95 protein-coding genes are annotated in these 115,106 nt (G+C 39.8%); 62 read left to right on the top strand and 33 right to left on the bottom strand.

Translation table 11 applies throughout. The annotated features are described in order from the left end of the window. Positions 1–129 precede the first annotated feature (129 nt). Complete coding sequence (locus LMH66_RS12355; protein WP_229370405.1) at positions 130–612, top strand: double zinc ribbon domain-containing protein; 483 nt, start codon at positions 130–132, stop codon at positions 610–612. 95 nt (positions 613–707) lie between these two features. On the opposite strand, the gene LMH66_RS12350 is transcribed toward LMH66_RS12355, so the two are convergent. The 3 genes from LMH66_RS12350 to pdsR all read right to left on the bottom strand — a co-directional run bounded on the left by LMH66_RS12350 (position 708) and on the right by pdsR (position 4,876). Then, the gene (locus LMH66_RS12350; RefSeq protein WP_229370403.1) at positions 708–1,901 is read right to left on the bottom strand and encodes a cystathionine beta-lyase; all 1,194 of its coding nucleotides are present in this window, start codon (positions 1,899–1,901) and stop codon (positions 708–710) included. 117 nt (positions 1,902–2,018) lie between these two features. Further along, on the bottom strand, positions 2,019–4,184 hold the full coding sequence (gene pdsS / locus LMH66_RS12345; RefSeq protein WP_229370402.1) for a proteobacterial dedicated sortase system histidine kinase: 2,166 nt from the start codon (positions 4,182–4,184) through the stop codon (positions 2,019–2,021). After that, entirely contained in the window at positions 4,184–4,876 is a 693-nt protein-coding gene (pdsR, locus tag LMH66_RS12340) for a proteobacterial dedicated sortase system response regulator (RefSeq protein WP_102529303.1), read from the bottom strand. Before pdsR ends, pdsS begins: the two co-directional genes overlap by 1 nt. A 250-nt stretch (positions 4,877–5,126) precedes the next feature. Here pdsR and pdsO point away from each other — a divergent pair, with 250 nt between their 5' ends. The 3 genes from pdsO (at position 5,127) to LMH66_RS12325 (ending at position 9,051) form a co-directional block, all read left to right on the top strand. After that, positions 5,127–5,897: a sortase-associated OmpA-like protein PdsO gene (gene pdsO / locus LMH66_RS12335; RefSeq protein WP_229370400.1), complete on the top strand. Its 771-nt coding sequence runs from the start codon at positions 5,127–5,129 to the stop codon at positions 5,895–5,897. A gap of 90 nt (positions 5,898–5,987) precedes the next feature. After that, positions 5,988–8,453, top strand: a complete 2,466-nt coding sequence (locus tag LMH66_RS12330; RefSeq protein WP_229370398.1) for a marine proteobacterial sortase target protein — start codon at positions 5,988–5,990, stop codon at positions 8,451–8,453. Next, the gene (locus LMH66_RS12325) at positions 8,440–9,051 is read left to right on the top strand and encodes a class GN sortase (protein ID WP_102529306.1); all 612 of its coding nucleotides are present in this window, start codon (positions 8,440–8,442) and stop codon (positions 9,049–9,051) included. The genes LMH66_RS12330 and LMH66_RS12325 overlap by 14 nt, the downstream gene beginning before the upstream one ends. Here the strand turns inward: LMH66_RS12325 and LMH66_RS12320 are convergent. Then, complete coding sequence (locus LMH66_RS12320) at positions 9,043–10,068, bottom strand: GGDEF domain-containing protein (RefSeq protein WP_229370396.1); 1,026 nt, start codon at positions 10,066–10,068, stop codon at positions 9,043–9,045. The genes LMH66_RS12325 and LMH66_RS12320 overlap by 9 nt on opposite strands. A gap of 144 nt (positions 10,069–10,212) precedes the next feature. Next, positions 10,213–11,100: a hypothetical protein gene (locus tag LMH66_RS12315; RefSeq protein ID WP_229370395.1), complete on the bottom strand. Its 888-nt coding sequence runs from the start codon at positions 11,098–11,100 to the stop codon at positions 10,213–10,215. A 524-nt stretch (positions 11,101–11,624) separates the two neighbouring features. On the opposite strand from LMH66_RS12315, the gene LMH66_RS12310 reads away from it, so the two are divergent. Then, positions 11,625–12,476, top strand: coding sequence for a LysR family transcriptional regulator (locus LMH66_RS12310; RefSeq protein ID WP_102529309.1), 852 nt, complete (start codon positions 11,625–11,627; stop codon positions 12,474–12,476). Positions 12,477–12,540: 64 nt separating this feature from the next. Here the strand turns inward: LMH66_RS12310 and LMH66_RS12305 are convergent, their stop codons facing one another. Continuing rightward, positions 12,541–12,915, bottom strand: coding sequence for a diacylglycerol kinase (locus LMH66_RS12305; protein WP_229370393.1), 375 nt, complete (start codon positions 12,913–12,915; stop codon positions 12,541–12,543). A gap of 272 nt (positions 12,916–13,187) precedes the next feature. On the opposite strand from LMH66_RS12305, the gene LMH66_RS12300 reads away from it, so the two are divergent. Both LMH66_RS12300 and LMH66_RS12295 read left to right on the top strand, forming a co-directional pair. Continuing rightward, entirely contained in the window at positions 13,188–14,024 is an 837-nt protein-coding gene (locus tag LMH66_RS12300; protein WP_229370390.1) for a DNA ligase, read from the top strand. Positions 14,025–14,154: 130 nt separating this feature from the next. After that, positions 14,155–14,631: a low molecular weight protein-tyrosine-phosphatase gene (locus LMH66_RS12295; RefSeq protein ID WP_229370414.1), complete on the top strand. Its 477-nt coding sequence runs from the start codon at positions 14,155–14,157 to the stop codon at positions 14,629–14,631. A 79-nt stretch (positions 14,632–14,710) separates the two neighbouring features. Here the strand turns inward: LMH66_RS12295 and ylqF are convergent, their stop codons facing one another. Both ylqF and LMH66_RS12285 read right to left on the bottom strand, forming a co-directional pair. Further along, the gene (ylqF, locus tag LMH66_RS12290) at positions 14,711–15,655 is read right to left on the bottom strand and encodes a ribosome biogenesis GTPase YlqF (protein ID WP_229370387.1); all 945 of its coding nucleotides are present in this window, start codon (positions 15,653–15,655) and stop codon (positions 14,711–14,713) included. Positions 15,656–15,775: 120 nt separating this feature from the next. Next, positions 15,776–16,615 carry an isopenicillin N synthase family dioxygenase gene (locus LMH66_RS12285; RefSeq protein ID WP_229370384.1) on the bottom strand — a complete coding sequence of 280 codons (840 nt, stop codon included), beginning with the start codon at positions 16,613–16,615 and terminating at the stop codon, positions 15,776–15,778. A gap of 182 nt (positions 16,616–16,797) precedes the next feature. Between LMH66_RS12285 and LMH66_RS12280 the strand changes: the two genes are divergently transcribed. Continuing rightward, positions 16,798–17,721 (top strand): bifunctional methionine sulfoxide reductase B/A protein, encoded by a 924-nt coding sequence (locus LMH66_RS12280; RefSeq protein ID WP_229370381.1) that lies wholly within the window; start codon positions 16,798–16,800, stop codon positions 17,719–17,721. 108 nt (positions 17,722–17,829) lie between these two features. On the opposite strand, the gene LMH66_RS12275 is transcribed toward LMH66_RS12280, so the two are convergent. Together LMH66_RS12275 and rne are read right to left on the bottom strand one after the other, a co-directional pair. Then, a complete protein-coding gene (locus tag LMH66_RS12275; protein ID WP_102529315.1) occupies positions 17,830–19,389 on the bottom strand; it encodes a SulP family inorganic anion transporter in 1,560 nt (519 codons plus the stop codon). Between the two features lie 190 nt (positions 19,390–19,579). Continuing rightward, the gene (gene rne, locus LMH66_RS12270; RefSeq protein ID WP_229370378.1) at positions 19,580–22,822 is read right to left on the bottom strand and encodes a ribonuclease E; all 3,243 of its coding nucleotides are present in this window, start codon (positions 22,820–22,822) and stop codon (positions 19,580–19,582) included. A 607-nt stretch (positions 22,823–23,429) separates the two neighbouring features. Here rne and rluC point away from each other — a divergent pair. Together rluC and LMH66_RS12260 are read left to right on the top strand one after the other, a co-directional pair. Continuing rightward, positions 23,430–24,386, top strand: a complete 957-nt coding sequence (rluC, locus tag LMH66_RS12265) for a 23S rRNA pseudouridine(955/2504/2580) synthase RluC (RefSeq protein ID WP_229370376.1) — start codon at positions 23,430–23,432, stop codon at positions 24,384–24,386. After that, positions 24,383–25,039: an HAD-IA family hydrolase gene (locus tag LMH66_RS12260; protein WP_229370375.1), complete on the top strand. Its 657-nt coding sequence runs from the start codon at positions 24,383–24,385 to the stop codon at positions 25,037–25,039. The genes rluC and LMH66_RS12260 overlap by 4 nt, the downstream gene beginning before the upstream one ends. Positions 25,040–25,181: 142 nt before the next feature. On the opposite strand, the gene LMH66_RS12255 is transcribed toward LMH66_RS12260, so the two are convergent. Both LMH66_RS12255 and LMH66_RS12250 read right to left on the bottom strand, forming a co-directional pair. Continuing rightward, entirely contained in the window at positions 25,182–26,405 is a 1,224-nt protein-coding gene (locus LMH66_RS12255; RefSeq protein WP_102528691.1) for a hypothetical protein, read from the bottom strand. Between the two features lie 1,122 nt (positions 26,406–27,527). Further along, positions 27,528–28,214 (bottom strand): Maf family protein, encoded by a 687-nt coding sequence (locus tag LMH66_RS12250; protein ID WP_229370373.1) that lies wholly within the window; start codon positions 28,212–28,214, stop codon positions 27,528–27,530. Between the two features lie 240 nt (positions 28,215–28,454). On the opposite strand from LMH66_RS12250, the gene yceD reads away from it, so the two are divergent. The 10 genes from yceD (at position 28,455) to LMH66_RS12200 (ending at position 36,555) form a co-directional block, all read left to right on the top strand. Continuing rightward, a complete protein-coding gene (gene yceD / locus LMH66_RS12245) occupies positions 28,455–28,979 on the top strand; it encodes a 23S rRNA accumulation protein YceD (RefSeq protein WP_229370371.1) in 525 nt (174 codons plus the stop codon). Between the two features lie 17 nt (positions 28,980–28,996). After that, positions 28,997–29,167, top strand: a complete 171-nt coding sequence (rpmF, locus tag LMH66_RS12240; protein ID WP_011496728.1) for a 50S ribosomal protein L32 — start codon at positions 28,997–28,999, stop codon at positions 29,165–29,167. A 15-nt stretch (positions 29,168–29,182) separates the two neighbouring features. Further along, positions 29,183–30,211, top strand: coding sequence for a phosphate acyltransferase PlsX (gene plsX / locus LMH66_RS12235; protein ID WP_229370370.1), 1,029 nt, complete (start codon positions 29,183–29,185; stop codon positions 30,209–30,211). A gap of 9 nt (positions 30,212–30,220) precedes the next feature. Further along, a complete protein-coding gene (locus tag LMH66_RS12230; protein WP_102528695.1) occupies positions 30,221–31,180 on the top strand; it encodes a beta-ketoacyl-ACP synthase III in 960 nt (319 codons plus the stop codon). A 178-nt stretch (positions 31,181–31,358) separates the two neighbouring features. Beyond that, positions 31,359–32,285: an ACP S-malonyltransferase gene (fabD, locus tag LMH66_RS12225; RefSeq protein WP_229370369.1), complete on the top strand. Its 927-nt coding sequence runs from the start codon at positions 31,359–31,361 to the stop codon at positions 32,283–32,285. A 9-nt stretch (positions 32,286–32,294) separates the two neighbouring features. After that, positions 32,295–33,041: a 3-oxoacyl-ACP reductase FabG gene (gene fabG, locus LMH66_RS12220; protein ID WP_102528697.1), complete on the top strand. Its 747-nt coding sequence runs from the start codon at positions 32,295–32,297 to the stop codon at positions 33,039–33,041. Positions 33,042–33,201: 160 nt separating this feature from the next. Further along, positions 33,202–33,435: an acyl carrier protein gene (acpP, locus tag LMH66_RS12215; protein WP_011496723.1), complete on the top strand. Its 234-nt coding sequence runs from the start codon at positions 33,202–33,204 to the stop codon at positions 33,433–33,435. Positions 33,436–33,646: 211 nt separating this feature from the next. Further along, a complete protein-coding gene (gene fabF, locus LMH66_RS12210) occupies positions 33,647–34,891 on the top strand; it encodes a beta-ketoacyl-ACP synthase II (protein ID WP_229370367.1) in 1,245 nt (414 codons plus the stop codon). Between the two features lie 272 nt (positions 34,892–35,163). Next, the gene (locus tag LMH66_RS12205) at positions 35,164–35,649 is read left to right on the top strand and encodes an acyl-CoA thioesterase (protein ID WP_102528699.1); all 486 of its coding nucleotides are present in this window, start codon (positions 35,164–35,166) and stop codon (positions 35,647–35,649) included. Positions 35,650–35,682: 33 nt separating this feature from the next. Continuing rightward, a complete protein-coding gene (locus tag LMH66_RS12200) occupies positions 35,683–36,555 on the top strand; it encodes an NAD(P)-dependent oxidoreductase (RefSeq protein WP_229370364.1) in 873 nt (290 codons plus the stop codon). A gap of 166 nt (positions 36,556–36,721) precedes the next feature. Here the strand turns inward: LMH66_RS12200 and LMH66_RS12195 are convergent, their stop codons facing one another. Continuing rightward, positions 36,722–38,230 (bottom strand): methyl-accepting chemotaxis protein, encoded by a 1,509-nt coding sequence (locus LMH66_RS12195; RefSeq protein WP_229370361.1) that lies wholly within the window; start codon positions 38,228–38,230, stop codon positions 36,722–36,724. A gap of 395 nt (positions 38,231–38,625) precedes the next feature. Between LMH66_RS12195 and pheS the strand changes: the two genes are divergently transcribed. From pheS to lpxM, 4 genes are all read left to right on the top strand, one after another. Next, entirely contained in the window at positions 38,626–39,609 is a 984-nt protein-coding gene (gene pheS, locus LMH66_RS12190) for a phenylalanine--tRNA ligase subunit alpha (protein WP_229370359.1), read from the top strand. 15 nt (positions 39,610–39,624) lie between these two features. Next, positions 39,625–42,012, top strand: coding sequence for a phenylalanine--tRNA ligase subunit beta (pheT, locus tag LMH66_RS12185; RefSeq protein WP_229370357.1), 2,388 nt, complete (start codon positions 39,625–39,627; stop codon positions 42,010–42,012). Between the two features lie 4 nt (positions 42,013–42,016). Further along, the gene (gene ihfA, locus LMH66_RS12180) at positions 42,017–42,316 is read left to right on the top strand and encodes an integration host factor subunit alpha (RefSeq protein ID WP_102528704.1); all 300 of its coding nucleotides are present in this window, start codon (positions 42,017–42,019) and stop codon (positions 42,314–42,316) included. 180 nt (positions 42,317–42,496) lie between these two features. Beyond that, positions 42,497–43,432 (top strand): lauroyl-Kdo(2)-lipid IV(A) myristoyltransferase, encoded by a 936-nt coding sequence (gene lpxM, locus LMH66_RS12175; protein WP_102528705.1) that lies wholly within the window; start codon positions 42,497–42,499, stop codon positions 43,430–43,432. A 151-nt stretch (positions 43,433–43,583) separates the two neighbouring features. Here lpxM and LMH66_RS12170 read toward each other — a convergent pair whose 3' ends face one another. The 6 genes from LMH66_RS12170 to LMH66_RS12145 form a co-directional block, all read right to left on the bottom strand. Next, the gene (locus LMH66_RS12170) at positions 43,584–44,714 is read right to left on the bottom strand and encodes a cupin domain-containing protein (RefSeq protein WP_229370355.1); all 1,131 of its coding nucleotides are present in this window, start codon (positions 44,712–44,714) and stop codon (positions 43,584–43,586) included. 101 nt (positions 44,715–44,815) lie between these two features. Next, the gene (gene purB, locus LMH66_RS12165; RefSeq protein ID WP_229370354.1) at positions 44,816–46,186 is read right to left on the bottom strand and encodes an adenylosuccinate lyase; all 1,371 of its coding nucleotides are present in this window, start codon (positions 46,184–46,186) and stop codon (positions 44,816–44,818) included. Between the two features lie 40 nt (positions 46,187–46,226). Next, positions 46,227–46,847: a high frequency lysogenization protein HflD gene (gene hflD / locus LMH66_RS12160; RefSeq protein ID WP_229370352.1), complete on the bottom strand. Its 621-nt coding sequence runs from the start codon at positions 46,845–46,847 to the stop codon at positions 46,227–46,229. A gap of 3 nt (positions 46,848–46,850) precedes the next feature. Beyond that, positions 46,851–47,969: a tRNA 2-thiouridine(34) synthase MnmA gene (gene mnmA / locus LMH66_RS12155; RefSeq protein WP_229370350.1), complete on the bottom strand. Its 1,119-nt coding sequence runs from the start codon at positions 47,967–47,969 to the stop codon at positions 46,851–46,853. 167 nt (positions 47,970–48,136) lie between these two features. Continuing rightward, positions 48,137–48,616, bottom strand: a complete 480-nt coding sequence (locus LMH66_RS12150) for an NUDIX hydrolase (protein WP_229370348.1) — start codon at positions 48,614–48,616, stop codon at positions 48,137–48,139. A gap of 135 nt (positions 48,617–48,751) precedes the next feature. After that, positions 48,752–49,411, bottom strand: a complete 660-nt coding sequence (locus LMH66_RS12145; RefSeq protein ID WP_102528711.1) for an rRNA large subunit pseudouridine synthase E — start codon at positions 49,409–49,411, stop codon at positions 48,752–48,754. A gap of 284 nt (positions 49,412–49,695) precedes the next feature. Between LMH66_RS12145 and LMH66_RS12140 the strand changes: the two genes are divergently transcribed. After that, positions 49,696–51,921: an NADP-dependent isocitrate dehydrogenase gene (locus LMH66_RS12140; RefSeq protein ID WP_229370346.1), complete on the top strand. Its 2,226-nt coding sequence runs from the start codon at positions 49,696–49,698 to the stop codon at positions 51,919–51,921. Between the two features lie 241 nt (positions 51,922–52,162). Here the strand turns inward: LMH66_RS12140 and cspD are convergent, their stop codons facing one another. Further along, positions 52,163–52,369, bottom strand: coding sequence for a cold shock domain-containing protein CspD (gene cspD, locus LMH66_RS12135; protein ID WP_055024439.1), 207 nt, complete (start codon positions 52,367–52,369; stop codon positions 52,163–52,165). Positions 52,370–52,564: 195 nt separating this feature from the next. On the opposite strand from cspD, the gene clpS reads away from it, so the two are divergent. Together clpS and clpA are read left to right on the top strand one after the other, a co-directional pair. Further along, the gene (clpS, locus tag LMH66_RS12130; RefSeq protein ID WP_102528713.1) at positions 52,565–52,873 is read left to right on the top strand and encodes an ATP-dependent Clp protease adapter ClpS; all 309 of its coding nucleotides are present in this window, start codon (positions 52,565–52,567) and stop codon (positions 52,871–52,873) included. Between the two features lie 60 nt (positions 52,874–52,933). After that, positions 52,934–55,192: an ATP-dependent Clp protease ATP-binding subunit ClpA gene (gene clpA, locus LMH66_RS12125; protein ID WP_229370343.1), complete on the top strand. Its 2,259-nt coding sequence runs from the start codon at positions 52,934–52,936 to the stop codon at positions 55,190–55,192. Between the two features lie 134 nt (positions 55,193–55,326). On the opposite strand, the gene infA is transcribed toward clpA, so the two are convergent. The 3 genes from infA to aat form a co-directional block, all read right to left on the bottom strand. After that, positions 55,327–55,545 carry a translation initiation factor IF-1 gene (gene infA / locus LMH66_RS12120; protein ID WP_011496276.1) on the bottom strand — a complete coding sequence of 73 codons (219 nt, stop codon included), beginning with the start codon at positions 55,543–55,545 and terminating at the stop codon, positions 55,327–55,329. A gap of 84 nt (positions 55,546–55,629) precedes the next feature. Then, a complete protein-coding gene (locus tag LMH66_RS12115; RefSeq protein WP_102528715.1) occupies positions 55,630–56,343 on the bottom strand; it encodes an arginyltransferase in 714 nt (237 codons plus the stop codon). After that, the gene (aat, locus tag LMH66_RS12110) at positions 56,333–57,040 is read right to left on the bottom strand and encodes a leucyl/phenylalanyl-tRNA--protein transferase (protein WP_229370341.1); all 708 of its coding nucleotides are present in this window, start codon (positions 57,038–57,040) and stop codon (positions 56,333–56,335) included. The genes LMH66_RS12115 and aat overlap by 11 nt, the downstream gene beginning before the upstream one ends. Positions 57,041–57,141: 101 nt before the next feature. Here aat and LMH66_RS12105 point away from each other — a divergent pair, with 101 nt between their 5' ends. Next, entirely contained in the window at positions 57,142–57,585 is a 444-nt protein-coding gene (locus LMH66_RS12105; RefSeq protein WP_229370411.1) for a glycine zipper 2TM domain-containing protein, read from the top strand. Positions 57,586–57,670: 85 nt separating this feature from the next. Here the strand turns inward: LMH66_RS12105 and LMH66_RS12100 are convergent, their stop codons facing one another. Continuing rightward, positions 57,671–58,033: a hypothetical protein gene (locus tag LMH66_RS12100; RefSeq protein WP_102528718.1), complete on the bottom strand. Its 363-nt coding sequence runs from the start codon at positions 58,031–58,033 to the stop codon at positions 57,671–57,673. A 197-nt stretch (positions 58,034–58,230) separates the two neighbouring features. Between LMH66_RS12100 and LMH66_RS12095 the strand changes: the two genes are divergently transcribed. Both LMH66_RS12095 and LMH66_RS12090 read left to right on the top strand, forming a co-directional pair. Continuing rightward, entirely contained in the window at positions 58,231–58,998 is a 768-nt protein-coding gene (locus LMH66_RS12095; RefSeq protein ID WP_229370338.1) for a Nif3-like dinuclear metal center hexameric protein, read from the top strand. Between the two features lie 29 nt (positions 58,999–59,027). Then, complete coding sequence (locus LMH66_RS12090; protein WP_229370335.1) at positions 59,028–60,989, top strand: monovalent cation:proton antiporter-2 (CPA2) family protein; 1,962 nt, start codon at positions 59,028–59,030, stop codon at positions 60,987–60,989. A gap of 74 nt (positions 60,990–61,063) precedes the next feature. On the opposite strand, the gene metG is transcribed toward LMH66_RS12090, so the two are convergent. Then, positions 61,064–63,106: a methionine--tRNA ligase gene (gene metG / locus LMH66_RS12085; RefSeq protein ID WP_229370332.1), complete on the bottom strand. Its 2,043-nt coding sequence runs from the start codon at positions 63,104–63,106 to the stop codon at positions 61,064–61,066. A gap of 155 nt (positions 63,107–63,261) precedes the next feature. Between metG and apbC the strand changes: the two genes are divergently transcribed. The 8 genes from apbC (at position 63,262) to LMH66_RS12045 (ending at position 69,955) form a co-directional block, all read left to right on the top strand. Further along, complete coding sequence (gene apbC / locus LMH66_RS12080) at positions 63,262–64,377, top strand: iron-sulfur cluster carrier protein ApbC (protein WP_102528722.1); 1,116 nt, start codon at positions 63,262–63,264, stop codon at positions 64,375–64,377. A gap of 9 nt (positions 64,378–64,386) precedes the next feature. After that, a complete protein-coding gene (udk, locus tag LMH66_RS12075) occupies positions 64,387–65,025 on the top strand; it encodes a uridine kinase (RefSeq protein ID WP_102528723.1) in 639 nt (212 codons plus the stop codon). A gap of 265 nt (positions 65,026–65,290) precedes the next feature. Further along, positions 65,291–66,136 carry an aminodeoxychorismate lyase gene (pabC, locus tag LMH66_RS12070; RefSeq protein WP_229370330.1) on the top strand — a complete coding sequence of 282 codons (846 nt, stop codon included), beginning with the start codon at positions 65,291–65,293 and terminating at the stop codon, positions 66,134–66,136. Between the two features lie 20 nt (positions 66,137–66,156). Continuing rightward, complete coding sequence (gene mltG / locus LMH66_RS12065) at positions 66,157–67,164, top strand: endolytic transglycosylase MltG (protein WP_229370329.1); 1,008 nt, start codon at positions 66,157–66,159, stop codon at positions 67,162–67,164. Next, complete coding sequence (gene tmk / locus LMH66_RS12060) at positions 67,161–67,790, top strand: dTMP kinase (protein WP_229370328.1); 630 nt, start codon at positions 67,161–67,163, stop codon at positions 67,788–67,790. The genes mltG and tmk overlap by 4 nt, the downstream gene beginning before the upstream one ends. A gap of 34 nt (positions 67,791–67,824) precedes the next feature. Next, positions 67,825–68,784 carry a DNA polymerase III subunit delta' gene (holB, locus tag LMH66_RS12055; RefSeq protein ID WP_229370327.1) on the top strand — a complete coding sequence of 320 codons (960 nt, stop codon included), beginning with the start codon at positions 67,825–67,827 and terminating at the stop codon, positions 68,782–68,784. Positions 68,785–68,796: 12 nt separating this feature from the next. Continuing rightward, positions 68,797–69,123, top strand: coding sequence for a PilZ domain-containing protein (locus LMH66_RS12050; protein WP_055024454.1), 327 nt, complete (start codon positions 68,797–68,799; stop codon positions 69,121–69,123). 43 nt (positions 69,124–69,166) lie between these two features. Further along, positions 69,167–69,955 carry a TatD family hydrolase gene (locus tag LMH66_RS12045; RefSeq protein ID WP_229370326.1) on the top strand — a complete coding sequence of 263 codons (789 nt, stop codon included), beginning with the start codon at positions 69,167–69,169 and terminating at the stop codon, positions 69,953–69,955. A 437-nt stretch (positions 69,956–70,392) separates the two neighbouring features. On the opposite strand, the gene rsmF is transcribed toward LMH66_RS12045, so the two are convergent. Further along, the gene (gene rsmF / locus LMH66_RS12040; RefSeq protein WP_229370324.1) at positions 70,393–71,844 is read right to left on the bottom strand and encodes a 16S rRNA (cytosine(1407)-C(5))-methyltransferase RsmF; all 1,452 of its coding nucleotides are present in this window, start codon (positions 71,842–71,844) and stop codon (positions 70,393–70,395) included. Between the two features lie 135 nt (positions 71,845–71,979). Here rsmF and LMH66_RS12035 point away from each other — a divergent pair, with 135 nt between their 5' ends. After that, the gene (locus tag LMH66_RS12035) at positions 71,980–73,206 is read left to right on the top strand and encodes a nucleoside recognition domain-containing protein (protein ID WP_102528730.1); all 1,227 of its coding nucleotides are present in this window, start codon (positions 71,980–71,982) and stop codon (positions 73,204–73,206) included. Between the two features lie 104 nt (positions 73,207–73,310). Here the strand turns inward: LMH66_RS12035 and LMH66_RS12030 are convergent, their stop codons facing one another. The 3 genes from LMH66_RS12030 to LMH66_RS12020 all read right to left on the bottom strand — a co-directional run bounded on the left by LMH66_RS12030 (position 73,311) and on the right by LMH66_RS12020 (position 77,281). Next, positions 73,311–75,950, bottom strand: a complete 2,640-nt coding sequence (locus tag LMH66_RS12030) for an MlaD family protein (protein WP_229370322.1) — start codon at positions 75,948–75,950, stop codon at positions 73,311–73,313. Next, complete coding sequence (locus LMH66_RS12025) at positions 75,937–76,590, bottom strand: paraquat-inducible protein A (RefSeq protein ID WP_229370409.1); 654 nt, start codon at positions 76,588–76,590, stop codon at positions 75,937–75,939. Before LMH66_RS12025 ends, LMH66_RS12030 begins: the two co-directional genes overlap by 14 nt. Positions 76,591–76,651: 61 nt before the next feature. Further along, on the bottom strand, positions 76,652–77,281 hold the full coding sequence (locus LMH66_RS12020; protein WP_102528760.1) for a paraquat-inducible protein A: 630 nt from the start codon (positions 77,279–77,281) through the stop codon (positions 76,652–76,654). Between the two features lie 229 nt (positions 77,282–77,510). On the opposite strand from LMH66_RS12020, the gene LMH66_RS12015 reads away from it, so the two are divergent. The 16 genes from LMH66_RS12015 (at position 77,511) to LMH66_RS11940 (ending at position 103,002) form a co-directional block, all read left to right on the top strand. Continuing rightward, positions 77,511–77,801, top strand: coding sequence for a YebG family protein (locus LMH66_RS12015; protein ID WP_102528732.1), 291 nt, complete (start codon positions 77,511–77,513; stop codon positions 77,799–77,801). Between the two features lie 20 nt (positions 77,802–77,821). Next, on the top strand, positions 77,822–78,280 hold the full coding sequence (locus LMH66_RS12010) for a GAF domain-containing protein (RefSeq protein ID WP_229370321.1): 459 nt from the start codon (positions 77,822–77,824) through the stop codon (positions 78,278–78,280). 269 nt (positions 78,281–78,549) lie between these two features. Further along, positions 78,550–79,185 (top strand): RNA chaperone ProQ, encoded by a 636-nt coding sequence (gene proQ / locus LMH66_RS12005; RefSeq protein ID WP_102528734.1) that lies wholly within the window; start codon positions 78,550–78,552, stop codon positions 79,183–79,185. 22 nt (positions 79,186–79,207) lie between these two features. Further along, complete coding sequence (gene prc, locus LMH66_RS12000) at positions 79,208–81,322, top strand: carboxy terminal-processing peptidase (protein ID WP_229370319.1); 2,115 nt, start codon at positions 79,208–79,210, stop codon at positions 81,320–81,322. Positions 81,323–81,417: 95 nt separating this feature from the next. After that, positions 81,418–83,979, top strand: a complete 2,562-nt coding sequence (gene pepN, locus LMH66_RS11995; protein WP_229370316.1) for an aminopeptidase N — start codon at positions 81,418–81,420, stop codon at positions 83,977–83,979. A gap of 85 nt (positions 83,980–84,064) precedes the next feature. After that, positions 84,065–84,280: a DUF2835 domain-containing protein gene (locus LMH66_RS11990; RefSeq protein ID WP_102528737.1), complete on the top strand. Its 216-nt coding sequence runs from the start codon at positions 84,065–84,067 to the stop codon at positions 84,278–84,280. 315 nt (positions 84,281–84,595) lie between these two features. Beyond that, entirely contained in the window at positions 84,596–86,647 is a 2,052-nt protein-coding gene (locus tag LMH66_RS11985; RefSeq protein WP_229370314.1) for a DUF1302 domain-containing protein, read from the top strand. Positions 86,648–86,660: 13 nt separating this feature from the next. Beyond that, the gene (locus tag LMH66_RS11980) at positions 86,661–88,025 is read left to right on the top strand and encodes a DUF1329 domain-containing protein (protein WP_102528739.1); all 1,365 of its coding nucleotides are present in this window, start codon (positions 86,661–86,663) and stop codon (positions 88,023–88,025) included. Between the two features lie 48 nt (positions 88,026–88,073). Then, positions 88,074–89,084: a WD40/YVTN/BNR-like repeat-containing protein gene (locus LMH66_RS11975; protein WP_229370312.1), complete on the top strand. Its 1,011-nt coding sequence runs from the start codon at positions 88,074–88,076 to the stop codon at positions 89,082–89,084. A gap of 138 nt (positions 89,085–89,222) precedes the next feature. Then, a complete protein-coding gene (locus LMH66_RS11970; protein ID WP_229370310.1) occupies positions 89,223–91,577 on the top strand; it encodes an efflux RND transporter permease subunit in 2,355 nt (784 codons plus the stop codon). 266 nt (positions 91,578–91,843) lie between these two features. Next, positions 91,844–96,688, top strand: a complete 4,845-nt coding sequence (locus LMH66_RS11965; RefSeq protein WP_102528742.1) for an NAD-glutamate dehydrogenase — start codon at positions 91,844–91,846, stop codon at positions 96,686–96,688. A 65-nt stretch (positions 96,689–96,753) separates the two neighbouring features. Further along, positions 96,754–97,776: a quinone-dependent dihydroorotate dehydrogenase gene (pyrD, locus tag LMH66_RS11960; RefSeq protein ID WP_229370308.1), complete on the top strand. Its 1,023-nt coding sequence runs from the start codon at positions 96,754–96,756 to the stop codon at positions 97,774–97,776. 189 nt (positions 97,777–97,965) lie between these two features. Next, positions 97,966–98,499: a cell division protein ZapC gene (locus tag LMH66_RS11955; RefSeq protein WP_229370306.1), complete on the top strand. Its 534-nt coding sequence runs from the start codon at positions 97,966–97,968 to the stop codon at positions 98,497–98,499. A gap of 469 nt (positions 98,500–98,968) precedes the next feature. Continuing rightward, on the top strand, positions 98,969–99,457 hold the full coding sequence (locus LMH66_RS11950; RefSeq protein WP_229370304.1) for a GNAT family N-acetyltransferase: 489 nt from the start codon (positions 98,969–98,971) through the stop codon (positions 99,455–99,457). Positions 99,458–99,713: 256 nt separating this feature from the next. Next, a complete protein-coding gene (locus LMH66_RS11945; protein ID WP_229370302.1) occupies positions 99,714–100,868 on the top strand; it encodes a GGDEF domain-containing protein in 1,155 nt (384 codons plus the stop codon). A gap of 487 nt (positions 100,869–101,355) precedes the next feature. After that, positions 101,356–103,002: a methyl-accepting chemotaxis protein gene (locus LMH66_RS11940; protein ID WP_229370301.1), complete on the top strand. Its 1,647-nt coding sequence runs from the start codon at positions 101,356–101,358 to the stop codon at positions 103,000–103,002. Positions 103,003–103,312: 310 nt separating this feature from the next. Here LMH66_RS11940 and LMH66_RS11935 read toward each other — a convergent pair whose 3' ends face one another. Next, positions 103,313–103,627 (bottom strand): hypothetical protein, encoded by a 315-nt coding sequence (locus LMH66_RS11935; RefSeq protein WP_229370300.1) that lies wholly within the window; start codon positions 103,625–103,627, stop codon positions 103,313–103,315. 172 nt (positions 103,628–103,799) lie between these two features. Between LMH66_RS11935 and LMH66_RS11930 the strand changes: the two genes are divergently transcribed. Genes LMH66_RS11930 through LMH66_RS11920 form a run of 3 tightly spaced genes read left to right on the top strand, consistent with a single transcriptional unit; the run spans position 103,800 to position 106,712 of the window. Then, positions 103,800–104,294, top strand: coding sequence for a putative 4-hydroxy-4-methyl-2-oxoglutarate aldolase (locus LMH66_RS11930; protein ID WP_229370299.1), 495 nt, complete (start codon positions 103,800–103,802; stop codon positions 104,292–104,294). 58 nt (positions 104,295–104,352) lie between these two features. After that, the gene (locus LMH66_RS11925; RefSeq protein ID WP_229370297.1) at positions 104,353–106,170 is read left to right on the top strand and encodes an AsmA family protein; all 1,818 of its coding nucleotides are present in this window, start codon (positions 104,353–104,355) and stop codon (positions 106,168–106,170) included. Continuing rightward, the gene (locus tag LMH66_RS11920; protein ID WP_102528751.1) at positions 106,170–106,712 is read left to right on the top strand and encodes a BsuPI-related putative proteinase inhibitor; all 543 of its coding nucleotides are present in this window, start codon (positions 106,170–106,172) and stop codon (positions 106,710–106,712) included. Before LMH66_RS11925 ends, LMH66_RS11920 begins: the two co-directional genes overlap by 1 nt. Positions 106,713–106,866: 154 nt before the next feature. Here the strand turns inward: LMH66_RS11920 and LMH66_RS11915 are convergent, their stop codons facing one another. Then, positions 106,867–108,384 carry a LysM peptidoglycan-binding domain-containing protein gene (locus tag LMH66_RS11915; RefSeq protein WP_229370295.1) on the bottom strand — a complete coding sequence of 506 codons (1,518 nt, stop codon included), beginning with the start codon at positions 108,382–108,384 and terminating at the stop codon, positions 106,867–106,869. A gap of 140 nt (positions 108,385–108,524) precedes the next feature. Then, positions 108,525–109,316, bottom strand: coding sequence for a hydroxyacylglutathione hydrolase (gloB, locus tag LMH66_RS11910; RefSeq protein WP_229370293.1), 792 nt, complete (start codon positions 109,314–109,316; stop codon positions 108,525–108,527). Between the two features lie 367 nt (positions 109,317–109,683). Here gloB and LMH66_RS11905 point away from each other — a divergent pair, with 367 nt between their 5' ends. Further along, a complete protein-coding gene (locus tag LMH66_RS11905) occupies positions 109,684–110,415 on the top strand; it encodes a class I SAM-dependent methyltransferase (RefSeq protein WP_229370291.1) in 732 nt (243 codons plus the stop codon). 7 nt (positions 110,416–110,422) lie between these two features. Here LMH66_RS11905 and rnhA read toward each other — a convergent pair whose 3' ends face one another. Beyond that, complete coding sequence (gene rnhA / locus LMH66_RS11900) at positions 110,423–110,896, bottom strand: ribonuclease HI (RefSeq protein ID WP_102528755.1); 474 nt, start codon at positions 110,894–110,896, stop codon at positions 110,423–110,425. A gap of 73 nt (positions 110,897–110,969) precedes the next feature. On the opposite strand from rnhA, the gene dnaQ reads away from it, so the two are divergent. The 3 genes from dnaQ to LMH66_RS11885 all read left to right on the top strand — a co-directional run bounded on the left by dnaQ (position 110,970) and on the right by LMH66_RS11885 (position 114,591). After that, on the top strand, positions 110,970–111,704 hold the full coding sequence (dnaQ, locus tag LMH66_RS11895; protein ID WP_102528756.1) for a DNA polymerase III subunit epsilon: 735 nt from the start codon (positions 110,970–110,972) through the stop codon (positions 111,702–111,704). Positions 111,705–111,726: 22 nt separating this feature from the next. Further along, complete coding sequence (locus tag LMH66_RS11890; RefSeq protein ID WP_229370289.1) at positions 111,727–113,037, top strand: TIGR03503 family protein; 1,311 nt, start codon at positions 111,727–111,729, stop codon at positions 113,035–113,037. A 333-nt stretch (positions 113,038–113,370) separates the two neighbouring features. Next, positions 113,371–114,591 carry a DcaP family trimeric outer membrane transporter gene (locus LMH66_RS11885; protein ID WP_229370286.1) on the top strand — a complete coding sequence of 407 codons (1,221 nt, stop codon included), beginning with the start codon at positions 113,371–113,373 and terminating at the stop codon, positions 114,589–114,591. Positions 114,592–115,106 lie beyond the last annotated feature (515 nt).

Genomic DNA, 115,106 nt, shown 5'->3' with positions numbered 1-115,106 from the left:
ATGTAGAATAACTATACTTCAATTTTATGCCTAGCATCTTGGCACTATTTGCCTTACTGACTTTGCATCTTGAAGTATCATGGGCATAGCTTAAGTTAATGGTTAACTTATAAAATAAATGGTGATTACATGGATTGTCCTTTTTGCCAAAGTGAACTGAATGAAGGCGCTATTAAATGCGCTCATTGTCATGAGTATTTATCAGAGCATGTCTGCCCCGACTGTTATGGGACATTACCTGCTGGTGCTAAGGTGTGCATGCACTGTCGTTATCGCTTTAGTCAGATAAGTGTTGATGTGGGTCAGTTGTCCATGGCATTCAACACGGAAGTGTTGGCCTCTTTGCTGTTTAGGTTTCGACTTCTTCCCCAAGAAATCATAACCGATGAAGATAAAATCACGATTAATACCCCCGGTGTGTTTAGACTGTGGAATAACACCGATGAAGTACCATGGAATAAAATTGCAGGGTTTAATTACCGTAGCGGTATTATTTGGGACAAGGTTGAAATTGAAACGCGTGGTCAGAAACCCAGTGTGATTATTGGATTATCTAAAGCTAACAGTGATGAATTACGTAGAGTTTTACAGTCTATTGTTAATGCTAACTAAATTGCTGTAGCGCGTTTAATTGTATTTGAAAAAAATAAAAAAGGGCTTTCTCACTGAGAAGGCCCTTAGTTTTTATTGGCTGTTAAGCTGTGGTGTTACTTTTCAATAACAGCATTAAAGCGCTCAAATGCTTCAGTTAAATCCGCAATTAAATCATCAGGATCTTCTAAGCCAATATGAAGTCTAATCAGTGGTTTACTGGTATCCCATGTTGTTGCAGTGCGCAGTCTATCAATACCGAATACACCTAAAATAAGGCTCTCATATCCGCCCCATGAAAAACCCATTTTAAAATGACGCATGTTTTCAACAAATGCAGTGACAGAGGCTAAGTTGCCTTGTTTTAATACAAATGAGAATAGACCATTACCACCACTAAAATCACGTTGATAAAATTCATGACCAGGGCAGGTTTCAAAGGCAGGATGACGCAGATGATCCACTTCAGGTCGGCTAGCTAACCAATTGGCGACTTTAAGCGCATTCTTATCATGCTGGGCCATTCTTACACCTAATGTGCGTAAACCACGCGCGGCGAGGTACACATCGTCAGGTGACGTAGTCTGGCCCATGATATAACTATTTTCACGCAGTTGTTCCCAATGTGCTTCATTGGCTGTTGCTGTGCCCATCATCACATCTGAATGGCCGACGATGTACTTGGTTGCAGCTTGGATGGAGATATCCACGCCCATTTCAAAAGGGCGGGAATTAATTGGCGATGCCCAAGTATTATCGAGCATTACCACAACATCATGTTCATGTGCGATTCGGCTTAATGTTGGCACATCTTGAATCTCCATGGTGATAGACCCAGGGGATTCTAGGAACAAGACTTTTGTATTCGGCTGGATTAAGTCTTTAATTCCTTCGCCAATAAGCGGATCGTAGTAAGTGGTTTCAATGCCAAAGCCTGCCAGCAATTTATTACATAAATCACGCGTTGGTTCATAGGCGCTATCGACCATTAATAAATGATCGCCACTTTTTAAGAAGGACAACAGAGCAGCACTAATAGCACCAGCACCAGATGGGTAAAGCGCAGTACCTGCGCCACCTTCTAATTCACTGATTGCTTGTTGAAAAGAGAAATGAGTAGGGGTGCCACGGCGGCCGTAAAACATTTCGCCATTGGTTTTGTTTTTAATCGCAAAACGCATGTCATCCATGGTATCGAATACGACTGTCGATGCACGATATACTGGCGGGTTAATAATCCCTTTTGAGTATTTCTTTTCTCTACCGACACTGACAATTTGAGTGGCTAGTTTGTCTTGCTGATTACTCATAAACTCATTCCCAATTGATACAAGGTGATGTTATCTATTAATTTAGCCATCCTACCATCTATACGGCCATAATAAAGCGCTAGTCGAATATAAATGACGATTTATCGTGTGCTTATCTTACTTAGAGTCTGTAATTGGAAACGCCAAACTAAATTGCACACCAGAACCATCAGCGAGGTTTTGTGCATGTATTTCCCCTTGATGAAACTCGGTGATTAATCTCACGATATATAGCCCTAAGCCTAAATGAGGCTTTGTTTGCATGCCTTGTGGTCTGATCGACACCATGGATTCAAAAATTTGCTCACTCATATCTTGAGGTAATAAAGGACCGTGGTTGCTAACCGTTAACTTGGCCATTTTTCCTGATTGTTTCAACGAAACTTCAATCGGAGCTTCAGTACTAAATTCAATCGCATTATTAATCAGTTTATCCATTAATTGGGCAATGTATTCTGGCACACCGCTCATAGACATAGTGTGCTCATCTATGGCGACAGCAAACTCGTTATCAGGATAGGTATATTGATACCCTTGCATACAACCGCTGACAACTTGTTGCAGTGAAAAATCACTTTGTTCAACATGGGATAAACTGGCTTCAAGACGAGTTGCTTCACTTAAATTATTTAAAATAAGATGTAAACGACTCACACCTTCTTGGGCGCGGGCGACATACTTTTCACTTGCAGGTTCAAGAGGTTGTAGACTTAAGTGTTCAAGAGAAGAACGCACCACTGCCACAGGGGTTCTAAGTTCATGGGATAAGCGTGATGACATGTTTTCAAGGTAATGGGTATATTGTCCTAGTCTGCCAACAATATTGGCAAAGCTACGTGACAAATCGCCTATTTCATCACGGGTTTTAGACGGCACAATTTGTTGTCTCACTCGGCCTTGGCTATCAATGGCTTGCTCAGATTGGTCGCGCAGTTTTCGAATGCGGCTTGAGATACTTGAGGCAAATATGAATAGCGCCAATGTGCCCATGCTCATAATCGTTAAGATGACATTAAATAACTTTTCTAAAGCGCGGTTACGTAACGTGCGGATCCCATGGGTGGTTTCTTCTGCAATGACAGCGCCCATGACTTTATCATCAATCCAAATAGGGCTAGCAGCAGCTAAAACAACGGCTTTGTTATCTGGTGTTAGACGCCAAGTTGAGGCCCGTTTGCCATTTAAAGCCTGTTGAATGTGACTGCCATTGAGTTCGGTTGAATCTTGCAATGAGTCAACAAAATCCTGTGGTGGTTTAGTGAGAATTTTATAATACAAAGGCAATAAGTGATCACTTTTAAATTGGCGCCAAGCACTGGCGGTTTCTGTTTCATTTAAACTTGAAGACCAGACATTGTTAGTCGCGCGAATATCCCCTGATTTTGCTAACACACGGCCGTGGTTATCAACCACCCAAATACGCGAGCTGTTATGGCTCATGCCTTTAATGATGTTTTCAATTTCAGGTGAGGGCACCAATACCGTCCCTAATTGAGCCACAGAGTCGATAGCGGAAGTGCCAATAATGGTATTCACAGTGCGAGTTTTAACATCGTCGACATTATAAATAGCAAAACCAAGCTTACTGCCCACCATAGACAGCGGCATTCTAAACTCGATATTGTAGCCATCTTTCGTCGCTAGCCATTGTCCTTGAATGCGAATTTCTGGTGTTACTGGCATGGACTGAGCTGGATCTTGAGGCAATTCGAATGCGCTTAACCAGCCATCTTGTGTGTTAGCAACGATATAACGTCTAAACTGGCCATCTGGTGATTGAGTGGCAATCACTAAGTGGTCGTTCTTATCGACACGTAAGCTATTTTTACTGCGATAAACCAACTGTTTATCGTGTACTTTAAAAAAACCATATAAGTAGCCGGCATATTTACCCACCATGTGGGTAAAGTGAATATCAACCGGTTGATTTTCATTTCGATTAAAAATCACATGATCACTAGCGTAATTGATCATACGGTGCTGGTATTGCTGCCAATCAATCAGCTTACCATCTAATTGAATTGGGCCTGATAATGGGTAAGCATAAAGGTCGCGGCCTTTTTCAACTTGGCTTAAAAAACTCGCTTGATGATTAAACAGTTTCGGCCGTTCATGCAACGCAGTTGCTAAAGCTTGGGTTGTGCCTTCTAAGGTTTTTTCTTGCCCATGTCGTAAATACTTTTCCATCTCCCACACATACTCATAACCCAGCCAAGGCAAGCAAAGTAAGAATAAAGACAAGATAACGACTTTGGCACGCAGACCTATGGGAATGTTAAACATTAGCTAACACTATCCCAGCGATAACCCATGCCGTAAACGGTATCTATACAATTAAAGTCTTTATCTGCGCTGATGAACTTTTTACGAATCCGTTTCACATGAGAAGTAATAGTACTGTCATCGACAAAAATTTTAGCTTCTTGCATTAGGTCTTGGCGACTGCGGACGTGCCCGGGATGTTTTGCCATCGCATGTACCATCCAAAACTCAGTCACGGTTAACTCAATGGGTTGTTGGTTCCAATACACTTGAATTCGATTGCCATCAATGGTTAATGCACCATGTTCTATGAGATTATCTTCTACGGTGGCAGCGCCAATGAGTTCTGAACGTCTAAAAAGCGCGGCAATACGGGCAATTAAATGCGGAAAGCTGACATCTTTTGATAAGTAATCATCTGCGCCTAAGCGAAGGCCGCAAACGGTATCAAAATCACTGTCTCTTGCGGTGAGAAAAATAATCGGCAAGCTGCTCGACATTGAACGAAGTGACTGACATAAGGTAAAACCCCCATCGATTTCATTTTCCAAACCGATATCAATAATAGCTAAGTCCGGAAGACGAGCATTGAAGGCCAGCATTGCTGCGGGGCGGTTGGCATAGCCCTGCACATTATAGCCTTGCTGTTGTAGCAATTCTTTGTAGTTTTCTCTAATAGCAACTTCATCTTCAACGATGGCAATTCTTTTCATGTATTGGTTTTTCTTGTGACTTATATGGCTGACTATACATGATTTTTAATCCAAAAAAATCGTCACAAAGTAATTGCCATATTGTTGCCACATTTCATCTCTACATTGCCATTTTTATGCCCCTTGGTTGCCATTTCTATTGTGTTTAATAGTGACATCGAATGAGACGCAGCGACATTCAAGTTTGTTTATTGAATCACTCATTGTCTCCTTCATTTTATGACTTAACTAGAACACAAAAGGAATCACCATGAAAAAGCAATTAATCGCAGTAGCCGTAATCAGCAGTTTATTTATTTCTACTATCTCAGTCGCTAATACTGAGCCAATGACCGAACAAGTCACTGAGCGTGAACACACTGAAGAGTTAGTCGGACTGACGTCAGGTGCAGTATTAGGCGCAGTGGTAGGCGGGCCTGTTGGTGCAATTATCGGAGCGTTTGCCGGTACCTTAATTGGTAAAACAGTAGGTGATGATTCTGAAATTCAAACTCAGAAAGAAATGTTAGTGCAGCAACAGCAATCTATTGAAATCCAAACGTCTGAGTTAACTGCCTTACATGAAAAACAGCAATCACTTGCAGAGGTGACGGATGAGTATTTACTCGTGCAATCGCAATTAACTGACTTGCGTGAAGCGCAGCAACAACAGTTACAAGAATTAGCTATTGGCTTGAATGTGCAGTTCAAAACAGGGTCGTCCACTATCGAGCCACACTTTGAGCAACAACTTGATGACGTGGCTTACTTAATGGCTTTATCTCCTGAATTAATGTTGGATTTGACGGGCTACGCAGATCGTCGCGGAGATAGCACATTTAACCAGGCGCTTTCTGAGCAAAGACTGATTGAAGTGACAAGTTATCTACAAAGCCAAGGCGTATCAGCTGAGCGTTTACATGCCAAAGCATTTGGGGCGTCAGCGCCACTACATGCCCAGCAAAGTTTTGAAAATGACTTTTTTGACCGTCGTGTCACATTGAAAATTATGCCTGTCGGTGAAGCTCTCGCTGCTAACTAATTAACCTTTATTAAAGATTCAACCTTCGTGAAACCTTGCTGACTTGGCAGCGTTTCATCGAAGGGAGTACCGAGTTCAAGGAGAGAAACGATGAAAAGGTTAACCCGTTACCGAAACAGGAAAATACCTAAAATTAGCAATACCACCAACAAGCTTGATCTAGCAGCCTATGGCTGTTCAGGCCTAATTCTGTTGGCATTGATGGTTTTGAATGTGTTGTTTCCAGTGCATGCTATGGGATCATCAGATCGCAGAAATACAGGCTCTGAGCATAAAGGAAATGACTTATCCGAAGTGACCCAAGGAATATTGCGTTATCAGGTTAATGGTCAGCAATTTGAAAGTTTACCCTTAAAAACGGATGTCAGGATGAAAGTCTCTGGCTGGACAAATAGGGTGAGTGTTAAGCAAACCTTCACAAACCAATCTAGTGATTGGATTAATGGTAGTTATATTTTCCCGTTATCGTCTAATAGTGCGGTTGATCAAATGCGCCTCATTATCGGCGAGCGGGTTATTGAAGGCGATATTCAACCAAAAAAGCAAGCTAAAGCCACATTTGAAAAAGCAAAGGCTCAGGGGAAAAGAGCCAGTCTCGTGTCACAGCAACGCGCTAATATATTCACCACAGAAGTCGCTAATCTTGGGCCGAAGGAAACATTAACGGTTGAAATTAGTTATCAAGAAAAACTGCGCTATAGAGACGGTGAGTTTAGCTTACGATTTCCGATGACGATTAACCCTAGGTATAAGCCAGGATCTTCGGCGGTTGATGGCGAGACTGTTAATCATAAGCCATTAAATGGGGTGACTGTAACGTCTGAATTATCGCAACAATCGTATGAATCTTTATCGCCAACATTGCCGTCATCACTGTTAAGTTTTTCACCTGAATTTTTATTGTACCCAGCGGCAGACGATCGAAGTGAGATTGATTACGAGCTGGATGATAAAAACTCAGACGGGGTAACGGTCAACTTACTAGTGGAATTAGAAGCAGGCTTTAATGTTGCAGATATCAACAGTCCATATCAAGAGATTAAAAAGGTTGGTGCAGGGGATAAATGGCAAATAGCGCTTGTGGGGCAACAAAAAGCCAATAAAGATTTTGTGCTGACCTGGCGAGCCCAGGCTAATGAAAGCTTATCGCCGCTGACAGCAGTGTTTACTCAGCAAGGTCAGACTCATGAAGTCGTTAATCAACAGAGTAAAGAACATAGTAATAAAAAGAGTAATGAGCATATTGATAACAAGGCAAAGCTTAATCAAGTGGAATATGGTTTAGTCATGCTGACACCTCCAGCAGCGTCAAATCAAAACCAATTTGTTCAAAGGGACCCAAATACAAACGATAACATCAGAAAATATCACGTGCCACGAGAGTTAATTTTAGTGATTGATACTTCAGGCTCAATGTCAGGCGGCTCTTTAGAACAGGCCAAACAAGCGATGCTTTATGCGCTTGCAGGATTAACCAGCCAAGATAAATTCAATGTGATTGAGTTTAATCACGCGACGAGTCAGTTATCTGAACAATCATTAGTAGGCTCAAGTAGCAATATCGGCAAAGCTAATCAGTTTGTCCGTCAACTTGAAGCCAATGGTGGGACTGAAATCAGTAAAGCCTTATCAGTGTCTTTGACTCACGCTGCAAATCAAGCTGGAAATAACGAGAATGAATTTAATCGCGCACAAGAGCATTCAACGTTGTTAAGGCAAGTTATTTTTATCACTGATGGTGCGGTGAGTAATGAGCATGGCTTGTTTCAGCAAATTGAAGCTGAATTAGGCGACAGCAGGTTATTCACTGTAGGGATCGGTTCGGCGCCTAATTCATACTTTATGGAACGTGCAGCTATGTTTGGGCGCGGTACTTATACATACATTGGTAAAACGTCTGAAGTAAAAAGCAAAATTTCGCAGTTACTCGCTAAAATCGAGAAACCAGTGAGTACAGATATTAAGTTAACTTATCAAGATGGCACAGTACCTGATTATTGGCCTGCTCAGATCCCCGATTTATATCAAGATGAACCATTATTAGTGAGTTATAAATCGCCTTCATATAACCAACAAAATTTAATTGTTTCAGGTTATAGCCAAGGGCAATATTGGCAACATCAGATAAACCGTAATGCACCCAAACAAGCAGCGGGTCTGGATTTAATCTGGGCAAATGCACAAATTGATGCAATTGAAGCCACCCAAAGTCGCAGCAACTTACAGCGAGTGAAAAAGCAAGTGGAAGCATTGGGAATGAAATATCATTTAGTTACTTCGCAAACAAGCCTAGTTGCGGTTGATAAAACGCCTGTGAACCCTATGGCCGAATTTAATCGTAATCAACAGGTGAAAAGACATATGCCTGGTGGCTGGAAAAGACCTCAAGGTGTTTTGCCTCAAACAGCCACCTCTAGTCGGCTAAACATCTTAATCGGGCTAAGTCTACTTATCATTGCTTTGCTACATGGCCTTTGGCTAAAAGGTTTGTTACCCGCACAGCGACTCATTTTGCCCAAAAATAACGAGCAAGGCGGGTCTTATGATGTCATTTAAATGGATTATTCCGAGTTGTGTGGCATTGATAGGAGTGAGTTTTTTATCGCAAGGAGCGTATATGCAAATTAAAGCTAATTTTGCTCAATATTTGATTGAGCAGGCATGGAGTAAAACCTTAGAAGATCAATTACCGCATAAACCTTGGAGCTGGGCAGATACACACCCTGTGGCTAAGTTAAAATTATACGCAGATAAAGAAACTGACTTATATCCAATAGGCCAGCCAATGTTTGTTCTCGCGGGGGCTTCAGGGCGAAACTTAGCATTTGGCCCAAGCTTAGTATTAAGTGGCGCTGGAGTGGGTGAGCAAGGTAATACCATTATTGCAGGGCATAGAGATACTCATTTTTTACCACTGCAACAAGTGAAGAAAGGGGACATTGTTGAGCTTGAAACATCATACGGAATGCAACAGAACTACTTAATCACGCATATTGATATCGTTCACGAAACACAAACTGAGGTACTTAATATGACAACGGATAACCAGTTAACTTTAATAACGTGTTATCCGTTTGAAGATTTATCTGCTAACAGCGATTATCGCTATGTGGTGACGGCCAAGAAAGTAAACAGTGGTCATCGTTTAATTTGAAATGGGCATCACTCTATTACGACCTAATCGTTTTGCTTCGTATAACAACTTGTCAGCACTTTCAATCAGCTGACTGGTTGTTTGTTTTTCTTTCCATTCACTGACGCCGAATGAAGCAGTAATATTATCAATACGTGTTTCGCTGCGTCGGTCTTTGACGCTCAGTTTTTCTATAGAGCGGCGCATGGCTTCAGCCAGTTGTCTTGCAATGCGTTGTTTGCTGTTAGGCAATAAAATTGCAAACTCTTCGCCACCAAATCGGTAAAGTTTAACCCCATCACGACAAGATTCCTGTAACCGTTTAGATACTACTTTGAGGACTAAATCCCCCAGCTGGTGGCCGAAGGTGTCATTGAATTGTTTGAAATGGTCAATATCGGCGATGATCAAACAAGCCCCTGACGGAGATTGACTGATAAGGGCATTAATATCTTCGTTAAATGCACGGCGGTTTAATGCTTCACTTAATGCATCAAATAAAACATCTTTTTCAGATTCAGCTAGGCGTTGTTTGAGGGTATTTATCTCTGATTGTGCTTTGTCCAATTGCTGGGTAAAACTAACGGTACTTGAATGTATATTTGCTGACTCACTGACGATATTGCGAACGACCTTGATAACTTGCTCAAGTGAAAAGCCTTTGCTTTCAAGTTCGCTTAACTTACTAAATTCTTTTTCAATTTTTGATTGAAAATTGTTGGTGTCATGATTAGTGTCTTTTAAGGATTGAGAAAGCTCGCAAACCATTGCATCAAGGTTTTGTCTCATATCACGCACATCTAGCTCAACGGGATCTGAAATGTGTTCTCGGTAAAGTAATTCGCTGGAAACAGGAGAGTATTGCTGGTTTTGTGCAATAGCTGAATCGAGGGCAAGGTTAAGCTTGGGATTGGATTCAGCCACATATGTGTACCAAAGTGCATAATTGGTCGGCGTGGTTGGAATGCTGTGTTTCAACATTAAAGGAACGGCTTTTTTTAAATTTAAAGCGGCAGATTTTAGTAGATCAGTTGACATGCAACCCCTCAATATCAGTTGAGGTCACTTTGCAAACTATCAAAAGAAAAGAGGCATAATTTTAATGAATGTTGATGCTTGAAAGTGACTTAATTATTAATCTTCAACGTTTTTGAAGCACCTTTATTAAGGTGCTTTTGAACATTAGAATGAATAGGATACGGCAAACATGGGGCCAGTAAAACTATAATTTATATTGTAATCTAAAGTTCTAAATTCTTTATCCAAGATACTACGAGAACGTTCAATATCAACGTCAACATCGTAATAATTATACGCCAAAGATAAGTGGAAGTTTTCACAGATCATGGCACTAACACCTGCTCGAATATCGACTAATGAACCTTTAAAGTTATCATACTTAATAGCAAAGTATTGTGCATGAGCACTAAACTGCCAACCTGGGTAAAATTCGTACATGCCGAATAAACCAATATTTGGTAAAGGTGCTGTTAACGCGTTATCAACAACTTTAGGCGTAAATGAGACGGTATCACATAAGCTATTTGGCTCGCTCGTTTCGCCACAGAGGCTAATGTCGCCTTCAAATATGGTTTCTACAAACATAGTATGCAAACCAATTGAGCCGCCTACAGTATAATCATTGCCTTCCCAAATATCATATCCGTAACCAATTCTTAAAATATCGATATTTAATGTGGTCGATAATTTAGCACTGCCGTCAATGATATAGCTTTGATCATTATCACCGAACTCAGGGATTTCGATATCAAAACCTAACTGTGGGGTATCGGCATTACGGTGTAATGACTTCCAATCGACATAAATGTGGTGGCGTTCTTTGAAGCTATATTGGAATTCAAAAAAAGGCAGGAATTGATCTTCGGTTAACAGCAAGTCATCCTCAAAATCGAGCAAATAATAATTACCCGTATCTTTAGCACTTTTCACTAGCATCGTTGAATCTGAGCTAGCGTAAAATGCACCAAGGGTAAATTTGTATTCGTCAGCTTTAACATGGCCAGTAGTACAAACCACAGCTAAAAGTCCTAAAGAGGCTCGCTTAAACATTTTATCTCCGCACTTAATATGAACTCATTGTGAGTTAGACGTGCTTTTTATTTTTATTTTATAATCAGGGTTATATCTTTTTGCGTACTAATACTAGCACTATGTAACTAAATGTGAAGGCTTTGTTGGTTAAAATGTGCTGAAAAGTGATCCTAGATCAAAGTTTAGAAGTATCGACAAACATCGGGCTAAAGCTAAATATTTGTATGATAAATTTAAATACCTGTTTTAAAAGCTTTAAGTTGAGTTTTATGGTGAGGCTTGGCTTGGTTTAATGAATCTTTAAAATGAAGTGTTCAGTGTGTTTAAGGGAACATTAATGGAATATTTACTGATTATTTTATGGAATTTACAGTCAGTATTTTGACTAAGTGTTAAAAATTTGTAATTGAGAGGGTTTGTCAATTTTTTGCTGATTTGATATTACGTCTACAAGTGTTAAAGCTAATTACTCTTTGCCATAATTTTGCTATAAAGCGATATTAAAATAACCTCGTACATTCCTGTTTGAGTATTAATCCATTATGGATACTGATTTATTAAAAACGTATTTAGAAGTTTATCGCACCCGTCATTTTGGAAAAGCTGCAGATAATCTATTTTTAACTCGTAGCGCGGTGAGCTTCAGAGTTAAACAGCTTGAGAATATGTTAGGTGTTTCGCTGTTTAATAGAGAGCGAAATAATATTCAGCCCACACCAGCGGGTGAGCGATTACTAGAGCATGCCAATGCCGTGTTAACCGCAGTTGAAAGGGCAAAGCAAGATGTATCATTGTCAGGCAGTCAGCTAGTACAACTTAGCCTTGGTATTGGACACAATGTTTGGGATAGCTACTTAAATAAATTGATGCAACCATTATGTTCTGGCTTACAAGACGTGTCTTTAAGAACTGATGTGATAACCACGGCTGTGATGTCAAAACAGTTGTCTGAAAGAACGCTAGATATCGCGCTAAGTTTTGATCCTCTGCGTATCGATGATATCGAAATCACTAAACTACACCGTGTGAATTTAATATTGGTGGCTGACAAGCCTGATTTATCGGTGAATGATATAAGCCAATACCAGTATGTGAAAGTGGATTGGGGTACCGCTTTTAATATCATGCATGCGCAAGAGTTAGCATACTTTCCCATGGCATCTCTACATACCAGTTCTGCGCAAATAGCATTTGATTATCTAATGAGCAATGGCGGTAGTGCTTTTTTGCCTGAAACGATGGTTGAGGAAAAGCTTTTACAATCTGAACTGTTTTTAGTTGAAGGCGTTGAGCCAATGCGCAGACATATTTACGCCGCGCATTGGATTAACAGTGAGCGAATTGATGAAATTGAACAAGCTCTGCTAGTACTTACACATAAAATTTATCGTTGATTTTAGCTGGATAATTTAATGTTTTTAGCTGTCTTTACTACAAGAGAGTGATTCGGACGAATAGCTATAATAAGTAAGCATTGATTAATATTGCGCCCCACGTTATAGCGCACAATGCCAAACTTAAAAATACCGCTGCAGAAGCCACGTCTTTGGCTTGACCACTTAAAGGATGGATTTCATCACTTATTCTATCGACGACCGCTTCGATGGCTGAGTTAAGTAACTCTGTGATAAGTACGATGAACAAAGTCATTATCATTAATATTGATTCGATAAAGCTGACATTGGTGAAAAGTGAAATAGGGAGTAATACCATTGCTAAGATAAGTTCTTGTCTAAATGCAGCTTCATTTTTCCAGGCGCTTGTTAACCCCTGTAATGAAAAGCCAGTCGCTCGGATGATCCGTTTAAAGCCATTATTATTTACCGGTTTCATTTTATGTCTATATCTCATTTTGTTTGTAACGTAGGTAGATTGTTATATCAGCCCTTAACATAGCAAAATATAAAATCTTTACTAAAATCAATTATCTTGAATGCTGTTTAGTGTCATAGTTGTTGTCTATAGCTGGGGTTAACTATGCTAGCTGTTAACTAGGGTAGGAGCCGACTACTGTTGCTATTCATTATGGTCGTTGTTGTAGCAGCAGTGTATTGATCAAGTCCAATAGGTTTCATTTTCAAATTATTACTAGCAAGGATGCTACTATGCAAAGATATTTACTGTCTATTATATTTCTTCCCATCTATTTATTACTTTCTGTTTCATTGTTTGCAGCTGAAAAGTCTCCCATTCAACTTGCTAGCCGGTTTCAAGATGACATCAAGGTTGAACAATACTTTGTCAGTGAAAAGCTTGATGGTGTAAGAGGCTATTGGAATGGTGAACATCTGTTGTCTCGCTCTGGTAGAAAGATATCCGTGCCTGATTGGTTTGTTGCAGACTTTCCAGCGTCTAAACTGGATGGCGAGTTATGGATTAAACGTAATGATTTTGAATCAGTGTCCGCGCTATCGCGAAGTCAGAGGGTCGATAACCCCTTGTGGCGGCAGGTTAAGTTTATGATTTTTGATATGCCAGAACATAAGGGCGAATTTAGCCAGCGTGTGCAAGACATGGCGCAAATAGCGTCTCACTCTAAGTACATAAACATGATCCCCCAACAATCATTCTCAACGCACGAAGCGCTATATCAAGAACTTAATCGTGTTATAGCACTAAAAGCTGAAGGCCTGATGCTACATAAAAAATCGGCCTTATATAAAGTGGGCCGCAGCCAAGATATTGTTAAACTCAAACCTCGCTACGATGCTGAAGCCACTGTCATCGCTTATAACGAAGGTAAGGGTAAATATTCAGGTTTACTAGGCTCTCTCACTGTTGAAATGCCTGATGGAAAACAGTTTAAAATTGGCAGTGGTTTTAGTGATCATCAAAGAGCTAACCCACCTGCAATTGGCTCAATCATCACTTACCAATATTTAGGGCTGACGAAAAACGGCATTCCACGATTCGCGCATTTTTTAAGGTTAAGGAATGAATAAATATAGGCTTTTTGACCTAAACCTAGTTAATATTAGGTTCGCTAAATCTACGATTTTTCCAAGCGAAATAAAGGAGTAAGTATTGGAATCCCAATCCCATTCTAAAGCTGATGCGATACAAACGCTAAACTTGAGTCAGGTTAAGTCTGTACTTTTTGTTTGTCTCGGTAATATTTGCCGTTCGCCTAGCGCTGAAGCTGTTTTTCGCCATAAAGTTGCTGAGTTAGGTCTTGAAATTCATATAGATTCAGCAGGAACAGCGGCCTATCATCAAGGAAACCCACCGGATCCTCGTTCAATCAAAGCAGGTGAGGCCCGTGGATTAGAGTTCAGTGGTATGAAAGCACGTAAAGTAATAGACCAAGATTTTGAGCAGTTTGACTTAATATTGGCAGCTGATAACACTAATATGGATGATTTAATCATTCGCTGTCCTTCTCAATACCAACATAAATTGAGGTTGATTTTATCCTTTGCAGCAGATGACGTTAACGGTGTAATGGAAGTGCCCGATCCCTATTACGGCGGCGAGAATGGTTTTGAAGTGGTTTTAGATTTGTTGGATGCAAGTTTAGTTGCGTTGGCAAAGCGGATTAAATCGGCATAATCTCTCTAATTTAACGTATAAAGGCTTATCATTTGATAAGCCTTTATTTGTTCTATCGTAACGTAATAACTAATTAGGGTTAACCATTTTGATGACGTTTACCTGAACGTTTTAATTTTTCTTGTTCAATTTTTTGCTGTTTAATAGCTTCTTTTTCTGCCATCACTCGCGCCACTTCAGCTTTTTCAATCTCAGCCATTTCAGGGGTTTCTAAGGTCAATAAGCCTGTTTTACCTGAGCGGAATTCATGGAGTAGTAATTCAGATGCTTTGTGTAAATCAATACGACCGCCAGGTCTTAATGCACCGCGTTTACGGCCAATTTCTTCGAGTAATTCAATATCGGTTTCAGGCAGTGACTTGAGTTTATATCGCTCACAAATCTCTTCAGGATAGGCGTGAAGAAAATACTCTGCAGCGAACATGGCGACATCTTCATATTCCATTGCAGTATCTTTAATCGCACCTGTGACAGCTAAACGATAACTACTTGATTCGTTATCAACCTTTGGCCATAAAATACCAGGAGTGTCAGACAGTACGATACCATTTTTTAAATTGATACGTTGTTGACGCTTGGTGACAGCGGGTTCGTTACCTGTTTTTGCGAGAGTGCGACCCGCAAGGGTATTAATAATAGTGGACTTACCGACATTCGGGATCCCCATAATCATGGTACGAATATCTTTTTCAAGTTTGTCGCGAGAAGGAACTAACTTACGACAAATATCAGGAATGCTTTTAACTTGACCTGGTTGAAGTGTGGTTATCGCAGTTGCTTTTACACCTTGTTCACGCTCTAGGTATTCAATCCAGCGTGCGGTCACTTTAGGATCGGCTAGGTCTGATTTGTTGAGTAGTTTAATACATGGCTTATCGCCCCTTAAGGTTGAAACCATAGGGTTTTCACTACTATATGGAATACGCGCATCTAATACTTCGATGACAAGATCGACTTGAGGCATTGCCTCTTCAATCTCTTTTCGAGCTTTGTGCATGTGTCCTGGGTACCATTGAATTGCCATGTGTTTGCCTTTTTTAAAACCACTACTAACAAAGGGGGCATATTCTACCTTGTTATGCCGTTAAATGATAAAAAAAAAGCGCCATTTGGCGCTTTAAACTTATTGGAAATACTCAAGAACTTAAATAACGCCAAGCTCTCGTAGTCTTTCCATTAAGTAGCTATCTGCTGTGTAGCGCTCAGATAACACCACTTCTGGGTTGGGATGTAAAAACAGTGGTAACGAAATACGCGATTTGGTCTTATCTGTTCCTTCAGGATTAATGACTCGATGTGACGTTGATGGATAATAACCACCAGATGCTTCTTGAAGCATATCACCGATATTAATAATGATATTACCAAAATCACTGGGTACATCTATCCAATTATCATCTTTGGTTTGTACTTGAAGGCCTGGCTCGTTAGCTGCGGGTAGTACAGTTATTAAGTTAATATCTTCATGTGCTGCTGCGCGAATTGCGCCTAGTTCTTCATCGCCAGCCATTGGTGGGTAGTGCAGAACACGTAATAATGTTTTTTCGCTTTCAGCTATCATGGCTGGCAGCGGAATTGAAAATTTTGCAGCTACCTCAGCTGGTGCATACTCTTCAATCCAACCTAATAATTCCGCAGCTAATTCATTAGCATGTTTATAGTAAGCCAGAATGTTGGCTTTTAATGATTCAGGAATGCGGCCCCAAGGATAAACGTGAAAATATTCTTTGATATCTTTTACGCTATGGCCTTTTGCCGTTTCAGAAATTGAGGCTGGGAAAAACCCATCCTGTGTTTCTGGTTTGAATAAAAAATCATTTTTTTGTTCAGACTGGAAAAACTCATACCATTCTTTATAGATGGTTTCGACGAGTTCTTTACTGATTGGGTGATTAGATAATACCCCAAACCCTGTTTCTCTTAATGACTCAACAAACTGCTTTGCACAGCCCTCTGAGCGGTAATCAATTGTTTCTAATTTCATGTTTTCTACTTATTGTTTTATTTGACCCAATGTGATTTTAACCTCCGTCACACTTTGTCGCAATTTTTTGATCTAAAAAGCGGTCTTATAAGTCGAAATAGTGATCTTTATTCGGCATACTGCCATCTGTTTAACTATTGCTTTAAAGTGAGAAGGCTAAGATTGAAGTTAGGACGATGCAAATGAATGAATTAACTGAGTTTGAAAAGTATGTCATTGAGCAGAAAGGAACTGAACGTCCATTTAGTGGAGAATACGTCAATCATGAAGCTGAAGGTTTATATTTGTGTAAAAAATGCTTAGCGCCTTTATATAAAAGCGAACATAAATTTAATGCTTTTTGTGGCTGGCCGGCTTTTGATGATGAAATACATGGGGCAATCAAGCGTACTGTAGATGCCGATGGTCATCGTACTGAGATTACCTGTCATGAATGTGGTGGTCATCTAGGGCATGTTTTTAAAGGTGAAATGCTTACCGGTAAGAATATGCGACATTGCGTAAACTCAGTGTCGATGGTGTTCAAAAGCTATGAAGACATTGAAGCTGAAAAATCGCATGCCACTAAGGCGTTGCAACTGGCGACATTCGGTGCAGGTTGCTTTTGGTGTATTGAAGCCGTTTTCCAAAGGCTTGATGGTGTTGAGAGTGTTTATTCTGGCTACAGTGGCGGTACAACGGAAGACGCGCACTATGATGCAGTTTGTAGTGGTGTAACTGGTCACGCTGAAGTGATACAAGTGGCTTTTAATCCGGAGATTATTAGTTATAACACCTTACTATCGGTATTTTTTGCAATTCATGATCCTACCACTTTGAATCAACAAGGTAATGATAAAGGTCCACAATACCGTTCGGTGATATTTACTCATAATGCTGAGCAAGTCGATCAAGCGACAATTGCAATTAGTAAATTGATACAGCAGGGGATTTGGCCAAAACCTATTGTGACTGAAGTTTCTATGTACGAAACTTTTTATCATGCAGAAAACTTTCATGATGACTATTTTGCTAAAAATGCAGAACAACCTTATTGCCAACTACTTATCAAGCCCAAGTTTGAACAGGCGATGAGACAATTTGAGGCATTACTAAAGAAAGATTAGTCTAGTTGATGTAAGAAATACCTACGCTGACAAAGCGGTAACCCAATAAAAAAGCGAACTATCTAGTTCGCTTTTTTGTTGATGGAATAACTCACTTATTGATTCGGATTAAGAATCCAGAGCATCATCTGCCACTTTGTAATGTGGATCTTCAATCACATTAACTTCAACTAAATCACGTGCCTTATGGAGTAAATCTTTACAGTCTGGACTTAAGTGTCGCAAGTGTAATTTTTTACCCGCCGCAACATATCGTTCAGCTAACGTATCAATAGCATCAAGTGCTGAATGATCAGCAACGCGCGAATTTTGGAAATCGACAATGATATCTTCAGGATCATTAGTTGCATCGAAAAGGTCTAAGAAGTTAGATACAGAGCCAAAGAACAATGGGCCATTTAACTTGTAAACTTTCCAGCCATTGGCATCTGTATTAGTTTCAACGTTGATGTGTTTTGCGTGTTCCCATGCAAACACGAGTGCTGAAACAATAACACCAACAAAAACAGCAAATGCCAAATCGGTAAATACGGTCACAGCAGTGACTAAGACGATAACGAATGCATCATGCTTTGGTACTTTGCCCATGACTTTAAAACTAGCCCATTCAAATGTCCCGAGTACCACAATGAACATTACACCGACTAGCGCGGCTAGAGGGATAATTTCAATAAATGCTGAGCCAAATAAAATAAAGGCAAGTAGTGCTAAAGCTGCAGTTATGCCAGATAAACGACCACGACCACCTGAGTTGATATTAATGATTGATTGACCAATCATTGCACACCCACCCATAGCGCCGAAGAAGCCACTGGTAATATTGCCCACGCCTTGACCAACACATTCTTTGTTACTTTTACCACGACTATTGGTCATTTCATCAATAACGGTAAGGGTTAACAGTGATTCAATTAAACCAATTGCAGCAAGAATAAATGCATACGGAAGGATAATAAATAGGGTATCTAGAGTAAATGGCACACTTGGAATTGCAAAACTAGGCAAGGTGCCTGCAATAGTTGCATGCTCATCACCACTCATGGTTTTTAAGAAATCGAGTACATTACGCGTATCCAAATCTAAACCAACTACGATTGCGGTAACCGTTAAAATCGCGACTAATGAAGACGGAATCGCAGTAGTTAATTTTGGTAAAAAGTGGATGATCGCCATCGTTAAAGCGACTAAGCCGAGCATAATCATTAATGGCTCTTGCGCCAACCAGATCATGTTTCCTGCGGCATCTTTGACTTTAAATTGTCCAAGCTGGGCAAGGAAAATAACAATAGCGAGACCGTTTACAAAGCCAATCATCACAGGGTAAGGAACAATGCGTATAAATTTACCGAGCTTGAATATACCTGCGGATATCTGAATTATCCCCGCCAGCACCACCGCTGCAAATAAGTACTGTACTCCATGCTCAACAACAAGCGATACCATGACAACTGCCATAGCGCCGGTTGCGCCAGAAATCATGCCTGGGCGCCCGCCAATAACAGCAGTAATAATACCCATGATAAAGGCTGCGTATAAACCGACCATAGGTTCAACTTGAGCGACAAATGCAAAAGCAACAGCTTCTGGTATAAGTGCTAGTGCAACAGTCAATCCAGATAAAATATCTGCTTTGCTACTGCTTGTTTTGTGACGAAGTAGATCGAACATTTAGCCCCTGAAAACAATTGATGTGTTTGATAATAAAAGTGTGCGTATGTTAACAAAATTTAATGCTGCGCTAAACCTGAAATTAATCTTAATTGATTATAAATAGAATAATTCATTAAATTGTAAATATAAAAAAACCACGCTAATTAGCGTGGTTTTTAAATGAGTCTTTTAGACTGAACTTAAATCATTAAGCTTTTGTCGTATCAGACGAAGCACTATTTGCCATTCTAGACTTAGATGCTTCAGCATCAGGTTGTGATTTTTCATATTCACGACCTTTAGGGACAGCTTGCTGAGTACGAGCTTCAGAAACAGGTTTAGTTGTATCTGACATCACCATAGAACCAAAGCGACTAGCGGCAGCAGGTTTTTTAGCTGGCGCTTCAACTTTCGCGGCAGATGCTGTTGGTGTAGCAACAACTTTGCGTTGAATAGCCGCAGGCTTAGCCATAGGTGCTGAAGCGATTGAATTATCTTTAGCTGGTGCTTTTAGCGGTTCAACTTTAGCTTCTTCAGTTACAGGCTCTTGAGCAATAGGCGCTTCAGTTTTAACTTCTTCAACTACAGGCTCTTGAGCAATAGGCGCTTTAGTTTTAACTTCTTCAACTACAAGCTCTTGAGCTATAGGCGCTTCAGCTTTAACTTCTTCAGCTACAGGCTTTTGAGCAATAGGCGCTTCAGTTTTAACTTCTTCAGCTACAGGCTCTTGAGCAACAGGCGCTTCAGTTTTAACTTCTTCAACTGCAGGCTCTTGAGCAACAGGTGCTTCAACTTTAACTTCTTCAACAACAGGTGTTGTTTCAACAGCAGGAGCCTCAGTTTTAACTTCAACTGCTGCTTCAGCTTGTTCTGCATCGAGTTGTTTTTCAAGTTCATCAACTGGAGTAAATACAGCTGTTGCTGGCGCAGTTTCATCTTCATCACGACGACGACGTTGACCCGCTGCACGCAAATGACGAGGGCTACGACGGCTACGACGCTGACCTTGTTTCTCATCACTGTCTTCAGCATTATCTTCAGATGTAACAACAGGCGCTTCTGCTGATGCTTCAGCTGGGGCAGCTACAGGCGCTGAACTTGTTGCTTCAACCGTGGTTTCGACAACTGCAGAGTCAACTTTCACTTCAGAATCAGTTTTTTCAGTTTTGATAACTTGAGCATCTTTTGCTGATTCAGATGTTACCGCTTCAACTGATTCAGACTTAACTTGCTCAGTTTTTGCTGTGTTATCTTTTCTTGGGCGACGAGTACGAGCCGGTTTAGCTGCTTGTTCTGTCGCAACAGGCTTAGCTGTTTCAACTGAAGCAGTAGTTTCAGTTGTGGCAACGTCATTTAACTTAGCTTCATTTTGTTCGTTTTCAATTCGAACTTTACGGCGCATGTTACGACGTTGACGACGTTCTCTGGCAGCTTCCTGCTTAGGTGATTTCTCGCCTTCAGCACGTGGCTTATCTGCAACAGGTTTATTTGTATTAACTTTAGGGTCATTCTTAGTCGGACGTTTATCAGCTTGCTCTTTGTTAGCAACATCTCTGTCAGACTTCTTGTTACGACCTTTGTTGTCTCTGCCTTTGTTATCAGCATCGTTACGGTTATCGCTGCGGTTGTCATTACGATTGCGACGATTGTCAGTGCGACGTGAATCATTGCGACGGTTACGACGGTTGTTTTGACCATCTTTACGATTTTTGTCTGATGGCTTAGATTCAGTTTTCGCAGGCTCATCTGATGAGAATAGTTTGCTAATCGCTGAAACCATTTTAGCGAAGAAACCAGGCTCTGATGCAGTAGCTTCAACTTTAGCAGGCTGTTCAACAGTCGGTTTTGGCGCTACATTTTTTGGCGTACCAAAACCTTTAATAGCTGGCTGTTGCGCTTCTGCACGTTCTAGTTTACGTGGTTCGTACAACTTAGCTTCAGGTTTTTCTACACGCTTATAACTTGACTCAACGACTTCATCATCGCTTCTTAAACGTGATACGCGGTAGTCAGGTGTTGTCATGTGCGAATCTGGGATTACGTACACTTCAACATTGTGACGTTCTTCAGTGATGCGAATCGCTTTACGCTTTTCGTTCAATAAGAATGCAGCAACATCAACAGGTACAACAGCTTCGATTTGCGAGGTGTTTTCTTTAATCGCTTCTTCTTCCATTAAGCGAAGGATAGAAAGAGCTAAAGATTCAGTACTACGAATCGTACCTTGGCCATGACAGCGAGGACATAAATGACCTGCAGACTCACCAAGAGAAGGGCGTAGACGTTGGCGTGACATTTCCATCAAACCAAAACGAGAAATACGACCTAATTGCACACGAGCACGGTCTAAATGAACCGCATCACGCATTCTGTTTTCAACTTCACGTTGATGTCTAACTGGTGTCATATCGATGAAATCGATAACCACTAAACCACCTAGGTCACGTAAACGTAATTGACGTGCAATTTCGTCTGCGGCTTCAAGGTTAGTGTTTAATGCTGTTTCTTCAATATCTCCGCCTTTAGTAGCACGTGCAGAGTTAATATCGATAGACGTTAATGCTTCAGTCGGGTCAATAACAATTGAACCGCCAGAAGGCAAACGTACTTCACGTTGGAAAGCAGACTCAATTTGAGACTCAATTTGGAAGTGAGTGAATAGCGGTACTTCAGATTCGTAACGCTTAACACGTTCAACGAAATCAGGGCGAACAAGGCCAATATGCTGTTTCGCTTCTTCAAAAATGCGTGGGTGATCAATTAAGATTTCACCAACATCACGGCGTAAGTAATCACGGATTGCGCGAACAATTACGTTACTTTCTTGGTGAATAAGAAATGGTGCAGGCTTGCTTTGAGCAGCTTCCTGAATGGCATCCCAATGATGTTGAAGAACTTTAAGGTCCCATTTTAGTTCAGCAGCGTCTTTACCAACTCCAGCTGTACGTACAATAAGACCCATACCGTTAGGTACAGATAACTCAGACATTGCTGCTTTAAGCTCAGTACGTTCATCACCTTCGATGCGACGAGAAATACCGCCAGCACGTGGGTTATTAGGCATTAACACTAAGTAAGAACCAGCAAGAGAGATAAACGTTGTTAAGGCGGCGCCTTTATTACCACGTTCTTCTTTGTCGATTTGTACGATAACTTCTTGGCCTTCAGATACCACTTCTTTGATATTTGGGCGACCTTGGAAAGAGTATCCTTTAGGGAAGTATTCGCGTGCGATTTCTTTAAGCGGAAGGAAACCGTGACGATCAGCGCCGTAATCAACAAACGCAGCTTCTAAAGAAGGTTCTACGCGAGTGATGGTGCCTTTATAGATATTTGATTTTTTTTGTTCATGGCCTGGGCTTTCGATATCCAGATCATACAATTGTTGCCCATCTACTAGGGCAACGCGCAACTCTTCCGATTGAGTTGCATTTATTAACATACGTTTCATGATGACTTAATTCTTCTAATAAGGTCATCAAACAAAGACTTATCGTTGCATTACGGGCCTAAAATTATTATTCACAAAGCCTCACGGCTGGTTTTTAGGCAAGTTAGGTGCGCATTGCTGTAAGACGCATTCGCTGCGTGTCGCATCCTATTTATGGCTTATTTTTTAATGATTACAAAAACAAGGAATTCGTTGTTAATACGCAACCAACCCCATAAATTTTAAAATTTCTTATCCGGTAATGCCCAAGTCGAATCGGTCTGTTTGATAACAAGCTAAAATTTGTTCGAATTTGGGGGTGCAATGTTTCAGGAAAACTTTTTAAATAATGATGAAACAGACGGTTTAACTGTAAAAGCAATTCTTATTGCTTTGTGATGTTTACAGTCTGCAAATCAATGATTTGCGACCTGCCGTGCTCATGAATTCTACTGAAAAAACACCATAATAAATTGAGGTTGTGAACAATTTATTCACTGTTTATCCTCAATCACTGCGCAAATATAGCAATAAACAATTTAGACAGCAATCAAAACAACGAATTCTTATTATCCCATCAAGGTAAAACTTAGGGTACAATGTGCGCCGTAATTACTATAGGCGCATCATGAATACAGAAACTCCCACAAAAGTTCAGTTGGTCACCATTGATGAAGATCATTTTGAGCAACGCATTGATAATTTTCTTCTCACCAAATTAAAAGGTGTTCCTAAAAGCATGATTTATAGAATCGTGCGAAAAGGAGAGGTGCGTGTAAATAAGAAAAGGATAAAACCTGAGTATAAATTACAAATTGATGATGTGGTGCGTATTCCGCCAGTGAGAATGGCTGAAAAAGATCATCGTACAGCCCCTTCAGCTAAATTATCGAAAGTGACTCAGTTAGAAGCACGTATTATTCATGAAGATAATCATCTTATCGTATTGAATAAACCTGCGGGAATTGCTGTTCACGGTGGCAGTGGTGTTGATTTTGGTGTGATTGAAGGCCTTCGTTCATTACGACCACAACAAAAGTTTTTAGAGTTGGTTCATCGATTAGATAAAGACACATCAGGTGTGTTACTGATTGCTAAGAAACGCAGCGCATTAAAACATTTACACGATCAACTGCGTAAGAAAACGATGCAGAAAGATTATATGGCTTTGGTTCGCGGTGATTGGCAAGCTAAAGATAAAGTCATTAAAGCGTCGTTACTTAAAATCACTCTTAAATCCGGTGAGCGAATAGTCAGAGTAAACCCTGAAGGTAAAGCATCTGAAACCCGTTATAAGATTATGCAGCGTTACCAAGGCTGCACATTAGTTAAAGCGAGTCCAGTAACAGGCCGAACTCACCAAATTCGAGTACATTGTCAATATGCAGGTCATGCAATTGCCTGTGATGATAAGTACAGTGAGAAGAAGTTTGATGATGCTATGCGTGACAAAGGTTTAAATCGTTTATTTTTGCATGCGGCTGAACTTAAGTTTATACATCCTGAAAATGATGAAGTGACAACAGTAAAAGCGCCATTAGATGATGTTTTATTAGCAACCTTAGAGAAGTTAAAGCGCGCATGAACCCAAATCAGACAAAACAGTATCAGTTAGTCATCTTTGATTGGGATGGCACATTAATGGATTCAATCGGTAAAATAGTTGATTGCATGCAATGTGTGGCGAAAGAATTAAGTTTAGTTGTTCCTTCAGAGCAACAAGTCCGCGATATTATCGGTTTGTCTATTTTACCTGCGATGGAAAAGTTGTTTCCTCACAATGCTGATATGTACGACGAACTTTTGGAAGCTTACAAAAACTACTACTTAAACATTAATGTGACGCCTTCGCCTTTGTTTGACGGTATTGAGAATGTGTTATCTCAAATTCAAGCAGCAGGGCACACGTTAGCCATTGCTACCGGTAAACGCAGAGCAGGTCTTGATAGAATGTTGTCTGAAACGGGTTTAGGTAAATATTTTGTGGCTACTCGTTCTGCTGATGAAGCTGAGTCAAAACCGCACCCTTCGATGATCACATCTTTACTTGATGAGTTAGATATCAATGCTGAACAGACAGTGATGATTGGTGATTCAAAGCTTGATATTGCAATGGCAAATAATGCGGGTGTGAGTAGCATTGCGGTCACTTATGGTGCACATAGCTTAGAAGATTTATTAAGTCAGAATCCAACAGCAACAGTCAATAAGCCGACTGATATATTATTGCATCTTTAGCTCGTAGAGTTATCTTGTACTATTTGGCTACTTGTTTCAGTTTATAAAAAATAGTCTTGAATCATAACTAGTTATTGCCTTAAGAATTAATCATAAAAAAGCCGATGAATCATTCACCGGCTTTTTTGTATCTAAGTGTTAATTAACCTAGTGGGTAGATAACTTGCACTTTCAGTTTTAGATCACAAGAACCTACAGTATTCCAGTCTACAGCTAGTGGATCGAATGATTGGCCATCAGCACCATAAACAGGTGTGAACCAGTCAAAGCTTTTCAGTACTGACTTATGTAAATCAGCGGTTACTTGTATACGTGCACCAGCATTACGTGGCCCCATATCTGGTGAGCCTTTCTTAACATTAGAACGAGTATCATACTCATAGTAATGCACTTCACCACTGCCGTTGGTGATTAAGTTTTTACAAGTATTATTCTTGGTAATAAATAAGTCGATGTAGTATTCACCGTCATCTTCTAAGCTCATACCAGGACCAAATGTAGCTGAACTCGCTATTGGCGTGCCATTTTCCATACGATGAGTAGTGAAAGTAGAAGCACCTTTGAAGTTAGAATAACTATTCAGCGTATAAGATTTGCCATCGTCTGGGAATTCATGGGTGATAAATTCACGATTTTCTTGGCCACAAGCCGTTTTAAGTGTTTTAACACCTTCGCCTTCAGCAGCTTCTTTCCATTCATAGAAAGTATTTTGTTTACCCATACGAGTTTCTAAGAATGCAGCATTAACAAATGAAGCACCGTCTGCATTGTAATAGAAAGTACCTACATTTGATGCTCCAGTATAACTATCCCAATTTCCATCAGCTGGATGAGTAGGAACCCCTGGCGCACCTGGGTCTGTTGGTTCAACTGGATCAACTGGATCTGTTGGCTCAACAGGTTCTGCTGCAAAGCTATGACAAGTATCACAAGTCATACCGTTATCGTGGCCATCGTTGTGGCATGAAGTACATGTAGACCCTTCATTATGCTCAAAAGGAATTTCAGGCATACCAAATACGCCCACTAAACTCGCTTCTGGTGATTTACCATTATTGACATACGGCGTATCAGGATTCGGGTTTTCATATTCGAAATTGACACCAATGTTGGCACACTGTTGTTGGAATGTGCTAACAAAGCTAGTGGCTTTCTCATCTAACTCTTTGTTGGTATCAGATAGATTTTTGTTATCTTCTGTTAAACCTTTATTAGCCTCATCTAATTGCTGGTTTTGTTGAGTTAATTCAGCAATTTGTACTTCTAGTTCAGGATTAGGATCGATTGTAACAGTATCATCATCGTTACAAGCAGTTAAAGCCAAAACTGAAATACAGACAAGGCTTAATTTAAAAGTTTTTTTCATCATTGTTCCCCTACTAGTTTGTGACTAGCATTTAATATTATTTTTATTTCAACCTACAATTTAAAGCGATGGATAGAATGAGCAGTCTTTACCTTAATAGTTTTATGACGTCCATTTAAATGAATGTCTTGTAAAACACTAGGTGAGACGAACAATCCTTTATTCATACGTTAATAAAACGTTTAACTACGCTCGACTTTAAAATGTTTGAACGTCAAAATTTAATTTAGATGTAAATAAAGCAGTGCAAAAAATCATTTGTGCAATATCGATGCTTTAGTTAACACCTCTGATATTGCAGCTTTAACTTTAATTCATTATTAATTTTATCATCTAGTATTAGTAATGTCGTGATTGCTTCGGTGAGGAATGTAAATGTTTGCAAAGAAATAGTATGTGATGAATGTCAATTTTATTCTTACATGGTAAATGATATTAGTTGCAATGTGATCTAAATGTCTATTTAAGTTATTTTGAGAACTGAACATTAGTTTAGCTCAACCTTAAGTTGTTTGGGATTATTGCGGTGTTTTTGTTTAAGTTGCTGTTATTAATGGCTTGTTGGCTGGGTTTGCATTGGCTGTTTAATTTTTTGTTGCAAAGTGGTGCTAAATCGCTAATTAAGGGGGGAAACATTACCATATCGTTTTATTAACTTTTTAGTCTTTTTTTTAATCTGTAACAATGTAAATATATTGTCAGGTTAGAGGGCTTATTTATACGAAATGAAAGAGGTTATATTAATGATGAATATTAAATTGAAAGGTTGAGTGTACTTGGTATTTCATTTTAGAGCAATTCCATCAGTCTGGAATACTTGTCGGGTAACTAATTTTAATTGTTTGCAAGTGGGTTTGTGTATTTATATTGCTGATTGTCATTGTCATTTTCATTAGCATTAATTGATTTTTGTTTTATTCTATTCTTTGTAATCCTTGCTTCTATTTTTTGTAATGATTCTTTTATTTTTGCTGATTAAATGAGTCGCAAGTGAGTTATTCAATAATGTAGACGTAAAATTATATTGCGCCCGATAATAGTCATTCATAAATTACCGATTTTAAATTGAACCTTTGATTATCCTTAACAAAGGTTCATATATTTTTAAAAAAAACGTGACTTTTACAATACTTGAATATCATGTTTTTTAAGTAACTGAATAAGCTTAATCAGTGGTAAGCCAATCAAGGTGTTAGGGTCATCGCCTTCAAGCTTTTCAAACAGAGCGATTCCTAGTCCTTCAGCTTTAAAGCTGCCAGCACAGTATAAAGGTTGTTCTAGTTCAACATAACGGGTAATTTCTGCGAGGGTTAACTCTCTGAAGTGCACGGTGAATGGTTCGATTAAACTGAATGCTTGCTGTGTTTGGCTATGGATAACACTGAGTCCAGTATAAAAAGTGATAGCTTTGCCGGAGGCTTGTTGAAGTTGTTTGATGGCTTTGTCACTGGAGTGGGGTTTACCGACAATTTTGCCATCTATTACTGCCACTTGATCCGAGCCAATTATCACCGCAGGTTGTATTTCGTTTGATCCACTCTTTATATAGCAAATTTTATCGAGTTTAGGCTCTGGATTATTGTTCACATCTTTATTATGCGTATCGAGATTATTATTAATTGTATTGTAGAGCTTGGCACCTGCTACAGCCTTTGCTTTTGCTAGGCGTAATACTAATGCTTGTGCTGTTTCACCTTTAATGGGGGTTTCGTCGATATTGGGAGATAAACTGTCGAAAGGGAGCTGTAATTTTTCGAGAATTTCTTTGCGATACACTGATGTAGAAGCCAAGATTATTTTGGTATTCATGTTACGTCTTTCATGTATTTAGATAATTACGACTATAATAAGTCAAAATTGCGTTCAAATGCAGTAAATTTAGCCGGATCGCGCTTGTGATCGCAGGCTGTGACAGGTAATATTTCGCTTCGATCAATTTTAATGTTGGCGTTTTAGTAAATTGTTCAATTTGTTTAGTTAAGCAATTAACCGCAATTTGGATAAATTTCCTTTGACTCTAGCGTTTTCAAACTATAATATGCGCGCCTTATGCAAACAGTAAAGATACCAGTATCAATTGATCCTATTCGAACTGCAGCCAGCGGTCTTCGTTATGAAGGTGTTGTGCCCGGCAAACAGAATAAGCGATTAAACGAGTTATGTGCTGGCGATTGTTCCGATGTGACAGTGTCGTTAGAATGTGGCGTCGATATTCAGGGGATAGTCTACCTTAGCGGGAAGGCTGTGACGGAGCTCACTCTGCTATGTCAACGTTGTATGACACCATATACCACAGAGGTTACGGTCGACTTCTCCTTTAGTCCTTGTAAGACTCAAGAAGAAATCGATGAGCTCCCGGATGCGTATGAGCCGATTGAGTGCAATGAAATTGGTGAAGTTCGTCTGCATCAGTTGATCGAAGATGAATTGATAATCGCTATGCCAATTATTCCTATGCATCAGAATGTTGATTGCAACTTAGGAACAAAAGACATAGTTGTAGGCGAAATCGAGCCCTCTCAAGAGGAGCGTCCAAATCCGTTTGCAGTGTTAGAAAAACTGAAGAGCAAGTAATCTAGGAGACAAGTCAAATGGCTGTACAACAGAATAAAAAATCACGTTCAAAGCGCGGCATGCGCCGTTCACACGATGCATTGAGCACAGCTCAATTATCTGTAGACGCTACTAGCGGTGAATTACATCTACGTCACAACGTGACTGCTGATGGTTTTTACCGCGGTAAAAAGGTTATCAACAAGTAATTTGTTGCTAATCTTATGACGGATCTGACGCTCGCGTTAGATGTGATGGGGGGCGATAATGGCCCCCTCGTCACAGTGCCTGCAGCCTTGCAGGCACTGAAATTCAATTCTCAACTATCCATTATTCTTGTCGGTAATCAAACCGAAATAGATCCTTTCCTAGTTGATATTGATAGTGCTATTCGTGCACGTATTCAAATTATTCATACCACTGAAGTTATCACCATGTGTGATAGACCTATTCAAGCTATTCGTTCGCGCAAACAAAGTTCAATGCGTTTGGCGTTAGAATTAGTTAAAGATGGTAAAGCCCAAGCGTGCGTTAGTGCCGGTAATACTGGTGCATTAATGGCATTGGCCAAAATTTTACTTAAAACGCTTCCTGGGGTTGATAGGCCCGCTTTAGTGAGTTGCTTACCTGCAGTAACAGGTAAACCTGTTTATTTATTAGATCTTGGCGCAAATGTATCATGTGACTCTGAAACGTTATTTCAGTTTGCAGTCATGGGATCAGTGTTATGTGAAGCAGTCCATAAACGCGCAAGACCAAAAGTTGCATTACTGAACGTCGGCATCGAAGACGTGAAGGGCAACGATCAAGTCCAGCAAGCTGCTCAGTATTTATTGGATACAGAACAAGTCAATTACACCGGTTTTATTGAAGGTGATGAAATATTCACCGGAACGGTTGATGTCATTGTTTGTGATGGCTTTGTTGGCAATATCACGTTAAAAACATCAGAAGGCATTGCTAAGCTGTTAGTCCACCAATTAAAACGTGGCTTAACGCAAGGTTTATTCGTTCGGATGTTGTCTAAACTCCTCGCTCCACGTATACAATCAGTGCTCAGTAAGATGAACCCCGACCACTACAATGGCGCAAGTCTGATAGGATTGCGCGGAATAGTAGTAAAGAGTCATGGAAACGCTGATGAAGCGGCTTACTTACAAGCAATCAATTTAGCTGCTACAGAAGCAAAACGTCGTCTTCCGGAAATGATTAAAGATCGTTTGGAGACGATTCTTTTAGACATCAATAGCTGATCTCATTATATGCAAACAAAAATTCTCGGAACTGGTAGTTATCTGCCGGTGCAAGTTCGTAGTAATCACGATTTAGAAAAAATGGTCGACACTTCAGATCAATGGATTGTGGAGCGTACAGGTATTTCTGAACGACGTATTGCAGCAAAAGACGAAACTGTTACTACATTAGGTTATCAAGCCGCATTAAAAGCGCTAGAAATGGCAGGGATTGAAGCCAGTGAACTAGACATGATTGTCTGTGGTACCACAAGTGCTAGCAATGCTTTTCCTGCTGCAGCCTGTGAAATTCAAAAGTTACTCGGCATTCATACTATTCCTGCGTTTGATATTGCTGCAGCGTGCTCAGGTTTTGTTTATGCATTATCTATTGCAGACCAGTTTGTAAAAACAGGTGCCGCTAAAAAAGTATTGGTTATCGGCGCAGATGTATTATCACGTTTGTGCGATCCTGAAGATCGTACTACTGTCATATTATTTGGCGATGGTGCTGGTGCAGCCGTGATTGGTGCAAGTGAGCAACCAGGTATTATTTCGACTCATATTTATGCTGATGGCCGTCAAGGTGATTTATTAAAATGTTCTTTCCCGCCAAGAGCTGCAGAATCATCAGAAGCCGTTAGTTTTATGACTATGAAAGGTAATGATGTTTTCAAGTTTGCAGTCACTCAGCTTTCGCATGTTGTGACTGAAACATTACGTATTAATAATATTGATAAATCAGAAATTGATTGGTTAGTGCCTCATCAAGCAAACTTTAGAATTATTAAAGCTACAGCTAAGAAACTGGATATGAGCTTAGATAAAGTGGTATTGACGTTAGCTAAGCATGGTAATACTTCAGCTGCATCGGTTCCGATTGCTCTGGATGAAGCCGTCAGAGATGGCCGCATTCAACGTGGTCAATTAATCTTGCTAGAAGCGTTTGGCGGCGGTTTTGCATGGGGCAGTGCGTTAGTTAGGTTTTGATTTAACCTGCTGGTTAGATTCTAGATTTATCGTTAAAACGTCAGTAAGATAATTAATATTTTGAATAGAGACTCATTCATTAACTGTTCTAATATTACTTGTCAGTAAAGTTAGCGCTTTATATAGACGACAGACGAATAATTTCATTTTTCATGAACGAATAAAGGTAATAAAAATAATGGAAAATATGGCTTTTGTTTTTCCTGGTCAAGGTTCGCAAGCCGTTGGCATGTTAGCTGATCTTGCTGCGGATTTTCCGGTTGTCACTGAGACATTTGCACAAGCAAGCGAAGTATTGGGTTATGACCTTTGGGCGCTAACTCAAGATGGACCCGCTGAAAAGTTAAATGAAACAGATAAAACTCAACCTGCATTATTAACCGCAAGTGTGGCTATTTTCCGCGCTTATCAAGCAAGCGGTGCGGCTCAACCTGCTTTATTAGCAGGCCATAGCTTAGGTGAGTACTCCGCGCTGGTATGTGCTGGTGTGATTGATTTTGCAGATGCTATAAAATTAGTCGAGCTTCGTGGTCAACTCATGCAACAGGCTGTTCCAGCAGGCACAGGTGCGATGTTTGCTATTATCGGTTTAGATAATGATGCAATCGCTAAAGCTTGTGAAGAATCAGCCAATGGCGCAGTGGTTAGCCCGGTTAACTTTAATAGTCCTGGCCAAGTCGTTATCGCTGGTGAAAAAGAAGCGGCAGAAAGAGCTGCGGCTGCGTGTAAAGCGGCAGGGGCCAAAATGGCAGTAGCATTACCAGTGAGTGTGCCGTCTCATTGTGAACTGATGAAGCCTGCAGCTGAGAAGTTAGCGATAGCATTAACCGAACTGACTTTTAATGAGCCTAAAATTAGCGTGATAAATAATGTTGATGTTGCCACGCCAACTGCGGCAAGTGACATTAAAGATGCTTTAGTTCGCCAGTTATATTGCCCTGTGCGTTGGAGCGAATCGGTCGAGCTAATGGCAAGTAAAGGCATCACAGATTTAGTAGAAATGGGCCCAGGTAAAGTCTTAACGGGTTTAACAAAAAGAATTAATAAATCATTAAAGGGGCATGCGGTAAACAATGCAGCGTCTTTATCTGCTTTAATCCAATAAGGAATTTTCATGAGCATTAGCTTTAATTTAACCGGTAAAGTTGCATTAGTCACCGGCGCAAGTCGTGGTATTGGACGTGCAATCACTGAAACCTTGGTCGAAGCCGGCGCAGTTGTTATTGGTACTGCTACCAGTGAAAAAGGTGCTGCGGCGATTCAAGAGTACCTTGGCGACAAAGGTCACGGTCTAGTATTAAACGTTACTGATAAAGAATCAGTTGCACAATTATTCGCCCAGATCAAAGAAAAAGCCGGTGATGTTGATATTCTTGTAAACAGCGCGGGTATCACTCGTGATAATTTATTAATGCGAATGAAAGATGATGAGTGGCAAGATATCCTTGATACTAACTTAACGTCGCTATTTAGATTATCAAAACCTGTAATGCGCTCAATGATGAAAAAACGTAATGGACGCATCATTAACATCGGTTCAGTTGTTGGTACCATGGGCAATGCAGGCCAAGTAAACTACTCTGCAGCTAAAGCTGGTTTGATCGGATTTACAAAATCTCTTGCAAGAGAGGTTGCATCTCGTCAAATAACAGTGAATGCTATTGCACCAGGTTTCATACAAACTGACATGACAGATGAGCTAACTGAAGAACAACAGCAAGCTATCATGTCACAAGTTCCAATGGAGCGTTTAGGGCAGGCACAAGAGATTGCTAACGCAGTATTGTTCTTAGCATCTGACTCTGCTGCTTACATAACGGGTGAGACCCTGCATGTAAATGGTGGAATGTACATGGTTTAATCGCCTTCAAAGGCATCGACTTTTATTGAATCTGGTTTGATATCAAAGTATGATAATTTTCGTGGTTAGACCACGAAAACTAAGCTTGCATTGTCAGCTGGATCGAATAAACTACTCGCAATCTTACGCAAGTGTGTAATTTGAATAGGAAAGAAAACTAATGAGCAACATCGAAGAACGTGTAAAGAAAATCATCATTGAGCAACTTGGCGTTAAAGAAGAAGACGTTAAATCAGCTGCATCATTCGTAGACGATTTAGGTGCAGATTCTCTGGACACTGTTGAATTGGTTATGGCTCTAGAAGAAGAGTTTGATACCGAGATCCCTGATGAAGAAGCTGAAAAGATCACTACTGTTCAAGCAGCGATCGATTACGTTTCAAAAAATCAGTAATCCCAGATTCACAAAAACAGGTGGCATTTATGCCGCCTGTTTTTGTTTCTGAAGTCGATACTTTTCGACTAGACTTAATTTCCAAGCGTTAATCCTTCAGCTCCATCCTTATCTACTCAATGCTAAATGTACCCGTACAAAGTCATTGATGATGGATTAACCAATATTGTTTATTATTGGCTTATGCCTATTTATTTCAAAGGTGAATACTGTGTCTAAACGTCGTGTTGTCATTACAGGCCTAGGACTAGTTACTCCAGTGGGTAACGATGTCGATTCTTCTTGGCAGTCTTTATTAGCGGGTAAAAGTGGTATTGCGCCCATTACCAAATTTGATGCAACTGAATTCAGTACGCGTTTCAGTGGCTCTGTAAAAGATTTTGACGTCGAGCAGTACTTATCGCGTAAAGATGCGCGCAAAATGGACTTATTTATCCAATACGGCATGGCTGCTGGTATTCAAGCCATGAACGATGCTGGTTTGGATATGGAAAAAGAAAAACCTTCACGAGTGGGAACTGCAATTGGTGCGGGAATGGGGGGGATGCCATTAATTGAGCAAAACCACGCCGCACTTTTAAAAGGTGGTCCGCGTAAGGTTTCTCCATTTTTTGTCCCAAGTACTATTATCAATATGATAGCAGGGCACTTATCAATCAAATATGGCATGACAGGCCCGAATTTTGCTGTAACAACCGCTTGTACTACTGGTGTGCATAACATTGGTTTTGCAGCGCGCACCATTGCATATGGTGATGCCGATGTGATGGTTGCAGGCGGTGCAGAAGATGTGACCTCACCACTTGCAGTCGCAGGTTTTGGCTCGGCTAAAGCGTTATCGACTCGTAATGACGATCCACTTGCTGCAAGCCGTCCATGGGATAAAGACCGTGATGGCTTTGTTATTGGTGATGGTGCTGGAGTGATGGTCATGGAAGAGTATGAACATGCAAAAGCACGTGGTGCCAAAATTTATGCTGAACTTGTTGGGTTTGGCATGAGTGGCGATGCTTTCCATATGACTTCACCTCCAGCAGATGGTGCAGGTGCTGCTGCTGCAATGGTTAATGCTATCAATGATGCGCAAATTGAAAATGAAAAAGTGGGCTACATTAATGCTCATGGCACATCAACACCAGCAGGTGACAAAGCAGAAGCTGCAGCGGTTAAATCAGTATTTGGCCCTCATGCTTATGATTTATTAGTCAGTTCGACTAAGTCTATGACGGGGCATTTATTAGGTGCTGCGGGCTCAGTTGAAGCTATTGTTACTATTTTGGCATTACGTGATCAAATCGTACCGCCAACCATTAATTTAGATAACCCAGATGAAGGTTGTGATTTGGACTTTGTTGCCCATAAAGCAAAAGAGCATACATTTGACTACGCATTATGTAATTCATTTGGTTTTGGTGGCACTAACGGCTCGCTTTTATTCAAAAAAGCGGATTCGTAGCGTAAAGCACATCTTAAAATATGCCATAAATCAGTTTTGAATTATAATTAACATTCAAAATGAATACATAATAAAAGCAGTAACTTCGGTTACTGCTTTTTTGTATTTGCTGTTTAATAGATTCGTTCCTTTATTATCGAAACGTGGATATTTTCGAGGATAAATAACAATTCAATAATATAATGACTAAATTATTACAAAGCTGATTTTTTTAACGTTTTAGGTTTAAAAATATCGTAAACTGAGTCTAGATGATTCATTTAGGAGGCTGTATGGCCGGTATTGATAGAGAAATAACCTTACGATTTTTGGCCGAACCCGCAGATGTTAACTTTGGCGGCAAAGTGCACGGCGGTGCGGTAATGAAATGGATTGATTTGGCGGCTTATGCTGGCGCGGCAGGTTGGAGCGGGAAATACTGTATTACGGTTTATGCTGGCGGTATTCGTTTTGTGAAACCTATTCATGTTGGCAATATTGTCGAAGTGAGCGCTAAAGTAATTTATACCGGTACATCATCAATGCACTTAGGTATTGATGTAAAAGCGGGCGATCCTAAAGAACCTGAACGCCATTTAACCACCCATTGTATTGTGATCATGGTTGCGGTTGATGATGATGGTAAACCAACTTCTGTACCTGAGTGGATCCCACAAAATGAAGACGATGTTCGTTTAAGAGACTCTGCATTAAGATTAATGGATATGCGTAAGCGTATTGGCGCAGAAATGGAAGCGCACGTTAAACCTGCACTGTAATTATAAAACCATTAAAATAATAAGAAGGATAATATGGCAAAGGTAGCATTTATCGGACTTGGTGTTATGGGATACCCAATGGCGGGTCATCTTGTCAAACAAGGCCATCAAGTCACTGTGTACAATCGTACAACGGCGAAAGCGGAAAGGTGGACTCAAGATTATCAAGGTGAGTTCGCGTTAACGCCAGCTTTAGCTGCAAAAGATAAAGATATTGTATTTACCTGCGTTGGTAATGATGATGACTTAAGACAAGTTATTTTAGGCGACAACGGTGTTATTCACGGTATTAATCAAGGTGCTGTACTCGTCGATCACACAACAGCATCAGCGGATGTGGCACGTGAAGTTGCTGCTTTGTTAGCTGGCCAAAATGTCGAGTTTTTAGACGCACCTGTTTCTGGTGGCCAAGCTGGGGCTGAAAATGGTGTGCTGACCGTGATGATGGGCGGGAAAGAGTCGGTTTTCAATCAAGTCAAACCCGTGATTGAATCTTATAGCCGCTGTGCTGAATTATTAGGTGATGTTGGCGCTGGTCAATTAACTAAAATGGTTAATCAAATCTGTATTGCAGGTGTGGTGCAGGGGCTCGCTGAAGGGCTCCATTTTGCTAAAAGTGCTGGTTTAGATGGTTTAAAAGTGGTTGAAGTTATCAGTAAGGGAGCAGCACAAAGTTGGCAAATGGAAAACCGTTACCAAACCATGTGGCAGGGCGAGTATGACTTTGGGTTTGCGATTGATTGGATGCGTAAAGATTTAGGTATCGCCCTTGAAGAAGGTAGACGTAATGGCAGCCATCTTCCCGTCACTGCATTGGTCGATCAGTTTTATTCAGAAGTGCAGTCAATGAAAGGTAATCGCTGGGACACTTCAAGTTTATTGGCTCGATTAGAGAAAAACCGTTAATGCTTCACTAGTGTTAATTAAGCTGTATTAGCACTGCTAGATTAATGCGTTTAAATTACTTATAGCTAGATAATATTGTCAGATAAAACAGCCAGTTAAAATTGGTAAATAAAAGCTCGTCACCATCTAGGGACGAGCTTTTTTGCATTTATATGCCGATTTGATTTTAAATCTTCAAACCAATCATTAGTTTATCGAGTTCTTCAGCCGTCGTGTTTAGCTCATTACAACCAGATACTGATAAATTGGCCGCTTCCTCAACATTATGGGATTGATTTCTAATTTCCATTAAATTAGAGGCTATTTCATTTGCGACAGCTGATTGCTCCTCTGCTGATGTAGCGATTAATACGCTCATCTCAAACACTTTACCACTATGATGGGCAATGCTTTCTAAATCGTCACCAGTTTGAAGGACATGCTTTTTACCTTCTTCTGCTTGTTCAACGGTCCGAGACATAACTTGTGTTAGGTTCTGAGTACCAGATTGTAAAGCTTCAATCATGGTTTTAATTTCTACCGTGGCAGATTGTGTTCTACCTGCAAGAGTACGAACCTCATCGGCAACGACAGCAAACCCACGACCTTGCTCACCCGCACGTGCAGCTTCAATAGCAGCATTTAAGGCAAGTAAGTTGGTTTGTTCAGAAATGGCATTAATTGTGGTTACAACTGCATCAATTTTACTGGCATTGTCATTTAATTCATTCACAGCGTCTGAAGCGCCAGCAATTTCAGTTGAAAGTAAATCAATGGCTTGCACTGTGGTTTCAATGTCGTTAGACCCTGCTGTAACCTGATTATTCGCCTCTTGAGTCTCTGCTGAAGATTGTTCTGCATTACGGGCCACTTCTTTAACGGCTGCAGTCATTTCCTCCATGGCTGTAGCCAGTGAGTCCAAATGTTGACGTTGATTAACAGCGACAGTTTGACCCTCTTCAGCCGTGTTTCTAAATGAATGTACTACATGCCTAATTTGCTCAGTAGCATGAGTCATTTGAACGACAAGTTTGTGTTGCCTGTCAACCAATTCATCAACACTAATAGCCAGCAAACTAAATTCATCGGGGACTTCGAAAAAGTTTAATCGACTAGTTAAATCGCCTTCAGTTGCTCTACGTAGCGCCATCACAGTGGTATATAACGCGCCGCCGATAAACGTTGAGATGTAATAAGAAAAGAACAAAATAATTGCAATAATCAACACCATTAATAAATAGGCCAAATTATTATCGCCGCTGGTTTTATCATCGATAGTTTTGTGCGCTATTTGAGTGGTGATAACAATATCGTGAGAATTAACATTACTAAAGACATTAAAGCCTTGGCCTGTTTCGAGGGAACCGCCACCTTGACGTGCGATTTGTTGTTCTTGGCGAGAAAGCGTATCAATATTAACCGCTCGGCTTGAGCCATTTAAGTCAGATAGGAAAGCTTGTTGTTTATCTTGTTCAAGAAAATCTAAGGCAGCTTCAACTGCATGATTATAAGTATTGTTAAGAGATATAGCTTCTTCAATTTCAGCTTCAGCTAAGGTCGTTTTAAAACTGCTTGTCAATGTAAAAGTCAGCAATAAAATCAATGCAATCGGAACAATCGCCAATATTGTGAATTTGGATTTAATGGATAATTTAATTAAAAATTGATCAATCCATCTAAACTTTACTTCTTTCATTTTGGCCTCTTGTTTTATACGCGCTATGTCGTTATATCGGATAATACTGATTAAACTTTAGATGGAGTTTTGTTAAAGGCAATAATGGCTGACGGATTAATTGCTACTGGCTTGTATATATTGAATTATTCATAAAATTATACTTTTAGGGGTATAAGATTTTTTAGCGTTTGATAAATTTCAATTTACATGAGGCTAACTCATGATAACGCAGGAGTTTACTGGTTTAAATTGCAATAAATGCTAGTAAAATAAGCCTAGGTCACGTAAAATCCCATCTTTTGTTTTAACCCCATGCTTTAGGTTTAATTTTACATTTATGCCTAGACTAAATATGTCGTCTATCCTTAGACGCCCAAACGCATTTGATATGCAAGAATGCAGTGGAAGAAATAATGCAGCAGTTAACTGAGATCGTAGAACAAGCCTTAGAAATAATAGGTAAGGCCAGTGATCTAAAGGCATTGGATGATATCCGTGTCGATTACCTTGGTAAAAAAGGTAAGATCACTGACATGATGAAATTGATGGGTAGCTTAAGTCCAGCAGAAAAACCTGCCTTTGGACAAGCAGTCAACAAAGCTAAACAAGCGGTACAGAAAGAACTTTCTGAGCGTATTGAAGGCTTAAAGTCTGCAGAATTAGAAGCGCAACTTATCGCTGAACAAATCGATGTTACCTTACCAGGTCGTACAATTGAATTGGGTGGCTTGCACCCAGTGACCCGTACTATCGAACGTATTGAAACTTTCTTTGGCGAGTTAGGATTTTCGGTTAAGAACGGTCCTGAAATTGAAGATGATTTCCATAACTTTGATGCATTGAACATTTCAGAGCACCATCCGGCTCGTGCAGATCATGATACTTTCTATTTTAACCCTAAAGTAATGCTTCGTACGCAAACTTCAGGTGTTCAAATTCGTACTATGGAACACGAAAAACCGCCTTTACGTATTATTTCTCCTGGCCGTGTTTACCGTAATGACTATGATCAAACTCATACGCCAATGTTCCACCAGGTGGAAGGGCTGTTAGTTGATGAGAAAGTTAACTTTGCTGAGCTAAAAGGCATTTTGCATGACTTTTTGCGTAACTTCTTTGAAGAAGACTTAGAAGTCCGTTTCCGTCCATCTTACTTCCCATTTACTGAACCTTCTGCAGAAGTGGATGTTATGGGCAAAAACGGTAAGTGGCTAGAAGTGTTAGGTTGCGGCATGGTGCACCCTAATGTCCTTCGCAGTGTCGGTATTGACCCTGAAAAATACTCTGGTTTTGCTTTTGGTATGGGGGTTGAGCGTTTAACAATGCTGCGTTACGGCGTAAATGATCTACGTGCCTTCTTCGAGAACGATTTACGTTTTCTTAAGCAATTCAAATAACGGAGCAATATAAAGATGAAATTCAGTGAATCTTGGCTTCGTGAGTGGGTTAACCCATCAGTAAGTCGTGACGCGTTATCACACCAAATTACAATGGCTGGTCTTGAAGTAGACGGCGTTGACCCTGTAGCCGCCGAATTTAGCGGTGTTGTTGTCGGTGAAGTGGTTGAGTGTGGTCAGCATCCCGATGCTGACAAATTGCGTGTAACCAAAATTAGTGTCGGTGAAGAAGAGTTAATCGATATCGTTTGTGGTGCACCAAATTGTCGTTTAGGTCTTAAAGTTGCTGTTGCTATGGTAGGTGCTGTTTTACCTGGTGACTTTAAAATTAAGAAAGCTAAATTACGTGGTCAACCATCATTTGGTATGTTGTGTTCGTACGGTGAATTAGGTATCGACATCGAAAGCGATGGCATTATCGAATTACCGACAGATGCTCCAATTGGTAAGGATGTTCGTGAATACCTTGACCTTAACGATGCGGTGATTGACGTTGATTTAACGGCAAACCGTGCAGATTGTTTAGGCATGGCTGGTCTTGCGCGTGAAGTTGGCGTATTAAACCGTGAAGCAGTAACAGAGCCAACTTGGGAAGCAGTAGCTTCGACTATCGACGATAAAGTTGCGATTAATGTTATCGATGCACAAGCATGTCCTCGTTACTTAGGCCGTGTAGTTAAAAACGTTAACCTTGCCGCAGCAACTCCATTGTGGATGCAAGAGAAACTGCGTCGTAGTGGTATTCGCTCAATTGATCCAATTGTAGATATTACTAATTACGTATTAATTGAATACGGTCAGCCAATGCATGCATTTGACTTAGCTACCTTAGCGGGTGCTATTCAAGTTCGCTTAAGCGACGGCGTAGAGAAATTAACGCTTCTAGACGGTAATGAAGTTACTGTGCCTAGTGATACATTAGTGATTGCAGACGACAGCGGTTCAATCGCGTTAGCCGGCGTATTTGGCGGTGAAAAAACCGGTGTTACCACTAAAACTCAAGATATTCTTTTAGAGTGTGCATTCTTTGCGCCTCTTGCGATTATGGGTAAGTCACGCCGCTTAGGTCTTCATACAGACGCTTCACACCGTTTTGAGCGTGGAGTAGACCCTGAACTACAACATAAGGTTATGGATCGTGCTACTCGTCTAGTATTAGACATTTGTGGCGGCGAAGCTGGCCCTGTTGAAGAAGCTGTGACTGAAGCTCACTTGCCTAAGCCTGTTGAATTGACATTACGTCGCAGCAAGCTAGACAAAATTCTCGGCCATCATATTCCTGATACTGACGTGACTGAAATTCTTGAGCGTTTAGGTTTCAATGTCACCGCTAATGCTGAAACGTGGGATGTTGTCACTGCAACTTATCGTTTTGATATGGCGATTGAAGAAGATTTGATTGAAGAAGTGGCTCGCATCTACGGATATAACAATATCCCTAATATCGCGCCTGTAGCTTCATTAACCATGTCTGATCACAAAGAAGCTGATATTTCACTACGTAAAGTACGTAATGTTTTAGTCGCACGTGGCTTCCAAGAAGCGGTGACTTACAGCTTTGTTGATCCTAAGCAACAAAATCTGGTTCACCCTGATGCGCCAGCGATGATTTTACCGAATCCTATTTCGGTTGAAATGTCAGCGATGCGCCTCTCTATGTTCACTGGATTATTGACGTCAGTTGGTTATAACCAAAGCCGTCAACAAGGTCGAGTGCGTTTATTTGAGACTGGTTTACGCTTTGTCCCTGATGCAGAAGCAGATTCTGGTGTTAGACAAGAAGCAATGATTGGTGCGGTGATTTCAGGTGTTCAAAATGACGAACATTGGTCAATGGATTCAAAAACTGTCGACTTCTTTGATTTAAAAGGTGATTTAGAATCAATTATCGGCTTGACAGTTTCGACTTCTGAATTTACTTTTAGAAGTGCAACACATTCTGCTCTTCATCCGGGGCAATGTGCTGAAATACTAAGAAATAATCAGGTCATTGGTATCATTGGTGCTGTCCATCCTAGTTTGGAAAAGCCTTTTGGACTGAATGGCAAAACAATTATTTTTGAGTTAGAACTGGACGCTTTACTGCATGCCAGTTTGCCGCTAGCCCAGACTGTATCTAAGTTTCCTGCAAATCGACGTGATATTGCTGTTGTTGTTGAAGAAGAAGTTTCTGCAACTAATGTTATGAATTTGATAAGAAAAGTTGGCGAAAATCAGTTGGTTGGCTTAAACTTGTTCGACGTATACCGAGGTAAAGGTGTTGAAGCAGGCAAAAAGAGCCTAGCAATAGCACTTACATTACAAGACATTACTCGTACGCTTGAAGAAAAAGATATAACCGAAACTGTTGATTCAGTTGTATCTGCACTTAAGACCGAGTTCAACGCATCGTTGAGGGACTAAAAGTATGGCACTTACCAAAGCCGAAATGGCAGAACATCTTTTTGAAACGCTGGGCATGAACAAACGTGTTGCCAAAGAGATGGTTGAGTCTTTCTTTGAAGAAATTAGAGAAGCACTCGAAAGTGGTGAGCAGGTCAAGTTATCTGGCTTTGGAAACTTTGATCTGCGCGACAAGAATCAAAGACCGGGAAGGAACCCAAAAACTGGTGAAGATATTCCAATTTCAGCTCGACGTGTTGTGACGTTCCGTCCAGGACAAAAGTTGAAAACTCGAGTTGAAGAATCGAACTCGGCTAAGAAATAGTTTCGCTTTATTCAAAAAGCCACTCAATTGAGTGGCTTTTTTGTTTTCTAAAATTAATTAATCACTACTCCTGATGTTGGAGAGGTAAAAATATCGTGCTGTGAGTAGTAGAAAATTGTTATTATATGTCTTTGGCTCCGCTATTCATTTCACTGCGCTGATGTAATTTTGAGGTTTCTTTTGGCTAGACAAGCAAAACATTTCGATCGTCGATTTACTCTTTCTTTGTTACACCCTCGATATTGGGGTACTTGGTTTGTCATTCTGATTTTATTCATTTTTGGCATTATGCCGGCTTGGCTACGCGATCCCATTTCGCGACTCCTCGCCAAGCTTGTAATGTCGATTGCTAAAAAACCAATTAATATTGCACGAATTAATATGCGTACTTGTTTTCCAGATAAGCCAGAAGCAGAAATTGATGCCTTGATTAAAGACAATGTCGATATGTTTGTTCTAACATTAATGTCGCAAGCTGAGTTGTTACTGCGCTCTAATGAACATATTAAAAGTCGTGTCACGATTGAAGGTTTTGAACATGTCGAAGCTGCAAGACAAGCAGGGCAGCCGATGATTTTTATCATGCCTCATGTTTGGCCAATCGATTATGCTGGGATCAGGCTTAATATCGAACTGCCGATGGTGACAATGGCAAAAGCTCACAGGAATGGCTTGTTTAACTGGTTTAGCAACCGTCTACGTAGTAGTCAAAACGGTCGTGTTTACATGCGAGAGGCGGGTATACGTGCTCTAATCAGCGAATTAAGACAAGATAATAGTTTCTTTTACCTGCCAGATGAGGATTTAGGCCCAGAACAAAGCGTTTTTGCGCCATTACTGGGGACTGTTAAAGCAACACTGCCAGTGGTTGGCCGTTTAGCTCAAGCAGGAAAAGCGCAAGTACTGCCAGTTAAAATTGGTTATGACAAACAGGCGCGACAGTTTAATTTAACCGTAATGCAGGCAGTAGACCCAGAAGATATGCAAGGTAAGGATAATGAAGCCATTGCCCTTAACAAAATGGTTGAACAAGTTATCAATGCATATCCTGAGCAATACATGTGGTTTTTAAAGTTTTTGAAAACAAGACCAGATGGCGAGAGTAAACTGTATTAAATCCTACAGTCAGTGATTTGTGCTGTTGTAAGTGATAGCTGTATTTCAATCACTTTAACCAATATTAAAATTAAATTGAAAAGGCACAAAAGATGAATCTTTTGTGCCTTTTTAATATGTATCTTATAGCCCATCAATGATAAATAATGGGTTATTCAGAGAAGTAAAACCAACCTTGATTGATAAACTCTGTGAGTATTAATAGTAAAGCGGGGTGGTGACTCCAAGTCGATAACATTGGTTGACTGATTGAATGCTCATTAGCGATGACCTTGATAATATCTGCATCGATGCCTTCAACACTAACTACTTCACCATTCACATAGAGATGGGCTTGTGTATCCGCCTCAAGTGTTAATACTTTTAAACCACCAATACGTTGCATACTTGCACCGTCTTCAATGGCTTCAATCATATCTTCAACCGAAATAGGTTGCTCGAATGGATTAAGGTCAAGTTCAAAGCGATTTTGACTAAGCAACTTACCTAACATTGTTTGATACTGATTCGGGTTATTTGCTAGCTCAGCTAACAAGTTCATCATACCTTGTTGCTGCTGTTGGCTAACAATGCCTTTATTGGCTTTTTCTTCAGTTGAAATAAATCGCTGTTTACCCGCGTTATTGTCAATTAAAGAGTCAGCAAGTTCAGTTAATAGCTCTTGCTGACTAGGGGCCCTAAAACCAATGGAGTAACTTAACGCCAGTGTTAACGTTTCGCCGCAATGTGGGAAGCCTGGCGGGATATAAAGCACATCGCCTTTGGTTAATACCACATCAATAATGGGTTCAAAGTCATCGACTAATGGGCTGTTTTTATCGCCACCTCGTTGTTGATGGTTGCCAATATCACCCACTTGCCAGCGACGCTCACCTTCACCCTGAATGATAAACACATCGTAATTATCAATATGAGGCCCAACACCACCTTTAGGGGTTGCAAATGACACCATTAAATCGTCAAAACGCCAATCTGGTAAGAAACGAAATGCTTCAACTAATGGCTGTGACTCCGGGTACCAATGGTTAACGGCTTGAACTAACAGTTGCCAGCCATCTTCACCGTATTCATCAAAATCTTCGAATGGTCCTTGAACCACATTCCAACCCTGAGATTGCGTTTGCACAATACGTGAAGAAATATCTTCTTCCATGGCTAAACCCGCTAGTTCATCTGCAGAAATAGGATCTTCGAATGCATTGAAGGCATTTTTAATCACAATAGGTTTTTTTTGCCAGTTTTCACGTATGAATTCAGCAGTATCAAAATTTAATGTATACATAATTGTAAAAAAGGCGACAGCTCATAAGAGGTGTCGCCATTCCTTATTCTACAAACAAGTGACTTTTATAAATAATTTTATATAAGCATTTGTTTGGAAGATTATTTTAACTCGTCAACAAATGCTTCTGCACGGCCGATGTAGTTAGCTGGTGTCATTGTTTTAAGCTCTGCTTTGACACTGTCAGGCAGTTCTAAACCATCGATGAATAAAGCAAGTTGCTCGCCATCAATACGCTTACCACGTGTTAGCTCTTTTAATTTTTCATATGGCTTTTCAATACCATAACGACGCATTACTGTTTGTACCGGCTCAGCCAATACTTCCCAGTTTTTGTCGAGCTCTGCTAACAGGTTAGCTTCGTTAACTTCTAACTTGCTGATGCCTTTCATCGTTGCTTGATAAGCAATCAACGAGTGGGCCATACCAACACCTAGGTTACGTAAAACCGTAGAATCCGTTAGATCACGTTGCCATCTTGAAACTGGTAACTTAGCGGCTAAATGCTGCATAAGTGCATTTGCAATGCCCAAGTTACCTTCAGAGTTTTCGAAATCAATTGGGTTTACTTTATGCGGCATGGTAGAAGAACCAATTTCGCCAGCAATAGTACGTTGCTTGAAGTGACCCATTGCAATGTAACCCCAAATATCACGATCGAAATCGATTAGGATGGTGTTAAAACGTGCAACAGCATCAAAAAGTTCGGCAATGTAATCATGCGGTTCAATTTGAGTCGTGTAAGGGTTCCAGTTAATGCCAAGACTTGTCACAAAACGTTGTGACAACTCATGCCAGTTAACTTCAGGGTAAGCTGAGATGTGTGCATTATAGTTACCTACTGCACCATTGATTTTACCCATGATTTCAACTGCGTTGATTTGGTTTAGTTGACGCTCTAAACGCACAGCAACGTTAGCCATCTCTTTACCTAAGGTCGTTGGTGAAGCTGGTTGACCGTGAGTACGAGACATTAGCGGTACTGACTTGTTATCAGCTGCTAATTTTTTAATAGCATCAACAATTTCTAAGCACTGTGGTGCTAACACTAATTCACGCGCTTCTTTAAGCATTAGTGCGTGAGACAAGTTGTTAATGTCTTCTGAAGTACAAGCAAAGTGAACAAATTCGTCAATAGCCACTAATTCAGCGTTATCAGCAATTTGTTCTTTAATGAAATATTCAACCGCTTTAACGTCGTGGTTGGTGGTTCTTTCAATTGTTTTAACGCGTAATGCGTCTTCTTCGCTGAAGTTATCCTTGATGCTATCCAGTAAAATTAATGCTTCTTCACTGAATGGCGGAACTTCTTCAATCTCTGGGCAGCTTGAAAGTAGTTTTAACCAGTTAATTTCAACCTGAACACGGTATTTAGTTAAACCGAATTCGCTGAAAATGCCTCGTAAAGAGGTGGTTTTGCTACCATAACGACCGTCTATCGGAGAGATAGCAGTCAGTGCAGAAAGATCCATTTGAAGCTCCTTGATGAACTTTTGTTGTAGGGTGATACGATTAATTATTTTTACGGCTGCTAATAGCAGTATCCACAATGGCTTTACGAGCAAAAACCAGATGACGACGTTTGCCACCTAATTGACGCCATAAAACAGCACTACGCATAGCTGATAAAAGTAAAGCACGGATTTTTTGTTGTACTTGCGGTTGTTGCAAGCAAGCTGGATTACCAGAAATTTGTAGTTTAGGCCCAAGTTCACTGATCACATCGCTGTAGATGCTCGCTAAACTCGCCACGATTTGCTCATCAGTAATGGCAAAGTGATGCAGTTGTCGGTGAACTTGGTTAATACGTTCGGCTAACATGCCTAGACCATTGGCCGAACGTGCTAGTTTACGTTCTAGTGCTAGCATGCCAACTAAATAACGTGTTGTTTCAACGTCTTTGCTATTACCATCACCTAATTGATTTTCAATTAGCTGGTAGCCCTTATTGAGCGCTTGTTTATCTTGATAGATATCAGAAATTGAATCTGGCTCTGTCACCATAATAGTGTTTAAACTTGCCGCCATGGCTGCTTCGTCTGACTCCCCATGACGGGCGAGGTGTTGAACTTGAGCAATAGCTTGTAAAATACCTGCGAACGCCATTGTGCGTTCAAATAATACTTGGCTCACGCTCTATCCTCTAATTAAGGTATCGATAATGCCGCCGCCTAAACAGACTTCGCCATCATAGAAAACCGCCGATTGACCTGGTGTTACAGCGGCAACTGGCTCATCAAACATGACTTTGATGTTGTCTTCACCTTCTGTTGTGACAGTACATTTAACATCTTGTTGGCGGTAGCGAGTTTTAACAGTAATGCTTGCTGGCGAACTAGGGCCCTTACGATCAACCCAGTGCAATTGGCTCACAAGCATGCCATGTGACATTAGGCGAGGGTGGTTACCGCCTTGAGCAACTATGAGAACATTACGTAACAAATCTTTCTCAACCACATACCAAGGGTTGTCATTACTATTTTTTAAGCCGCCAATCCCTAAACCTTTACGCTGACCTAGGGTGTGATACATCAAACCTTGGTGAGTACCAATCACTTCACCTTCAGCTGTTTCAATATCACCTGGTTGAGCGGGTAGGTAAGTGCCTAAGAAATCGGTGAATTTGCGTTCACCAATAAAGCAAATACCAGTGCTATCTTTCTTGTCGTGGGTGATGAGCCCCATTTCTTTAGCGATATCGCGTACTTGAAATTTTTCTAATTCGCCAACTGGAAATAAGCTTTTAGCAACTTGCTTGTCACTTAAGGTGTAGAGGAAGTAACTTTGGTCTTTATTGCCGTCAACGCCACGTAGCATTTGGGTGGTGCCGTCTTCGTTATCTCGACGACGCACATAATGGCCCATAGCAATAAAGTCAGCATCAAGAATTTCGTCTGCGAATTCTAAAAATGCTTTGAATTTGATTTCTTTGTTACACATGATATCGGGATTTGGCGTGCGACCCGCTTTGTATTCTTCAAGGAAATGTTCAAATACATTGTCCCAATACTCTGAAGCGAAGTTAACTGTATGCAACTTAATACCGAGTTTGTCACAAACAGCCTGTGCATCTTTTAAATCTTCGGCTGCAAGACAGTATTCATCCGTGTCATCTTCTTCCCAGTTCTTCATAAATAATCCTTCAACCTGATAGCCTTGCTGCATAAGCAGATAAGCTGAAACTGAAGAATCTACACCGCCGGACATACCTACGATGACTTTTTTACCATTTGAATTGGGATTGATTGATGTCATAAAACCTAAAAACCAGTGAATTTACGGATACAAGAGATGATCATGTGGTCGACGTTAGCGCTTTTCAAGTCGCTGTATATATATCGCCAAGTTCTGTTATCAAAACCGGTCATAAAAACCGATGAAAAACATCACGAAAATCTCAAAAATGTGCGGCGCATATTCTATCATGCATTGTTGTTGTCGGCTATGATCTGCAAGTCACTATTAATCAGTGATAATGGGCTGTGAGCTTTATGTAAAAAGTCTTCTATGGATTTAATCACTAACGGGCTTCTAAGCTGATGTTTCCGCTTTTTAATTTCATCCAGAGTGAACCAATGGCAGGCAAGGATATCTTTATCTAAAGGCTGACAAATTATCAGGTTTTTAGTCTCAGCGGCAAAGGTAAAACGCACGAAGGATAATTGTTCATTCGGGCTAAACTGGTAGACGCCGATAATACCGAGAAGCTCGATATCTAGCCCCGTCTCTTCCTTAACTTCTCTTTTACAAGCTTCTGGTATCGATTCTCGCGCTTCAATATGACCTGCAGGTTGATTAAAGCGAGTTTCACCATCAATGATTTCTTCGACAAATAAAAATTTATTTTGGCAATGGATAACACAAGCGACCGTAGTATTAGGTTTATAACGTTCTTTTGTCATTGAACTATCCTTTTGTCGTTGAGCTATTCTTTTGTCATTGAACTATTTTTTGGGCTTAGGCTATTCTTTGGGCTTGGGTTTATTTTTAAAGCTTAAGCATGGCTTGAAAGTTAAGCTTATGATGGTTATCAACTGTTACTGTGCAAGTGTTTTATATTGACCATTGGCAATGTCATCTAAACTCCATTGGCCTATTTTATAGCGAATTAATCTTAATGTAGGGTGACCAATATGTGCTGTCATTCTTCTAACCTGTCTGTTCCGGCCTTCACATATTTGGATTTCTAACCAAGTTGTTGGAATGGATTTACGCTCTCTAACTGGGGGAACTCTGTCCCACACCGCTGGTTCATTCATCACAGTAACTTTGGCCGGTAAAGTCATACCATCTTTTAATTCAACACCTTGGCATAACGCATTAATGGCTTGCTCACTTGGTTCACCTTCAACTTGCGCCCAATAAGTTTTAAATGTTTTTTTGTTAGGTTGAGTAATTTGAGCTTGTAATTTACCGTCATTAGTCAGCAATAATAAACCTTCACTGTCTCTATCTAATCTGCCAGCAGCATAAACATCTTTTACTGGGATAAAATCTTTTAATGTTTGTCTTCCTGACTCATCAGTAAATTGACATAGCACATCAAAAGGTTTGTTAAATAACACTATTATTGGGTTCTCAACTGCTTTTTTTACAGGGCGTTTAATGGTTTTTCTGGTATTGTTGCTAGACTTTTTGGCTGTTCTGGCAAATGCCGGTTTGCTATTAAATCGTTTTGTTTTGTCATTTGCTGGCATAAATAAGCCTATTTAAGAGCGAAATTAAGTTATTTTGCATAGTTTACTTGGCATTGGGCCTTAGTGGAATTTGAATCTGCGAGATAATGATCTATGATGTTGGCCTAAAAAATGTGATCTGTGCCCACTTTTGTACCCGCAGTCACAGTTAATTTTTCTATTTCATATGGATTTGTGCCGCAGATAAATAGACTTCGACAATTAGATTGAAGCTGTTTTAGGTAGATACTTATTACAATAATAATTTATAAAAAACTTTTTATTTCAATAATGTAGGAAAAAGCATGAAAGATAACTCTCCAACGATCATTTATACTGAAACTGATGAAGCACCCGCATTAGCGACGCTTTCATTACTCCCTATCATCCGTACATTTACTAATGCTGCAGGTGTTAAAGTTGAGACCCGAGATATATCTTTATCAGGCCGTGTAATCGCAAACTTTCCTGAAAAGTTAACTGCTGAGCAGAAAATTTCTGACGCATTAACTGAATTAGGTGTTATGGCTGGCACTCCTGAAGCCAATATCATTAAATTACCTAATATCAGTGCCTCAATTCCGCAGTTAAAAGCGTGTATTGCAGAACTTCAAGCTAAAGGTTATGACATTCCGAATTACCCGGACGAGCCAGCAACAGATGCTGAACGTGATGTTCAAAGCCGTTACGACAAAATTAAAGGCAGTGCAGTAAACCCTGTATTACGTGAAGGTAACTCTGACCGCCGTGCGCCGACGTCAGTTAAAAACTATGCTAAGAAAAACCCACATTCAATGGGTAAGTGGGCGAGTGATTCAAAGTCTCATGTTGCACACATGAGCGAAGGCGACTTTTACGGTAGTGAACAGTCAGTCACATTAACTGCTGCTGATACTGTTAATATCGTATTGACTCAAACTGATGGTCAAGAAGTGACACTTAAGCAGGGGCTTCCATTACTTGCCGGTGAAATCATTGATACTGCAGTTATGAGCAATAAAGCGTTGCAAGCATTTTACGAGCGTGAAATTGAAGCTGCTAAATCTGAAGACGTTTTATTATCTCTTCACTTAAAAGCGACAATGATGAAAGTCTCTGATCCAATTTTATTTGGTCATGCTGTTAAGGTCTTCTTTAAAGATGTATTTACTAAGCATCAAGCATTATTTGATGAGCTAGGTGTAGATGTAAACAATGGTTTTGGTGATGTTTACGCTAAAATCGCAGGTTTACCTGAAGCTCAGCGTGCTGAAGTTGAAGCTGACATCGCAGCGGTATACGCAAAGCGTCCAGCACTTGCGATGGTAGATTCAGATAAAGGCATTACTAACCTTCATGTACCGAGTGACATCATTATTGATGCATCGATGCCTGCGGCTATCCGCTCATCAGGTAAAATGTGGGGCCCAGACGGCCAATTAAAAGACACTAAAGCAATGATCCCTGATCGTTGTTACGCGGGTGTTTACCAAGAAACTATTTCTTTCTGTAAAGAAAATGGTGCCTTTAACCCAACGACAATGGGCAGCGTGCCTAACGTTGGCCTAATGGCGCAAAAAGCAGAAGAATACGGCAGCCACGATAAAACATTTGAAATAGCATCAGCAGGTGTTGTTAAAGTGATCAATAGCGCGGGTGATGTGCTAATGAGCCACAATGTTGAAGCGGGTGATATCTTCAGAATGTGTCAGGTGAAAGATGCGCCTATCCGTGACTGGGTTAAACTAGCGGTTAATCGTTCTCGTTTAAGCAACACACCAGCAATCTTCTGGTTAGACAGCAAGCGTGCACATGATGCGCAGCTCATCACTAAAGTAGAATCGTACTTAAAAGATCACGATACAGCAGGTCTTGATTTACAAATCTTAGCACCAGTTGAAGCAACACGAGCGACACTTGCCCGTGTTCATGAAGGTCTAGATACGATTTCAGTCACTGGTAACGTTTTACGTGATTACTTAACTGATTTATTCCCAATTTTAGAACTGGGTACCAGTGCTAAAATGCTATCAATCGTACCACTAATGAATGGCGGTGGCTTATTTGAAACTGGCGCCGGTGGTAGTGCACCTAAGCATGTTCAACAGGTTGAGAAAGAAGGGCATTTACGTTGGGATTCTTTAGGTGAGTTCTTGGCATTAGCGGCTTCATTAGAGCACTTAAGTCAAACTCAGAATAATCCTAAAGCACAGGTATTAGCTGATACGCTTGATACTGCGATTGGACAGTTCTTAGATAGCAATAAGTCTCCTTCACGTCGTGTAGGTGAATTGGATAACCGTGGTAGTCACTTCTATCTCGCTATGTACTGGGCACAAGCTTTATCAGTTCAAACGGCTGACACCTCATTTGCAGCTGAATTTTCTGCATTAGCTGAGTCATTAACCACTAACGAAGCGGAGATTGTTGCTGAACTGAATGGTTCACAAGGCCCAGCTGTCGATTTAGGCGGTTATTTCCGTTTAGATGCAGCAAAAGCTGAAACAGCAATGCGTCCAAGTGCATTATTGAATTCGTTTATTACTGCGTAATTTAATATTTAGCGGTATCGCTTAAGATAAAAACAGAGGCCTTGTGTCTCTGTTTTTTTATTTGGGTTTAAAAATGAGTGACATTAACGTGATGATACAAAGGTTTTTGTAACTAAGTTTGTCAATATTAAAATAAATGTTGAGTGTTTTTCAGGCAAACAAATCGTTATTGATAATTAATTGGCTAAATAAAAAAGGCAGAGATTAAAATCTCTGCCTTTTTGTATTATAGTTTCACCGACTATTTAGTTGGTGAAATGGCTGAAGCATGCATCCCTTTAGGGCCCTGCTCAGTTTCGAAATCTACCGGTTGGCCCGCTTTTAGCGTTCTGTAACCTTCCATTTCGATTGTTGAATAATGCGCAAATACATCTTCGCCACCCTGATCTGGGCAAATAAACCCGAATCCTTTGGCGTTGTTGAACCATTTAACAGTTCCGCTTGCCATACTTCCACTTCCTTCTGTTGTCTACTTACCAGTAAGATAGTAAAACTTATTTTTATCAGCGGTCTCTATTGCCGCCTCAGAACAGAATGAAATTTGTACGAAAAGATGTCAAGTAAAAATTAACAAAATGACAACATTTAATTAATTTAATAATATCAATTGGTCTTGTACCAAACTAGAGGCTAGTATTAACTCATGGGTAGATTAGGCAGCGTAGAGCACACAGAAGAACGTGTTGAATCGGAGCTACAACCACCTTCAATGTACAAAGTCGTGTTAAATAACGATGATTACACTCCGATGGATTTCGTGATAGAAGTGTTACAACGCTTTTTTAATAAGGATGAACAACAAGCCACCGATATTATGTTGGCTATCCATCACCAAGGTAAGGGAATATGTGGTGTTTACTCGTTTGGCATTGCCGAAACGAAAGTGTTACAAGTAAATCAATTTGCCAAAGAAAACCAACATCCATTACTGTGTTCATTAGAAACCGCATAATGAATTAGTTGATTCTCCGTCGGTAACTCTGCAGTTTATGAGTATTTTTAGGGGGTGCTTATGCTAAACAAAGATCTCGAAGTCACCTTGAACCTAGCGTTTCAACAAGCTAGAGATTCACGTCATGAATATATGACGGTAGAACATTTATTATTAGCATTAATTAATAACCCATCGGCCAAAGAAGCATTATTGGCTTGTGGCGCGGATATTACTCGTCTCCACGAGGAAGTATCTAACTTCATTCAACAAACAACCCCATTGATCGCTGAAACCACAGAAGAACGTGAAACCCAACCAACCTTAGGTTTTCAACGTGTACTTCAACGTGCAGTATTTCATGTGCAATCGTCCGGTCGTAATGAAGTCACTGGCGCAAATGTGTTAGTGGCGATATTCAGTGAGCAAGAGTCACAAGCAGTATATTTACTCCGCCGTTGTGAAATAACCCGTTTAGATGTGGTTAACTTTATTTCTCATGGTTTACCGAAAGATGATGACGACTCTGAAATTAATAACCCGGAAGCTTCAGAGGAGGGCGGTGAAGCTGCTGAAGACAGAAGCTTGTTATCGCAATTTGCTACCGATTTAAATCAACTTTCTAAAGACGGTGTGATTGATCCATTAATTGGTCGTGATGATGAAGTCGAACGTGCGATTCAAACCTTATGTCGTCGCCGCAAGAATAATCCATTACTCGTCGGTGAAGCCGGTGTGGGTAAGACTGCCATTGCTGAAGGCCTCGCGTACCGTATTGTTAACGAACAAGTGCCAGACGTCATCAAAGATGCAACTGTGTATTCATTAGATTTAGGCTCGTTGCTTGCTGGTACTAAATACCGTGGTGATTTTGAGAAACGCTTTAAAGGTTTACTCAAGGAGTTAGGTAAAAATGAACATGCTATTTTGTTCATTGATGAAATCCATACCATTATTGGCGCAGGTGCGGCATCCGGTGGAGTAATGGATGCGTCAAACCTGTTAAAGCCTTTACTGTCTAACGGCTCACTACGCTGCATGGGCTCAACTACGTTCCAGGAATATCAAAGCATTTTTGAGAAAGATCGTGCATTGGCAAGACGTTTCCAAAAAATTGATATTAATGAGCCATCAGTGGCTGAGACGACAAAAATTCTGTTAGGTCTTAAGTCCAAATACGAAGAGCATCATGGTGTGCGTTACACCCAAGCAGCAATTAGTTCAGCAGCGAGCTTATCTGCTAAACATATCAATGATCGTCACTTGCCTGATAAGGCCATCGACGTGATTGATGAAGCTGGTGCTCGAATGGTGATGCTGCCACAAAGTAAACGCAAGAAAACCATCGGTCAACCAGAAATTGAAGCGATAATTGCTAAAATTGCTCGTATACCTGAGAAGTCGGTATCTTCGACTGATAAGGATTTACTTAAAAACCTTGAGCGTAACCTTAAAATGTTGGTGTTTGGCCAAGATAAGGCGATTGAGGGGCTCAGCTCAGCGATTAGGTTATCTCGTAGCGGTTTAGGCGCAGAAAAGAAACCTGTGGGTAGTTTCTTATTTGCTGGCCCAACAGGTGTCGGTAAAACGGAAGTCACCAATCAATTGGCCTCATGCTTAAACATGAAGTTAATTCGTTTCGATATGTCTGAGTACATGGAACGTCATGCTGTTTCACGCCTTATTGGTTCGCCTCCAGGTTATGTGGGTTATGAGCAAGGCGGTTTATTAACAGATGCTGTGATTAAAAATCCTCATTGTGTAGTGTTATTGGATGAAATTGAAAAAGCCCATCCAGATGTCTATAACTTGTTGTTGCAAGTGATGGATCACGGCACACTGACAGATAACAATGGTCGTAAAGCTGATTTTAGAAACGTAACATTAGTGATGACAACCAATGCGGGTGTGCAAGAAACAATTCGTACATCGATTGGCTTTAAGCAGCAAGATAATAGTCTTAATGCAATGTCAGAAATCAATAAAGTGTTTACCCCAGAGTTTCGTAACCGTTTAGATTCAATTATATGGTTTAACCATTTAGACATGACCATTATCGCGAAAGTGGTTGATAAGTTCTTAATTGAATTACAAGCGCAGTTAGACGAGAAACGAGTAACACTGGAAGTGACTGATGAAGCGCGGACGCTGCTTGCTGAGAAAGGTTACGATAAAAACATGGGCGCTAGACCAATGGCGCGTGTGGTGACTGAACTCATTAAACGTCCATTAGCTGATGAAGTACTTTTCGGTAAGCTTGAAGCTGGCGGTACAGCTAAAGTGGATGTTAAGGACAACGAGATTGTTATTCATTGTGAATGTTTAGAGAAAGTATCGTAATTCGCTAATTAATTTATCGGGTTAATAAAAATGGCTATCTGAAATCAGATAGCCATTTTTTTCGCATCAACGTTAATCTTTAGCCAATAAAAAACCCGACAATTAAGCCGGGTTTTTAAATAGATGAGGCAGTATTAACGTGCGCGGAAGACGATACGACCTTTACTTAAATCGTAAGGAGTCAACTGAACCGTAACTTTATCACCCGTTAAAATACGGATGTAGTTTTTGCGCATTTTGCCAGAAATGTGTGCAATCACAACATGACCATTTTCAAGTTCAACGCGGAACATTGTATTTGGCAAGGTCTCAAGGATTGTGCCCTGCATTTCAATGTTGTCTTCTTTCGCCATTAATTGGTTACCTTTATGCCTTCAAATATAAAAAAATTCGCCGTATCATGCCCCAAAAAGCGCTTGCTGTAAAGGATTGAAACACTATAGCGTGGGTTCTTTTTCAATATGTTGCCATCCATTTGCTGTTAATATTTGATATGGACGATATAAACGTTTGTAATTCATTTTTCTATTTTCATCAATTTGATAGCCCAGATACAAAAATTGCTTAGCTAACTGTTGGGCTAATTCACACTGTATTAAGATCATATAAACCCCTAACGAACGTTTGGCGTAATCAGGGTCAAAATAACTGTAAATCGCAGAGAGACTATTATTCATCGCGTCTGTTACTGCTACACCAATCAACTTATCTTGCAGATAAACCTCGATATAAGTCGCTTCTAACCAAGTACACTTTAAAAAATCATTGAACTGGTCTTCACTTGGCGGATACATAGGGCCATCAGAATGGCGACCAATAATATATCGCTCGTATAACTCGTAATGGGCTTCTGTGACTTGATGAGTGACTTTCCAGTGCAGGTCTTGGTTATTTTTTAAGGTCCTTTTCTGTCTTTTTGATAACTTAAATTCAGGTACTACGACTCGAATGGACTGGCATGCAGAGCAACTCGGACAGCGCGGTTTGTAAATTGAATTTCCGTTGCGCCTAAATCCCATACCTAAAAGCTGCTCAAATAATTGACTATCAAGTTGAGACTCTTGAATGATAAGTAACTGCTCAGTTAATCCTTCGATATAACTGCAATCAAATGGGTGGCTAATGCCAACGCTGACGCTTCTAGAACTCAAAACAGACCTCTTGTGCTATCCATGCATTATTGTCGATGACACTATTTCGTAGTTGCCGAAGCGATAACAGAAAGTCCTCACGAGGGCAGGCTTGTGCGCCAAGATTTTCTAAATGTGGGTTCATTATTTGAGCGTCAATTAACTTAAAACCGTATCGAGAAATATGCTGGTTTAACATGGCAAAGGCCGCTTTGGATGCATTCGTTTGGCGGTGAAACATGGATTCACCACAAAATACACTGCCTACAGCAATGCCATACAGGCCGCCTATAAGTTCGTTACCGTCCCAAACCTCAATTGAATGGGCTTTTCCAAGCCTATGTAGCTGGATATAAGCCTCCTGAATGTCAGATGATATCCATGTGCCTTGTTGTGTGAGTCGTGGCTCTGAACAGGCTTTGATGACATCAGCAAAGGCATGATTGATGGTGTAACGCCACTGTGTTTTACGTAGATATTTTTTCATGCTTTTATTAAGCGGCTGAACTTTTGGTTTGAAAATAGCTCTAGGCTCAGGTGACCACCATAGAATAGGGTCATCATCATTAAACCAAGGGAAAATGCCTTGATAATAAGCTTCAACTAAACGTTGAGGTGATAAGTCACCTCCGATAGCAAGTAAACCATTGGGTTCATCAAGTGCTTGTTGTGGATCAGGAAAGTGCGGAAGATGATTTAAATAAGACAGTGAGTTCACAATTAAGTATATTATTTACTAAACCTTATATATACGTTAGCGGAATTTTGCCTATGTTGAAACTCACAAACAGCTTAGTGATACGATTTAGTGCGCTTTTAATGTTATTAATGGCTACTGTTAGCACGTCAGCGAGTGCAGCTTACGATAGAAACCAAGCTGTAGCGGTTGAAAAAGTGGTTTATGGTCAGGTTGAGTCGATAAAACATGTCACTCAAACTCAATTAGTTGAAGATCGTAATCTAGGTTGGAAAACTTTCGGAGGCGCATTAATAGGGGGCGTCGTTGGTCATCAATTTGGCGGCGGTTCTGGCCAAGATGTTGCGACCGTTTTAGGTGCATTACTAGGCGGCGCAGCTGCAAATCAGTACGGTAACTCTACTCGCACACTTGAATATAAGCTCATTGAAATGATGATAAATTTAGATGATGGCACACAAGTGATGGTGATACAGGACTTAGACCCTGGCATGTCATTTGTCGCAGGAGATGAAGTTCGCGTTGTTTATCTTAAAGGTTATGTTCGCGTCGATATCGCCATGTAGCCATGTAGCAATCTAGCAATGATTAATGCAATGAATAAAAAAGGAGCCATTGGCTCCTTTTTAGTTTTTATCATATAAGCAAAGATTAGAAGCCGCGTGGCAGAGTATTTTTACCGGCGTTCGCTAATTTTTCGCGCCATAATTCTTTTGGCGTTTTGCCACCAGATTTATTTGCTGTTTTTGCTGCTGGCTTTTTGGCCACTGCTTTTTTTGCAGCAGGCTTAGCCGCTGGTTTTTTAGCTACATCCTGCTTAGCTGCAGGCGCTTCTACTGATTGACCTTGTGTCGCTTCAAGGTGCATTTGCTCAAGATCGCTAAAGCGTAAAGACTTGCCGCCATCAATTTTATACCAACTGCCTTTCTGTTCAATTTCAACAGTTTTTGAAGTTTGCTTTTCAAGAGCAGCTTTTAATTCGGCGATAAGCGCTTCTTTAGTCAAGTTAGACATTTTGAGACCTATTTTTTTGTAATGAATAGTTTATTTAATGTTTTCAACATCCCTTAAGTCTAATTTTAGTGTTTAATGCACCCAAAAGTCCAATTTAAGCCAAAATAGCTTAGCAAATAATCAATCTTAACAAGGGTTTTTCAATAAGTATTGGACTGAGTTACACTATTATTATCAAAAATTTTAGGGTTAGTTTTATGTCATTAACGTCTGTATCTCGCCAACAATTATCCAAATATCTAAATGATTTTCTTAATGTAAAACAATTCAAAGACTATGCGCCAAATGGTCTACAGGTGCAGGGCAGTGACAACATTAAGACTATCGTGACTGGAGTAACAGCCTGCCAAGCACTCATTGAGCAAGCTGCAGCACTCAATGCTGATGCCATTATCGTACATCATGGTTTTTTTTGGAAAAACGAACCTGAAGTGATCACCGGGATGAAATACAATCGAATTAAGGCGTTAATGACCCACGATATTAATTTATTCGGCTATCATTTACCTTTAGATGCCCATCCAACATTAGGTAATAATGCCGAGCTTGCGAATAAATTAGGCTTGGTTGATGTAGAAATTTGTGCCGATATTTCACAAGATTTATTGTGGCAGGGCAAGTTACCGAAACCGTTAAGTGTTTCACAAATGAGTGAGTTACTTACAGAAAAACTCAACAAAATACCATTACACATTGGTGATAAAGAACAATTTATTAGCTCATTAGCTTGGTGTACCGGTGGTGCTCAAGACTATATCGATCATGCGGCATCACTTGGCGTGGATGCTTTCATCAGCGGTGAGGTGTCAGAGCGAACTTTTCACTGTGCAATGGAGCAAGGTATACATTATTTTGCGGCAGGTCATCATGCGACTGAGCAGTTCGGCGTACAAGCTTTGGGTGAGCATTTAGCTGAACAATTTGGTTTGACCCATCATTTTATTGATATTGTTAATCCAGTTTAACTTTCTGATATCGCTTAAGGAATAGCATCATGACAGAATATTTTATCCAAGCATTTATTTATTTGTCTGCCGCTGTTATAGCTGTGCCTATAGCGCAGAGAATGGGCTTAGGCTCTGTGCTGGGGTATTTAATTGCTGGTGTGATTATTGGTCCCATTGTGGGGCTGGTCGGCAGTGAAACAAACACCATTCAGCATTTTGCCGAATTTGGTGTTGTGATGATGCTATTTTTAGTTGGTTTAGAACTTGAGCCTAAAATGCTCTGGTCGATGAGGAACCGACTATTAGGAATGGGGGGCTTACAGGTTGGTTTATCAACCGGTATTGTGATGGCCATTGCGCTAATGTTTGAGTTTCAATGGACTGTCGCATTAACAATCGGCTTAATTTTCTCGCTATCCTCAACGGCTATTGTGCTGCAAACCTTAAATGAAAAAGGTCTAACCAAGACAACGGCAGGTAAGAACGCTTTCTCAGTGTTGTTATTTCAAGACATAGCCGTCATTCCAATGCTGGCACTGATTCCTCTTCTAGCATTACCTGAGCTGGTGGAAGCTGCTCAATCCTCTGTTGCAGCGGCAGCGGAACACCATGATGAACTATCTTTAGTCGCTAACTTACCCGGTGGCTTATACGCCTTGGTGTTAGTGCTTTCAATAGGGCTAGTCGTGTTTGGCGGGCACTATTTAAGCCGACCTGTTTTTAGGTTTATTGCCGATTCTGGTGTGCGTGAAATATCCACTGCAGCGGCTTTATTGTTAGTCATTGGTATTGCAACTTTAATGAGTTTAGTTGGCGTGTCACCTGCGTTAGGCACTTTTCTTGCGGGTGTAGTACTGGCTAATAGTGAGTTCAAACATGAATTAGAAACTCATATCGGCCCATTCAAAGGTTTATTACTCGGTTTGTTTTTTATCACCGTAGGTGCGGGAATAGATTTTGAAATTTTGTGGCAGTACTTAGGTGTTATTCTTGGTGCTACAGCCGCTGTGATGATAGTAAAAGGCTTAGTCTTATTGTTATTGAGTTTTATATTTAGGATTAAAGGCAGTGATAGATGGCTATACACCTTAAGTTTAGCCCAAGCAGGTGAGTTTGGGTTTGTGTTACTCAGCTTTAGCCAGCAAAACCATGTGATTTCAGCAGAAGTCGCACAGCCTTTATCGATTGTAGTGGCTTTATCGATGTTCCTAACCCCTGGATTGTTTATTTTTTATGAAAAAGTAATTTTACCTAAATATCAACAAACATCGAACGATCGCGAGCAAGATCAAGTTGATGAACAAGGCACCGTTATCATTGCTGGGATAGGCCGTTTTGGTCAGATAGTCAATCGACTGTTACTGTCTAATGGGGTTAAGACGGTGGTGTTAGATCATCAAGCGACCCAAGTCGATAATCTACGTAAAGTCAATACTAAAGCCTTTTATGGCGACGCTACGAGACCAGATTTACTTGAGACCGCAGGTGTTACCACGGCATCAGCATTTGTTGTAGCGATAGATAATCCACAAGCCAGTGTAGAGCTGGTTAAGCACCTAAAACATAAATACCCTAAACTGAAAGTGATTAGCCGAGCATTTGACCGTGGACATGGCCATTTATTACGTCAGGCGGGGGCTGATTACGTTGAGTCAGAGACGTTTCGCTCAGCGTTAAAAGTCGGAGCTGAATCAATGAAAGCGATGGGCTTTTCTGATGAGCTTGTGCAAAGACAAAAGAAGACTTACATGCGAGTTGAGAGTGAAGCTTCTGAAGTGCTTTATAACGAGTGGGCTAATCGTTCAGATGGTGAAAAATTTGGTGGCGATTTTATCAACTTGTTTATTGAATACGAGGAACGTTTAAAAGAGGCTATCGTAGCTGATACAGAAGCGTATAAAAGTCAACGATTCGCCCAAGAACATCCTTGCGACCCAGACAAAGAAAACTGCGGTAAAATAAATAGTAATGACACTGACAAAGACTCAGAAACTAAGTTGATGTCTTAAATTTTATTATTCATAACCTATTAAAAAAGCCGTCAAATGACGGCTTTTTTGTTGTTAATAAGTCAGTAAACTTATTACATCACACGCATACCAGGTTTTGCACCTGCATGTGGCTCTAAAATCCAGATATCTTTTCCACCAGGACCTGCGGCTAATACCATGCCTTCAGATTCACCGAACTTCATTTTACGTGGTGCAAGGTTGGCAACCATTACAGTGTGTTTACCAATCAAGTCTTCTGGTGCATAAGCTGATTTAATTCCTGCAAAGACTTGCTTAGTTTCGCCGCCTAAATCCAGTTCTAATCGAAGTAGTTTATTGGCTTTTTCAATATGTTCAGCTTTAGCAATTAACGCAATGCGTAAATCAATCTTAGCAAAATCATCGAAACTGATTTCTGGTGCTAACGGCTCTTTTTCAAGTTCAGTTTGCACTTGTTCAACTTTTGGCACTTCAGTTTGAGTCACTTGCAGGTTTTCAGTCGATGCATCAATAATGGCTTCAATGCTCTTCATTTCAATGCGTTGCATTAATGCTTTGAATTTTGCGATTTCATGGCCAGTTAGGTCTTGGTCTAAATTATCCCAAGTCAGCGTCACTTGTAAGAAACCTTCAACATTTTCAGCAAGTTTTGGCAGTACTGGTTTTAAGTAAGTGACCAGAATACGGAACAAGTTAAGTGCATTACTACATACTTGATGTGCTTCTTCTTGTTTATCTTCTTGCTTGATTAACTGCCAAGGCGCTGCATCAGCGACATAAGCATTAGCCATATCGGCAAGTGCCATGATTTCGCGCATTGCTTTACCGAACTCTCGAGTTTCGTATAGTTCAGCAATGGTGTCTTGTTTAGCAAGGAAGGCTTCGGTTAACGATGTGTCGTTAATTTTTGCTAACTTGCCATCAAAACGTTTACTGATAAAACCAGCTGTACGAGAAGCTAAGTTAACTAATTTACCGACTAGATCTGAATTTACACGCTGAGCAAAATCTTCAAGATTTAAATCTAAATCATCAACACGGCTATTTAATTTCGCAGCGTAGTAATAACGTAGATACTCAGGGTTTAAGTTATCTAGGTAAGTACGGGCTTTAATAAATGTGCCTTTAGATTTAGACATTTTAGCGCCGTTCACAGTGACATAACCGTGGGCATAAACACTGTTTGGTTTTCTGATCCCTGCGCCATGTAACATTGCTGGCCAGAATAAACCGTGGAAGTTAACGATATCTTTACCAATGAAATGATAAATTTCGGCTTTTGAGTCAATGCTCCAAAAGTCGTCGAAGTTTAAATCATCACGTCTATCACATAAGTTTTTGAATGAACCCATGTAGCCTATTGGTGCATCTAGCCATACATAGAAAAATTTACCTGGTTGATCGGGTATTTCAAAACCAAAATAAGGCGCATCACGAGAGATGTCCCATTGTTGTAGACCTTGATCGAACCACTCACGTAATTTATTAGCAATTTCAGGCTGTAATGAGCCAGAAGATAACCATTCTCCAAGCATTGATTCAAATGCTGGTAAATCAAAAAAGAAATGCTCACTATCCTTCATGACAGGTGTAGCACCAGAAACAACCGAATAAGGCTTAATTAAATCAGTGGTGCTATATGTCGCGCCACAGTTATCACAGTTGTCACCATATTGGTCTTCGCTTTTACATTTAGGGCATGTGCCTTTAACGAAGCGGTCTGGTAAAAACATTTCTTTTTCAGGGTCAAATAACTGCGAGATAGTTTTGGTTTTAATATAACCGTTATCTCTTAACTTGATATAAATGTCGCTAGCTAATTCGCGGTTTTCTTCGCTGTGTGTGCTATGGAAATTATCAAATTGAATATTAAAATCAGCGAAATCTTGTTCGTGTTCTTTTTGAACTTGAGCAATCATTTCTTCTGGGGTAATACCCATTTGTTGAGCTTTGAGCATGATTGGCGTGCCATGGGCATCGTCTGCACAAATATAGTGACATTCATGTCCACGAAGTTTTTGGTAGCGAGACCAAATATCAGTTTGAATATACTCAAGCATATGACCTAAATGGATTGGACCATTTGCATACGGGAGGGCACTTGTCACCAGAATTTTACGTTGTGAATTTGTCATTTTGTCTCAACAATCGATTACACTAAATATATGGTCAAGATACTAACCGATCAAAGTGATTATTTCATCAAACAACAACAAAATCGGCTAAATTAGCGCTCATTTTTTTCTAATTCTGGTACACTTGGGCAAATTTTTCGCTGGGAGTTCTGCTTTTGTCTACTTCGCATACAGATTATCAATTAAGTGATGACCTTCTTGGTCCAGTATTGAGTATTTTAGATGCATACCAAGATCCATATTTAGCTGAAGGGCTAGTATCTGCGGGTTGTGTTAACAAACTTGCAATTGAAGGTAAACGCCTTCTACTTGGATTGGTTTATCCTTACCCTTGTATGACGCAATATCGTGATACCGTCATGGATGTGACTAAAAAGTTAGCCGTACTTGATGCTATTGACGAAGTAGAATGTGAAATTGACTTTCAGCCACGTGTTTTTTCAGCTATTGCCTCAGTAGAACCAATCCCTAATATTAAACAAGTTATTGCAGTTGCATCAGGTAAAGGCGGTGTGGGTAAATCTACCACTGCGGTAAATCTTGCATTAGCGTTAAAAGCTGAAGGCGCTGAAGTCGGCATATTAGATGCTGATATTTATGGCCCTTCAATTCCAATGATGCTGGGTTTACAAGGTTTTAAACCGACATCTCCAGACGGCAAAATGATGACTGCTGCGTCTGCTCATGGTATTTCAGCCCAATCTATAGGCTTTATGCTAGGCGATGGTGAAGCTGCGGTTTGGCGCGGTCCTATGGCTGCAGGCGCATTAAATCAGTTGTTAACTGAAACTCAGTGGCCAGAACTGGATTACTTAGTGATTGATTTGCCTCCTGGAACCGGTGACATACAATTAACATTGTCACAGAAGTTTCCAGTAAGTGGCACAGTTGTGGTGACAACACCGCAAGATATCGCACTTGAAGATGCCAAAAAAGGTATCACCATGTTCCAAAAAGTGGATATCCCAGTGTTAGGCATTATTGAAAACATGAGTTTTCATTTATGTCCTGAATGCGGTCATAAAGAACACCCATTTGGCACCCATGGCGGAAGCAAGATTGCTGAGCGATATGAAGTGCCGTTATTGGGCGCATTACCGCTTAATATTAACATTCGTGAGTCAATGGATGAAGGCAACCCAACAGTTGTCAGTAAGCCAGATTCAGAAGTTGCTGCTATTTATCGTGAAATCGCCCGTAAAGTGGGTGCTCAACTTGCGAAGCAGCAAAACAAAAACACAGTTTCAATTAGTATTTCAGACGACGAGTAAGGTTAAGTAATGAATTCTCAGCAATGTGTCATTATTGGTATCGCAGGTGCTTCAGCATCAGGCAAAAGTTTAATTGCCCAAACGATTTTTGAAGAACTTAAGCGTGACCTAGGCACCGACCAAATCGGTGTGATTAATGAAGACGCTTATTACCGTGACCAAAGTCATATGACAATGGAAGACCGTGTTAAAACGAATTATGATCATCCTAAAGCACTGGATCATCAGCTATTAGCTGAACACCTTAAGCAATTAAAGAAAGGTGAGCAGGTAAACATTCCTTGTTATAGCTATAAAGAACATACTCGTATGACTAAAACCCTTGATATGCAACCTAAAAAGGTGATTATCTTAGAAGGGATTTTACTATTAACAGACCCTAAGTTACGTGAGCTCATGGATGCGAGTGTATTCATGGATACTCCGCTGGATATATGTTTCTTACGTCGTTTGACGCGTGATGTAGCAGAGCGCGGACGTACGATGGAGTCGGTTATTTCTCAGTACAAAGCCACTGTTCGCCCAATGTTCTTGCAGTTCATTGAGCCATCAAAGCAGCACGCTGATATTATCGTTCCTCGCGGCGGTAAAAACCGTATTGCGACAGATATATTGAAAGCAAGGATCCAACATCTGTTAGCCAGATAAGATAGAGTTAAGCTATAGATAACAAGGATGTGATCTCAGATGTACAAGTTGACGGCTCCATGAGAATTGGAGCCTCATCATATGCTGAGGCCATTTCTGGTATCAGTTTCTCGTTTCGAATTCGCTTTAGTTATTTTTAGCCATTACAGTCTTTAGTGACGATTTGAATTACATGGCATTAGATGCAAATATGATAGTCAATCCACTTAGTGAACTAAATCGCATTTTCAAGATGAGATTAATACAACCTTGAGTTAAGGACGTTATGCAGTCGGTATTTGTGAATGGAAAATCTGATAATACTATTGATGCTCTTGATCGAGGGCTTGCTTATGGCGATGGCGCATTTGCTACCATGCGAGTTGCTGCAGGCGAAATCTTATTCCTTAATACACACCTGCAACGCATAGAACAAACCTGTTTCCGTTTAGGTTTTACTATTTCGCACATCGAGTTATTAGTTTTACGCCTTGAATCACACGCGAAAACGTTAAAGGAAGGCTGTATTAAGTTACTGCTTAGCCGCGGGGTTGGCGGCAGAGGTTATGCTGCGCCTACATCCCCTGATATCACTGAGATTATTTCATTACATCCGCTCCCGGATATTTATGCGCAGTGGCAATCTAAAGGAATCACATTGTCCTTGTCGCCAGTAACGTTAGGCAATCAGCCTTTACTGGCAGGGATGAAACACTTAAATCGTTTAGAGCAAGTGTTAATCAAACAACAGACATTACCCAAAAATACCGATGACTGGCTTGTACTTGACGCAGATAATTGTTTAGTTGAATCTTCAATGGCGAATATTTTTATTGTTAAGGACAATCAGGTTAAAACACCTGCGATGAGTCAAAACGGGGTGTCTGGCGTCATGCGTGAACATGTTATTGATGCGCTTTTGACAAATGATATTGCAGTAATGGCGACAAAGGTCACTTTGGATGAATTGCTCGATGCGGAACATGTATTTATCACCAACAGCTTATTAGGTGTGGTGAATGTAAACAGCATTAATATAGACTCGATTAATACCCAATTAAGCTCTAGCTATCATTATAAAACCTGGAATATGACCCATACTTTACTCACCCAGCTCAAACTATCATTCTAATAAGTACTGATTAAAATAATATGAAAAAAACCATCATTATACTGACATCGCTAATGACACTGACTACGGTTGCGTGTGTTGTAGGCTTTTGGGGATACCAGCAAATTATCGCTTATCCTAGCCAACTTCTATCAATTGAAAAGCCAGTTGAACTGACTATCGCACAAGGAATGAATGTCACAAAACTTGGGGCTGATCTAGAAAATAAGCAGTTTATTACCGACAGCTGGAAGCTCAAATACCTGTTAAAGATTAAGCCTGAATATGCCCATATTCGTACTGGTTTATACCAAATTAACCCAGGTGATAGCATTGATAGCTTGCTAACCAAACTTAATCGTGGTGACGAAATGACCTTCTCTGTTACCTTAATTGAAGGTAAAACGATTAAAGAGTGGCATGAGTCATTAGTGGATTTGCCGCATTTAACATTTGATGAGCAAGTCTTTAATCGCGTGTTGATAAAAAATGGTGATGAATCGGGTTTACCTGAAGGTAAGTTTTTCCCCGAAACTTATCAATATCAAGCCAATGATTCATTAGAGGCGATATTAGACCGCAGTTATCAAATGATGCAGAAAACCCTTGCTACGGCTTGGGGTGAGCGAGATAAAGATCTTAAATTAACCACACCTTATGAGTTATTGACGATTGCGTCCATTATTGAAAAAGAAACCGGCAAGCCATCTGAGCGTGACTGGGTCGCAGCAGTATTCAACAACCGCTTGAAGTTAGGTATGCGTTTACAAACTGATCCTACAGTGATTTATGGCATGGGAGAACGCTATAACGGTAATATAACCCGCAGTGATTTACGAGAGCATACCGCGTTTAATACTTATCGCATTAATGGTTTACCGCCAACGCCTATCGCCGCACCTAGTAAAGCCGCCATTTTTGCAGCGGCTAAGCCTGCAGATGTTAATTACTTATATTTTGTCTCAAGAAATGATGGAAGCCATGTTTTTTCCGAGACGCTAGCGCAACATAACCGCGCTGTGAATGAATACCAGAGAAATAGAAAATGACCCAAGAACAAGCCAAATTTGTTGTAATTGAAGGCCTAGAAGGCGCTGGTAAATCCAGTGCCATTGAACTGGTTAAACAGATTATCACACAACACACTCAACAACCCCCAGTATGCACGCGTGAGCCTGGTGGAACGCCACTTGCCGAAAAAATGCGTGATTTAGTTAAGGTTGCAGATGAAACAGACCCTCTTTGCGATGAGTCTGAGTGTTTATTGTTTTACGCTGCGAGAGCGCAACTAATTGCTAATGTTATTAAGCCCGCTTTGGCTAATGGTACTTGGGTATTAGGTGACCGTCATAATTTATCATCGCTTGCCTATCAAGGCGGCGGTAGGGGATTAATGCCTTTAGTAAAATCTATCAGTGATATCACTTTAAAAGGCTTTAAACCCGATTTAACCTTATATCTTGATATAGAGCCTAAGCTTGGGTTAGCAAGAGCTGCTAGTCGCGGCGCTTTAGACAGAATTGAAGTGCAACAAATTGAGTTTTTTGAACGTGCTAGAGCGACATTTTTAGCGTTTGCAGCCGAAGATGACTCAATTATTGTTATTGATGCCAGTAAGCCTATTGAACAAGTGCACCAACAGATTACGGCTGAGTTAACAGCAAGGCTAGCTTGAAAATGACATATTCTTGGGTAAAGGCGAGGGTATAATGCAAGCATTTGGTATACAGCAATTACCGTGGTTGGATGCACCGTTTGAGCGTTTTATTAACGAACGCCATAGCGGCCATAGCGCTCATGCTCAACTGGTGAGTATTGATCAAGGCCTAGGTGGTCATATTTTGGCAAACGAAATGGCTGAAGCTGCTATGTGTACAGCGCTCACGCCAGTGGGGGCTTGTGGCCAATGTAAGAGCTGCTTGCTATTTAAGGCCGGCACACATCCTGATTGTCATGTTATCAAAGCGGATGGCACGATAATAAAAGTCGACCAAATCCGTGATTTATGCCAAAAGTTAACTGTAACAGCTCAGCAAGGCGGCCAAAGAGTTGCTATTATTCTTAATTGTGAGCAGTTTAATTTAGCATCAGCCAATGCCTTACTGAAAACATTAGAAGAGCCGGGTAATAATATATTAATTATTTTACAAACAGATGTGCCTTCAAGAATATTGGCGACGATTAAAAGTCGTTGTCAGCAAGTGGCATTTCACGCTCCTGATAGAAAACAAGTATATGAGTGGTTAAAAGCCCATCAAATGCTACCTTCAGTGCGTGCTGGCGAAAAGCCCCATGATGTCACTTGGTGTTTAAGTATGATTGGCGGGCCATTAAAGCTTGCGGAAAGCCTCAGTAGTCAGCATTACCAACAGTTGATTCAGTTTCGAACAGATTGGGCGTTAAGCATTAAATCTGGCCATTTGAATGGCAGTTTAATTAAGGTTTCAGAGCATCAAATTGTTGATGCACTTAATGTTTTATATTTGTACTTAAGACAATATGTGTTAAAAAGTAAAGAGCTAGATGCATTAGCTATAAGTAACATTATTGGTTTGTCTTCAAAAGTGGCGCAAATGTGCCAACGGCTAGCAACGATGGCGAGTGTGAATGCTCCGGCATTATGCCAAGATTACATACTCGAATTTAGACAACTTATTCATATTAAATAATAGACTGAGATTATGACCGATCTTGTTGTAAATTTTGATACTCTGCACCAGTTGTACAGAGCTTATATGCCTTTTATTAAGCCTGCGGGTTTATTTATTTCAACAACAGAAAGCCACTTTTTAGGCCAAGAGTTGTCGATATCGTATAAGTTACCTGGAACATCACAAATGACTGACTTTAAAGGTGTGGTGGTTTGGATTAACCCATTAGGCGCTTCAGGTGGCAGACCTGCAGGGATAGGGGTTAAAATTAAAACCGATCCTGAAAGTCATAAACATCACATTGAAAAGTTACTTTCGAGCGAACTTTCTTCAAGTGATTTGACCTGCACAATGTAGCTAGGTATTCTTGCTGGCTTATTTTAGCTTTTATAGAATTCCCATGTTAATCGACTCTCATTGCCACTTAGACCGTTTAAAAGCGGCACCTGATCAACCTAGTTTACAAGCCATTATTGATGGTGCTAAATCTCGTGGCGTAGATTACCTACTGTGCGTCAATGTGCGTCAGCAAGGTTTCGAATCTATGCGCGAAAAAATGGCGCAATTTGATAATGTCTTCCTTTCTTCTGGTGTTCACCCTTTAGATGTTCAAGACGGTTTAAATGTTGAAGAAATCAAAAAATTTGCCACTGATAAAAAAGTGGTAGCAATTGGTGAAACTGGTCTTGACTATTTTTACGCCCCAGAAACTAAAACACTTCAACAGCAATGTTTTGAACAACAAATTGCATTAGCTGTTGATGTGAATAAACCCTTGATCGTTCATACCCGAGATGCACGTGAAGATACCATTGCCATGTTAAAAGCAGGCAATGCGGATAAAGTGGGTGGCGTATTACACTGTTTTACTGAAAATTGGGAAATGGCAAAAGCGGCGATTGATTTAGGTTTTTATATTTCAGTTTCAGGTATTGTCACTTTTAAAAACGCAGGTGAACTTCGAAGTGTTATTCGCCAAGTCCCACAAGATAGACTATTGGTAGAAACAGATTCGCCTTATCTAGCACCTGTTCCACATCGCGGCAAAGAAAATCAACCGGCTTATGTTCGCGATGTCGCAGAGTTTGTCGCTGAGCTACGTGGTGAAAAATATGAAGATTTAGCTCATTACACCTCGGAAAACTTCTTCAACCTATTCACCGATGCTGCCAAATTAATTGGCCGATAGAGTTAATTTTAGCGACAAGATTCTAACGACATTCGTTAATCATTAGGTTTGCTCTATTAAACTACAGGCAAAAAAAAGACCCAAAACTATCCAATTGTTCTGGGTCTAGGGGAATGGCTCTTATTGAAAAGAGCCTTGCGCTACTGTTGAGAGTTGTCTCTCAGTAAACTCTCAGTAAACCGTTATGAGAATAAGGCGTTATTCCCGCTTATTCCCAACATTCAATTCTTGCTACAAAAGTCTTTAATTAAACACGTCTGAGTAAATTATAGTTGTGTATTTCTATATTGCACAATTAATGCGCTATAAATGAATGTTTAACGTATATAAATCGCCATATTTAACTAATACTGCTTAAATCACTAGCGAAATTAGCCTATTAAAGCTGTTTAACTTTTGGATGATTTTAACTTTAATGCTCACTTTAACGCCTAATTTTAGACTGATTCGATTTTATCTTTGACCAACTCTCTCGGTAAATTATTCTTCAGGCGGTGACCTAAGTGTTTTACTAAGCCCAATGGCTTGTGATGAAAGCTTACTATCATTTCACCTGCAGGGGTTATATCTAAGCCGTTAACTTCATTGGTTGGAATATCGCGTCCCATCAAAAACTCAATAGCTTGCTGACGATTAAGCTCAATAACGCTATCTTGATTTTCAATAAAGTCACTTAAGGCGATAATGGCTTCATGTTTAGCTTTAAACCCTTTTTTCATTACGTCAGCCAGTTTAAATCCAATGCGTTGAAAACGCATTAAGCCGATAAAATGGCTGAATTGCTCTGGAAATAACCAATATTCATCGTCGCGGATCATAACGTTATATTGCTTAGGTAAGCTGATGTTGAAGCTCTGACTAAAATACTCTGAAACGGCTAGGGTTTGCGTTGGGTTAGCTGAAACAAACGGGAAGTTTCGCTGTTGTTTGGGGCATTTCTTCAAGCGAGGTACAGATGCGGTCTTGATGATTTTAGCGACAAAGAAGCCTTCGCTGTCAAATATTTGTGGCCAAACATGTAGAAAACCTTCTTCTGTACAGGCTTGCTCAGCGCCTGCGAATAAATTATTTAATGAGGCGAATTTAACTGCTTCGGGGTATTGCTGCTGGATATAGTGACAAATTTGCTGGTTTTCAATTTGGCTTAGTGTACAAGTTGAATAAACTAAAGCGCCACCGGGCTTTAATGCTAAAAAGGCTGATTCAATAAGTTGTTTCTGGGTTTCTGCAATGTCTGTGACATCGTCGAGTTGCCAATTTTTCAATGCATTTACATCTTTGCGTACTGTGCCTTCACCACCACAGGGGGCATCTAGCAAAATGGCATCAAACTTTTCGTAAAGATATTCACCGAATACCTTGCCGTCAAAATGGGTTAATGCTGTTTGACGGACCCCCATGCGTTGTACATTGGCATGCAAAATTTTAACGCGGCTAGATGAGTATTCATTGGCTATCAGTAAGCCTTGGTTGTTCATTAATGCGGCAAGCTGGGTTGTTTTAGAGCCTGGAGCGGAAGCAACATCTAAAACAATATCCGCTTGATAAGTTTCATTGGTGCCTAAATCGTTAAATAATGCTTCTGGCGGCAACATTGAACTGGCTTCTTGAATATAAAAAAGCCCTTGAATATGTTCTACACAATTGCCAGGTTGTTGGTTTTCGTTATGGGTTATCCAAAAACCTTCTTTACACCATGGAATAGGTTCAAATGCCCAGCCTTTTGAATACATAACCTGTTTAAAGTCGGCTATTGAAATCTTTAGCGTATTAATGCGTATAGATTTTCTTAAAGGGCGATGACAAGCTGCAACAAACTCTTTCATATCAAGATGTTTTGGAAGTTCTGCGGCAATGTGGGTGAGGTAATCTGGATTAATTTGAGCCATAGTAAAATATTTCGATAAAACAACTGTGTAATAATGAAATAGATTATATCATGCATTAACAAGAGTTAGGTTATCCCCGTGGACTAAGCATCAGTTCTAAACGGGTTAGCATTGGTCATAATGATGGAGTATTAAGTGCTGAATCGAGTTTGGTTATTGTTCTTTATAACGGCAGCTATTGCCATCATTGTGCAACTATTTAATGGCCATGTTGAAGTGCTGAGTGACTCAGTCAATGCGATCTTTAGTAGTGCGAAACTTGCTGCTGAAATCTCAATTGGACTCATTGGTGTGTTGGCGCTCTGGATGGGCTTGATGCAAGTGGGTGAGAAGGCGGGTGTTGTAGCGGTGTTTGCACGATTGTTCGAGCCGTTATTATCCAAGTTGATGCCTGAAGTGCCAAGAGGACACCCAGCTTATGGCAGTATGTCGATGAACTTAACTGCAAATATGCTAGGGCTTGATAATGCTGCAACTCCACTTGGCCTTAAGGCTATGCATGACTTACAGAGTTTAAACCCCGAAAAAAGCGTTGCGACCAATGCGCAAATTTTGTTCTTAGTACTCAATACTTCTTCTGTAACATTAGTGCCTGTAACAGTATTTTTATATCGTGCTCAACAAGGCGCTGCTGCCCCCGCAGATGTTTTCTTACCCATTTTACTTGCCACAGTTGCATCAACTTTAGTGGGGCTGTCAGTTGTGGCTATTGTGCAACGTATCTCTTTATTAAATAGTGTTGTGCTTGCTTACGGTGCAACCTTAATCAGTGTGCTTATTGCCAGTGTATTTTATTTAATGACTTTATCAGTTGAGGCTATTGGCACTTTATCTACCGCCTTAGGTAACGGTATTTTACTGGTGCTAATTTTAAGTTTTATACTGATTGCTGGTTATAGAAAGGTTGCCATATATGATGAGTTTGTAGAAGGCGCTAAAGGCGGCTTTTCCCAAGCTATTATGCTGATCCCTTATTTGTTGGCGATGTTATTGGCAATAGGGTTATTAAGGGCTTCAGGCGCGTTAGATTTCGCTTTACAGGGTTTATCAAGCTTAGTGACCTTATTCGGCTTTGATAACCGATTTGTTGATGCGATGCCGACAGCATTAATGAAACCTTTTAGTGGCTCAGGAGCAAGAGCAATGATGCTTGAAACGATGGACCACCATGGTGTTGATTCATTTGCTGGGCGATTATCAGCTATTTTTCAAGGCAGCACAGAAACTACATTTTATGTTCTCGCGGTATATTTTGGCTCTGTTGGCATTCGAAATAGTCGCCATGCGCTTGGCTGTGGTTTAGCTGCTGATGTCGGCGGTATCATGGCTGCTATTGGGGTTTGTTACTGGTTTTACGGATAAAGACTTAAAGAAGTCATAAGGGTAGAGTAATCATATCTGCTGACTCATATTACATTTGCTCAATAAAAAGTCGGCATATGCCGACTTTTTTTGGATTGAACATTTTATGGCTTTACCTGTTCAGGCTGCCATCTGCGCCATTCTTCTTTCATCTTGTTGTAAAGATCAAAACGGCTATTATCTGATAGTTTATTCTGCTCTGAAGTCACATCCTCAGTAACAACTGATATACCACCTGACAGTAATGTTTCTAGTGAACCCGTTTCAATTTGCGCACCAGAGAAAATACCCACTTCTAATTTAATACCAGAAGCATCCCAAAAACGACTGCTTTGGTTTACTAGGTGGGTGTATTGCTTTTCAATGTGTGAATACATTAAGACTTTGTTGCCGTTATCCGACAATGTATAACCATCAACTTGACCGATTGAAATACCTCTAAAGAATATTGGCGTGCCCACTTTTATCGAACCCAGTTGGCTATCTTCAAGTATGAGCGTTAAAGCATCATCTTCAATGTCAGCATCATAACGAGCTGATAAATGAGCTTCAAAAGTATCTATAGCATCGCTGACTTTACCGGGTATCACACCGATATATGGACCCGTTATCAAGGTTTCAGGCGCTTTAATGCCTGCTAATGAAATTTGCGCATCGACAATAAAGTATTCTGTATCAGCTTTAGTGAAGTGACTTGCATACTCTCCATATAAATAAGCGCTTGCCGTTAATGTATCAAGATTTTGGTTAAGCTTTACTTGCTGAACGACACCAATCTGATGCCCTTGATATCGAATCGCGGCTTTAGCTGCTACTTTTGCTTCAGCAGGTAAAACTAACGTAATCGTTTTCGCTTGCTTCAAGGCTAGTTCTTTTGAATCGTATAATCTTTGTTGATTTCCGATAAGCTCATCACTTAACAGCCCTAAACTTAAACTGCCTTTTAGCGCACCCTCAAGTGGCGCCACATTCACTTCAACACCGGATAAACTCGCATTAATACTGGCAGCATCATTACGCCAGAAGACACTATTATCTCGTATTAGCTGACTAAATTTATTTTGAATTGCGACGCTAATAGAAAACTGGTCTGTTTTATTATTCCAATTAACTTCAGTTACTTTACCGATTTGCATTTTTTTATAATAAATCGGTGAGCCGTCTGAAAGGCCTGCGCCATCGATACTGTCTAGGGTTAGCGTGGTGACACTATTTTTACTTAATGTCGCAGTAGCATGATCTGTTGAACGGTAAAGTGCAAATTGGCTATTTGCTCTTACTAACGCTTTGGTTTTGCCTCTGACTAATGAAACTGCACCGGCTATAACAGTGTTTAAGTCACGGGTGGTCACACTAACACCATCGAGTGAAGCATCTATGGTTAATGCTGATTCAGACACAAAATGACTATCGGTAGTGATAAGACCTTTATATTCTGGCAGGATCTCTAATTGGTACTCAACGCCACTAAAATCTTTAGTAAAGGTCACTCGAGTGATCTCACCAATTGGCATTTGTTTGTATCGAACTTCAGCTCCTGCAGTGAGACCACTATGCTCATCAGAGCTGAGCTGGATCTTGAGTTTACTGTCATTCAATAAGTCTGGTGATTGCTCAAGTAATGTAAATTTCTCAGGTAATGTTTCGTCAGATACACCAGGAAGTACATTAACGACGCTACCTGTCAGTAAGCGACTAACATGCTTAACTCCATCCATTGAAATATCAGCACCCGCTACCCAAAACTGACTATCAGCATTTAAAAGGTGTTGATATTCAATATCAAACTTAGCTGAAAACTTAACGCCATTTTCAGTCAGTTGAGTTTGATGAACCTTACCGACTTCAATACCGCGATATACCAATGCAGAGCCTTGGTTAATCTCATCGGCATTATCTGCTGTTAATACAAACTCAACCCCTTTTACAGCGCTTTCTTCATCTGGATATAAAACGTAATTATCGCCGGTGATTGCTTTGTCCGCTTTAGTATCAGAGTTAAAACTAATCCCGCCAGCGAGCAATGACGCTAAACTTTCAGTATTTACTTTTATACCAGAAAGTGAGGCATCAATTTTAAGTCCTGACACATTCCAAAATTGCGAATTCTGATTAACAAGGTGAGCATACTGCTGCTCAATAAACGTGCTAATGATAATAGTGTCACTGTCTATCAAACGATAATTAACGACTTTACCGACAGGTACTTGGCGGTAAAACACTAAAGAGCCTACATCTAATGAACCTAAAGTTGGGGTCGTTAGCTTAACAACGATACCTTCTTCTTCATTGGGGATCATTGACGGGGCTTCAGTGGATGCAATGAACTCAGATGTTGAACTACCATCACCCGGTTCAATCGCAATATAATTTCCTGAAAATAGGGTATCTAGCCCTTCAATTCCCGTAATACTGGCTTTTGGCGTAACCAGCCAAAAAAGGGTGTTCTTATTTAGGAAAGGATCAGAGCGATAATCCATCACAATTTTGACATTTACCCCTGATAAGTCCTTATCAAGGCTGATGTCAGTGACTTTACCAACAGTTAATCCTTGGTATTTTACTAAGGTTTTACCAACATCAATACCAATGGCACTGGGGAAATGAACTTGTATTTCAATTCCTGACTCTTTGATACTTTTCACTCCAAGCCAAGCTCCCAGTACGAGAGCCACAATTGGCAGTAACCAAATTGGAGAGAAGAGTTTCTTTTTAACGACTTTTGGTGATTCAATTCGTGTCATTGTTTTTTTCCAAGCGATCCCAAAGTAAACGTGTATCAAGTACCTTTGCAGCTAACTGGGTCAATAAAATGACCAGCGCGAAGGCTGTTGCTGCAGGTGCAGGTTTTGCATCAAGAAGTTGTCCCATATTCACTACTGCCACTGTTAAAGCAATAACGAATAAATCAAGCATAGACCATCGACCAATCCACTCAATGATATGAAACCCCACCATGAGCTTCTTTTTTGAAACGGGCAGATTAAAACTGATTGCTGACAAATATATCGCCAAGCCTACAATCTTTAACCATGGCACTAAAATACTGGCGGTAAAGACGATAATCGCGATTGGGATCATGTCTGAATGAACCAAATGTACAATGCCTGTAAAAATAGTGTCGTAGGTCACTTTACCTTGGTTAGTTAGCATTGTGATTGGGTAAATATTAGCGGGTATTAATAATATGGCGGCGGTAATTAGTAATGCCCAGCTTTGCTGTAGGCTTTGATAATTGCGCGGCTGAATTTTAGAATGGCAACGGCTACAACGCCCTTGGTCGATAGGGTTAATATTGCGACATGTACCGCAAAGCGTCATGCCAATATCTTTACCTTGTTGGCCAAGATTGGATTTATTAGTGGCGTTATCTTCTTGCAACATCTTTGTCTCAGTACTTGTAGACTCAGTACACGTTGACGCTTGAGTCGTTGAGTGTGAAGTATTATTCGTCATGAACCATTCTCCACATATGTTCTAAGTTATATTCTCGCTGTAAGAACAGGATAACCAAAAATAACATCCCAAAACAAAAAGTGCCCATGCCTAAATAGATATCTGAAAAGTCAGATAAATTGAATGCTGCGACTAAAAAAGAAATGACATAGATTTCTAACATTGTTAATTGAGAAAGTACGCCATGGTTTTTCAGCAATTTACGATATGTCTGTTGCCAAAAAGCTGAATGAAGTCGGCGCTTTACAATGATAATTTGCAGCAATATCGACAATATAAGTAACCCTGGAGCGACGACCGCTGCAGCGATAACGGCGACAGCAACAATCCAGTAACCCTGAACCCAAACAGCAAATGCACTTTCATAAACTGTGGTTGCTCGAATACTGCCTAAAAAATGTATTTCAAGCACGGGAAGAAAATTAGCAGGGATATAAAACAGAATGGCTGCAATACATAGGGCAAGCATGCCATTTAAAGAGCAATATGGCACATCATACAGTGCCGTATGACAACGTGGACATAGTGCACGAACATTAGAGGGCAAAGCACGGCGCTGCACAGCTAAATCACAAGAGCGGCACAATATAATAGTGTCTTGATCTAAATTTTTGGGCATATAAAAGCTAAAACCATCCATTTAGTAAATATGAGCAGCGAAACAATGATCCAAGTTGAGACATATTATAGCCACTTATTGCGACTAATTATGACCACTATCTGAGTTTATTCATCATGATTCGAGTTACAATGAAATGAGATAATACCAGAATAATCAGAATACTTGCATCAGAAGTTAGTTCTATGACACTCTATGCACTGTATATAAAAACAGTAAGAGGTTAATCATGGCGGTAATTACAAAGTTTGTCGTGGTCAGAGAAGGGGTGGAAAAGATGACGTTCACATCTAAAAAAGAAGCCGATGCCTATGACAAAATGCTCGATATTGCGGATAACTTAGTTCCTTTTATTACTAGCGCTGAGTTAAAAATTGACGAAAATAGTGTAGAGAAACTTGCTTTTTATCTTGCATCTAATAAAGATGAACTCGCAAATCTACTCAAAGGCGTCGTAAAAGCTAAGCCTGCAGCTAAACCTGCAGCCAAAAAAGCACCCAAAAAAGCGGCAGCAGAATAAAAGAATAGTTAGGAAGTAAAATGAAAGCTGAAATGTATGACACCTTGAACAGACAAGTGTTGGCCTTAATGGAAGGCGAAGACGACTTAATTGCTGGTATGGCAAATTTCTCAGCCTTATTAAATGACAATTTGGATGATATCAATTGGGTTGGCTTTTATATTAAGCGCAACGACCAATTAGTGTTAGGACCATTTCAAGGAAAAGTTGCTTGTACACGCATTGTGATTGGCAAAGGTGTATGTGGCACAGCTGCAGCCTTAGATGAAACTCAACTTGTTGAAGATGTCCACCAATTTGAAGGTCATATTGCTTGCGATGCAGCCAGTAATTCGGAAATTGTAGTGCCAGTTCATGACGGGGAAAATGTCATAGCAGTGTTAGATATTGATAGTCCTTCTTTGAATCGTTTTGATAAAGATGATCAAAAAGGCTTAGAAATCTTAGTTAAAAGCTTCGAATCTTGCTTATTTGCTTAATTTGCGAACAAATAAGCTAAATTGCAGGTCGCAATCGCTGACATGGGCTTTATAATACTGAGCTGCACGCATTACTATGTTTAAAATTTATTTACTGTAAATATGCAGGCAAGTAAGTTAATTTGTTAGGGCATGTTTCAATTGCTTTAGCAATCATGTAGGAAATGCTAATTTGAACGTTAAGCAAGACTCTGTTTAACGAAAGATAAACGACTGTAACTAGCTAAGATAGTTATAAACCAGTCCCCTTATATAACGTGGAAGTAAAAATGGAATCAACAGACAAGTTGACCGACACCAACGCAGTTTTAGCGTATTTATATGAAACATTTCCTTTATGCTTTATTGCAGAAGGTGAAACTAAGCCATTAAAAATTGGGTTGTTTCAAGATTTAGCTGAAAGGTTGGCTGATGATTCTAAAGTAAGTAAGACACAATTGCGTGTTGCACTTAGACGTTATACAAGTAGCTGGCGCTACCTTAAAGGTGTTAAAACCGGCGTTCAACGTATTGATCTTGACGGACAAGACTGTGGCGAACTTGAGCAAGAGCATATCGATCATGCTCAGCAGACTTTAAAAGAAGGTCAAGAAAAAGCCAAGGCTAAGCGTCAAGCACAAGCTGCTAAAGCAAATCCTAAGAAGCCAGCTAAAAAAGCACCTTCTTCAAAAGCAGCTCCTGTTAAGAAAGACCGCCCAGCTAAGCCTAAAAAGCCTGCTGCACCAAAAGTTAATTATGTCCCTGCAAAATTTGACGAGCTTAAACAAAAACAACGTGTTAGTGTCAAGTTAGGACAAAATCCTGTCGCTGGCGTTATCACTGATATCAAGAAAGAAGATGTCCATGTACAGCTTGATTCTGGTTTAGTCGTTAAAGTACGTGCAGAGCATATTTTATTATCGTGATCATTTAAGGAGTAACTTGTTGATGCGAAAACTCACTTTGGCTGCGTCGATTGCCACTTTATTTGTCGGTTTTTCGGCTTGGGCAATTTCACCAACTATTCAAATCAACGAGTTACCTAAACTTGAGCAAGAGCCTCAACACAAGGTTGCGAGTAAGAGGGTAACGAATTTATTCACACGCTCTCATTACCATCGCTTTGAACTTGATGATGCTTTTTCTGAGTTGATTTACGATCGTTATCTACAACAGCTAGATTTCAGACGTAATGTGCTTACACAAGCAGATGTTGATAGCTTTAAACAATATCAACATTTGTTTGACGATATGGTCAAAACAGGCAATATCGAACCTGCTTTCAATATGTTCTCTTTATTGCAACAACGTCGCTATGAACGTTTTGCTTACGCACTGACTTTATTAGACAAAGAATTCGACTTCACAGAAGCGGGTGATGCCTATGAGTTTGACCGCGAAGAAGCTACATGGCCAAAAGATGAAGCAGAATTAAATGAACTTTGGCGCCAACGTGTCAAATACGATGCATTAAATTTAAAACTTGCTGATAAAGACTGGGAAGAAACAGTCGAAATTCTTGGCAAGCGTTACAACAATGCCATCAAACGTTTAAGTCAAACACATAGTGAAGATGTGTTCCAAGGTGTTATGAATGCCTTTGCACGCACTGTTGAACCTCATACAAGTTATCTCTCTCCACGTAATGCTGAACGTTTCCAAATGGAAATGAACCTAAGCCTTGAAGGTATTGGTGCAGTGTTGCAAATGGATGATGATTACACGGTAATTAAAAGCTTAGTTGCTGGTGGTCCTGCCGCGAGCAGTGAAAAACTATCTCCAGAAGACAAAATTATTGGTGTCGGTCAAAAAGACGAAGAGATAGTCGATGTCATCGGGTGGCGATTAGATGATGTTGTTGAATTAATTAAAGGCCCTAAAGGCAGTGAAGTTAATCTTCAAATTTTGCCTAACAAAGGTGGCGCAAACGCGAAAGCATTTGAAGTGACGATTGTTCGTGACAAAATTCGCTTAGAAGATCGCGCTGCAACCTCTAAAGTTGTTGAGCCTACTGAAGGCGAATACGCTAACCGTAAAGTCGGTGTTATTCAAATTCCGGGTTTTTACATGAACTTATCCGTTGATGTAGAAAAAGAAATTGTTAAATTAAAAGAAGATAACGTTGAAGGTATTATCATTGATTTACGTGGTAATGGCGGCGGTGCATTAACCGAAGCGACATTACTGACTGGTTTATTCATTGATATGGGACCAGTGGTTCAAATCCGTGATGCTAATGGCCGCGTTACTCAAAACCGTGATAATGACGGTAAAAGTGCCTATAGCGGACCATTAACAGTTATGGTTGATCGCTACAGTGCCTCAGCATCAGAGATTTTTGCTGCAGCGCTTCAGGATTATGATCGTGCATTGATTGTAGGTGAGGCGAGCTTTGGTAAAGGTACAGTTCAGCAGCATAAAAGCTTAGGTCGCATTTATGATATGTACGAAAAACCTATTGGGCATGTACAATACACCATAGCTAAGTTTTACCGTATTAATGGCGGTAGTACACAGTTAAAAGGGGTTACTCCAGATATCAATTTCCCTAGTGCACTTGAGCCTGGTGAATATGGTGAATCTGAAGAGAAGAACGCATTACCATGGGATAAAGTTCCGGTAGCGCAATACGGTACTTTAGGTAATATCTACCCTGAATTGGTATCTAAACTTGATACCAAGCATCAGCAGCGTATCAAAACCGATGTAGAATTTGGTTATATCTTTGATGATATTGCTGAATTTAAAAAGCATCATGATGATAAAACGATTTCATTAGTGGAAAGTGAGCGCATTGCTTCTCGTGAAGAAGATGAAAAGCGTATTCTTGACCGCACTAATGAGCGTCGTGTTAAAAATGGCCTTGAGCCTTTAGCATCACTTGATGATGAAGATGAAGAAGCCACTGAAACTGATGCAGAATCAACAGAAGTTGCTGAAAACGAAACGGCAGATGCTGAAGAGTCTGAAGAAGACGAATTAGAAGTACCGGATGCGTTTTTAGAAGAAACAGCATTAATCACCTTAGACATGGTTGATGCTAAAAAATCTGCAGTGAAATAAACACTATTTCATTGTCAAAAAACGCGCTTTTAGCGCGTTTTTTATTATGTAAATTTTATGCCCGTTAAATGCTAAGTGTTATTCAAGGATTATTTATGACTCAAGCTCAAGCAAAACATTTAAAAGACTATCAAGCACCGACTTTCACTATTAGTCACATCGAGTTAGATTTTAATTTAAAGGGTTCAGACACTGAAGTTATTGCGATAAGCAAAATACAAAGGGTAGGCGAGCACAGCGAAGCATTGGTGCTAGTAGGCGAGCAAATTAATTTAGTGTCTGTGCATATCAATGGCGAGCCAGCTGATTACCAAGAAAAAGATAACCAATTATCTATCAGCACCTCTTTAAATGATTTTGAGTTAATGCTCGTTACTAAGCAAGATCCTGAAGCAAACTCAAGCCTAGAAGGCTTATATATGTCTGATGGCGCTTACTGTACCCAATGTGAAGCTGAAGGCTTCAGAAGGATCACTTACTTCCTTGACCGTCCTGATGTTTTAGCTATCTATACGGTAAGAATCGAAGCTGACAAAGCGGCATTCCCGTTTTTATTAAGCAATGGTAATTTGGTTGAAAAGGGCGATGTGAGTGAATCACGTCAATTTGTGCGTTGGGAAGATCCATTCCCAAAACCTAGCTATTTATTTGCCCTTGTAGCAGGAGACTTCGATTTACTTGAAGATAAGTTTATTACTCGTAGTGGCCGAGAGGTAAAACTGCAAGTATTTGTAGATAAAGGAAACTTGCATAAAGCTGACCATGCAATGGTGTCGTTACAAAAATCGATGGAATGGGATGAAAGCCGTTTTGATTTAGAATACGACCTAGACATTTATATGATTGTTGCCGTTGATTTTTTCAATATGGGCGCGATGGAAAATAAAGGCTTAAACGTGTTTAACACTAAATACGTATTAGCTGATACCGCCAGTGCGACAGATGAAGATTATCATGGTATTGAATCGGTTGTTGGCCATGAGTATTTCCATAACTGGACCGGTAACCGTGTGACGTGTCGTGACTGGTTTCAGTTAAGCTTAAAAGAAGGCTTAACGGTATTTAGAGATCAAGAGTTCAGTTCAGATTTAGGCTCTCGTGCTGTCAATCGTATTCAAGCCATTCGCGTCATGAAAAATCAACAGTTCGCTGAAGATGCAGGCCCTATGTCGCATCCAATTCGTCCTGAATCTGTTATTGAAATGAATAACTTCTATACCGTGACTGTTTATAACAAAGGCGCTGAAGTTATTCGGATGATGCATACCATATTAGGTGAGCAAAATTTCCAGTTAGGGATGAAATGTTATTTTGAACGCCATGATGGCCAAGCGGTAACTTGTGATGATTTCGTCAATGCAATGGAAACGGCGAGTGGTATCGACTTAACCTTATTCAGAAATTGGTACAGCCAAGCCGGTACCCCGGTGGTGACTGTGGTTGATCAATATGATGCAGATAACAAGCAGTACCAGTTAACTGTCAGTCAATCGGTTACTTCTCAAGGAGTGAAAGGAAACCCTCTGCATATTCCATTCAGCCTTGAGCTATTGAATTCTGTTGGTCAACCTTTAACAAACCAAGTGCTTGATGTGAAAGAAGCTGAACAGACATTTGTATTTGATAATATTGACGCAATGCCAGTGCCTTCTTTACTGCAAGATTTTTCAGCACCAGTTCGCTTAGATTATGAATTTAATGTTGACCAACTTGTACATCTAACACGTTTTGCATCAAGCGAAGTAGCACGTTGGGAAGCTTCTGTTGGTTTATTCAGCCAAGCTGTTTGGCAAAATGTCGCCAGTTTAGTTGCTAAAGAGGCAATGCATCTCGATGCTAGAGTGATTGAAGCAATAAGAGGCATTATTCTAGATGAAAGCTTAGACAAAGCGTTAGTGGCGGAAATACTGGCATTCCCGAGTGCGGCTGCATTAATTGAACAGGTTGATACTGTCGACTTAGATGCTTTACAAGCTGCTAGAGAATTTGTTATCGATGAACTTGCTGAAGCCTGTTTAGATGAGTTAGTGACGCGTTATCGTTCATTGATTAAGGAAGATAATGCAGCTTCGCGAGCCTTTAAGAATATCTGTTTAGTATTGTTATCGCGTGTGTCATCAGAATATGAAGGCTTAGTGACTGAGCAATATCATGCAGCTACGAATATGACCGATAGCCTAGCTGCACTTAAAGCTGCGGTTTCAGGTCAGTTAACTTGTCAACAAACGTTGATGGCAGACTTTGAGCAAAAGTGGGTTTCAACGCCACTGGTTATGGATAAATGGTTTAGTTTACAAGCTTCACAAAACACGCCAGAAGTCTTAACAGAAATCAAAGCACTCACTGAACATGAAAGTTTTAGCTTTAACAATCCAAATAGAGTGCGTTCGTTAATTGGCTTCTTTGTCGCTGCAAATACTTACCAGTTCCATGATGCGAGCGGCAGTGGTTACGAATACTTAACGGATATCTTGGTCAAACTGAATGAGTTGAACCCGCAAATTGCTGCCAGAATGATCACACCACTTATTCAGTTCAGTAAATTTGATGATGGCCGCCAACAAAAAATGAAAGCCTGTTTATTACGATTAAAAGCGCTACCTAACCTATCGAAAGATTTGTTTGAGAAAGTAGAAAAGGCGTTAGAACACGCTTAATCTAAAATTGGGTGACGGTTTATCATTTTTAATGCTAGATCGTTGCCTATCATTATTTCACTCTATAATTTGTAGTAATTGAGTTATGCAATTTATATTTTCAATGTACATCAGTTTTAAAGATTTTCTTCCTTATTACCAAGGCACAGTTAAAAATGTCGAGGTAAAGGATATTAATGGCAAAATTTTACACATAAATGGTAAATATTTTAGACCATTTGTGACCTCTGCAGGGATACAAGGACAATTCATTCTGCAACTAGAACCTGCTGGGAAATTTATTTCTCTTAATAAAGTTTAGAGTAATTACTTCAAACGACCAATTGATTGTTAAATGGTAATTTAGCTTCACTTGGTCTTATGTAACCTGCTGAAAAAGTTCTATTTTTCTTTCATATTTACTGCTTGTAGTCAATTCGTGTGATCCAATTCAAATAAGCGTTCGATTATTCTGTATTAATTTCTCCTAACTGCACCAATTCGTTAACAAATTTTCTGTTTTTTGAACTTGCTCAATGATGTTAATTGCTGTAACAATGGTGTTGCCTGCAGGCTAACAAAATGTTGGTTCAAATCCTATAACAACGAATCCGGCAGGTTACGGAGAGAAGCAAAAATGAATATTGTTAAAAGACGCTTTAACAAGTCGGCACTCGCTTTGGGGGTGGTGTCGGCATTGACTTTAGGGATGAGCAGTAGCGCTAATGCTGTATCATTTGATTGGGGTGAAGTACAAGGCTCCTTTGACTCAACATGGACAGTCGGCGCAAGCTGGCGTGTTTCTGAGCGTGATTGGGAAGGCCAAATCGGTAAAGTTAACCAGCCACAGTTTGATTGGTCTGGTTATTCTGGTTTCGGTGCGCCATTTGGGCAAACGCCTATCTACTCTTCAGCTCAAATTTGGGGCCAGCCTGGTTCATACTCAAGTAACAACGACTTAAGTAACTTACTCTATTCTCAGGGTGACACTACCTCTGAACGTTTTAAAGGTTTGCACGAGCTGTCTTTAGAATATAAGAACTTCGGTTTGTTTGTACGTGGCATGTATTTTTATGATCGCAAATTAAGTGATGGCGATTTTGATTATAACGATCCATTGACTGGCAAAGAATATGATCCTTGTGAGGATAGCCGAGCAGAAGAAGTTCAATGTAAAGACATTCGTTTATTAGATGCATTTGTTTACGGTAACTTTGACTTAAATGATGGTAAAAACCCATTATCAGTTCGAATCGGTAACCAAGTTGTTTCTTGGGGGGAAAGCACATTAATTCCTCACGGTATTGGTGTCATTAACCCAGTTGATTTAAATATCTTGAACACACCAGGTGCTGAACTTAAAGAAGCTTTCCGTCCACAAGGAATGGTATGGGCATCGTTAGGTGTTACTGAAAATTTAAATGTTGAAGCTTATTATCAATATGATTGGGAGCCAGTTTGGGTTCCATCTGCGGGTTCTAACTTTGCAACCAATGACTTTGTTGGTTTTGGTGGTTATAACCAAAACGCTCAGTTAGGTTTCAACTCAAACCCTGATATCAATCTTGATTTTTTAATGTCTGAGTATGCCGCGCTTTATGGTGCAGCAGCTGCGGCTAATTTTGATCCTGCATTCGCAGCTTACATGGTGCCATATGCTACTAAAGTGGCTTTACTTCAAGATGAAGCAGAACCAAGTGATGATGGTCAATACGGTATCAAGTTAGGTTATTACGCGCCGAGTCTAGGTGAAACTGAATTTGGCTTGTACTACATGAATTATCACAGTCGCCGCCCTATTATCAGCGGTACAGCATCTAACTTTAGCAGTGAAGCTTTAGCAAGAGACTACGGCCGTTTAGCTGCAAGTGGCGGTGAAATTGACCGTGAGTTGATGCTTAGTATGGAATCGTTTACTAAGGCTCAAGTGGTATACCCTGAAGATATTCAATTATACGGCGCGAGTTTTAACACCTTAGTCGGTGACACATCTGTTGCGGGTGAAGTTTCTCACCGTGTTGATGAACCATTACAAATTGATGACGTTGAATTGTTATTTGCAGGTATGCCACAGCAACTTGCTAATGCTGGTATACGCCCTGATTTAGATGGTGTGTCGCAAATTGAAGGTGTAGAGGCTGGTGAAACAATTGATGGTTTCATTTTATCTGATACGACCCAAGCTCAATTTACATTGACACATTTATTTGGTCCTACCTTTGGAACAGATAATTTAACCATGCTTGCTGAAGTCGGTGGTGTGTGGATCCATGACATGCCTGGTTTTGATGAACTACGCTTAAATGGTCCTGGTACCGCGCGTTCAGGTGGTAACCCTGATATGCCAGGTATTATCGAAGCCTTGCATGATGGTCCTGAAACGAATCCATTCCCAACTGATTTTGCTTGGGGTTATCGTTTAGTGGCTAAAGCTGACTACAATAATATCTTTGCTGGCGTGAACATGTCTCCACGTGTGATTTTCTCTCACGATGTTGACGGTATCACTCCTGATCCAATGTTCTTATTTACTGAAGGTCGTAAATCAGTTGCTTTAGGCGTTAGTTTTGATTATCGCAGCCGCTGGGGAGCAGATATTTCTTACAACAACTTCTTTGGTGGTGTAGGAACAACAAATGCAATGACTGACCGAGATTACGTCTCGTTTAACGTCAAGTATTCTATCTAGAAGGATAATAATAATGAAGAAACTGACGATATTATCGGCTGCAATGATCATGGCGTTTAGTGCGCCGGCAGCGATGGCGAAAGTATCTGAAGCTGAAGCAGCTAAATTGGGTAATGAACTTACGCCAATTGGTGCTGTTAAAGCGGGTAATGCTGACGGTTCTATCCCTGCTTGGGATAATGGTATTACTTCTCCAGTTGCTGGCTATGAAAAGGGAATGCATCATCCAGATCCTTTTCCTTCTGATAAAATTTTGTTCACCATTACAAATGCTAACAAAGCACAGTACGCTGAATTTTTAACGCCGGGTCAAAACAAGCTTTTTGAATTATACCCAGATACATACAAAATGAATGTGTATGAAAGTCGTCGTACGGCTTCTTTACCTCAGTATGTCTATGATGCAACTAAAGCTAACGCCTTAAATGCAGAGTTGGTTGCAAATGGTAACGGTGTAAGTGGCGCTTCTATTAGTGTGCCATTTCCAATTCCAAATAATGGTTTAGAAGTGATTTGGAACCACATCCTGCGTTATCGTGGTGTTGATATCAAAACTGCTCGTAGCCAAGCGGCTCCAACGGCAGGTGGTTCTTATACGTTAATTGAAACGGCTGAAGAGATTCGCTTTAGCTACAGCCGTCCTGAAGTTACTCTGGATCAATTAAAAGAATCAAATACTTTGTTCTTCTTTAAACAAGTTGTACGTCAACCTGCGCGTCTTGCAGGTACTGCTTTGCTTGTTAAAGAGACAATGGATCAAGAAGCACTTCCGCGCCAAGCTTGGACATATAACACGGGTCAACGCCGTGTTCGTAAAGCGCCAAATGTTGCCTTTGATACACCAGGTACAGTGTCTGATGGTCTAAGAACAACTGATGATTTCGATATGTTTAACGGATCGCCTGTGCGTTATAACTGGGAACTGGTCGGTAAGAAAGAGCTTTATATCCCTTACAACGATTACAAACTTCATTCAGATTCACTTGAATATGATCAAATCTTAAAACCAGGTCATATCAACCCTGAATTTGCTCGTTGGGAAAAGCACCGTGTTTGGGAAGTTAAAGCAACCCTTAAAGATGGCATGCGTCATATTTATAAAACACGTGTTTTCTATATCGATGAAGATTCATGGCAGGTTTCGCTAACGGATATGTACGATAACCGTGATGAGTTATACCGTGTAGGTACAGCACATTCGATTAACTACTACGAAGTTCCAACACATTGGAGCACGTTAGAAATTTTCCACGATTTACAATCTCGTCGTTATTTAGCAATGGGATTAGATAATGAAGGCCGCATGTACGATTTCGATGCTAAGCTTTCTGAAGCTAATTTCACACCTGACGCATTACGTCGCGCAGGTATTCGCTAAGACCTTTATGGGGCGCATTGCGCCCCTATTATTTCTAAGGAAGTTTGTATGTCGTTTCGCACACTTCGCAATGTTGTCGCAATCAGCTTAGGTTGTTTAATTTCTACTGCGCCAGTCCATGCTCAATTCGATCCTCTTACCGTTCAAATACAGCCACTCGCTGAGTCTTCATTAGTCCTAGATATTGCCAAAGCAGGTGAAAACCTTGTTGCGGTGGGTGAACGCGGTCATGTGTTAGTTAAACAACAAGATTGGCAACAAGTGAGTTCACCTGTTATTTCCCAATTAACCAAAGTGTTCTTTTTAAATGAGAAACAAGGCTGGGCGGTAGGTCATGATGCAACCATTATTCACACTGAAGATGGTGGGTTAACTTGGCAAGTGCAATTCCAATCTACAGAAGTTGAAAAACCGCTTTTGGATATTTTATTTTTTAATGAAAATGAAGGTATTGCCGTTGGCGCGTATGGTTTGTTTTATCGCACAGCTGATGGTGGCAAGAATTGGGTTCAAGAGTTTCATGAAGAATTACTATTCCCTGAAGATGTCTCATATCTTGCTGATTTAAAAGCTGAAGATGAAGCTTTATATTTATCAGAAAGATCAGCGTTATTACCTCACTTTAACCGTGTCATCCAATTAGCTGATAATCGACTGTTGATGGTAGGTGAATTAGGACTTGTCGCCACATCTGATGATAATGGCGTAACGTTTGTTACACAGCCTTTTGATTATGAAGGTTCAATGTTTAATGCTATAGAAACAGATGCCGCAGTGTTTGTCATGGGCTTGCGTGGCCATGTTTTCAAAACCGATAAGCAATTCAGTCAATGGCAAGAAATCGCTTTACCGGTGAAGTCTTCAATTAATAACGCTTATATTACTGATTCTGGATCTTTGTACCTTGTTGGTAACGCAGGTGTTGTTATCGAGTTAGATAATACTGATACAGCTAATATCATTGCACGTAGACAAGGCGAAAATATCGTCGCTATTGAAAGTGATAATCAAGGTCAAGTTTGGTTTGCAGGTTCAAAAGGTTTATTTCAGCTCAAATAGAGTCGCTTAAGCTTTACGATGGATTTGTTCAGTGACGGGGCAAGTAAACGTGTCTGGAAGATACGATTACGGTATAAGCTGAGCAAAATAAACACTAAGTTAGTGTAAAAATAAAACAACAATAATAGGGCCGATAAGATGTTAGAAAAACTGGTCAATGGATTTGAAACCCATCTTTTCAGAAACCGCATGTGGGTGATTTTGTCATTCATGTTAATTACACTTTTTCTTGGTTATCAAGCAAGCCAATTAAAAATGGATGCGGCTTTTAGTAAAAACATACCGCTTAATCATGAGTACATGAAAACCTATACAAAGCATCAAAAAGATTTTGGTGGTGCGAATAGGATTATGGTGTCTGTTGAAGACACTAGCGGTGATATATTTAATCCTGAATATTTCGAAACTCTGAAACAGGTTCATGATGAACTGTTTTTTATCCCGGGTGTAGAGCGTTCCCAAGTTAAGTCTTTATATTCTCCTTCAACACGTTTTACTGAAGTTGTTGAAGATGGTTTTGCTGGCGGACCAGTGATACCTGCAGATTTTCGTAACGATGAATATGGCCTGAATGTTGTTCGTGACAATGTGGAAAAGGCAGGTATTGTTGGTCGTTTAGTATCAAATGATTATTCATCAGCGATGTTAACAGCGCAGTTAATGGATTTTGTGGCTAAAACAGACGAAGAAATGGCCGGGTCTGAAGGTGCTGAAAAAGATATTACGACTAAACCACTCAACACGATTCAATTCGCTAAACAATTAGAAAATCAATTACGTGGCAAATACGAAACGGAAACGATTAAAATCCATATTATTGGATTTGCTAAAATGGCAGGTGATGTCGCAGAAGGGGCAAAAGGCGTATTACTGTTTTTCTTGATTGCGATTTTGATTACTGCAGTCATGGTGTATTTATTTTCTAAGTCGTTAATTCTAACGGTTCTCCCACTTGTGTGCAGCCTTGTTGCTGTTTTCTGGCAGCTAGGCTTATTAACTGTGGTCGGTTTTGGCTTAGATCCTATGTCAATTCTAGTACCGTTTTTAGTGTTCGCAATTGGCGTTAGTCATGGCGTTCAAATGATCAATGCTGTTAGACGTCGTGTACTCGATGGTCAAAATACCAAAGCAGCTTCAGCATCGGCATTTCGCAGTTTATTAGTGCCGGGCGGCGTAGCGCTATTATCAGATACCGTTGGTTTTTTAACGTTATTGGCGATTGATATTGGTATTATCCGAGAACTCGCTATTTCAGCTTCACTGGGTGTGGCTGTTATTATTTTAACCAATCTCATTTTATTGCCTTTGGTGATTTCATACACCACGATTAAGCCAGAAAAAGAAGATCCAGTTAAAAAAGCCAAAATTGAAGGTTTGTGGCGCAGCTTGTCAAAATTCGCGACACCTAAATATGCTGTCATTGTATTAGTTTGCACCGCAGTGCTATACGGCTTTGGTTTTCAGCAAGCAAGCAATATTAAAATTGGTGACTTGCAGGGCGGTGCGCCAGCACTTCATTTAGATTCTCGATATAACCAAGATACTTTCCATATAACAGACAATTATTCAATTACAACTGATTATATGACTGTGATTGTTGAAGCGACACCTGAAGCCTGTACATATCATTCCATTCTAAATGAAATTGATCAGTTTGAATGGATGGTTGGCAATACACCAGGTGTTGAGTCGACCGCAAGTTTAGCGTCAGTCTCTAAGCGAGTGAATGCCGGTTTCAACGAAGGTAATCCTAAATGGCAAGTGCTTCCTCGTACCACAGCGAGCTTAGTGCAAGCTGTAGGCCGTGTGCCAACTACCTCTGGATTACTTAACGGTAATTGTTCAGTGATGCCAGTTTTCTTGTTCTTAAAAGATCATAAAGCAGAAACCATTGAAGTTGTGACTGCCAAAGTAAAACAAGTTGCTAAGCAGCTTAATACTGACACATTGCAGTTTAAATTAGCTTCAGGGCCAGTTGGCGTGATGGCAGCGACAAATGAGGCTGTTAGCGAAGCACAGCTACCAATGATGATTTATGTGTATGGCGCGGTGTTTGTTTTATGTCTCATCAGCTTCCGTTCAATTAAAGCGACTATCGCCGTGATTGTGCCTTTATATGTGGTTTCAACATTAGCGCAAGCATTAATGACGTGGCTAGATATCGGTTTAGCGGTGAGTACATTACCTGTTATTGCATTGGGTGTGGGTATTGGCGTGGATTACGGTATTTATATTTTATCGACCATGTCAGGTAAACTTACTCAAGGTATGGCAGTCCAGCAAGCCTACTTTGAAGCCTTAGTTGAACGTGGTAGTGCGGTCATCTTTACAGGGTTAACTTTAGCTATTGGTGTGAGTACTTGGTTCTTTTCAGCACTTAAGTTCCAAATGGACATGGGTATTTTGTTAACTTTCATGTTTTTAGTAAATATGTTGGGTGCGATAATTATTTTACCTGCGTTGTCAGCGGTATTCTGGCGCAAACCCAAGTAAATAAACGGTTTGAAAATATTAAGAGGAGCTTAGGCTCCTCTTTTTTTTGCATACTTAGTCTATCTAAACGCTTGATTGGTCAAATAGTGACTATAATTCTATAGTTAACAAGGATTTTAGAGGATCTACCACTAAAATAGTGCTCGATATAGCAGTTAATTAGTAATAAACTTTGCTCCAGATCTCAGTTTTAGACTGAATCAACAAGCCGAAGCATCCAATATAATGATAAAAGCGCTGCCATAAACGCTTAAGGAAACTGCAACATGGCCTTTAAAGATGCAATGCCTTCAGTACTACTAGAAAATGTAGTCAATTTAATTCATAAAAAAATCCCTAATTCTCAAGCTAAACAAGTTGAGCAATTTGCCAATTGTATATACGCCCATATGTCAAAAGACGACTTAAATGCTCGTAATGACAGCGACCTTTATGGTGCCGTACTAAGCCTTTGGAATGCGCTAAACAAATCAGCTAAAACCAACAGCCACATCCGTGTGTTTAACCCAAGTCAGTCGAAACATGGCTGGCAGTCTACCCATAGTATTATTGAAATTATTCAACCAGATATGCCTTTCTTGGTTGACTCAGTGACTATGGCATTAAACCGCATGGGCATTACGGCACACATGGTGTTACATACACCGTTAGCATTAGTTCGTGATGAGGAATTGGTTAAAGAAGTTTCTTTTATTAAAGATGCACCAGAAGCAACTGAAAATGTTGCGGTATTTTTAATTGAAATCGATCGTCAAAGTAGCGAAGCCGATATTAAAGCCATTGGTAAAGAGCTTGAATCAGTTTTTGCTGATGTTGTGTCTTCAGTTGATGATTGGCAGCAAATGTCAGATAAGTTAACCGAGACGGTTAAGCAATTACCAAAGCAACCATTTCCAGGCGATAAAGCCGAAATGGAAGAAGCGACTAAATTCCTAACTTATCTTAATAATCATCATTTTACATTACTTGGTTACAGACATTACGAGTTAAAGCGTGTTGAAGGTGATGTTGAGTTAGTACCAGATTTAGATTCAAGCTTAGGCTTAATGAGCCGCTCGAGTGCTGAACATGCAGATCGTGGATTACTTTTGTCTACGTTCTCAGCTTCTGCCCGTAAAGAAGCGCTGGATGAAAGCTTATTAGTGCTTACTAAAAGCTCAACCAAAAGTCGTGTACATCGCCCTGCATATGTCGATTATGTGGGTATCAAACGTTTTGATAAAGCAGGTAATGTCATAGGCGAAGACCGATTCTTAGGCCTATATGCTTCTAATTTATATAATCGAAGCCCACGTGAAATTCCGCTACTGGCTGGTAAAGTTGAACGCGTTATGGAGCAGTCAGGTTTAACGCCTCGCTCTCATGACTATAAAGCGTTAATGAATATCCTTGAGAACTTACCTCGCGATGAGCTGATACAAGCTAAAGAAGATGAGCTTGCTCATATCGCTCGCGGCGTTTTAGAAATGCAAGATCGTGACAAATTAAAGTTATTTGTTCGTAAAGACGGTTTTGGTCGTTTCTTATCTTGTTTGGTGTATGTATCAAAAGATCGTTACAACACCAAATTACGTCAAGATACACAACGCATTTTGGCTCAACATTTTAACAGTAGTGAAGATGTTGAATTTACCACTTACTTCTCAGAATCAACTTTAGCGCGTACTCATTACATCATTAAAGTTGACAATAATAATATGGACGTCGATGTGGCTGCTATTGAGAAAAACCTAATTGAAGCAGCTCGCTCTTGGGAAGATAAACTACATAGTTCACTGAATAATGCTCTTGGTGAGCAGTCAGGAACGGGTCTTATTAAGCGTTACTTCACGGCATTTTCACCGAGTTATAAAGAAGATGTGTTGCCTAGTTCAGCAGTGGTTGATATTCAACACCTTGAAGCATTGAACGACGAACATAAATTGGGCATGCTTTTTTATCAGCCACAAGAAACGGCATTAAATGATAATAAAGTCCGCTTAAAGCTATTTCATAAAGATGAACCTATTCATCTTTCTGATGTGCTACCTATGCTTGAAAACTTTGGTTTGCGGGTCATTAATGAACGCCCGTACGAAGTTAAAACTGCAGATGGTCAAACCTTCTGGATTTTAGACTTCTTAATGACAGTGCAGGGCGCTGCCATTGAAAACCTTGCTGATAGCCAAGATCGTTTTCAAAATGCATTATCACAAGTTTGGGATAAAGAACTTGAAGATGATGGCTTTAACCGAATGATTTTAGCGACCAGTTTAACGGGTCGTGAAGTGTCTATTCTGCGTGCTTACGCAAAATATATGCGTCAAATAGATGCAACTTTTAGTCAGTCATACATTGAAGAAACGTTTAATCGCTATCCGCAAATAGCTGACTTACTAGTTAAAATGTTCATTCGTAAATTTAATCCAAAATTAAAAACTCGTACGTTAAATAAGTTTTTAGAACAGGTGGATTTGCGTCTTGAGGACGTATCGAGCTTAGATGATGATCGTATTATTCGTCGTTATTTAGATTTGATCAACGCAACACTGCGTACCAATTTCTATCAAACATTGAACAAAAACGAAAACAAGCCGTACATTTCGTTTAAGTTCTTACCTGAAGACATTCCTGAAATGCCTCGCCCATTACCGAAATTTGAAATCTTCGTATACTCTCCGCGAGTTGAAGGTGTTCATTTACGTGGCGGTAAAGTAGCGCGTGGTGGTTTACGTTGGTCTGACAGACGTGAAGATTTCCGTACTGAAGTGCTTGGTCTTGTAAAAGCGCAACAGGTTAAAAACACCGTTATTGTACCTGTTGGTGCAAAGGGTGGCTTCGTGTGTAAACAGCTACCAACTGAAGGTGGCCGCGAGGCATTCTTTAATGAAGGCCAAGCATGTTACCGATTATTTATCCGGGGCTTACTTGATATCAGCGACAACATCATTGAAGGCAAAGTGGTACCGCCAAAAGATGTAGTACGTCATGATGAAGATGATGCATACCTCGTTGTTGCAGCTGATAAAGGTACTGCGACTTTCTCTGATATTGCCAACGAAATTGCCATTGAGTATGACTTCTGGTTAGGTGATGCTTTCGCATCTGGCGGCAGTAACGGTTATGACCATAAAAAAATGGGTATTACTGCGAAAGGCGCTTGGGAATCGGTTAAACGTCATTTCCGTGAAGAAGGTATTGATTGCCAAACAACTGATTTTACCTGTTTAGCTGTGGGTGACATGGCAGGCGATGTATTTGGTAACGGTATGTTGTTATCGCGCCATACTAAGCTCGTTGCAGCATTTAACCACATGCATATCTTTGTTGATCCAAACCCGGATACTGAAAAGAGTTACGTAGAGCGTGAGCGTTTGTTTAATCTACCGCGTTCAAGCTGGGAAGATTACAACACTAAATTGATGTCTAAAGGTGGGGTGATTTTTAATCGTTCTGCTAAGTCACTTAAGTTGACTAAAGAAATCAAGGGAATGCTTGAAACTGATTCAGACACCATGACCCCGAACCAGTTAATGCAAGCATTGCTAAAAATGCGTGTTGATTTGATTTGGAATGGTGGTATTGGTACTTACGTTAAAGCGACTTCTGAAACGCATGCTGAAGTTGGCGATCGTGCAAATGATGCTATTCGTGTTAATGGTAATGAATTAAACGCTAAAATCATTGGTGAAGGTGGTAATTTAGGTGCGACACAATTAGGGCGTATTGAATTCGCGGCTAATGGTGGTCGAGTTAATACTGACTTTGTTGATAATGTTGGCGGTGTTGATTGTTCAGATAATGAAGTGAACATTAAAATCTTACTCAATACGTTAGTGGCAGACGGTGAACTTACCGTTAAACAACGTAACCGCTTATTAGAGTCAATGACTGATGAAGTGGGGGATATTGTACTTCAAGATTGTAATGATCAAACTCGTACAATTTCAGTGACGCAGGCTCACGGTGTTTCACAATTAAAAGAACACATTCGTTATATTCAATATCTTGAAAAAGATGGCAAGTTGGATAGAGCGTTAGAGTTCCTACCAACAGATGATGAACTTGCAGATCGTTTAGCCAATAGCAGAGCATTAACTCGTCCAGAATTATCTGTGTTAGTTGCTTATGGAAAAATGGTATTAAAAGAGCAATTAGTTACAGCCGAAATCACTGAAGATACATTCTTAAGTAAATTGCTAACGGCTTATTTCCCTCAGAAATTACAAGACAAATATGCTGATAAAATGATTGCGCATCCATTGCGCGGTGAAATTATTGCGACTTCATTAGCTAATGAACTTGTTAATGACATGGGCTTTAATTTCGTGCAACGCATGCAAGATGAGACAGGTGCCACAGTAGCCGAAGCCGCAATTTGTTATACTATGGCTCGCGAAGTTTTCGGTTTAGCTGATTTAACTCAATCAATTACTGAATTAAACGGTATTGTCTCTGCTGACGTGCAAAGTGAAATGCTACATCAACTACGTCGCAATATGCGTCGTGCTTGTCGCTGGTTCATCCGTCATCGCACCAAAGGTGAGAATATTGAGCAAACAGTGGCGTTTTTCAAACCTGTATTTGAAGAATTAAAGACCAATGTTGATCAGTATATGATTGCTGCTGAAGTGATTGCGATTTCAACTGAAATAAAATCACTAACAGAACAAAAAGTACCTGAGTCTTTAGCACAAGTTGTTGCTAAAATGAGTACCTTGTTCTCAGCGTTAGATATCGCCCAAATTGCCCAAATCGAAGGTAAGTCAGTTCAGCTTGTGGCTGAAACCTATTTCAGACTTGGTGCAAAAGTTGAATTACATTGGTTCCTTGAACAAATTAGTAATCAGCCCGTATCTAACCATTGGCAAGCGCTTGCTCGTGCCGCCTTCAGAGAAGAATTAGATTGGCAGCAACGCGCACTGAGCTCTACTGTGCTGCGAGCGTGTACAGATACTTGTAACGCCGATTCAATTATTCAGCAATGGATAGACAATAACGAGAAGCTATTGGAACGTTGGTTCCACCTATTAGCAGACTTTAAAGTCTCTCAAAGTCATGACTTTGCCAAATTCTCGGTGGCGTTACGTGAACTTAATTTGTTGATTCTTCATTGCGAAGGACCGAGATAATTATTTATAATAAGTGAACAAGCCCTGGCAAATAGCCGGGGTTTTTTTTAGGTTTAGGAGAAAGCATGTTTTTTTACAAAGTTGCACAAAAAGTAATGTTTCAAATGGATCCAGAAGTAGCGCATAACATCGCTATTGGAAGTTTAAAAAACACTGGAAACAACCCTTTAAACCTATTTTATAGTCAAAATGTTAGCGCTGCTCCAGTGACTTGCATGGGTATTACATTCAATAACCCTGTAGGCCTTGCTGCAGGCTTAGATAAAGACGGTGAGTCGATTGATGCATTCCATGCCATGGGTTTTGGGCATGTAGAAGTCGGCACTGTCACTCCTCGTCCACAACCAGGTAACGAGCAACCACGTTTATTCAGATTAAAACCAGCGAAAGCGATTATTAATCGTATGGGTTTTAACAATAAAGGTGTTGATAATTTAGTCAGAAATTTAATGGCTAAAAAGACAGACATTATTGTTGGTGTGAATATTGGTAAAAATAAAGATACTCCGGTTGAAGAAGGCAAAAACGATTACTTAATTTGCATGGAAAAAGTTTATCAACATGCAGATTATATTGCGGTTAATATTTCATCACCAAATACACCGGGTCTTCGTACAATGCAATACGGTGAATTGTTAGATGATTTATTAAGCTCGCTAAAAGAAAAGCAAGCAGAGCTAGCTAAAAAGTATAATAAATATGTTCCAGTTGCATTGAAAATAGCGCCAGATTTAACCACTGAAGAAATTGAGAAAATTGCTGAGTCATTATTCAAAAGTAAATTTGACGGCGCAATTGCCACAAACACCACATTAAGTCGTGATGCTGTGGTTGGCCTTGATAATGCCGATGAAATGGGTGGTTTGAGTGGTAAACCGTTAACCGATCTTTCAACTAAAGTGATCAAACAATTAGCTGAATATTTAAACGGTGAGATCCCAATTATTGGCGTTGGCGGAATCAATAGTGCAGAAGATGCTTTAGCTAAATTTGACGCAGGTTCTCAATTAGTTCAGATATATACTGGCTTTATTTACCAAGGTCCTGGATTAATTAACGATATTGTAAAAGCCTATAAAGCAAAATAAGATCTGAATAGTTTAAAAACCAACCAAAGATCCTTTTTTTAGATCTAATAAAGTTATAGCGATCGAATTAACGATCTTTCGATCGTTGTAACTTTATGATCTTTATATCAAAAATATTCAATAATGTTTTGATATTGTCTGAAATATAAACTATTATCACCTTGTATTCTTATAATTAGGTACTAAAAAATGTTATTAATGCCAAATAAGGACTGGCAGTGGGAATATAATGAAGACTATAAGCAATTAAGTATTTCATTAGGTTCCGAGATGGAGTTCTTAACCCCATACAAAACTAAAGCACTCATTCCTGATGCATTAATAACATCGGAATTTAGTGTCGAACACGCTAAATTCTATATCAATTTGCTTGAAACTCTTCCAAAAGTTATCAATATGTCAGATGCTGCTGTTGTTCAAACAGCACTAAATGCAACCGCTGCGCATTTTTTGTTAAAACCACAAATGCCTAAATCTTGGTTTTTTGAAATAAGCCAAGAATGTGTTTATTGTGAAGTCGGTAAGTTATTTAACCTCAATGCTAATGGTACTCGCGTTTTAGTCATGGTGGTTGAGAATAGCCTACAAGCTGCATTAGTGATGGTACTGTCTAAAGAGTGTCCATTATCTGAGAACAAAACTCTGCAGCAATTTGAAACAATTAAAGTGATGCATAATAGACTCAATCCGCTTAGAAAAGCTCAACTTGTGGTTGCTGCATAATCAAATAGAATTGTTTCTTCGACGTTAGCTTCTTTAATATTGGTTTCTCTAGCATTGGTTTCTCTAACATAGATTTCTTTAACATCGTTTTTTACAACATTAGTTTAGGCTTAACACTTTAGTGAAGCTTATCTATTATTGTTTTAGAAGCTATAAAGTTTAACTATTCAATATCTATTTTGCTGTATTAGATGACTTTGCAACAAAGTTTACTTCTCACAACATTAACTCCTTTCATCACTTATTATAAGTCAGATGCATGTCTTACTGAGCAACTCTTGTTATTACTCATCGTAAAAATGCCTAGAATAGCTAAAAATCAAAACCTATTACTTGATGCAGTTGTGAGCTTTAAAGGTTCGTTTTAGTATAATCATGTCTATATGTATTAATAAATATCGCTAATCTTTGAAATGTTAAATTTAGCTGGTAAGGTGAAAAGTCATAAATGTTGGAATACTAAAAGACCATGAAGATGAATATAGTGATTAAACCAATTGTTGCAGAACAAGATAGCGAAGTTGCATTAATTATTAAAACTGTTGGCAAGGAATTTGGTGCGATTGGCGAAGGTTTTGGACCGTCAGATCCTGAAGTAGAGCAAATGAGTCAGCATTATCATTACAATAATAAGAGTATCTATTTAGTGGCATCGTTAGATGGGAAAATTTTAGGTTGTGGTGGCGTCGCTTCTTTTAATGAGTCAGAAGATACTTGTGAGCTTCGTAAGTTATTTTTGCTACCCGAGAGCCGTGGATTAGGTATAGGCATGCAACTCACTCAAGCTTGCTTGGAATTTGCTGAAGATATGGGGTTTAAACAATGTTATTTAGATACATTAACCAGTATGACCGCTGCGATTAAGTTATATGAGAAAGTAGGTTTTGAGCATCTTAACCAACCTCTGGATGGTACCATTCACGATGGCTGTGATGTTTGGATGCTTAAAAAGTTTTAGTACAGATTCGGGTTGTTAAATGGCGAGTGATCTTTTACAACGTTCCCTGTACTCCTTCATCCATTGCACCAATCTTTAATCGAAATTCACAACTCTCAGATAGATTGTCATTACAGCGTGTTCTATTAGATTATTTCCAAAAAAGATTGTTGTCGATAACTATTTTATGATTTTATGGTCAATTATTGCTACCTAATTTCAGTTGTCCTACAATCAAATTAAACAAGTATAACCTTAAAATAACTCAGGGAATTATATGTTCGATTATTTGAAAGGCTCTGCCAAAATACATCGTTCAGAATATACCTTTTGGCGCTTTAAACACTTTCACATTTACCAAGTCATGTTGCCTTATTCGGGGTTTGTGCTTTCAGTTATTCCGATATACCTGTTATTTGGTTTTTTTGACTATCAGCACTTACAGGAAGATGCGTGGCTAGCAACAATGACCCGGCTGTTTTTTTCTTTTTTATGTGTGGCACTTTTATTATTATTAAAACGTTATTCGCCAAAACATTTAGATTTAGCTGAATTAACTTTAGTGTTATGTGTTTATTGGTCATTGACTTATATTGGCCAGATGGCAATGTACGGAGGGGATTTTAACTATCAATCGGGCGGTATATTGGTCATGGCTTATGTCGGCGCCTTGTCACGCTTGCCGTTCAAAGCCAGTTTTATCGCACTTACATTTATGGCAATTTGTTACGTATGGATGATATCTCCTTTAAGGTTAGAGCATGATTTTGCAGAAGAAATAGATCGTTTATCTATCATGTCGGCTATTTATATCATGTGCCTTATTGCTTGTTTAAGACGAGAGTCTGAAACACATACAAGTTTTGAACAATATTCACAAATCCGCAGTCAGCAACTTAAGTTAAAAGCCAGCCAGCGTAAATTATCGCTACAAGCGGTAACCGATCCATTAACCGAATTAAAAAATAGACTCTACTTAACCCAAAATGCAGCTCTATTTGTCCAAAATGCACAGCAATCAAAGCAAGGTATGAGTTTACTCATGATTGATATAGATAACTTTAAATCAATCAATGATGTATACGGGCATCAAGTGGGTGATAATGTGATTTATGGTGTTGCGCAAATCATCAGGCAGCATTGTGGACGTTATACAGGGATGAACATTCGATATGGTGGGGAAGAGTTCTTATCGGTATTCCATTGCTTTAGTGAGTCAGAGCTACAGCAAATTGCGGAATCAATATTAACCGACGTGGCAAAACTCTATTGGCCTGATAAAAACTTAAGAGTCACCGTTTCTATTGGTTTAGCTACCAACAAAAAACAGTCATTAAATATGCATGAGTTAATTAATCAAGGCGATAAAGCTTTATACCTAGCGAAACACAAAGGTAAAAATAGAATCGAAATATATAGCGATAAGCCCTAGTTATAGCTCTAGTTATAGCCCTAACCCTAACCATAAAGCGGTAGCAGCGTTTCTGTTTTAATTTTCTTCATTTAAGCATTAATATCTAATATAAAATATTATTGTCTAATTAAAAAATAACTAACCATGACGGGCAGTTAAGTACTTGCGAGATGTAAATACATCAACTACTTTTACTGAGTAGTAACTCTTTATATTACAAATTTATCGTTGTTAAATTAGATGGTTAACACTAGTAATTATCTCAATTTTTATGCCTCTTTGATGTTTAAATTGTTGCATTAGTTGTAGTGTGAAAAACAGACTAGATCTATCGATAATATTTTTATTTAGATATTTGCAGCGTTAAACCCTAAATAATTCCCATATATGGTCGATTATATAGGTGTGGTATTTCTAAACTTAGTTAAGTGGTATTTGATCTGGGAAGCCTCACAGTGATCACGCATGTGATCTAATCCCTATTATAAGAATACGGTGATATATCATGAATGCTGTCTATCTTTTCTTTCGTAAAACAAGCATTGCAAATCGCTTACTAGCAATGATTATCGTGGCTGCATTCGCCACTATCCTAATGTTCTTCTTCGCTTTTAATCGTATTGATAATGTTCTAGTACAAGAAAAAGAATCGAAGTTAACTTCTTTGGTTGGAGTAGCGAGTTCAGTTATTTCGCAGTTTCATCAGCAGTCACAAGAAGGAAAATTAACCGATGCTGAAGCAAAGGCGGCGGCAATAACAGCGCTAAATGAACTACGTTATTCTGGCAATGAGTATTTTTTTACTATCAACCTTGATGGGATAATGGTGCAACATGCTTTCGCTAAAAAATTAATCGATACTAACGTGTTATCAATGCGTGATCCCGAGAATGTTCCTTTATTCCAGTTAATGATTGAGCGTACAAACTCCGCTAAGAATGCCACTGTGAATTATATGTGGAATAAGCCAGAACAAGATTCACCTAGTCCTAAAATGAGTGTGGTAGAGCGTTTTCAGCCATGGGGATGGATTATCGGAACCGGCATTTATATCGATGATATCCAAGCTCAAAAGACAGAATTTGCTATGCAATATTTAATACTTTTACTGATTGTATGGTTGCCAATCATCATTATTTTGTTTGTCATTACTCGCAGTATTGCTGAGCCCATGTCGCAAACCATTACTGCTTTTGAGAATATTGCGAAAGGCGAAGGGGATTTAACATTAAGGTTGTCTGAAGCTGGTCAAGATGAATTAAATCAAATCGCGCAAAATTTTAATATTTTCACTGATAAAATTCAGAAGTTAGTGACCTCGGTCGCGGATTCTGTGTCAGAGAGTCATACCCTGGCTAATGATTTATCGACTATTTCTTCACAGGCCAATCAAATATCTTCCAACGTGCAAATGGAAACTGAAAATGTCGCCACTGCAATTAATGAGATGTCGATGACTGCAGCTGAAGTGGCTTCAAACGCCCAAGCTGCAGCATCAAGTGCTAATGTTGCTGATAGCGAAGCGGATAAAACGGCTGAGATTGTTGATAATGCGATAGTGAAAATTGGCGATTTATCCACGGAACTTCAACAAACTGAAATTGTAGCGAAAGGATTAAAGGTCAGTTCCAGCCAAATAGGGCAAATATTGGATGTTATTGTAGGTATTGCGGAACAGACTAACTTATTGGCTCTGAATGCAGCGATTGAAGCAGCAAGAGCTGGTGAAGCTGGTCGAGGTTTCGCAGTTGTAGCTGATGAAGTAAGAACATTAGCGAGCCGAACTCAAGATTCTACCCGCGAAATTAATGGCATTATTGATGCTATCAGAGAAGCTATTGAAAATGTTAACCAGTCAGTCGAACGCGCGATAACGCAATCTGATGAAACAGTGACAGAAACCCAAAAAGTAGAAGCTGCACTCAATTCGATTAAAACAGCGATTGGTGACATATCGCAAATGAACATTCAAATTGCTGGCGCAACTGAAGAGCAAAGCGCTGTTATATCTGAACTTAATATGAACATTACAAGAATTAATGACATGTCTGTTGAAAATAAAACTCACAATGAACAACTTTCTAATAGCAGTATACAAATAGCAGAAGGTTCTACTCAATTAGAAAGTATTGTTGGTAATTTTAAAGTCTAATGGCTTTTTCGAATACTCAGCTTTTGTGTCATTGATACAAATTTTATATCAATGACAGGATTAACTGTAAAAGCTAACTCGCTTTATAAAAGTCATCACTCACTTAGCTTAGGTCATATGTTTATCTGGTATATTATTTTAAGTGAGTTTAACGATAGGTAAATTGCTACAGCGGATATTGATGATTATATTTAAGATAATTTAATGCTGTATTTCAGAAATTTCATTTTCCCAAAGACATCAGTTTTATCTGAATAAAATATAATTAATATCTTCAGAGTTGAGTGAATAACTTACTTTGTATTCATTTCTAATCTTGTTTTAATTTCAACATAATACTTAACACATCTTGATAAGAGATTTTGAACTCTCTAGAAAGCTGAATAATCTTGGCTTTATATGTCTGAATATGCTCTTGTTTTACGAGTTCGGTTTGCTTTTCTTCAACTAACTCAGAAACGACTTCCTCAAGAATTTTGATACGGCGTAAGCTGTAATCTAAAGAAGACAAATAGGTCTTCATTTGAACTCTGTTACGAGCATTCTCTAAACTCTTAGTGGTACGATTTTCAAAATCTAATTCATCGAAAGCATTAATAACATTTTGTAAATTAATATCTGTCATATTGAAAACTACTTAGAAAGGTGGGTTAATGAATAGCAATAAGGATATTGCAGTGTTTTCATCCATGAACAATCAACTATAGCGACAGTCTATTCAGATTAATGAATTGTTTCAATAGCTATACACGTTTATATTAATGATAGTCTTATTAAATTAGTACATGGAGTGTGAGATGTTAGATTTATTGCCTGATTTATTTGATTATTACGAAGATAAACTGACTTTGGTTCAATCGAATTGGAATACATATGGTGGTAAAACTATTTTCTATGGCGAAATAGTGACGGTTAAGTGTTTTGAAGATAATTCAAAAGTTAAATCAACATTAGCCAGTTCAGGTAAAGGAAAAGTCCTAGTCGTTGATGGTGGCGGTGCATGCCGACGTGCGTTATTAGGTGATATGATTGCTGAATCTGCAGCAAATAATGATTGGGAAGGGATCATTATTTATGGCGCTGTGCGTGATGTTGGCACCCTTGCTACTATTGATATTGGTGTTCAAGCACTTGCGAGCAACCCAATCAAAACCGATAAAAAAGATGTCGGCCTAGTGAATGCGGATATTGAAATCGCTGGCGTCACAATAAAACCTAACATGATGGTTTATGCCGATAAAAATGGTATAGCAGTCTCTGAAAAACCTTTAGATTTAATAGTATTAAGCTAAACTCATATATAGAACAGAATTTCTCATTAAATTTCAATTTGCTTACAAGGATGCAAACATGAAGGCACTTAAATGGCTATTAGGTATTATGGCTAGTTTGATTTTAATACTGGTTGTGTATTTAACGGTATTTTTTGATCTCAATAGTTTTAAACCACAAATTGTAGATGCGGTAAAAGAACAAACTGGGCGTGAGTTTGCTATTAAAGATGATTTAAGTTGGAGTTTCTTTCCTTCTATCGGCATTAACTTGGGCGGAATAACATTGTCCAACCCTGAGAACTTCGCCCCAGCGACTTTTGTTGAAATCAATGAAGCGGTTGCAAATGTGGCATTGATGCCGCTATTAAGCCAAGAAGTTGAAATTGCCATGCTTTCATTAGATGGTTTGACACTTAACATGGTGACAAAAAAAGATGGCGCTAACAGTTTAGATGGTCTTAGTGGTGACAAGGCTGCCACAGCACCTAAAGAAGAGGCCGCACCTTCAGAAAAAAGCGATTTGCAACTTCAAAGCCTACAAATCGGTGGCGTATCAATTACCAATACTAGGATTAATCTCATTGATGAGATTAGTGATACCAAACAAGTCTTCATGTTAAATAGCTTAACCTTAGGTGAATTCTCGTTAGGCAATGCTGCTGATTTTGCTTATGACTTTTCAGCGCAGATGCCTGATATGACGGTAAATAGTAACGGCGAAGGCCAATTGACAGTGCAACATGATTTATCGAAAGTGATGATAAGTGGTTTTTCTATCAATACTGATGTAGCCGGTGACAGTATCCCCAATAAGAAGTTATCAACCCAACTAGTCACTGATATTAATGTTGTACTTGATTCGCAAACGCTTCAGGTTGCAATTAGTAAGCTGTCAGCAATGGATATTAATGCTACTGGTGACATCAAAGTGAACTATGGCAATAAGATCCCGAAAATTAATGTGCAGATGGATTTTGGTGATATAGACCTTGATTCCCTAATGCCAGCAAGTGAACAAACTGAAACCAAAGAAACAGAGCAAGTTGCTTCAACAACACCTGCCGAGGAGCCCGATTTATCGGCGCTTAAAACGATTGATTTAACCTTAGGCATGACGGTTAAGTCGATAAAGGTTTCAAATTTATTAACTCAAGACTGGAAAATGAAAGCGACTGTGAAAGATGGTATTGCTAATCTGAGTGATTTTTCAGCTAATTTGTACGAGGGTAGTATCACAGCTAAAGCAAAACTTGATGGACGCCAAAAAGTGGCAAGTTACAATTTCGAGCAAACGCTTTCAGGGGTACAATTCCGTCCGCTATTAAAAGATGCTGCTAATATTGATTTAATTTCTGGCGCTGCAAACTTTAATGTCAAAGGTTCTGGTAAGAGTTTACTCCCTGACAACTTGAAGAAGAACCTATTAGCAAATGGTGATTTCGCTATTGCTGATGGTTCGCTTTACGGGGTGAATATTCCGCAAATGATCCGTAGTGCTCAAGATAAGTTAAAAGGGGATTTATCAGCTAAAAATGATGAAGAACTCAAAACTGACTTCACCAGTTTAACCGGTTCTTATTCACTGAAAAATGCGGTATTTACTAACCCAGATTTATCAATGGCTTCGCCATTAATACGTTTAGCTGGTAATGGTAGTGCCAATATTGACTCGCAAACTGTTGATTATAAACTTACGACATCTGTCGTTGGTTCACTTGCAGGTCAAGGCGGTGGCAGCGATGCGTTAGCTGGTGTGGATATACCTTTAACCATTAAAGGCAGTATGCAAGACCCTAAATTTGGTATTGATACTAGCGCATTGTTTGATGCTAAGTTAAAAGGTGAAACTGATAAGCTAAAAGATAGCTTGTTCAAAAAATTAGGAGGGTTTTAATGAAACGTTTTATAGGCTGCTTAAGTTTACTGTTAGTAGGTTGTAGTGCGACAAGTACCGATGTTACAGCACAAAACAGCAAAGAGGCAGCAGCAGAGGTAAAACCCGTAATGCAAGCCAAAACAATTATGTTAGGCGCTGGAGTCTCAACAATGGCTGAAACACTGTTAGTCGGATTTTTAGAAGCTAAAGAATATACCGATCCAAGTAAAGCAATGTCATTGACACATACAGTCACTAACAGCCAAAGTCGTAGTGTTAATTTACGATTTAACTCGGGAATGACAGCTGATTTGTGGTTATACGATCCTAAAGGGCAAAAGGTATGGTCATCATCGCAAGATATGATGTATACCCAAGCGTTAAGAGATGTGACGTTAGCACCAGCACAAACGATTAAATCTAGATTCAGTGTTCCTGCTGCGATTATGGAAAAAGTTTCAGGCCCTGGTTATCGCTTTGAAGTAAAATTTGCAGGTAAAGCAGAAGGCAGTAGCTTACCGTTAATCAATGCAGGTTCAACGCCGCTTATCGTTAAATAAAATAGCTTATTGAACTGATTTAGTATGAATGAAATAAAAAACGGCCAGTGATTTCACTGGCCGTTTTTATTCGTTGTGCTATTGAATGTTAATGAATGCTAGATTATAGAATGTGGCATTCATCGACAATCTTCACTTCATTAGATTAACACTGTTACGCGTTCACTTTACTCACATCAACAACGAGTCTTAACATTTGACCTGGTTGAATGTATTTAGTGTTATGCAGCTTATTCCACTTGATTAAATCATCGACTGAGACATTAAACCGATTAGCGATACGTGCTAAAGAATCCCCTGAACGCACTTTATAATTAACCGTACGCTCTGTGGCATTACTAGATGTTGCACTGCCAATCGTCAGTACTTTACCTATGCTTAATGCGCCATTTTTAGGTAATCTATTCCAGCGAATTAACGCATCTACAGAGACATCAAACTGACGTGCAATAACCCATAATGAATCGCCAGACTTAACGGTATACGTCATCGCTTTAGGTGTTAACTGGTTTTGTGCTAATAGCTCATCGGTTGTTAAATCAGCCCCTTCAGGTGGAACTGGAATTATAAGATATCGGCCAGCACGGATATTGTTGTTCTTTAGGTTATTACTAGAACGGATAAACGAGGGTGAAGTATCAAAACGTTTCGCAATGTGACTGACCGTATCACCAGATTGAATTTTATAACGATGCCAATTTAGCTTTGATTTGGGATCTAATTGGGCAAGCTTTTGCTCAAAAACATCTTTTTTGTCGTAAGGCACAACCAAAGTATGGGGACCATCAGGTGATGTCGCCCAGCGGTCAAGCCCAGGATTTAAACTTTTAAGCTCATTAATATTCATATCTGCTAAATCAGCAGCAAGCTTTAAGTCCATCTGACTTTGGATATCAACGATGGCGATATGAGGTTCATTACTGATAGGTGTTAGATTAATGCCATATTTATCAGCATTTTTAATAACGTCAGATAAGGCAATTAACTGCGGGACATAGTGCTGTGTTTCTTTAGGTAACGATAAAGCCCAAAACTCTGTGCTTTTACCTGCAGCTTTATTACGGCGCACTGCATTATTTACACGGCCTTCACCAGTATTATAAGCTGCAATGGCATACAACCAGTTCTCACCTGTACGGACATACAGGTATTCAAGAAAATCTAATGCGGCAATCGTTGCAGCTGGAACATCTCGGCGACCGTCATACCACCAGTCACTCTTTACGCCAAAATGATTGGAGATAGGTGAGGTTAATTGCCAGAGCCCAGACGCGGCACTTGCTGAATAAGCTGAAGGGTCAAATGAGCTTTCTATAATTGGTAATAAGGCGATTTCGATTGGCATATTACGCTTTTCTAACTCTTCTACAATGTAATAAAGATATGGCTCAGCGCGCTTTGAAACGATCTCCAAATGTCTAGGGTTAGCCAGATACCAGTCACGATACTGATTAACCAGTTTATGGTCATATATCGGCAAGGACATTTGCAAACTAATACGTTGCCATACATCGGTAATTTCAACTGGTTTTTCAACTTTTACGATAGTGTCTTCAGGCTCTACAGGCTTTTGAATAGCAATCGGCTCAGGGGTCGGTTTTGGTGTTGTAAGAGTTTGACAACCTGTTAAAAAGGCCATGCCACCAATAAAAATATATAAAGATTTGTGCATCAAAACAATATTCCTAAGTCTTGCAAATAGGCTTAATAAGGTTGTAAGCCTAAAGTGTTGGTCAAAATTAAAGCGGAATTGTAGAGCAAAACACGCTTAATGTCTTTGCTTAGTTACGTTTGCTTGGCTTTGTCAGTATTTTAAAAATTATTTTTCCATTGTCTTAATAGGGTAAATGTCTGTAAATCAGTCGGATTCTCTACATCAAATTGCTCAGAAACAGATTGTTTTATTTCTGTACAATTACTTCTTAGAAATGGATTAATTGCTAATTCTGTTGCTATAGTAGAAGGAATTGTTGAAATTTTGTTCTCTCTTGCCTTGTGAACTGACTGTTGATATTGCTGCAGTGCACTATTATTCGGCTCGACAACGATGGCAAAGGCTAAATTTGCTTGGGTATATTCATGGGCGCAATAGACTTTTGTATTTGCATTTAAGGATGATAATTTCGCTAAAGAAGCCCTCATTTGTTCAGCCGTTCCTTCAAATAATCGTCCGCAGCCGCCACTAAAGAGGGTGTCGCCACAAAATAAGGCGTCCTCGATTGAATAAGCAATATGCCCAAGGGTATGGCCTGGCACTTCGATGACCTTAACAGGGCTGCTTATATGGGGTAGTGACATTGTCTGATCACGTTCGATTAATTGAGTCAGACCACAAATTTTTTCTTTGCTCGGGCCATATACCGCTAACTGCTGTTGATAAGCTTGCTGTAGTTCAGCGATACCACCGGTGTGGTCAGCATGATGATGGGTAATCAAAATACCCACTAATTCTAGTTTATTGCCTTGAGCATCAGCTTGACTTAAATAGGTTAATACACTCTGTGCACAACCTGGGTCGACCACATAAGCTTTGTTAGAATTAGCTTGATGGAAAAGCCAAATATAATTGTCATTAAAAGCTGGGATGGTAATAACTGAGAGCATGAAAGCAACCTTGATAATAGATGAAACTACAGATTAACGGATTATCTTAGAGACGCCAAATAATGGCCTGCCACTTGAGAGTCTTGTATACCTTATTTGAACAAATTGCCTTGATTGAATCATCTATTAAAGCGGAAATACAGACTAGAAATGAAGAGCATATGTTGATACAGAATTGGTATTGATCGTTAAACTTTGAGCGGCTCGCATGTTGGTAGCCAAAGTCCAGAGATTCGAAAGTTCTGCTTAATTTACCTACTGTTGTCAATAGCATAATTTATTGAATCGCCTTAGGGACTTTAGTTCAAAAAAACTCAAAAATCGTTATACTCAAGTGAGGCGTTACAATCTTAAAGGGTTATTGTTCATGTCAAAAAATGAGAAACCGCAGCAATGGCATCAATTACCTTGTGGTGATGAGATCCAATTAGCAGTTGAGCAGCAACTGGCTAGTTGGTGGCCAAGAATATTCGGTTATCATTTACTTAAACTTGGCCCTCTTAGCCATCAAATCTCCAGTTTACACTGCAACATTGCTCGTCATTTTTCTATTCACGATGGAGAAGGAGCATCAATCATTGCTGACCCCCACCATTTACCGCTCAATAGTGGTTCAATGGATGCGGTATTAATGAGCTTTCTTATAGAGTTTGAACAAGATCCTTACCGGTTACTTAGGGAAGTCGATAGAGTGATGATCAGCGGTGGTTATATCTTTATTTGCGGGTTTAATCCGGTTAGCACTGCATTTATTGGAAAGGTTATGCCTAAATATCAAACAAAACTTCCTTGGTCTGGACAATTCTTCATGCCTGCAAGGGTCCAAGATTGGCTAGGGCTTTTGGGTTATAAAATATTGCAAGATGAACGATTTATATATCATCCACTTATTGGCGATATTAACCAAGGTGCTTGGTGGCAAAACCGAATTGAGCGATGGCTTCCTGGTATTGGCAGTGTTTATCTTATTGTGGCGCGAAAAATGGAGTCACCTTTGACACCGATTAGAGAAAAGAAAAAAGCGCGGGCACCTCAATGGGCGCCAGCATCAACAGCAGGTAGAACGGGTCATTCAAATAAATTAAATAACCCAAACTAAGTTAAATTTATTCAGGCTTATAGTTTTCATCTTCTTGCTCCGGTTTAGCTTCTGCAGCCCACCTAGCTAAATCATCACAGCGTTCATTTTCAGCGTGTCCAGCATGACCTTTAACCCAGCGCCAATCCATTTGGTGAATTTGACTGACTGCATCGAGGCGTTTCCATAAATCGACATTCTTAACGGGTGTTTTAGTGGATGTTATCCAACCTCTTTTTTTCCATCCGTGGATCCATTGCGTGATCCCTTGACGCATATATTGGCTATCACTCGTTAAAATAATATTACACGGTTCATATAAGGCTTCTAATGCTATGATTGGGGCTAATAATTCCATGCGATTATTAGTGGTCAATTTAAATCCGTCAGACAATTCTTTGGTTTGCTGCTTATATTTCATTACAATACCGTATCCGCCAGGACCTGGATTACCCAGACATGAGCCATCAGTATAAATTTTGATTTGTTTTAGTTCTGACATCAAATTGTTACCATACAATACGTATTAATTGCGGCAATTATACTTAAATACACAACTATTAATTGAGTTACCTATGAATATTATTTCTAGCGCAAGTCGCCAGGTTATTTTAGATACAGAAACAACGGGTATGAACCAAGCAGGCGGGCCTGTTTATATTGGTCACCGCATTATTGAAATTGGTTGTGTTGAAGTCATTGACCGTAAATTAACCGGTAGAACTTACCATCAATATATTAATCCTGGTCAGCTCATTGATCCTGAAGCAATTGAAGTACATGGCATCACTGATGAACGAGTAGCAAAAGAGCCTCGTTTTCATCAAATAGCCCAAGCATTTATCGACTTTATTGATGGCGCTGAAATCGTCGCACATAACGCACCGTTCGATATCAGCTTCATGGATCATGAATTTGCAAATCTTCAACCCATCGGCCCCAAAACTGCTGATATTTGTGGCATTCTCGATTCATTAACCGTTGCAAAACATCTTCACCCTGGGCAAAAGAACAACCTTGATGCCCTGTGTCGTCGTTATGGTATCGATCTGTCTCGTCGTACCTATCACGGCGCGTTATTAGATGCCGAAATTCTTGCAGATGTTTATCTGATCATGACGGGCGGACAAATTAAATTTAATTTGTCCAATGAAAAAGCGGGGCAGGAGGGTGGTGGGATACAATTAATTGATCAAAATGAGTTTAATCTTAAAGTGATCTCAGCTACGGCCGATGAATTAGTATTACATGACGAACGTCTTGATTTAGTCAAGAAATCGGGGAAGTGCCTCTGGAGAGGTGAAGCCTAAAATTAAGGTAAAAGCGCAAGTAATGAATGGAATTAAACCGTATTTAATGTCACTGGCATTGTCACTGCTAATACTGATTGCGAGCACCTTTTCTCAATCGGCGTTAGCTGTGCCATATACACAGGCCACTGAACTTAAAAATAGGTTCAGAATTGATCATATGGTCGATGAACTGACATTATTAGTGCAACGTGAATATGGCTCCGCGCCCGTTATTGTCATATTACCCGATGGTTCTAAATGGTATGCCGATAGGCATCCTGAGTCTGTCAAATGGGTTGATGGCTTGACTGGTGATATGATAAAAATCCAAAAGCCAATGCCTGGTCCATGGCAGCTGTTGGGCAGTTTAGCGCCCAATTCAACCATTCAAAAAGTGTCTAACCTTGAAATTGACGTTGAGCCAATTCCACAGCCTTTATTTCAAGGCGAGCGTTTAAAAGTGACATCGCGTTTATTAGGGGATGGATTAACAGTCAGGCTGCCCGGACTTGATTACATGATTGAGTGGACTGTCAAGTTTGCCAGTCATCATAAAAACACTGACGCAAACTTTACCACCGGAACTGTCATCGTAGGTTCCTATAAAGACAATGGCGAAGGGCTAGATGAAGTACCTGATGATGGTATCTTTACTGGTAAGAAAAACCTCAATCAACCGTGGGGGAATTACACCTTAACGGTTGAAGCTCGAAATAATATATTTCAACGAGAAATTAGCTACCCATTTTACTTATCAGAAAAACCGATTGCTGTAGATGTAATTGAACCTGAAGATAAATTAAACGGTGTTTGGCATCTTCAGTTAAACGTTGATGACGACGTTTTACAACTTGAACAAACTCATTTTCATTTTGATATTGTCGGACCAGCTGGCCTTAAGTTACCGATAAGCTTTAATGAGGTTCAGTTCGCTGAAACCTTACTCGCTATCCCATCGGTCACTGGCTTTGGCAGCTATCGAATTAAAGGCTCTGCAGTCTCAACGACCATTGAAGGCCGTGAGATTGTACTGGACTTACCCGAGCAGTTTTTCAATTTAATTGAACCCCCTGCGCCGCCACCATCAGCCGAAGAGTTAGCCCAGCGTGCAGCGATTAAAGCAGCGCAAGAAGAGGCAGCAGCAAAAGATAAAGCCATATTCTGGATTTTAGTCATCAACGGCAGTTTATTAGTGATTGGCATTCTAGGCTTAATTATTTGGCGCAAGAAACAAGCGCTAAACAAAGCGTTAGCGGCAACAAAACTGCGTTTAGAGCAAGAGGGTGGTGCTGAGAATACCGACGAACCAAGCATTGATGATCTCGATTTAACCATGCCAGACGAAAAGTAACTACTACGGTGGAGCTACAATGCTAGCTCCATTTTTAATCATCTCACCATCAATCTTCTATTAGCTAATCATTTAGCGTGTTAAAGAAAGCTTATTCACACTATGGCACCCATTCCAAAAATTGACATTTATCTCTAAAATCAAAACTTTGGGACTCGCTTTTAACTTTCTTGTTACGACTGAGTTTCTTTTTGTAAACCTACTAGTAACCCACATTTTGGAACAAATTCCAGTTTTATCATCACACCATGGATATTAAAAATTCCTAAATCCCAATCTTTCTCATCATTTACGGATGCGATGGAAGGTTATAAATAAAAATAAGGTGATGTAATGAAAAACTGTGTAGTTAACGCCAAGCTAAAGTCATCAGATGTTAAATCTTTTAAATTAAACAAAGGATTGAGCCTAATAGGGCTAGTGGTCGCCAGCGCACTTGCCGCAACAAATGTAAGCGCATCAGTGATTGATGACACTGACGTGAACTTTGGCGGCTATATAAAAGTCGATACCATGTTCAGTGATTATAGTAATGGCGCACCTGACTCTGGTTCAATCTCAAGGCAGTTTTATGTGCCTGGCACTATCTATGGTGTTGATGGTAATGGCAGTCAGGTTGTTGATTTACAAGCTAGGGAATCAAGATTTAATTTTAAAACGGTTAGCAGTATCGACGATCATAAATTAACGAGTTTTATTGAGTTAGATTTTATGACACATGCTGATGGCAATGAACGTGTTTCTAATAGCTATTCGCCGCGTATTCGTCATGCCTTTGTCAGTTTTGACAATTGGATTGTAGGCCAGTCTTGGACCACTTTTCAAAACCCTGCAGCGTTACCTGAAAACCTTGATTTTGTTGGTGCTGCTGAAGGGACACCGTTTGTTCGTCAAACGCAAGTTAGATATACCAATGGTGGGTTTCAATTTTCATTAGAAAACCCCGAAACAACACTAAATGCTTATCAAAGTACAAGCAGAATTGTGAGTGGAAGTGGCATGGTGCCAGACGTTGTCGCACGATATAACATTAAAACAGAGCAGGGGGCTAAGTTTTCTGTTGCCGGTATTGCAAGACAGCTCAATATAGAAACCGAAATCAATGATATTCAGTTAGATGCCACAGCCATGGGTTACGGTGTAAGCGTTAGCGGCATACTTCCCGTCGGAAAAGATGATTTAAAGTTTACAGCGACATATGGAGAAGGTTTAGGTCGTTATATGGCATTAAATTATGTAAATGCCGGCGTTATTGATGCTGATGGCGATATTGACACCATTTCATCCTATGGGGGTTTTATTGCTTATCGTCACTGGTGGAATGATAAATGGCGTACTAGCTTAACAGCTTCAGCCTTTAGTGCTGATAACAATACCAGCTTGATGGCAGATGAGGTCAATAAAGACTCATACTCTGGCTATGTTAATTTACTCTATTCACCTGTTAAGCCTCTGACAGTAGGTGTTGAGTACATGTACGCTAAAAACAGTAAAGAAAATGGCGATGAAGGAGAGTTAAATCGCATTATGTTTTCAGCTAAATACGTATTGTAACTGCTTAACGTTTTGTGGCTCACTTTAATGCTAGGTTTTTCATGTTTAAAAGCAGTATTGATAGGAACTTTAAAGCAGCTTATCAAGCTATAAAAGTCTATAGCTGACCAGACAGTAGATCAGCTATGGACTCAAGCTTGCTTAAGTATACACACTTGCTTAAGTATTCACTCTTGATTCAGTATTCACGCTTGTTTAAGTATTTATCAATAAATAGATTCTTATTTTGAAAAAAGAGAGTAACCCCATGGTTAATTACTGATTAGAAAATTATTGGATGTGAGTTTTATTGTTTGATAAAAATAATGACATCACAAGAAGGGCACTAAACTGGTTTATTTACATCCAAAAAGCTCATGAATTAAGCTTGGTTGAACATTTTTTGGCTAAACAGACAAAAAAATAAAAAAAACGGTTGACGGTTTTTGACGACATCTCTATTATTCTTCGCAACTTAAGTGGAGCGGTAGTTCAGTTGGTTAGAATACCGGCCTGTCACGCCGGGGGTCGCGGGT

Origin of the sequence: Shewanella sp. 10N.7 (assembly GCF_020806285.1) — a bacterium.
Classification (GTDB): domain Bacteria; phylum Pseudomonadota; class Gammaproteobacteria; order Enterobacterales; family Shewanellaceae; genus Shewanella; species Shewanella electrodiphila.
This window is presented reverse-complemented; position numbering and strand designations above follow the sequence as displayed.

Excerpts from the sequence above, each read along its gene's own strand:
- LMH66_RS12030 (WP_229370322.1), bottom strand. The coding sequence starts at position 75,950 with ATGACACGAATTGAATCACCAAAAGTCGTTAAAAAGAAACTCTTCTCT.
- LMH66_RS11975 (WP_229370312.1), top strand. The coding sequence starts at position 88,074 with ATGTCGTTTCGCACACTTCGCAATGTTGTCGCAATCAGCTTAGGTTGT.
- LMH66_RS12330 (WP_229370398.1), top strand. The coding sequence starts at position 5,988 with ATGAAAAGGTTAACCCGTTACCGAAACAGGAAAATACCTAAAATTAGC.
- pdsO (WP_229370400.1), top strand. The coding sequence starts at position 5,127 with ATGAAAAAGCAATTAATCGCAGTAGCCGTAATCAGCAGTTTATTTATT.
- LMH66_RS12150 (WP_229370348.1), bottom strand. The coding sequence starts at position 48,616 with ATGACAAAAGAACGTTATAAACCTAATACTACGGTCGCTTGTGTTATC.
- LMH66_RS12305 (WP_229370393.1), bottom strand. The coding sequence starts at position 12,915 with ATGAAACCGGTAAATAATAATGGCTTTAAACGGATCATCCGAGCGACT.
- LMH66_RS12285 (WP_229370384.1), bottom strand. The coding sequence starts at position 16,615 with ATGAAATTAGAAACAATTGATTACCGCTCAGAGGGCTGTGCAAAGCAG.
- infA (WP_011496276.1), bottom strand. The coding sequence starts at position 55,545 with ATGGCGAAAGAAGACAACATTGAAATGCAGGGCACAATCCTTGAGACC.
- LMH66_RS12100 (WP_102528718.1), bottom strand. The coding sequence starts at position 58,033 with ATGTCTAACTTGACTAAAGAAGCGCTTATCGCCGAATTAAAAGCTGCT.
- LMH66_RS11885 (WP_229370286.1), top strand. The coding sequence starts at position 113,371 with ATGAAAAACTGTGTAGTTAACGCCAAGCTAAAGTCATCAGATGTTAAA.
- LMH66_RS12310 (WP_102529309.1), top strand. The coding sequence starts at position 11,625 with ATGGATACTGATTTATTAAAAACGTATTTAGAAGTTTATCGCACCCGT.
- dnaQ (WP_102528756.1), top strand. The coding sequence starts at position 110,970 with ATGAATATTATTTCTAGCGCAAGTCGCCAGGTTATTTTAGATACAGAA.
- ylqF (WP_229370387.1), bottom strand. The coding sequence starts at position 15,655 with ATGGCAATTCAATGGTACCCAGGACACATGCACAAAGCTCGAAAAGAG.
- mltG (WP_229370329.1), top strand. The coding sequence starts at position 66,157 with ATGAAAAAAACCATCATTATACTGACATCGCTAATGACACTGACTACG.
- plsX (WP_229370370.1), top strand. The coding sequence starts at position 29,183 with ATGACGGATCTGACGCTCGCGTTAGATGTGATGGGGGGCGATAATGGC.
- LMH66_RS11980 (WP_102528739.1), top strand. The coding sequence starts at position 86,661 with ATGAAGAAACTGACGATATTATCGGCTGCAATGATCATGGCGTTTAGT.
- LMH66_RS12020 (WP_102528760.1), bottom strand. The coding sequence starts at position 77,281 with ATGCCCAAAAATTTAGATCAAGACACTATTATATTGTGCCGCTCTTGT.
- LMH66_RS11950 (WP_229370304.1), top strand. The coding sequence starts at position 98,969 with ATGAAGATGAATATAGTGATTAAACCAATTGTTGCAGAACAAGATAGC.
- rnhA (WP_102528755.1), bottom strand. The coding sequence starts at position 110,896 with ATGTCAGAACTAAAACAAATCAAAATTTATACTGATGGCTCATGTCTG.
- LMH66_RS11935 (WP_229370300.1), bottom strand. The coding sequence starts at position 103,627 with ATGACAGATATTAATTTACAAAATGTTATTAATGCTTTCGATGAATTA.
- LMH66_RS12250 (WP_229370373.1), bottom strand. The coding sequence starts at position 28,214 with ATGAATACCAAAATAATCTTGGCTTCTACATCAGTGTATCGCAAAGAA.
- LMH66_RS12255 (WP_102528691.1), bottom strand. The coding sequence starts at position 26,405 with ATGAAAAAAACTTTTAAATTAAGCCTTGTCTGTATTTCAGTTTTGGCT.
- LMH66_RS12140 (WP_229370346.1), top strand. The coding sequence starts at position 49,696 with ATGAAAGATAACTCTCCAACGATCATTTATACTGAAACTGATGAAGCA.
- LMH66_RS11955 (WP_229370306.1), top strand. The coding sequence starts at position 97,966 with ATGTTATTAATGCCAAATAAGGACTGGCAGTGGGAATATAATGAAGAC.
- pdsS (WP_229370402.1), bottom strand. The coding sequence starts at position 4,184 with ATGTTTAACATTCCCATAGGTCTGCGTGCCAAAGTCGTTATCTTGTCT.
- fabG (WP_102528697.1), top strand. The coding sequence starts at position 32,295 with ATGAGCATTAGCTTTAATTTAACCGGTAAAGTTGCATTAGTCACCGGC.
- LMH66_RS12205 (WP_102528699.1), top strand. The coding sequence starts at position 35,164 with ATGGCCGGTATTGATAGAGAAATAACCTTACGATTTTTGGCCGAACCC.
- LMH66_RS11930 (WP_229370299.1), top strand. The coding sequence starts at position 103,800 with ATGTTAGATTTATTGCCTGATTTATTTGATTATTACGAAGATAAACTG.
- LMH66_RS11905 (WP_229370291.1), top strand. The coding sequence starts at position 109,684 with ATGTCAAAAAATGAGAAACCGCAGCAATGGCATCAATTACCTTGTGGT.
- LMH66_RS12200 (WP_229370364.1), top strand. The coding sequence starts at position 35,683 with ATGGCAAAGGTAGCATTTATCGGACTTGGTGTTATGGGATACCCAATG.
- gloB (WP_229370293.1), bottom strand. The coding sequence starts at position 109,316 with ATGCTCTCAGTTATTACCATCCCAGCTTTTAATGACAATTATATTTGG.
- LMH66_RS12350 (WP_229370403.1), bottom strand. The coding sequence starts at position 1,901 with ATGAGTAATCAGCAAGACAAACTAGCCACTCAAATTGTCAGTGTCGGT.
- LMH66_RS12275 (WP_102529315.1), bottom strand. The coding sequence starts at position 19,389 with ATGTTCGATCTACTTCGTCACAAAACAAGCAGTAGCAAAGCAGATATT.
- LMH66_RS12045 (WP_229370326.1), top strand. The coding sequence starts at position 69,167 with ATGTTAATCGACTCTCATTGCCACTTAGACCGTTTAAAAGCGGCACCT.
- rne (WP_229370378.1), bottom strand. The coding sequence starts at position 22,822 with ATGAAACGTATGTTAATAAATGCAACTCAATCGGAAGAGTTGCGCGTT.
- proQ (WP_102528734.1), top strand. The coding sequence starts at position 78,550 with ATGGAATCAACAGACAAGTTGACCGACACCAACGCAGTTTTAGCGTAT.
- LMH66_RS11990 (WP_102528737.1), top strand. The coding sequence starts at position 84,065 with ATGCAATTTATATTTTCAATGTACATCAGTTTTAAAGATTTTCTTCCT.
- tmk (WP_229370328.1), top strand. The coding sequence starts at position 67,161 with ATGACCCAAGAACAAGCCAAATTTGTTGTAATTGAAGGCCTAGAAGGC.
- purB (WP_229370354.1), bottom strand. The coding sequence starts at position 46,186 with ATGGATCTTTCTGCACTGACTGCTATCTCTCCGATAGACGGTCGTTAT.
- fabD (WP_229370369.1), top strand. The coding sequence starts at position 31,359 with ATGGAAAATATGGCTTTTGTTTTTCCTGGTCAAGGTTCGCAAGCCGTT.
- metG (WP_229370332.1), bottom strand. The coding sequence starts at position 63,106 with ATGACAAATTCACAACGTAAAATTCTGGTGACAAGTGCCCTCCCGTAT.
- LMH66_RS12025 (WP_229370409.1), bottom strand. The coding sequence starts at position 76,590 with ATGTTGCAAGAAGATAACGCCACTAATAAATCCAATCTTGGCCAACAA.
- LMH66_RS11970 (WP_229370310.1), top strand. The coding sequence starts at position 89,223 with ATGTTAGAAAAACTGGTCAATGGATTTGAAACCCATCTTTTCAGAAAC.
- holB (WP_229370327.1), top strand. The coding sequence starts at position 67,825 with ATGCAAGCATTTGGTATACAGCAATTACCGTGGTTGGATGCACCGTTT.
- LMH66_RS12195 (WP_229370361.1), bottom strand. The coding sequence starts at position 38,230 with ATGAAAGAAGTAAAGTTTAGATGGATTGATCAATTTTTAATTAAATTA.
- LMH66_RS12325 (WP_102529306.1), top strand. The coding sequence starts at position 8,440 with ATGATGTCATTTAAATGGATTATTCCGAGTTGTGTGGCATTGATAGGA.
- clpS (WP_102528713.1), top strand. The coding sequence starts at position 52,565 with ATGGGTAGATTAGGCAGCGTAGAGCACACAGAAGAACGTGTTGAATCG.
- pheS (WP_229370359.1), top strand. The coding sequence starts at position 38,626 with ATGCAGCAGTTAACTGAGATCGTAGAACAAGCCTTAGAAATAATAGGT.
- LMH66_RS12095 (WP_229370338.1), top strand. The coding sequence starts at position 58,231 with ATGTCATTAACGTCTGTATCTCGCCAACAATTATCCAAATATCTAAAT.
- LMH66_RS12050 (WP_055024454.1), top strand. The coding sequence starts at position 68,797 with ATGACCGATCTTGTTGTAAATTTTGATACTCTGCACCAGTTGTACAGA.
- LMH66_RS11915 (WP_229370295.1), bottom strand. The coding sequence starts at position 108,384 with ATGCACAAATCTTTATATATTTTTATTGGTGGCATGGCCTTTTTAACA.
- clpA (WP_229370343.1), top strand. The coding sequence starts at position 52,934 with ATGCTAAACAAAGATCTCGAAGTCACCTTGAACCTAGCGTTTCAACAA.
- LMH66_RS11890 (WP_229370289.1), top strand. The coding sequence starts at position 111,727 with ATGAATGGAATTAAACCGTATTTAATGTCACTGGCATTGTCACTGCTA.
- LMH66_RS11945 (WP_229370302.1), top strand. The coding sequence starts at position 99,714 with ATGTTCGATTATTTGAAAGGCTCTGCCAAAATACATCGTTCAGAATAT.
- pdsR (WP_102529303.1), bottom strand. The coding sequence starts at position 4,876 with ATGAAAAGAATTGCCATCGTTGAAGATGAAGTTGCTATTAGAGAAAAC.
- LMH66_RS11965 (WP_102528742.1), top strand. The coding sequence starts at position 91,844 with ATGGCCTTTAAAGATGCAATGCCTTCAGTACTACTAGAAAATGTAGTC.
- cspD (WP_055024439.1), bottom strand. The coding sequence starts at position 52,369 with ATGGCAAGCGGAACTGTTAAATGGTTCAACAACGCCAAAGGATTCGGG.
- prc (WP_229370319.1), top strand. The coding sequence starts at position 79,208 with ATGCGAAAACTCACTTTGGCTGCGTCGATTGCCACTTTATTTGTCGGT.
- rsmF (WP_229370324.1), bottom strand. The coding sequence starts at position 71,844 with ATGGCTCAAATTAATCCAGATTACCTCACCCACATTGCCGCAGAACTT.
- pyrD (WP_229370308.1), top strand. The coding sequence starts at position 96,754 with ATGTTTTTTTACAAAGTTGCACAAAAAGTAATGTTTCAAATGGATCCA.
- LMH66_RS12260 (WP_229370375.1), top strand. The coding sequence starts at position 24,383 with ATGAACCCAAATCAGACAAAACAGTATCAGTTAGTCATCTTTGATTGG.
- LMH66_RS12280 (WP_229370381.1), top strand. The coding sequence starts at position 16,798 with ATGAATGAATTAACTGAGTTTGAAAAGTATGTCATTGAGCAGAAAGGA.
- LMH66_RS12355 (WP_229370405.1), top strand. The coding sequence starts at position 130 with ATGGATTGTCCTTTTTGCCAAAGTGAACTGAATGAAGGCGCTATTAAA.
- yceD (WP_229370371.1), top strand. The coding sequence starts at position 28,455 with ATGCAAACAGTAAAGATACCAGTATCAATTGATCCTATTCGAACTGCA.
- LMH66_RS12230 (WP_102528695.1), top strand. The coding sequence starts at position 30,221 with ATGCAAACAAAAATTCTCGGAACTGGTAGTTATCTGCCGGTGCAAGTT.
- LMH66_RS12315 (WP_229370395.1), bottom strand. The coding sequence starts at position 11,100 with ATGTTTAAGCGAGCCTCTTTAGGACTTTTAGCTGTGGTTTGTACTACT.
- udk (WP_102528723.1), top strand. The coding sequence starts at position 64,387 with ATGAATTCTCAGCAATGTGTCATTATTGGTATCGCAGGTGCTTCAGCA.
- LMH66_RS12105 (WP_229370411.1), top strand. The coding sequence starts at position 57,142 with ATGTTATTAATGGCTACTGTTAGCACGTCAGCGAGTGCAGCTTACGAT.
- LMH66_RS12300 (WP_229370390.1), top strand. The coding sequence starts at position 13,188 with ATGCAAAGATATTTACTGTCTATTATATTTCTTCCCATCTATTTATTA.
- LMH66_RS11920 (WP_102528751.1), top strand. The coding sequence starts at position 106,170 with ATGAAACGTTTTATAGGCTGCTTAAGTTTACTGTTAGTAGGTTGTAGT.
- LMH66_RS12320 (WP_229370396.1), bottom strand. The coding sequence starts at position 10,068 with ATGTCAACTGATCTACTAAAATCTGCCGCTTTAAATTTAAAAAAAGCC.
- rluC (WP_229370376.1), top strand. The coding sequence starts at position 23,430 with ATGAATACAGAAACTCCCACAAAAGTTCAGTTGGTCACCATTGATGAA.
- LMH66_RS12170 (WP_229370355.1), bottom strand. The coding sequence starts at position 44,714 with ATGTATACATTAAATTTTGATACTGCTGAATTCATACGTGAAAACTGG.
- pepN (WP_229370316.1), top strand. The coding sequence starts at position 81,418 with ATGACTCAAGCTCAAGCAAAACATTTAAAAGACTATCAAGCACCGACT.
- rpmF (WP_011496728.1), top strand. The coding sequence starts at position 28,997 with ATGGCTGTACAACAGAATAAAAAATCACGTTCAAAGCGCGGCATGCGC.
- LMH66_RS12145 (WP_102528711.1), bottom strand. The coding sequence starts at position 49,411 with ATGCCAGCAAATGACAAAACAAAACGATTTAATAGCAAACCGGCATTT.
- LMH66_RS11925 (WP_229370297.1), top strand. The coding sequence starts at position 104,353 with ATGAAGGCACTTAAATGGCTATTAGGTATTATGGCTAGTTTGATTTTA.
- pabC (WP_229370330.1), top strand. The coding sequence starts at position 65,291 with ATGCAGTCGGTATTTGTGAATGGAAAATCTGATAATACTATTGATGCT.
- pheT (WP_229370357.1), top strand. The coding sequence starts at position 39,625 with ATGAAATTCAGTGAATCTTGGCTTCGTGAGTGGGTTAACCCATCAGTA.
- LMH66_RS11985 (WP_229370314.1), top strand. The coding sequence starts at position 84,596 with ATGAATATTGTTAAAAGACGCTTTAACAAGTCGGCACTCGCTTTGGGG.
- mnmA (WP_229370350.1), bottom strand. The coding sequence starts at position 47,969 with ATGACATCAATCAATCCCAATTCAAATGGTAAAAAAGTCATCGTAGGT.
- acpP (WP_011496723.1), top strand. The coding sequence starts at position 33,202 with ATGAGCAACATCGAAGAACGTGTAAAGAAAATCATCATTGAGCAACTT.
- LMH66_RS12090 (WP_229370335.1), top strand. The coding sequence starts at position 59,028 with ATGACAGAATATTTTATCCAAGCATTTATTTATTTGTCTGCCGCTGTT.
- LMH66_RS11940 (WP_229370301.1), top strand. The coding sequence starts at position 101,356 with ATGAATGCTGTCTATCTTTTCTTTCGTAAAACAAGCATTGCAAATCGC.
- LMH66_RS12015 (WP_102528732.1), top strand. The coding sequence starts at position 77,511 with ATGGCGGTAATTACAAAGTTTGTCGTGGTCAGAGAAGGGGTGGAAAAG.
- LMH66_RS12010 (WP_229370321.1), top strand. The coding sequence starts at position 77,822 with ATGAAAGCTGAAATGTATGACACCTTGAACAGACAAGTGTTGGCCTTA.
- ihfA (WP_102528704.1), top strand. The coding sequence starts at position 42,017 with ATGGCACTTACCAAAGCCGAAATGGCAGAACATCTTTTTGAAACGCTG.